The following is a 115,343-nucleotide window of genomic DNA, read 5'->3' as shown; positions in this document are numbered from 1 at the left end:
TCCTGGTTCACCCGCTCGGCGAGACTACTGATCTGCGGCAGCACACCGGTCGGCATCAGGTTCGGCAAGGCGATCTGCGGCGGTGCCAGGGCAGCGATCGCCTGGTCGTACTCGGCCCGAAGGGTGGTCAGCTCGGCCAACTGCTGGGGCAGCTGATCGGGCGTCGCGGCAAGCAGCCGCTCCAACATCAGCTGTAGCCGGGTCGCCGTGGCCTCTGCCTTCTCGTAGGCCTCGGCACGCTGCTGATGCCACCGCGCCAAGTCACTCTGCTTGACGGCCTCGGCAAGCTTCTCCCGAGCCCTCGCGAAGCGACCCTGATCGCGATTCCGACCAGCCGCCCGAGCCTGACGCTCCGCCTTCCGAGCAGCCCTCGCCGCCTTGTTGGCAGAGCTCTCCTTGTCCGTGCGATGCGCTTTCAGCTCGGCCACTTGATGAGCCAGCCGATGCGCTTCGTGCTGAAGATCGACACCAGCCAACTCCGTAGGACCGGTCCAGGGCGCGGACGGTGGCGTATGCCCCAGACCCTCGATCGCCTTGGCCAGCCCTTCAATGTCCTTCCGTAGCAACTGCTCGGCAGCCTGATCTCCCGCCGTCCTCGCCGCACCCCACTGGCGGGACAGGAACCGATGCTCGTTGATCTGCGCCTCGATGCACGCATCCACGACAGCGCCGGTGATCTGGGACAGCACTTGCCGTGCGCGGCTGCCGACACCGTGGCCGTGCTGCGCATGCAATGCGTGACTGATCTCGTGCACCCACACGCGGGAGAGCTGGTCGTTGGCCACGCCGGGCGCGATCCGCACCACGTGCGGGTCGGCCGCCGTACCGGCATGCAGGTACGTCGCAGCCATCCGGCCACGCCGGACCCGGCCGACCTCGACCCTGAAATGCTGCGCGTCGGCCTCGCCGGTGCGTGCGACCACGAGATCGCCGACCCGCTCCGGCGCTGCCTCGAGCAGACCACCGAAATCCTGCGTGTCGGTGCCGGACACCGCATCAAGTACGACGGATTCTTCGAGCACGCCTTCGCTTGCCGGACGGCCGTCCCTGACGAACCGGGTCCCGCGCACTTCACGCCCGTAGTGCGGACCACCGGGCGGTTTGGGCGCCGGGTTGAGTGCCTGCTGAATCGCACTTCGCGGCGGGGTGATCGTCGGTAGCGGGAAGCCGTTCTGCTGTCCCTGTTCCTGCCAGAGCTCGTCGAGGGCACCAAGGTGATCGGTGAGCTCTTGCTCGAGCAAAGCGATCGAATCCGGAGTCCCGTGCTGCCGGTGGTACTCCAACGCCTCGAGCGTATCGAGCACCTGCTCCATCGCGACCAGACGCTCATACAGCTTGGGCTTGTTGCCAGGCCGGCCGGCCAGCTCCCGGACTGCCTGGTTGATCGCATACCGGAGCTGGTCGGGCCGATTCGTGATGGCCGGCAGAATCACGGCCGGCGCGTCCTGGGTGCGGGCCAGGAACACCTCGGCCCGGATCGTCATCTGCGTGACGAGGTAGCGGACCATCGCTCGTTGTTCCAGAATCTTGCGCGGATCCGCCTCCTGCTTCGCGCGGGCGGCGGCCACCTCGTCCTTGCGATTCAGTTCGGCGCGACGGAAACCGTACCTGGCGAACGGCGTACCGGCGATCGCTCCGACCGCACCCGCGATGGTGATCACGACGCTGTTCCAGGCGAGGCCGAGCTGCCAATTGAGCAGGAGCGTGCCGCCGACCCCACCGATCGACGCCAGGACCACCGGGATCGAGTAGATCCAGGGCGACCGCTGGCCGTACGGCCGGGCGCCGACCGGCCCATGCGGCGCCAGCGGGAACCCAGCTCGATCCCCCGCCCGTACGCCGAGATCCGGGGCCAGACCGGCCATCGCTTCGAGGAGACGTACTCGCTGCTCGAGAATTTCGTACCAGGGCCGCAGATCGGCCACCGTCCTGGCACCCTGGGCCGCCTCACGCTCCAGCGCGTCGTGATTCTTCTGCTCGTCGCCGGCCGCCTCTTCGAGGTTCAGGAACCGCATCTCACCGAACGCGCCCATGACGCCGGTGGGGAGGACCGGGCCCAGCGCACCGATCAGGTGCTCGATCTCGGCAGTGAGCGCTCGGGACAGCTCGGTCGGATCGCTGACGTCCTGGACCTTGTTCAGGAAGTACCGCCGGGCCGCCGAGGAGATGCCGTCGACACCCTGGACCAGGGCATGCAGCCAGAACGGCGGCATGTCCCGCTTCGCCTTGGCAGGGGCCGGATCGGCCGGTCCGGTCGGCGCCGATGTGGTGGACTGGGGTTGCCCGGTGAGGATCGACAACGCACGTTCCAGGCGTCCGTGCAGGTCCGTGAAGCTCCCGAGAATCAGGTTGTCCAGCGACTGGGAGTCGGTCATCCGCGCCTCGATCGAGCGGTCGACGCGGCTCAGGCGGTAGTCCAGCTTCTTGGTGTCGACCAGTTTCTCGGTGAGCCATTTGGCCAGCGACGAGGCGCCGATCACCAACAGCGACGACAGGGCCGGGATGCCGTGCCACTCCAGTACGCCGACGACTGCCGCCGTACTCAGCGACGAGACGCCGTACCGGATCGTGTAGTTCCACAAACTGGTTGCTCGTGGCAACTTAACGAGCCGGCGCCGGGCGCCGAGCACGACGTCGTCGAGCAGACCGCGCAAGCCCGGGTTCCGCTGGTCCCGGGCCACCCGGTCGGCGTCGTACGCCGGTTGCCGGCCGACCTCCTTGCGCCCGTCCAGCCAGCGCTCCATCACACCGCCGACGAGCGCGTTGGTCAGTGCCGGCACGAAGATCCCGATGCCCATCACCGGATTGCCCGTGACGATGGCTGTGGTCACGGCGATCACCGTGTTGGTCAGACCGGAACCGCGCAGTGCCTTCGCCTCGTAGGCCAGCACGCTCGCCCGCTCGTCCTTCAGCGACTTACCGGTGTCGAGGAGCTGGGCCAGGTCGCGTTCGCTCTTGGCGAGCAACGTACGGAGGATGTCGGCCGAGCGTTGACTGTCGCGCAACCCCATCTTCGTCAGCAGCTTCGTACCGTCGATCCGCTGCAGCGCCGCCTTCAGGAAGTCGCGGCGACGGAGGGCCTTCATCACCTCGCCCCGGTGTCGCAGCTCGGCCCGGTCGCCGATGTCCTCGATGTTCTGGACCGCGTTCTTCCGTGGCTGCGTCGCCGGCCCGAAGACCTTCGCTCCCTCGACGGTGGTTCCGGCTGCGAGCACCGCGACCGTCTCGGCGATCACCCGGGCGAGCACCGGCGCGACATCACTCGGCGCCATCTGCTCGGAGAGGACCAGCGCCAGCGTGGGTCCGTTGGGCCCGAACACCAGCGAGGACTCTGCCCACATCTCGGCCTCGGTGCGACCGACGCTCAACGTCAGCCGGAACTCCTCGGTGCCCGCGATCTTCACGCGGTAGATGCCGGCGCGGCCGTCCAGCGAGTTGACCATTCGGGTGATGCGTTCGATCCCCGCCGCCGCCCAGACCGCCGGGCTGAGCAGCCCGTGCTGGGCCACCTCGGTCACGACGAACCAGCCGGGGTTGTACGCCCCTCGCCCGAGGACCAGCTGCGCCAGCCGGCCGGCGATGCCCGGACTGCTGGATTGCGGCACCAACGGGGCAGCCTCGGACAGCACGACCGGCGCCGCGACCTCGAACGGCAGCGAAGCGGTCAGCGTGTTGAGGTCGACGGCCGAATGCATCGTGACAGTGCCGTTCGGCGCGGTCAGCGAGACCGTGTAGCGGAACTTCTCGATCGCCCCGGTTGCCGGGCTCGGCAGCTTCGTGACCGCGAGTGTCGCGGTGTGCCCCGTGGCGATCAACGCGCCGAGGCGGGTCTCGAGGGCGTGGAACGCGGCCGGGTCGAGCGCAACGCCGAGGGCCTGCAGGCCCGACGTACCGAAGAAGCTCCACCCGATCGGACGCTCGTTCATCAGCGGTACGCCGTCCAGCCCGGCCGCCGCGGCGATCGCGCGCATCATCGCCGGCACCGCATCCGGAATGAGCTTGCGCAGCTCGGCGATCACCGATTCACCGGCGGTGATCGGACCGGTCGGGCGTGCCACGACGTTCTCCCCGAACGACCGCACCTGACGCGTCCCCACCGTGCCACCGTCGAGCTCCTGCCACGCCGTACTGTCCGACGTCTGCTGGTTCGGCCCGTGGATGCCTTGTTTCTCCAGCGATTGCCGGAGCCCTTCGAGTTCCTGACCGAGCTTCTCCACCAGCTGCTGATCCTGCGACCGCCCAGTGCGAGCCGCGATCACCCGCGCCGAATCCAGCTGCCGCTGAACCACCCGATGCTCGTTGACCTGCGCGGTCAAACAGGCATCGTCGAACGGACCAGGATGCCCTTCCCGAGCAAGCTTCTGATTCGACAACTCCTTCAGCGCATGGCTGATCTCGTGCACGACCGCCCGCGTGAACTGATCGGTGCGCAGGCCCGCTTCGATGGTCGTCGCGTGCGGCTTGTCGTCGGTGCTCAGCTTGGTGTGGGCGACGCTGTCCCCTTGGACGGAGCCGAGCCGCAGCCGGAACTTCTGCGGTCCGAGGTTCGGCGTGTTGACCACCACAACATCCCCGAACACCTGCACCGAGCCCTCGATCAGCCCGCCGAAGTCAGCCTCATGAGCCGCCTGGGCGGCCCCCATCAACTCGGCCTGGTCAGCCGGAGGCCGCCCGGCCTCCCGGCTGCTACCGTCGAACCCCGGCTGGTTGGGGGCATTCACCCCGCTCGGCGGCCCGCCGAACCAGTCGAACCGCTCCTCGCCGATCCGATCGCGGAACGGCGTCGGTGCCGGGCCCGACTGCGAGTGGTTGTACGGCGCGGGGGCCGGGGTGACGGTGAAGTTCAGCTGCGCATGCTGACCAGGGGTACTGGGCCGGCTGACCTCGACGACAACCCCGCGGCCGGCCTCGATGTGGCCGATCCACTCCTGCTCCAGCCGGGCATATTCGACGGGGTCGATGGTCGCCCCCGGAGGCAGCAGCGCGGCGATACCGGCCGGCCCGAACAGCCGCTGCCCGAGGAGCATGCCGTCGGCATCGCGCTGAAGGCCAAGTCGCGCGGCCAGCACCCTGCCGACGGCCTGCTTGCCCAGCGGAATTCGCTTCCCGTCGACCTCACGGAGGACGGCGACCACCTTGTCCACCACGCCGTCGGCACCGACTGTGCGGGTCACGTCGTTCGCGCCGAGGCTGGTGCGACCGGCGGTCTCCATCTGCTGCAGGATCTCGCTCTCGATGAAGCCGAAGTACCGCTCTCCCTTCGCGTTGAGTGAGCTCCGGCCACCCGCCCACACGACTTTGTCCTGGCTGACGACCTGGTCCTGACCTGTCCTGGTGTCGATCACCGTGTAGGTGACGGTGACCTCATCAGGCCGTGTCTTGCCTGGAGCAGGCGTGATGACAACGTCGACCTCATAACCTCGCTCGGTCCACTGCGCCCACTCCTCCTCCATTCGCTCGAACACGTGTTTGTTGAAGTCCACGTTCTGTGCGAAGAGGTTGTCGAACTCGTCGTCCTGGAAGAATCGCCAGGCGAGAAAGTGACCGCCGCTGTCTCCCTCGATACCGGACTCCGCCGTGACGGCCTTTCGGTTGCTGGCGCCCTTACCGCCGCGTTTCCCCTGGTAGGCCTGGCGAAGGCGAGCTCTGGCCTCACGCACGCGACCGTCCTCGCCGACGGCTATCCGGCCCTCGTTGACCCGGCCGCCGTCGCGCTCGAAGCGCAGAATCCTCGGGGCGCCATGCCGCCCTTGCCCGTCGAACCCAGCCGGCTGGAACGGCACCGACGCGGCGAACCAGGGGTTGTTCTGCGCATCGATCCGCGCCTGCAGCCACTCGTCCAACTGCGCCAGCTCCCGCTGCCGCTGCTTCGCCACCGCCCAGTCCTCGGGCAACCCACTCCGCTCAGCAGCCTCCGTGGCCTCCGCCGCCTGATCCGCCACCAACCGCCGTACATCCTGCTCGGCCTCGATACACAGATCCTCCGTGTGCTCGTGCTCCCCGGCGTGACCCCGCATCGCCTCCCGCACCGCATGCCCGATCTCATGCACCCAAGCCCGGGTCCACTGCAGGCGCTTCACCCGCGGGTCTATCCGCGTCTGGTACGGCCCCCCATCGTCCGCAACCCGCGTCTGCGCCGCATGCTTCCCCTCAACCGCATCCAACTCGAGCACGAACTCATACGTCTTCTCGTCCTTCGCCTGCACCACAACGCGATCCCCGACCACCACCGGATCCGCCGTCAACAACCCCCCGAAATGCTCCTTCTTCGCCTCCTCCGCAGCCGCCAGCACCTCCCCGTGCTCCGGCGCCACCTCCACCGCCCCCCGAACAAACCCAGGCCCCTCCGGCGCATGCACAACCAGCGGGGTCTGGTGCTCTCGACCGGGCGCCGCTACCAGATCGTCGACGCGGTCGCCAGTGTCGTCAGGTTCTTCTGCGGTCTCGTCGTGCGGCGCCGGAGGGTTGTCGTCGACCGGGCCGCGGTCCTCGACACTTCGCCCGTTTTCCGACTCGCCGATGTCTTGCTCCTGCTCCTGCTCCTGCTCCTGCTCCTGCTCCTGGTCCTGGTCCTGGTCCTGGTCCTGGTCCGCAATGCTTTCGCGAGGCTGAACGGCACCGTCATCCAGCGGTTCAGTCTTTGCCTCGGCCTTCCCTCCTTGCACAGGCCCAGCAACGACGATGCCGCCCGGAGCCACTCCTTGCCCGCCACCAATCGACGTACTCGTGGGGCCGGCTTGAGCAGGCCCGCCCTGCGCCATTCCTCCGTCCGCCGCCCCGCCCGGTGCCTGCCCGGCCCCCGCCGTCGCATCGGCTCCCTGTACGCCGCCTTGCACATCGCTCACTGGTGATGTCGTTTGAGTCCCCGCGTCCGCGGTTACTTGCGCTCCAGCGTCGTTCTCTGGCGCGGCAGCGCCGTCTGCGGCATCGGTTCCCGCGGCGGCCTGCTGACCGTCAGCCTGTGGCCCATCCGAGGCAGCATCCGCGTCTGCCGAACTGGAGTCGTCCGCCGTCTGCTGGGCGCCGTCATCCCGGTGTGCCGCGTCGGACTGTCTCGACCCGTTCTGGTCACCGCCGGGTGCCCCACCCGAGTGTCTCCCACTCAGACCAGCGTCACCCGTCGCCTGGCCAGCGGCGGTTCCGGAATTTTGGCCGGCAACACCTTGGCCTGCGAGGCCGGTGCCAGCTCCCGTCGCCTCACTCCCACCTGAGATCGGTGACGTCTGAGGACTCGCCACCTCACCGTTCGGCGGTGGTCCCGGCGGATTCGTGTCGGGGCCTTCTGCAACAGGATCCGCCCCCGGCTTCGTCGTAGCCCCAGTCTGGTTCCCGGCCTCGGTGCCATGAGATCCAGGCGAAAGGGCATGGCCGAGATCGTGTGAACTCACCCGCATCCCCGCCAGCGTGCCGGCCCCGATCCCCTGCTCCATCAGTGCCTTCAGATAGTCCTGCGTCCACGGATTCTTGCCGTCAGCAACCGCCTGCACGAAAGTCCCGGACACCGGCGACGTAATCCCGTTACTGACAAAGGATTCGGTACTTCGTCCCACAGACTGCGCGATCCGTCGCGGCGCGATCGCCCGCGCCGGCGCCGCTATCGCCCGCCCCAGCGGAGCAACCACCGGGTTCAACGCGACTCCGAGGCCGGCCGCCGGCGCGGAGAGCCAGACCTGCCGCCAATCGATCCCGTCCGGACGGGCATTTCTCGCCAGGTCGAGCAGGTTCCCGGTCAAGGTGATCGCCGGCTCTTCCAGCATCTCTCCGGCCGTGGACCGGACGAATTTCGGCATGGCCTTGACGAAGTTCGCGATCCGGGCCGCCACGCCGGACACGAACTGGGCGATCCGTCCCGCCATCCCGGCCAGTTGCCGCTGGCGGAACCAGGAGCCCAGCGGCTCCGGAATCCCGAAGCTGAGCGCGAACGCGACCCCGTTGGCGATCAGCTCCGCATAGACCTGATTCTTGATCTGGATGATGCTTCGGCCGTACTCGGCGGACAGCGCCGACAGGTTGCGCATCGACTTGATCAACTCGACTGTCCTCGACGCGGGCGAGTTGAGCATCCGGTCGATACTTTGGTGGAAACCGAGGCCCTGCGCATCCGTCCAGTAGCCGGGCAGCGTGCTGTTCGCCGTACTCGCGTCCTTGACCGCGTCCTCGAGTGCTTTGGCCCCTTGAGTCCACTGATCGGCGAGCCTGAAGGCCGCGTCCTCGTCGACCCAGAACGGAAAGGTCGTGTCGATCGCCTTGCGCAGCCAGGTCCACAGGATCGAGGTCGGCTCGGGAATCATCTCGAAGCTCCGGACGTGTGTGTGTCGATCACAACGTCAAGGAACTGGTGGCCTGCTGGAACGTCTCGACATAACGGGCGACGATCGTCCGTCCCGTCGTGACTGCTCCCAGCACCCGTGGCGCCACGCGGGCAACCTCCTCCATCAGCTGTGGAGCAGCCTGGTTGTAGGCATTCCGGAAGTTGATGCTGACATCGTCGAAACCGGTCTGCGCCGCCTTCTCCTCGGCCTTGATCGCAGATTGCCGCTGTGCCCAGTTCCCGCGCCAGGCCACCATCGGCGATTCGATCCGGCCCAGCACGATCCCGGTCGGGCCCGGCATCATGGCGAGGTCGGCCGTCGATTCGCTCATCGCGCCGGGTCCGTTCCGCGTCGTGCTACCGGTCTCTGAGCTTCCGCGAGGAGCGGGCCGAATGTCGGGTCGTCTCCGATCGGCGAGCCCAACCGCGGCAAGCGCACGGTGAGAACATCGACGGCTGCCTCCAGCGCCTTCGTCCTTGCGGCATTGACAACGCCGACAATCTCGTCCGCAAGACTCTCCGGAGCGAACTCTCGGTAGGCCCTCGGATCCAGTACGAGTCGGAGTAGCCGGCCATCACCCGTCACCGTCGCCTCGATCAGATCGTCGCCGGCCAACGCGCTCCCGGTCGTCTCGGCCACTGTCTCCTGGGTCTGCCGGATCTCTTGCTCCAATTGCTCCAGATCACCCATGAGGCCAGGCTGCGATGGGTGCAGACCATTCATACGGCACCTCCGAGAGAGTCGACGAAGGCTCCACCATGGCGGCTACATCCACGCCGGCTCGGGCCTTGACCTCTTCCGGCCAGGCCCGGCCTCCGGCGTATCGGACCGGAAACCATCGAACCGTGGACGAACCAGAGGAACTGCAACCCGGCCGAACGACAGCATCGACGCCCCGCAAAGGCCTCGGGCCGGCGCGGCGCGGCGCCATCTGCATTGCGGCCGCTTTGACAATCTGGTGCACGCCATCGCTTGCGACCGCGGCGCCTCCGCCAGGAGCGTGTCAGAACCCCGAACCAGGTCGTCCGGTGGTCCGTCCGCTGCCCTGGGCTCAACAGTTGCTCGGCGCCGAGCGCGCCTGGCCGACCAGTACTGGAGCAGGGATCACGGTGGCGGTCATCGACTCCGGTGTCGATGCGGACCATCCGCAGCTCCGCACAGCCGGCAAGGTGCTACCGGGTCGGGACTTCTTCCTTGTCGGGCGCCTCGCCGGCAACTACGACTGTGTCTCCCATGGAACCGAGGTGGCAGGCCTGATCGCCGCTGAGCCGGCTGCCGGGATCGGGTTCCACGGCATCGCGCCAGGTGCACGTATCCTCCCGGTCCGCGTCGCCGACCGGGAGACCGAAGAGAACGGCGGAACCCGCGTCGTCGACCCGACGGTCCTTGCCAACGGCATCATCTATGCCGTGAATCAAGGCGCCTCGGTGATCAACCTTTCGCTGTCCGGACAACGTGATCACCAGGTGGTGCGGAACGCGATCGCCTATGCCGTACGCAAAGACGTGGTGGTCGTGGCCGCGGTCGGCAATCGGCAAACTCCGGAGGGTGGATCGCTGTGCTCCTATCCCGCCGCCTATCCCGGAGTCCTCGGCGTCGGCGCCACCGATATGAGCGGAGCCCGGGTGCACGGCTCGCAGATCGGCTCGTACGTCGATCTGATGGCTCCCGGTGAAGGCGTGTTGTCGTCCACTCGAGTCAGCGGCCATGCCTATGTCTCCGGAACCAGCTTCGCTGCTCCCTTTGTTGCGGCGACCGCAGCACTGGTCCGGTCCGCATGGCCGCGGCTGACAGCTGCCCAGGTAGTCCAGCGTCTGCAGGCCACGGCAACTCCGGCGCGCGGCGGCGTCACCGGCCAGGAGTACGGCGCCGGGATTGTCGATCCCTATCGCGCAGTGACCGAGGACCTGGCGAGCGCGACCGCCAAGGTCCCGAAGGCCACTGAAACCCCGATCGACGCATCTGTTCTCGCACGGCAGCACTGGTGGGGTGACGCCGCGTCCCGAACCCGCCGACTGGCCGGTCTGGCGGTCGCGTCGGCGGCCGCGCTCACATTGCTCGGCGTCGCGCTCAGCGCCGGCCGACGTCGCCGCTGGCTCGCGGCCCGCTCTTCGATCGCCCGCACAGCCGCAGAACACCCAAAGGACCAAGCCGCCGGCGCAGGACTGCCGCTGCCGGAACACCTGTTCGGACGTCAACCGTGAGGAACGCAAAGGTGCCCCGGTCGTCGAGAACGACCGGGGCACCTTACGGATCAGCCCCCTAGCAGCCGGCCGACTTGTCCCGCCGCGAAGGACTTCGTGTTCGCCAGCAAGTCCCCGGTCTGGTTCGCGCGATTGCCGAAGACATCCTGGGTGTCGGCGATGCCGTTGACCCGGTTGCTGTACATCCGGACGCCCTCGGACGAGGTTCGCTGCTGGTTGTCCATCCAGCCGTGGCCACCGAGCTGGTCCATCCGGCTCACATGATTGTCACCCTCTTCCCGCTTGCCCTGAGCCGAGGTGCGCTGGATCGTCCCGTAGTTGTAAACGCCTTCGATATTCCCGGAGAGCAGAGTCATCTCATGTCCTTTCCGTTGTCTGGTAGGTCCTGGTCAGCGGCACCGCTGATCAGGCCGTCATCGGCGAGACCGCCAGCACGCCACTCGCTTCGTCGACCGTCGCGTCGTACCGCTGACCGATGATCTTGTGCACCTCGCCCTGCAGGCGCGCGTGCACCACGTTGCGGCCGTCGATCTGCCCGATCCCTTCGCTGCTGTTGACCAAGGCCTGGTAGGGATTGCCCCTCAGGTCCTGCTCGGCCGCAACCATTGCGTTCGTGTCCTGGCGGATGCGCGCCTCCATCGTGTCGGCGTGCAGGTCGGACTGCGCACCGAACGCGAAGATCTCCGCACCGAAACCCTCGAGGTCTCCTGGTGTGTACATCCACGAACTCCCTTCTCTCATTGGTTCTCCAGAGGTTCAACGCTAGGAGCCGAGCACCCATCGAACAGCGGCAGCGGCACTTTCCTGCCAACTGCTGCGGGCCGCTGCACGCCGCAGGCACGATCGACCTGGACACCCAGGAAGGTGGTCGACATGTCGACGATGGTGGTACGCCGGCCGGATCGCCGGCCAGGTCCGGAGTTGCCCGCCGGTGAGTTGTTGCTCTCGGCACCGCCAGAAGTTCCGGAGCCTGGCGGGCGCAACTGGTCCCAGCTGGTGATCATGCTGCCGATGGTGGCGATGATGGGCGCGATGCTGCTGATGTTTTCGGGCAGCATCTCGGGCGGGCTTCGCTACGCCATCTACGGCCTGTTCGGATTCGCGATCGTCGGCATGATCGTCGGCGGGCTGATGTTCCGTTCGGGAGGCGGCAAAGCGGAGATGGGCTATGCACGCCGCTACTACCTGCGTGAGCTCGCCCAGCAGCGGACCCGGTTGACCCGGTCGGTCACCAAGCAGCGTGAGGCGTTGCAGTACGTCCATCCCGCGCCGGACAGTCTGTGGGCGATCGCGGTGAGCCACCGGCTCTGGGAGCGCCGGCGAGACGACGAGGACTTCGGCGTCGTGCGCGTAGGAATCGGCCCGCAGCCTCCGGCCATCTCGGTGGTGCCACCGGACACCCAGCCACTGGAACGGCTGGATCCCCTGTCTGCACTGGCGTTACGACGCTTCGTCTCCACCCATGCCGCCGTACCGGATCTTCCGCTGGCCATCGCTGTCAACGGATTCGCACGGATCCATGTCGTCGGCGACGGCGATCGGGCAGGCGCCCTGGTACGAGCCATGCTGGCACAACTCGCCGTACTGCACGCGCCCGACAATCTCCGGATCGCCGTCGTCACAGGAGAACCCCGGCAGGCCGACTGGGACTGGGCCAAGTGGCTTCCGCACGCCTTGCACCCGGACCGGACCGACGCCGTCGGCCCGGTCCGGCTGATCGCGCCATCGGTCGCGGCGATCGAGGCCATGCTCGACGATCAGCTGATCGGCAGGCCACGGTTCGACCCGGAGGCCGGCGATGCCGGATCCACGACCCACCTCGTGGTCGTGCTGACCGGTGGCGGGACCGACGGATCGGATCATCTGCTGGCAGATCGCGGTCTTGAAGGCGTGACTGTGATCGATCTGGTATCGGTGCCGCCACGCTCCTTGGATGCCAGCGCCGTGGTCCTCCATGTCGACGCCGACGGCCGATTGGTCAGTGAGACCATAGATGGCCCGGCCCGCCTCGGCAGTGCTGATTCCCTGTCCTTACAGGCCGCAGAGGGACTGGCGCGGCAGCTTGCACCGCTGAGATTGACGGTCGGCGCCCAGAGCGAACATCCCCTCAGTGCGGACCTTGGCCTGGGAGAACTGCTCGAACTCGGCGATCCGTACGACTTCGACCCGGCCGCGACGTGGGTTCAGCGCCCGAGTCGCGACCGGCTACGGGTCCGGTTCGGACTGCGGGCAGACGGTCTTCCGATCGAGCTGGATCTGAAGGAGTCGGCCCAGGAAGGCATGGGACCGCATGGCTTGCTGATCGGCGCCACCGGGTCGGGCAAGAGTGAGCTGCTGCGAACCCTGGTCCTTGCACTGGCGATCACCCATCCGCCACGGTCACTCAACTTCGCCCTGATCGACTACAAGGGTGGCGCAACGTTCGCGACCTTGGAGAAGCTGCCGCACACCAGTGCGGTGATCACCAACCTGGCCGACGAACTCCATTTGGTCGACCGGATGACCGACGCCATCAACGGCGAGCTGATCCGCCGGCAGGAGCTGCTTCGGGCCGCAGGCAACTTCGCCTCGTTGCGCGACTACGAGAAGGCGCGGATGGCCGGCGCACCGTTGCCCGAGGTTCCGACCCTGCTGGTCATCTGCGACGAATTCAGCGAGTTGCTCAGTGACCGGCCGGACTTCATCGACATGTTCGTCCAGATCGGCCGGGTCGGTCGCTCACTCGGTGTCCACCTGCTGCTCGCGAGCCAGCGACTCGACGAGGGCAGGCTCCGTGGTCTCGAGGCGCATCTCTCCTTCCGGATCGGCCTCCGGACCTTCTCCGACATGGACAGCAGGACCGCGCTCGGGGTGAACGACGCGTTCCTGCTGCCGCGCGCACCCGGCCACGGCTTCCTTCGGGTCGGAACCGAGCAGATGGACCGGTTCCGATCCGCGTATGTATCCGGCGTCCACCGCCGCCCGGTTGCCGGCGCACTGCCGGTCGCGCCGGACAGCTCGCTGGTACTTCACGAGTACACCGGGGGCTATGTCGCGCCGGCGATCGAACTGGAGGAGGAAGAGGATCCGATCTCGGAAGCCTTCGACGAGAGCATCGGAGAGACCTTGCTCGACATTCTTGTCGACAGGATGACTGGCCTGGGCGATCCCGCGCATCAGATCTGGCTTCCTCCGCTCGGTGAGTCCCCGGCACTCGACCAGGTGCTCGGCGCACTGCAGATCGATCCCGAGCGCGGACTGACTTCGGCTGATGCGCAACATCATGGCAAGTTGGTCGCGATCGCCGGGGTGGTCGACCGGCCGCTGGAGCAGCGGCGGGATGCCTTGCGGCTCGACCTCACCGGCGGCGGTGGACACGTTGCCGTCGTCGGCGCACCACACAGCGGCAAGAGCACTGCGCTCGCGTCGATGATCCTCTCGCTTGCCCTCACCCACACCCCGGCCGAGGTCCAGTTCTACTGCCTCGACTTCGGCGGTGGTGTGCTGAGCGGCCTCCGCGATCTTCCGCACGTCGGCGGAGTTGCCGGCCGTCAGGACACCAACGCGGTCCGGCGCACGATCTCCGAGGTGCTGAACATCGTCGCGCTCCGCGAACGCGACTTCGCCGAGCTGGGCGTCGACGGCATGGAGTCCTATCGCGAGCGTCGCCGGGCGGGCACCGTGCCCAGCTCGCCGTTCGGCGACGTCTTCCTGGTCGTCGACGGCTGGCTCACCCTGCGCAACGACTTCGAGGACATCGAACCGATGCTCTCCGACATCGCTGCCCGTGGTCTCGCGTACGGCGTTCACCTGATCGCCAGCGCGTCGCGGTGGTTCGATCTGCGGACCAACATCCGTGACCTTTGCGGGACCAAACTCGAACTGAAGATCGGCGACCCGATCGACTCGTTCCTCGATCGGCGGACGGCGGTGCTCGTCCCGGCCGACTCTCCCGGACGAGGCATCCTGGCGAGCCGGCATCAGTTCCTCACCGCAAAACCGCTGCGTGCGGATGCGTCCGCGGAGCGGGTGGCCGACGGACTCGGTCAACTGGTCGAACAGGTCGCCAGTGCGTGGACCGGCGAAGCGGCACCCCGCGTGCTTCTCCTCCCAGGAGAGGTTCCGTACGAGCAGCTGAACGGCGAGAGCGACCCGGAGCGGGGTCTCGCCATCGGCGTCATCGAGCGGGATCTGTCTCCCGTCCGGCTGGACTTCGCGGCCGACCCGACGTTCATCCTCCTCGGCGACACCGCGGCTGGAAAGAGCGCGTTCCTCCGCACACTGGCCGGGCGGGTTCAAGAGGCATACACACCTGACCAGGCGCGGCTGCTCGTCATCGACCACCGTCGCAGCTTGCTCGGCGCGGCCGAGGGTGACCATCTCCTGGGGTACGGCACGAATCACCCAACGACTGCAGCACTGGTCAACGATGTGTGCGAAGCACTCGCCGAGCGACTCCCCGGGCAGGACGTGACGGCCGCACAGCTGCGGGATCGGTCCTGGTGGCAGGGACCGGAACTGTTCGTCCTCGTTGACGACTACGACCTCGTTGCAACGACGGAGGCGCATCCGCTGATGCCGCTGCTGCCGTTCATTCCCCAGGCAGGTGACATCGGCTTGCGCCTCGTGATCGCTCGCCGGACCGGCGGCGCCGGACGCGGCTTCTTCGAGCCGGTACTTGCTCGGCTGCGCGACGTGGCGTCGCCCGGCATCTTGATGTCCGGGAGCCGCGAGGAAGGCCCGCTGCTGGGCGGTCTGCGACCTCTGCAGCTTCCGCCTGGTCGCGGCCGCCTGGTGACTCGGCAGGGCGCTGCCCAGCTCATCCAGCTGACTCTGCCGCCACGCTCCTGATGCCGACCGGCCCAGGAAGAGAACTCGAGAAGGGAAGGAATCGATGGCAGATATCGACATGGACGACATCGCACAGTTCGATGCGACCGCCAAAGCAGTCGGTCCGCAGGGCACCGAACTCTCGGACGCCGGCAAAGCTCTGATGACTCCGACGGAGCCGCAACTCGGCGCCCTGAACGGAGCCACGGCGCTCGGCATCGCGCTGTTCGACGCCCGCCAGACGGCGGGAACCGAGATGAGCACAGCGGGAGATGGCATAGCCCTCGGCTACGCCAATGTCCTGGATCGTTTGTTCCAGACTTACACGCAGACCCATGAGGTCAGCACTCACTTGCTCGGTTCTGCGCTGAACGCCGCCAACAAAGCAACCGGAGGCCAATGATGGTCGAGGCCAACAGCTATGCACGGTCCGCCGAGATCAACACGAGCTCTCCAGCGCAGATGGTCTTCGTTGCGCAAGGGTTCGTCGATGTACTTACTGGCGAGGTGACCAAGACTGTCCCCGCAGTGCGGACCGACCTCACGCTCTGGACAGACGCCGCGACGGTCCTCGACCGGGTCGGCTCGAACTTCTGGGGCTCGACGATGACGCTGATGGGCCCCTGGGCCAAGCAGGCCGAATCCGCGGTCTACCGAACCGCCGCCGAACGTAGCACGAAATCGCTCCACGACAGTGCGGACGCGATCACCGGATCGCGAGCCGGCGGACCTTCCCAGGCCGGCGGCAATCTCGACAGTGCGTTCGGCGTCATAGAGGGCAATATCAACACTGTAAAGACCTCAGCCACCCAAGTGCTTCAGGACGCGAAGAATCACCAAATGGCGATGGATAACGGACCGGTCCTGGCAGACGTTACGGCAGTCGAGAACCAGCTGCGTGCGAATCTGGTACGCGTGGGTGAGCAGATGGATCAGCTCGCGCTGCAGTACGTGGCTTTCGGAGACCAGGTGAAGGCCGTGGGTAGCAGCGTCCGGTGGCAAGGACCGCACAGCGATGTCAGTGGCGGCGCACCTCCGGGCTCGCCCGGGGCGCCGAGCAATTCTCCCGGAGGACCAGCCGGTGCCCCTACGGGCGAGGCGCCTGCCGGCGGAGAGACTCCTGGCGGGGAGGACGCGGGCGGTGCACCAGGCGAGGCACCCGGTGAAGCTGGAGGCGGTCCTGAGGGTTCCGCGCCGGGCGGTGACGACACCGGGCTGGCGGGAACGCCGACACTTCCGGCACCGCCGCCGGTCACCCCGCTGCGCCCGCTCCCTCCGCTCGACCTCACTCCGGTACCTCCATTGACGCCGTTGGCTCCGATCGGATCGGTCGGAGGCAGTTCGGGGACGTCGGCCGGAGGCGGTCGAGGTGGCGGAGTCGGAGGCGGCGGTCTGGGCGGACTCGGTGGTTCGAAGGCCGGCCCGCTCAAGCCTCTGGACGGCCTGGGCCAGCAGCAGATTCCGTCTGTAGCAAAGACAACTGGGACGGAGGGAGCTCCTTCGGCCGGGCGGGCACCGACAATGCCTGGTGGCCTGACGACCGGGGGGACGAGTGGCGCCACCGGCGGTGGAGGTATGCCGCCGCCCATGATGCCGCCGATGGCGGGCGGCGCAGGCGGTGGAGGAAAGGCCGGTAAGCCCGGTACGGGCGCTGTCCGTCCGAACGGCCGTGAACGGTCGCGCGCGACCGGTCCGACTCCCGGCGTCCCTGACCGGCTTCGCGGTAAGGCGCGCAACAAGGGCGCGTTCCCAGTGGCCGTGACGCGGAGCAGCGGTCGCCGGGATACTGACCCGGTAGACGGCTTGCAGATCCTCGACGAGGAGCTGTGGACTGTCGAACCGACCGGAACCACGGCAGAGCAACCCAAGCCCCGCCCCGGCGTGTGATCGGCAGCACCATCGACAGAGGTCCCCGGCCCTTGAATGGGCCGGGGACCTCGTCATCGTGCGGCGAACCGACGAATCGATCATGGGGAGGGGTTGACGGCCCGGCTCGGATCGAGGGCCGAACCCTGCGGGATGCGGGCGACGAGAGAGCTCGGATAGCGCGGCACCGTGGCGGCTTCGTAGCCGAAGAGTTTGAGGAGATCGGCGTCGGCGACGGGATAGGCGCGGCCCATGTCGGTGACGACCATGACGGTGCCGGCCGGGGCCTGGCGAGAGGGCATCGCCTCGACGACCGCAGCTTTGCCCGAAGGCACGATGACGCGGTCGGCGAGAAGAGTTCCTGCGGGGCCTCGTTTGGGGGTGACCATGGCAGGGTCACGTGGCGGGAGGGTGGCGTTGACGAGAATGGTGGGGACGGTGGCGCCGGGCCGGTAGGCGGCGCAGACCGTGCTCTCGTCGGCTGGACGAGTGAAGGTCGGGCGGGTTGCGGGGAGACGGCCGTCGGCGCCGGCGGGCACGGAGTCGGGGGGTGTTTGGACGCGGCCCAGGGAGGTCGGGTCGAGTTCGAGGGGGCGCGGGGCTTTGCCCGCGTAGGCCTTTTTCAGGGGACCGTAGGTGAGCTGGATGGAGTATTGAAGATCGGTGAGCAGCAGTAGGCGGTCGCGATCCGCCAGGTAGTACTGACGTGCGCCCGCGCTGCCGACTATGAAGAGTTCGCCGATCTTGGTTTTCCGGTTCGGGATTGCGGTGGACGGCGCGCCGATGCCGGCGATCCTGAGGGGAGTCACGGGCTGGCCTTCGGGGAGGCCGTTGACGAAAGCCTGACCGACTCGCGCCCAGCCTTCGCCACCCAGGGCAAGACCGGCCTGCAGCGCGACTGCTTTGTCGAGCTTGTAGCGGTAGCCGTCGTTGATCATGTACTGGTCGCGGGTGCCGATCACGGTGACGAGGAGTGCGGTCGACCCGAGCGGCTGTGCGGATGCCGGTTGCGAACCGACCAGGAGGACGGATTCACTGGTTTGTTCCCCTGTTGGGTCGAGCATCGGCTGCGAGCACAAGGTCCAGGCGCCGGGAAGTAGCTGCTTGGCGGGCGGCAGGGCGTCAGGCGCATCGACGATGCCGATCCGTGGTCCTCGAGGGGCATCGCGGAGCGAGCGTTGGGATACCCGGCGGCTTTCGACCTTCTTGCCCAAAGCAAGTAATGCGGACGCGTAGTTGGCGACAGGATGGAGCCGGCCGCTCAGGTAGACATAGCGGGTACCGGTCTCCTTCTCGATGATCACGGCGTCGCCGGCCTGCCAGGCTTTGTTGCCGCCCGGTACGACCAGGCCGTACACGAAGACGACCGCGAGCGCGATGATCGCGATGACGGTGCTACCGATCGCGGCCAGGAAGGGGCGGCGGAAGGGTGGTTGTTCGGGATCGGTTTCCCGGGTCACCAGTGCGGACACCATTCGTTGGCCGAGGAACTGGTGGGACTGCAGTTGATCCTTACGCGTGGCCATCTCAGCCGCCCCATCCGCGGAGCCGGCCGTAGAGGCCGAGTACTCCACACACAATCGGTATCAAGGTCAACATCACCAGCAGGTCGAGGATCTCCGCCGCTCTGCTGAAGTAGGGGCTCGGTGGTCGCTCGCTGTAGTGCAGACCGATCACGATCGATCCCCCGGCCAGCGCGACGCCGACCGGTACGACGAAGTCGAGCTGGATCACGCCGATGATCAGCGCAGCGACCCCGACAGCACCCGCAGCCAGCCAGGTCAGACGTTGCCTGACAATCGGATACAGCCGGGCTCGGATCAGGCAGAGCGCAGTGAGCAGAGCGGTCAGAATCGTGGCGGACCGGCCGTCCTCGCGTACCACGAGTACGAGGCACACGCTGACGGCGAATGCCGTGGCCATCAGCATTCCGGTCAGTAGGTCGTCGGCCCGGACAACCGCGCCGTACACGTGGGCACGCGGCGGCTGCGGGTCGTCGCGGACGAGGTCGGCTGTGGTGCGCGGGAGGATCGGCATCGGGACCCGGCCGAGCCGGATCGCGAGGGGGCCGAACATCGGCGAGACCGCGATCAGCGCGGACGCACAGATCGCGGCGACATCGGCTCCGTTCAGGGCATCCGACGTACCGGTCCAGCCGCTCAGAATACCTACCAGGCCGGTAGCGAGGCCGGTGACGAACAGTGCTGCTCCGTCTACGACACCTACCAGGCAGATGGCTGCGACCAGGAACAGTGCCGCGGACCCGGCGAGTACTTGGGGTGCCCCGAGGGCGGGCCAGCGCCCGTCGCCGCCGAACAGCAAAGCCCCACCGAGGAACGCAGCCGGCAGCGAGAGGCCACCCGTCACGACACCTGCGCCGGAGTCGCCGACCGCTCGGGCGAGCACGACGCCTGTTGCTGCCAGCAACAATGCGAACAGCAACAGTCTGCCACCCGGACCGGACCACGGAGCGCCCTCGCGAAGAAAGGTGAAGCCGAGGACACTGATCGCCAGCGCGGCGACACCGAGGCCTGCCATTCGAGTGTGCGCCGGTGCCCAGGCCGCTCCCAGCCGACGGGATCCACCGGCGATCGCGTCCACGAGGTCGTCGTACTCGAGCTCCGGCCAATCCGTACGCCGAGGGACCAGATACAGGATCTCGCCGTCCCGGACGCGGTGCGAGCCGACTGTCCGACCCAGGCTCAGCTCGGCGCCATCCGCCCGGCGCAGTACCCAGCCTCCTTCGGCGACGCCCTCGTCGGCGAGTTGCTCGCCGGCCCGGACCAACAGGCCGGGCAGGACTTCGGCGACGGAGGCCTGCTCCGGTAGCGCCAGGTCGAGCCGACGTCCTGGCGCATCAATCGTCACCCGGACCAGTCCGGTGATATTCATCGGCGTTCTCCCAATCCTCGCGCCGTTCTCTGCACTGGACTCAGTCTTGGTGCGGCCGTCGGCGGCGCGTTCGCTGCGGCAGGTTCATGCCGCACCGAGCATCGGGGAGAGATCGGTTCCTACGGTGTGGAGGACGAGACGACGAGGAGGTCAGCCGTGCCGCACGAAGCTCTGATCCTGCCGATCGGGCATGATCTCGGTGCCCGATCGGCAGCGCCCGACGTTCGGCTGCAGCAGGTCCGGGTGGGTGCGGAGTTGATGGAGCTGACAAGCTCCGAGTACGTCGTCTGGTTACTGGCCCACAGTGTGGACGAGGATGCCCCGCTGACACAGCGATCACTGGCGGAGGCGGGAGAACGCTTCGGGATCGGCCGCGCCGAAACCAGCGCGACGATCGAGCGCTTCGTCGGTGACGGCCTGCTGGCCGAGGTCGTGCCTGGCGAAGAATCCGCGCTCTCGTTCGCACGCCGCCATCGACTGACTCCGCTGTTGTTCGGGCTCGGACCGGACCCCGACAACGTCGGGATGCTCCTGATCGGCTTGCTCGGTCAGCCGCTGGCGCAAGTGTCGACGCCGCTGTACGACCTGTGGACCTGGGCACATCTCAGCCCAGAGCTGTGGCAGGCCTGCGAAGTCGCGGCGGAAGTCGCCCGACAGCAGGGGGTCACGGATCCCGAGGAGCTCGATCCCGAGCTCGTCCTCGGCGGTGTGCTCGGCTCGTTGCACGGTCTGTTGCGGGTTCGTGCGGCGTACCTGGATCGGGGGACGGCCGGATGACCACAGTGATCTTTCCTGTCGGCCACTACACCGGCGCCCTGCCTTCGGCCATCGGTGCACCGAACCACGTCGTCCGCGTCGGCATGAAGCAGCACCGCCTGACCGATGCCGAGTTCGGGGTCTGGATGCTGGCCCATGGCGCTGCCGAGGCGAGGACCGTTCCCTGGACCAGGCGACAGATGGCCGCCGAGGCGAGTCGGCTGGCCGTCGACATCTCACCGGACCTGCTGGACGGTCTCGAGGACCGCGGACTGGTGTTCTCCATCGATCCCGCAGATCCGGGAGTCGCGGACATCGCGCGGTGCTATCGCCTCGAAGCGTTGATGATCGGCCTCGGCGACACTGTGGAACATCCCGGGCACCACCGGATCGGCGTTCCCGAGGCCGGAGTGGTCGCCGTACTCGATCCTGACAGTTATGAACTGTGGCAGTGGGCGGCTACGACGCCGAGCCTTTGGGCGTATTGCCAGCTCCGGTCAACAGTCGCCTCGAACGAGGATCCACATGGCGCGGCCGATCGGGTGTTCCAGGATCTGCGGACGCTGATCCAGCACGGGTGCGGTTATCTCGACGTGGTGCGCTGACGGGGTGCGAGGATGACACTGATGGCTGAGATTGCTCCCGACTCGCTGATTCCGCGGGCCACCGGGCCGGTGGCGCGGATCTTTTTGATGCCGCCTCGGGACAGTGGGCCGCCGACGATTGTGAAGGTTTATCCGCGGGGGCTGGATCGGCGGACTTTCAATGCGGTGGAGGTTGAGCAGGCGAAGCTGGCTGGGTTGCGGGTGGCTGGGTCGGTTCTGCTGGCTGATGGGGTTGAGGAGCTGGCGGATGGGCGGACCGGGGTGCGGATGGAGTTTTGTCCGCAGTCTTTGGTGGAGCTGGCTGGTGGGCGGGGGTTGCCGATCGGGGATGTGGTGGTGCTGGGGCAGATCTTGGGGTCTGTGCTGGCGGAGGCTCATGAGGGTGGGCTGGTGCATGGCGGGGTGACGCCTAGCAATGTGCTGGAGCGGCCGAATGGGCAGCCGGTGTTGGCGGACTTCGGGATGGCTTTGCGGTTGCGGTTTCCGCGGGATCTGACGGGAGCGGCGGCGTACACGGCTCCGGAGGTTTTGCGGGATGGCGAGCTGTCCGAAGAGGCTGACGTTTATGGGCTCGGGGCGGTGCTGTACCTCGCGCTGACTGGGCAGTCGCCGTTTCCGACGCGGCCGGGTGAGACGCCGGATGACGTCGTACTGCGGGTGTTGCGGGAGCCGGCGCCGGAGGTGTCGGGGCAGGATGTGCCGCCGGCGCTGACGGCGTTGGTACGGCGGATGCTGGCGAAGGATGCGGGGACGCGGCCGGATGCGGCGGCGGTGACGCGGGAGTTCGAGACTTTGTTGCGCGGTACGACGGATGCCGCGGACGAACTGGATTTCGACGACTTCCGGGACGAGTTGGCGGCTGGGCGAAGTGTGCCGGTGGCAACGGCTTCGGTGAGTCGGGTGCAACGCCAGTGGAAGTTGCCGCGCAAGGAGGTGTTGTTCGGGATCGTCGCGGCGATTGCGTTGGTGGTGCTCGTGCCGATGTTGCTGCGACCGGGCAACGAAACTCCGGTGATGCAGCAACCACCTGCACCGGTGGCGCCACCGGCCTCGCAGGCGCCGCCGGCGAGCGAGACGCCGCTGATCCAGCTGGAACCGCCGCAGGACAAGGGCACTACCGTCGTACTGAAGTGGTCGTTCTCGAAGCCGTTGACGTACGCCGTCTTCGTGGCGGAACAAGGTGCGAAGGCGCCACGACCGATGTATCGGGGAAGCGGGACCTCGCTGACCGTGCAGGTCAGTCAGGGATTGAAGTACTGCTTCGAGGTCCAGGGCACCGACGGACGTGAGGTCTTCTACAGCACGCCACGCAGCATCCGAGGTGCCACATGCAAGAGCTAGTGGACGCTGTCTGGACCAGTCCTGGACCACCCACGCTTACTCTGTCACGGTGAGGCGACCCTCGATGAAGCTGACCAAATTCTTGCGCCGCGCTGATTCGCCGGAAGGCCGGAAGGGTCGCGCGGGGCTGGCGGCCGTGGTGGCGGGCTGTGTCGCGCTGACGAGCGTGGTCGTGCTGACCGGGGCCGGCGACCCGAACTCGGGGTTCAAGTTCACGCAGTCCGGTCACTGGATCTACAACAGCGCGATCGGACGCGTCTTCCACCTGGACAGTACGACGCACAAGATCGATGCGCAGGTCCCGTTGACCACCGGTACGCCGGGTGCCCAGGTCGTACAGACCGACACCGACGCGTACGTGCTGTCGAAGTCGCGGATCGACAAGTTCGGCAAGTCCGACCTGTCCGTGGCGGAGCCGATCGAGGCGCCGAAGGATCAGGCGATCGGTCTGGAGGCTGCCGGGTCCGTCTTCGCGGTCTACCAGCAAGAAGGCCAGGTGATGCGCCTCGGCAAGCACCCGGCCAAGGCGTTCCTGGGCGGGCGGCTCGGGGATCCGGTGGTGACGTCGGAGGGCACGCTGTGGGTGCACAAGGTCGACGAGGGCGAGCTGTGTCTGCTGCCGTTGACGGCTGACCGGCTGTCCTGCCCGGCCACGGTTCAGAAGGGGCACAAGGGTGCGCTGACCGTGATCGGCAGCAAAGCCGTGTTCGTCGACCTGACCTCTGACCGGGTGACCGACCTGACGCCGGACGGGTTCGGACAACATGTTGACCTGAGCAACGACGTACCGGAGTCGGCGGTGGTTGCAGCGAACGACGTCGACGGGCGGATCGCGGTCCTGGATCGCGACCAGAGTGCCGTGCACCTGATCGGGTTGCCGGACAAGTCCGGGCAGAAGGCGGCCGCGCCGATCATCAGGAAGCTCCGCAAGGGCAACTACGACAAGGTCGCCTCGTCCGGGCACGGCCTGGCGGTGCTCGATCGCAAGGAATCCGACCTGGCCACCGTCGACCGCGACGGCAAGGTCGGCTACACCAAGGTCGAGAGCAACAACGAGAAGGACCCGATCAAGCACGAGCCGAACCTGTTCCGCGGCGACGACTCCAAGGTGTACGTCGAGAGTGGCAAGGGCGACCAGGTGGTCGTCGTCGATCAGGACGGCCGCGCCGAACCGGTGGTGATCGGCACCGACGACGACGGCATCATCCACAAGCCGAAGAAGCCGCCGACATCCCAGCCGCCGAAGAAGCCGGACGAGAAGCCCGATGTGCCCGCGCACACGCAGGATCCACCGGCGAAGAAGGACCCGCCGGCCAAGGAGGACCCGCCGAAGCGCGAGCGGCCCGACGTACCGGAGAAGACGGATCCGCCGCGGAAGACCGAGCCACCGAAGAAGCCGAAGACGCCGACGATCAACGCTGGTGTCCCGGGTGCGGCGAGTGGGGTGAGCGCGAGGTACGGGACCGACGGGCCGACCGTGAACTGGCGAGCGGCCGCGGCGAACGGTGCCCCGATCACGGCGTACGAACTGAGCTGGTCGGGTGGTTCGAAGACGGTCAGCGGTAGCACCCGGTCGACGCTGATCACGGAGCTCGCGGACAAGACCACGGCGTACTACGTGACGATCCGGGCGCGGAACCGGGTGGGCCTGGGACCCGCCGTACGGACGGGTCAGATCAAGAAGACGTACGCCGAGGCCGAGTCGCCGCGCGAGATCGTGGTGAGCAAGGACGGTACGTCGGGACAGCTCACGCTGGCGTGGGACCGGCCGACGATGGGTGACGGGACGTTCGTGCGGTACACCGTCAGCATCGGATCCCCCACCGCCAAGCCCCGGGTGAACTCGACCACCACCGAGGCGACGGTGACCGGGCTGAAGGACGGCACGAAGTACACGTTCTACGTCCGCGCGATCACCAGGGCCCCGAACGGCGACCTGCTGAGCGGCAAGTGGACCAGCCTCACCGGATCTCCGGTGGGCAAGGACGAACGCACCAAGCGAGTCGTCGCGTCGCGTGGTGCCGGCACCGAGTACAAGGACTGCCAGCCGCCGGACTGTGCCTTCATCCAGGTCCGGATCGAGAACCTGCTGCCGAACACCGACTACGAGATCGTCCCGTACGTCGACGGGAAGAAGTTCAACCCCGGCGCGACTCTCGAGACCAGCAGCGAAGGCCACATGCTCGTCGACGACCGCTTCCCGTGCGGCATGGTCGGCAAGCGGGTCTACGTCCTGGTGAAGGGACCCGACGGAACCTACAAGTCCAACACCTTTACCTGGAAGTCCGGTTAGGGCTCGCTCCGCTGTTCGGCGAGGAGTTTGAGGCGGTGGAGGGTCTCGGTGTTACGGGCCGAGAGCAACAAATCCGCCGCCTTGTCCGGGAGTAGCGTGGCCGGGCCGCGGACCGCCTTCTCGGTCATCAGTACGCGGCAGCCGTCCGGGCCTTCGGTGACGCGGAACTCCACATCACCCTCGCCGACCGGCCAGGCGCGGACGCGCAACCGCAGTCGGTGGCCGGCGTCGTACTCGACCGATTCGGTGGTGTCGTTGATCAGGAGCGGCCACGCTCCAACCGAGTGGTGGATGATCCCGCCGGGCTCCGGCCAGGGCGAGTCCACGTCACGCACCCTGGATGCGCCGACCACCCAGGCCGCGTACCGCCATCCGTCCGTCAGGATCGCGAACACGTCCTCAGCCGAAGCCGCCACCAAACACTCGTTCTCGCTCACCCCAACCCGGTACCCAGGCCGACACGGGCTCAGTCTTTGACGGCCAGGGCGGCGGCGATCAGGCGTTGGTAGTCGCCTAGCTCGTCAGGGGGTTGGGGGTTGCGCCAGTGGGCGGCGGGGACCAGGCCTGGGGGTTGGACGGTGAAGCCTTCGCCGAAGAGGGCGAGGATCTCGTCGTCGGTGCGCCAGCGGCCGCGGCCCAGGGAGGCTTGCAGGACCTGCTCGAGTTCCTGGCTGCGGGGGTCGTTCTCGCTGCGGAAGTGGCTGATGAAGACGTGGCTGCCGGGGACGATGCGGTCGCGCCAGAAGCGGACCAGGCCGGCTGGGTCCTCGTCGTCGTTCACGTGGTGCAGGGTGGCGCTGAAGATGACGGCGACCGGCTGGGTGAAGTCGATCAGGCGGTCGGCGACGAGCTGGTCGTAGATGCCCTTCGGCTCACGGAGGTCGGCCTGGATGACGACGGTGCTGGAGTTCTCGGCGAGCAGGGCGCGGCCGTGGGCGAGCACGATCGGGTCGTTGTCGACGTACACGACCTTCGCCTCGGGGTCGAACCGCTGGGCGACCTGGTGCACGTTGTCCGCGCTGGGCAGGCCGCTGCCGAGGTCGATGAACTGCCGGACCGCGGTGGTCGAGACGATCTCCTGGATCGCGCGGATCAGCACGCCGCGGTTGTCCCGCGGGATGTCGAGCGAGCCGGGCAGGTCCTTGATGAACTTGTCCCCGAAGGCGCGGTCGACGGCGAAGTTGTCCTTACCGCCCAGCAGGTAGTCGTACGTGCGGGCAATACTCGGCTTCGTGATGTCGAACCCAGGGAACTTCGCCTGCTCGTCTGCGTCGGCCACCTGCTAACCCTATGCGACAACCCAACTACCCCGCTCCTCAGGACACCCCGGCAGCAGCCAGTACGTCGTCCGCCAGCAGCTCGCGGAGTTCGTCCGTGGTCGGCATCCGGCCGAGCAGCCGCAGCCTCTGGGACTGGGCCTTCCGCATCCCCTCGACCAGTCGCCGCGCCTCGCGCGCGTTACCGAAGTTGGGTCCGTCGGCGATCCGATCGAAGTACGACGTCAGTGGCACCCCGGCCGCCGGATCGAGCAGGTAGTCACCGCCGGCGACCATCCGATCGGTGATCAGCAGCAACTCCTCCGCCGAATAGTTCTCGAACTCGATCGTCTTCGAGAACCGTGATCCCAGACCGGGGTTGGCGGCCAGGAAGTCGGTCATCTCCACGGTGTAGCCGGCGACGATGATCGCGATCTCGTCGCGGTGGTCCTCCATCAGCTTCACCAGCGCGTCGATCGCCTCCTGCCCGAAGTCACCGCCGTTCCCGGCCGAGCGCGACAGAGTGTACGCCTCGTCGATGAACAACACCCCGCCGAGCGATTTCTCGAACACCTGGGCGGTCTTCTCCGCGGTATGCCCGATGTACTGCCCGACCAGGTCCCGCCGCGACACCTCGGTGAAACCACCGTCCGGCAGCACCCCGAGCGCCTTCAGCAGCTTCCCGTACAGCCGCGCGACAGTCGTCTTCCCGGTCCCAGGTGCCCCGGCGAAGATCAGGTGGTGGCTGACCGAGCCGACCGACAACCCCGCCGTACGACGCCACTCGTTGACCTGGATCTCGTCGACCAGCGCCCGCACCTCCGCCTTCACCCCCGGCAACCCGACCATCTGGTCGAGGTCCCCGAGCAGCTCGTCGATCGGACCGCTCGATGCGGCCGTGAGCGGGCTCGCCTCGATCAGTTCGACCGTCGCGCCGGCCGCGATCTGCACGGCGGGTTCGGCCGTGTTCGACGGTCGCAATCCTTCGATCGTGCCGCCGCACTCGGGTCCCACCGTGACCGCGGGTCCACGCGTGTCATGCACGCTGACCCTCCGGATCACCGGCGTACTTCCGTGTGCGACCCCGATCCCCTCGGCGCCGGTGTTCGCGATCTCGAGGTCGGACAGCGAGGGTCGGCTGTATTGGTACACGTAGATCCCACGCCCACCACACCCGCTGACCGCGCCGCCGCTGACCACCGGATCGGCACCCAGCGCGAAGACCATGCCGTCACCCGACATGTCGCGCACCACCGTCTCGGTGATCTCACCGCCCACACCCTCGACGATGATCCCGGTCGCGGCACCGCTCACCGTGCACTGCTCGATCCGCAGCCCCGGACCTGCGTGGACGCTGACCGCCGGCCGCGAACCACCGCTGATCGTGCAGCCCACCAGGTTGAGCGCCGCCCGCTCGGTCGAAACCGTCAGATTATCGGCCGAGCGGACGACTAGATCGTGGAGTGACAGCGAACCGTCGGCCGCCCGGATCGTCGGCCAGTCCGCCCCCGACCCGTCGATGACCACCTCGGCGCCGGCCTCGGCGCGCAGAGTGATCGAGCGTCCGTTCAGTTCCATCGTCTCGGCGTAGGTGCCGGCCGCGATGACCACCGAGGCACCGTCCGGAGCGTCGAGCAGGGCCGCGCCGATTGTCGGGTAGGCCCCGGGGCGATCCGCCGCGACGGTCAGGATGCGCGACATCAACTCGCCCGTTCCAGCAGCCAGCCACGGTCGGCCGCCTTCACACCAGCCTGGAACCGGCTCCGCGCGCCGAGCCGATGCATGATCTGCGCGACCATCCGCCGTACCGTCCGCACCGAGATCCCCAACTGCGCCGCGGCCGCCTCATCGGTGGCACCGAGCCCGAGCAGCCGCAGCATCTCACGCTCACGCATCGACAGGTCGGTGTCGTCCGGAAGGTCGTCGGCAGCCAGCGGTACGGCGTCCGGCCAGACCCGCTCGAACAGTTCGACCACCGTGATGACCACGCTGGACAGCCGCAGTACGGCGACGCTCCCGTTGGCCGAATCAGCCGGCAGTACGGCGACGTGGCCGTCGATCACCAGTGCGTTCATCGGCACCAGCGGCATCGTGCGGACCGCCGTACCGGCCATCGACATGGCCCCGAGGTGGCGGCTCAGGTTCGGCGTCGTGCGCGCGGTGTCGGGGTAGATCGCGCGGTAACGCACACCGTGCTTGACATCGCGCGGCCCGAACGCCGGACCGGCCGGAGTGAGGTTGCTGAGGGCAATGACCTCGTCCTTGGCGCCGGCCAGCAGTTCGGCGATGGCACCCTGAGCAGGGACATGATGAAAACCGGTCGGCCGGTTGATAAGCGTGACAGTCATAACGAGACCCCCAAGGGAAGCGTTGCGGCGGCGCCTGATGCGTGGCGGCCGTTGAGGCGTTCTGGCTCGACACCGAAGGAGCGGGCCAGGGTGGTGAGAATGGACGTCGCCGAGTCGAGGGTGGCGGGATGTGCCGCGGCCAATCGGAGGACGACGTCGTGACGGGCTGAGGTGGTGTTGCCGGCGGCCGCTGTGACGGTGACGGCGATGGTTTGTGCGGCGCCGGTTCCGGTGCCGAGCAGAGTGCCGACGAGCGCCTCGAGTGTTGCTGCGGGCAACGAGGCCGAGCCGGTGAGGCGGACGGTCAACTGGTGGACGGGTCCGCAGGCCCAGGTTGACCAGTGTTCTTGGAGTTGACCGCGGCCGGCGTTGGCGTGGGCGAGGGCACCGATCGAGGCGAGTACGTCGGACTCGTCCAGGGCCAGGTATTCGACCTGCTCCCGGTCGAACCGCCGTACCAACCGGCGAACGGTGTTGGCGACCACCTGACGCAACTGCTCGTCGGTGGCGATATCCGGCGTCCGCTCGGCGGCGACGGCGATCCAGGTTCGCGGCTTCTGGTTCTGCTTGAGGCCGGCGTGGAGGACCAACTGCAGTCCGACGCCGACCGGCTGTTCGTCGGCCGCCTCGGCGAGCGAGGCGAGCTGCGGGAGGAGCCGGTACTGCGCATCCGGGCCGAGTCTGAGCGCGACACTGACGCCGGCGGGGCGACTGAGTACGCCGTACGGCTGTTCGCGCACGGTCACGATGTCGGTTGTCGTCCGGCCGAGGAGTGCACTGACCAGGTTGATCGCGATGCTGTCGCCAAGGTCGATCCGGCGGCGGCGCAACGCGAACAGCAGCAGGATGCCGATCCACCGGTACAACCACTGTCCGCGAATCCGAACCGCCGTGAGCAGCACCAGCGATACCGCGGCTGTCGACGTGAGGATCAGGGTTGTCCGCGAGCCGGTCGTCGCGGCGGCGACCATCACCAGCGCAAGCTGCCAGCACACGATCTGCCCGACCCGAACCGCGCGGTCCGGTCGCTCGACCGGGTCGGCGACGATCTCCGGCGCAGGCGGCTGGACAACGATCCCGTAGTGCGCCGCCGGACCGATTGCCGGTGCGGGAGCCGCGACCGGTGCCGGCGGCAACTTCACCGACGGCTGCGCCGCAGGTACGCCGACCGCCGTGGCCTGCGGAATGCGTGCTGTAGCAGGCGTTGCGGTGGATTCGCGATCGGCGACCGGTGCGGCCGCAGCCTGGGACCTCATGCGACCAACTCCGCCTTCACCCGACGCGTTTCAGTTGCCTGAAGCAACCGATACGCGTGATCGCGAGCGATCGGCAGCAGTTCGAACCGCCCCGGAGCCGACTCGACCACCAGGTTCAGATCCAGCAGCCGATCGACCATCATCTCGACCTCGTCGACCCGAACCCCAGCCAACCGCGAGGCCTGGGACAGATCGAACCCTCCCACCGTGCTGATCCGCCGATACAACTGGTGTTCCGTTGGTTCGACCAATCCGTCGAAGCTCGTGAGGAGCTCGGCGAGCGCGTGGCACCGGCCGGCCTGGTCCTCGAGCTGGGCGGTCATTCGGGCGACCGTCCACGGCTGGCGGTTGCGGATTCGTTCAGTGAGGTGGCGGATGGCGCCTGGGTGTCCGCCGGCCGACTGGAAGATCTGCGGGTTGTCGGTGAGCTCGGCGGCCTCGTTCGGGGCGAGCAGGTTGAGGGTGATTGCTCCGGTGCGGTCGAGTCCGGTCAGTCGGTGGCGGCTGATCACCAGGACCAGTGCTGCCGGGTCGTTCGGGAGGAACGACCGCACCTGGTCGGCGTGCTCTACGTTGTCCAGAATCACCAGCCCGCCGGTCGGGGCGACGACCTCACCTGCGCGAACGTCGACGTACTGCTGGGTCTCGTGGCCGGAGAGTGCGGCCGCCTCGAGCGCGAACGCCGTCTTACCGATCCCCGGCATTCCGTCGATCGTGACGACGCCGGTGGCACCGCGCAGGGACTCCAGCTCCGGTTCGCGGCCGACGAAACCGTCAACTCGCGGCAGCGGGTTCGAGCTGACCGGTCGGCGAGTGTCCTCACCCAGGATTTCCAGGTGTAGCGCGGTCAGCTCGGCGCCTGGCTCAATGCCGAGGTCGCGGACTAGCGCCGTACGGGCTCGTTGGTAGGCGGCCAGCGCGTCGTGGCGGCGTCCCACCAGGCGGTACGCGGCCATCAGGCGGGACCAGGCCAGTTCGCGCAGCGGCTCCTCGTCGGTGAGGACTCGCAGTACGGCGATCGCCTCGGACGGCTGGCCTAGCGCGAGATGCGCGTCGGCCAGGTCCTCGCGGAGGGTCCGGTGCAGTTCGGTGAGGCGGTCGACGGCTGACGCAGCATCCTCGGTGAGTCCGTCGTACGGGCAACCGCGCCAGAGGTCGAGCGCCCGCCGTACGACGGTCACCGCCTCGGCCGCGGATCCGCGGGCCAGCAGCGCGCGGGCCTCGTCGCCCAGGGCGGATGCGGTGTCGGCGTCGAGCTCGCCAGCGAGGACGCGGACCCGGTACGCGCCCGGGCGGCTCTCGATCCGGTCGTCCGGGAGCGCCCGGCGGAGTTGCCAGACGTAGGTCTTCAGGTTGTTCTGGGCGGAGGCGGGTACGTCGCGGCCGGACCAGACGGCGTCGATGAGTTGCTCGGTGCTGACCCAGGCGTTGCGGTGCAGCAGGAGCAGGGCCAGCACGGTGGCGGGTTTGCCGCCGCCGACGTCGATCTGGGTGCCGTCCGGGCCGTCCACCTCCAGCGGGCCCAGCACGCGGAAGGCCGGTGACAGGGCCGGTGAGTGCGCTGAGTGACCGTTCATGACACATACGATCCGGGGTGACGATGACATTTCGATGACACAGAATCGGTGAGGGGTCCCCGTGCGGGTATTGGTGGTCGAGGACGACCCGGAGCTGCAGGTCGCCGTACCGGCCGCGCTGCGGTCGGCAGCGCTCGCGGTCGACCTGGCCCGCACCATCGCCGACGCCGACGAGGCACTGTTCGTGAACGCCTACGACTGCGTGGTCTTCGACCGGATGCTGCCCGACGGCGACTCGATCGGGTACGTTCGCAGCCGCCGGCAGGACGGCTGGGCGGTCCCGGTGCTGTTCCTGACCGCGATGGACCAGCTGGCCGACCGGGTCGACGGGTTCGAGCACGGCGGTGACGACTACCTGGTCAAACCGTTCGCGGTCGAGGAACTCATCGTCCGGGTGCTCAGCCTGAGCCGGCGCGGCCCGACCATCCGGCCGCCGATCCTGCGGTACGCCGACGTTGAGCTCGACACCGGCCGTCGCGAGGTCCGGCGGGCCGGCGTCCTGGTCACCCTGCGAGCGAAGGAGTTCTCCGTGCTGGAGTTCCTGATGAGCCGGCCCGAGCAGACCGTCTCCCGGACCGACCTGATCGAACACTGCTGGGACGCCGCCGCGGACCCGATGTCGAACGTCGTCGACGTCACCATCACCCGGCTGCGCGCCCGCCTTCGTGGTGGTCCGGACCTCATCCAGGCCGTCCGCGGCCGCGGCTACCGCCTGATCCAGCCGTGAAGGGCCCCGCCGCCGACCGCCTCCGCCGCCTCCGCTGGTGGCTGACCGCGGTCTTCACCGTCGCCAACACCATCGGCCTGCTCATCCTGGCGCCCGTCGTCATCCGCCAAGACGCCCAACGCGACGCGGCGACAGTCGATGCGGAGCTGGGCTTGGTCACGGCGCCCGTCCTGCGCCTGGCCAGTGGCAGCAGCACCGGAACCATCAACTTCGCCGAGGTAACCCGGGACCCGCTCTACGGAAAGTGCCCGCAGTTCGCGATCCTGTCCGGCGGGTCCAACGGTGCGGCACCGATCCGAAGCACCCGCGATTGCACACCGGTCGACCTGACCGTTCTCAGCGAGGTGGCCACCGCAGCAACCCTCGCGGACAGCGGTGTGGTGTTTGCAGACCGCACGTCGGTGGCCGGGCAACCGGTGCGGATCAAGGCCGAGGCCTTCAAATTCAGCGACAGCAACGAAGGTGGCGCCGTACTGGCGTGGGCAGGAACCCAGAAGGAGGCGGACGCACATCAGCAACTGGTGTGGGTGGTGCTGGCTTTGTGTGCTGGGTTGATCGCTGCCGCCGCGGTGGCCAGTTACTGGTTGTCGGGGCGCGCGATTCGGCCGGCCATGGCTGCGCTCGAACAGCAGGAGACCTTGCTGGCCGAGACCGCCCACGACCTCCGCACGCCGGTCGCGGCACTGCGGGCACTGGCGGAGACCGCCGTACGGGATCCTGGTCAGCGAGCCGAACTCCTCCCGCGCACAGTCCGGCTGGCCGGCCGGATGGGCGACATCATCGACGGCCTGCTCGTCCGCGCCCGGCTCGCAGCAGGCGTGGAACAGCTTGCGGTGCAGCCGGTCTGGCTCGATCAGCTGGTGGCTGGGGTTGTCGACGACTTCCCCGCCGACGGCGCCCGGATCTCGTTGGTGACGGCACCGAGCATGGTGCGCGCGGATCCGACTCTGCTGCAACGGGCCGTCGGCAACCTTCTCGACAACGCGCTGCGGCATGGACGGCTCCCCGGAGCCACCGAAGCGATCATCACCGTCACGGTCGCTGACGGCCGGATCACCGTGGCCGACCAAGGTCCCGGGATCGATCCGGAGGTCGGCGAGGATCTCTTTGAGCGCTTCAACAGTGGCGGCGGTTCGAGCGGGCTCGGGTTGTCGATCGTGCGCTGGGTCGCGCTGTCCCACGGCGGCGACCTGAGGGTCTACAACGGCGACGAAGGCGGCGCGATCTTCGAGTTCCAGTTGCCCACAGAACGGCAGTAACAGGACATCTGGACCGGAGCTGTACCGGAAGCCGCTAGCCTCGGCGAGATGCTGAGGGGAGTTGTTTGATGAGCGCGACTGTTCCGCCGGGTGAGGCGTACCGGCTGGTGGCCGACAACCTGGGCAAGGTGATCCACGGCAAGCCGGAGGTGATCCGGCTGGCGCTGACGGCGCTGTTTGCCGAGGGCCACCTGCTGATCGAGGACGTGCCGGGTCTCGGTAAGACCACGCTGGCACGCTGCATCGCCCGCAGCATCGACGCGACCTGGAACCGGATCCAGTTCACCCCGGACCTGCTCCCGGGTGACATCACCGGTGTCATGGTCTACCACCAGGGCAACGAGACGTTCGAATTCCATCCGGGTGGCATCTTCGCCAACGTGGTGGTCGCCGACGAGATCAACCGCGGTACGCCGAAGACGCAGTCGGCGCTGCTCGAGGTGATGGCCGAGCGCCGGGTGACCGTCGACTCGAACACCCGCGCGGTCCCGGATCCGTTCCTGGTCATCGGCACCCAGAACCCGATCGAGATGGAAGGCACGTACCGGCTGCCCGAAGCACAGCTGGACCGGTTCCTGATGCGGATCGAGATCGGTTACCCCGATCACGACGCCGAGGTCCGGATCGTGCTCGGCGACACCGGCCGGATCGGTCCGGACACCCTCAGCCCAGTGATCGACGTACCGGCTTTGCGGAACGCGATCGCCGCCGTCCGCTCGGTCCACGTCGACCCCGCGATCAGCTCGTACGCCGTCAAGCTCGCCGCCGCGACTCGCGAACACACCGCGGTCCGGTACGGCGCCAGTCCGCGCGGGAGTATCGCGTTGGTCCGGGCCGCGCGGGCGTACGCGGCGACGGACGGGCGCGCGTTCACGACCCCGGACGACGTCAAGCAGGTCGCGCAGCCGGTCCTTGCGCATCGTCTCGTCCTCACCCCGGATGCCGAGCTGAGCCAGCGGCCGCCGGCCTCCGTGGTCGACGAAGTCCTCGCCGCGACACCGGCGCCGACGGCAGGCGTCAACGCAGGCTGACACCTGCCAGCAACGGGGAGGACTGCGATGCAGATCATCGGGCGACGCAAGGCGGAGGACGGCGAGGCTGCCGTTCCGCAGTGGCGTTCGCGCGCCACGCTCGCCGGCGTCGTCGCGGTCTGCGTCGTGGCAACCACCCTGGCCGTGACCACGGCCGGTGCGGATTCGTCTGGGCAGAAGTTTCTGCAGTCCGGGCACCTGATCTACAACAGCACCATCGGCGCGGTCTTCCACATCGACGGCGGCAGCAAGCGCGCGGACGGCTCGGTGCCGGTTCCGGGGCTCGCGCCTGGAACCCAGGCTGTGCAGACCGATACCCGGGGATATGTCCTGGCGCGCGGCAGCATCACTGGCTTTGAGAAGTCGACGCTGCGGGTCGATGGTCCCGAGGTCTCGCCGTCGGATGAAGTGCCCGTCGGCCTCAATGCTGCCGGGGTCGCGTACGTCGTCTATCGCGCGGCGGGATCGATTGTCCGCCTGGGGCCGACCGCTTTGACGTTGGGCAACAACAACGCGCTCGGGCAACCGGTCGTGACGCCCGATGGGACGCTGTGGGTGCAGCGGCTGGTCAGTGGTGAGCTTTGTCAGTTGCCTGCGCAGGCTGGGCGGCTGACCTGTCCGGCCGAGCTTCAGCACGGCAACGTCGGCTCGCTGGCTGTGGTTGGCGATCAGGTTGTGTTCGTCGACACCACTGCCAGTCAGGTACGCACGGTCTCCGCGTCTGGGCTCGGTCGGCCGCTGGAGATTCCCGGGGTGACGTTGTCGCCGCAGTCGATCGTCGCGCCGAACGACGTCGACGGGCGGATCGCGATCGTCGAGCCGGGCAAGTCCCGGTTGCATCTGGTCGACACCGCGGCGATCACCGGGAAGCCCACCGCCGGGTCGGCGACGGTCGAGAAGGCCTTGCCGCCTGGCAAGTTCACTCAGATCGCGTCGTCCGGGCATAACCTTGCGCTGGTCGACGAGAGCGGTAGCAAGCTGGTCACCTTGGATGCTGACGGCAACCAAAAGGACAGTCGGCCGATTCCGGGTCCGTCGGAGAAGGTCAAGCCGGGTAAGGACGATCGGCCGCTGCTCGTGCGCGGTGCGGATCAACGCCTGTACGTCGATACTGTCGGCGGGGAGCAGGCGCTGGTGGTGGACCGGGACGGCTCGGTGTCCGATCCGGTCCCGGCGTCGGGGCCGACCAAGAACCCGACGGCACCGGTCAAGCCTTCGACGACTCCGACCACCAGTAAACCGCCGGTACCGGATCCGAGCGTTCCGCCGCGGCGCACGATCGACCCCGGCGGCGACAAGACGACTCCACCGCGCCGGGTCGAGCCGCCACGCCGTACTGAACCTCCACGTCGGGTTGAGCCACCGCGCCGTGCCGAACCGCCACGGACTCAGCAGCCGACCCAGCAACCCACCCGTCGGCCGACGCCTCCGCCACCGCTTGTGGCGACACCGGCCGCGGCACCGCTCTCCTTGCGTGCGGTCGCGGGCAATGGGCGGGTGACACTGACCTGGAAGCGGCCGAACCTGAACGGTGGCACGTTCCTCCGCTACAGCGTCTTCCGGGTGAACGACAGCGACCCCAACACGACGACGTCGGCGCGCTACACGTCCACCGGTTTGAAGGACGACACGCGGTACACGTTCCAGGTCCGTACTGTCACGCGCGGTTCCGACGGGAAGACGCTGATCGGGGCTGCCGCGACTGTCTCCGCGACGACGAACGAAGGCGCGCAGCCGTCGATCCGGATCCGGAAGGGCCCTTTGTACACGGGTGAAGCCGCCCAGTGTGACAACCCCAGCTACTGCTACTACATCCACATCACCGCCACCGGTCTGAAGCCCAACGCCACCTACACGTTCGCGGGCCACACGTCGAACTACGGCCTGCTGCACAGCGACAGCCTTCAGGTCGGACCGAACGGCAGCCTGACCGTCAACAAGTTCTACAACGACGACCGGGGTGGCGACGTCTGGGTGACGGTCGGCGACTACGAATCAAACCACGTGACCTGGTAGGCGGAGATGAGACTGACCGGGCGTGGAATCGCCGTACTGCTGGGCTCGATCGCGTTGTATGCGTTGGGCGAGCTGGCCGGGTATGCGCTCTTCCGGGCGCTGGCCGGGATCGGGCTCGGTGCGGTGCTCGCCGCCGTCGTGCTGACGTTGCGGCAGCCGCAGGTGACGGTTCAGCGGGTGTTGTCGCCGGATCGGGTCGAACGCGGTCGGCCGGCGCTCGCGACGCTGCGGGTGCGGAATGAGGGGACACGGCGGCAGGCGTCGTTCTCGGCGCGGGACTCCGCGGGGGCAGCGTGGAAGGAGGTTCGGGTTCGCCAGCTCGGTCCTGGGATCGAGGCGACGTACCGGTATGAGCTGCCGACCTCGCACCGCGGTCGGATCGAGGTTGGTCCGCTGACGCTCGAGCGGCGGGATCCGCTCGGGCTGACCCGAAACAGCAAGGCAACCGGTGAAGTCGGCACCCTGTGGGTGCACCCGCGGCGGCACCCGACCAAGACCGTCGTCGCCGGGCGTCCGCGGCACCATCACGTCGGCCGTACGGCGGACGACTCACTCCGGGGTTCGGCCGATCTGCGCGATGTTCGCCCTTACGTGGTCGGCGATGAGGTCCGCCACCTGCACTGGAAGGCAACCGCGCGCACCGGCCAACTGATGGTCCGCGACTACGCCGACCCAGACCAACCGCGGTTGACCGTGCTACTAGACACCCGTACCGAACCGTTGCCCGAAGCCACTTTCGAGGAAGCTGTCGAGGTAACCGCCTCAATCCTGTTCGCAGCCTCCACCGCCGGCCACCGCTGCCGCTTCGTCACCACCGCCGGCGCCGACTTCGCCGCGCCAGGCGGTGCGGTCGCGTCACGCATGTTCCTCGACGAACTGTGCATCGTCCAACAACGCGACGATCGGTCAGCCCTGGTACCACCCGTCCTCACCACCGGTACGTCGGCCGGCGGCGCGATCGTAGTCGTCACCGGCGCCCGAGGTTCCGCCACCGACCTGGCCCCCCTCCTCACCCGCTATTCATCAGTAACCGCCATCGGCCTAGGCCCCCTCCAAGGAGTAGCTCCCATCCTCGGAGCCCAAGTAATCCTCGCCACCACCGCCCAAGAAGCCCTAACCCAGTGGACCGGAGTACTCCGATGAGCCGGGCGGAGAACGCGGCGAAGGCCAGCCGGCTCGCCTCGGCAGCGGATGCGGCGAAACCCGGGCGGGCTACCGCGGCGGCGAGGCCCGGGCGGCCTGCCTCGGGGGTTGAGGCGGGGAGGGATGGGCGGACTGCCTTGGCGGCGGCTCCTCCCGCGAACACTCGTCGCACGGTGGCGGGGTTGGGTGGGGTTCTGCTTGGGGGGCTTTGTTTTGCGCCTGTGTTTGGGGTGGGGCATCTGTGGTTGCCGGTTGGGTTGGTTTGTTTGGTGTCGGCGGTTGTGGCGGAGGTTTGTCGGCGGCGGGTGGGGTTGCTTGGTTGGCGGCCGTTGTTGGTGGTGGTTGCCGGGGTGCTGGCGATTGTCGAGTCGGTGCTTCAGGCAACTACCTTGGGTGGACTGCCGACGCTCTCGTCTATCCGCGCACTGGGGAATGGGTTGACCGCGTGGCGACTGACGCTTGAGTCGACGTGGCCGGCTCGGCCTGAACCCGAGCTGCTGATCTTCGTTCCGCTGCTCGCGCTAGTCGCCTGCGTGCTGACGATCGAATTGCTCGACCGCGCCCCACCGCTCGTCGCCCTGCTGCCCGCGATCGGTGTCGTCGGCGTGAGTCAGCTGTACGTCGCGGCCGAAGGGCTCACCGCCGTCTTGATCGCGGTTGGTTTCGGTCTGCTCGTGATCGCGGTCCTGATCTCCGACCACTTCGAGTACCGACGGGTCACCCCGTGGGCTATGACCGCGGTGGTGACGCTCGCCGCGGTTGTCTGCGGGTTCGTGGTGAGCACGATCGACCCGCGCGGGCGGACGCCGTACTCGCTCCAGCGGGTGCAGTCGGCGACAGCACCGGCAAGCCGGCAGGCGAGTCCGCTGGATGAGCTGGCCGGGCGGCTGAGCCCTTCGGCGCGGGACAAGGTCGTGTTCAAGTACCAGACCTCCGAACCAGTAGATCGCTGGCGGCTCGTCGCGCTCGACAGCTTCGACGGGGTCAACTGGACGGCCGATCACCCGCTCCTGCGGATGGGGTCCCAGCTCGCCCCCGGTCCCGAAGTACGCGTGGACACGACGACGCGGCGCGCGCTGATCCGGACCGACGATGCCTTGGAAGGCCCGTGGCTGCCCGGGCAGCTCTCGCCGGAGACCATCGGCAACGCGGCCGATCCGCAGGTCGAGCCGATCGGCAGCACGCTCGTCGTACCGGAGCGCCCCGACTACTACAACCTCGCCTGGGCCGAGCCCGACATCGACGCGGACTACCTGAGCACGGCCGGTGTCGACAGCACCGCGCCCGGCGGCCTGAACGACATGGGTCCGCTCCCACCCGAGATCGCCGACCTCAACCCGCTGGAAGGCAAGCGGGCCACGATGGCGACCGCAATCGCCCTCGAGAAGTACTTCCGCACGAACTACCGACTCGCGAGCGCGAACAGCTCACCGCCGACCGGCTACAGCTGGCCGCAGCTGAAGCAGTTCCTCGGCAAGACCAAGAACGTCGGCAGCAGCGAACAGTTCGCCGCCGCGTACGTCGCTCTGGCCCGGCAGAACTCGATCCCCGCGCGACTCGTGGTCGGCTTCCGCGCACCCGCCAAGCCCGACGCGGCCGGCTGGTACACGGTCACCAACAAAGACGCCTACGCCTGGCCCGAGGTCGCGGTCGCGGGAGTCGGCTGGTGGCCGCTCGACCCAGCCGTCGGCGCCCAGACTGGTAGCAGCACCACAAACCCGACCGGCGCCGCAGCCTCCATCACCGACCAGGCCCGCAAGTCCGTCCCAGACATCAAGAAGATCCAGGACCCCGAGACACGGCCACCCTCCGGCGACGAGGCAGACGACGCGAACTCCGGAAGCTTCCACCTCCCGCTGACCCAGATCTTCGCGGCCTCGGCGGCACTCCTGCTGCTCTGGCTGGCCGGCGTACCGCTGCTCAAGCAGCTCCGGGCACAACGACGTCGCCGACGCTCAGGCAGTGCAGCGGTGGTCGGCGCCTGGGCCGAGGCGCGGGACCGCATCCGGGCGCACGGCATCCCCGTCACCTCAGGCATGACAGTTCGCGACCTCGCCCATGCGGCTCGCGATCTGCCGGACACCGGTCCGGGCCTCGCAAGTGTCGCGCTGGCGGTCGATCACGCGCTCTGGTCCGGTGGCCCGACCACTCCGAACGTGGCCGGGCAGGCCTGGACCGGTGTCCACGCCGTCCGCCGGGCACTGCGCTCCCGGCCGTGGCTGGATCGGTTCCAGGCCGCACTCGAACTACGCACCCTGATCCCAGGGTTGCGACAGAAGTAGGTTGGTCAGGTCTGGCGGGCCGTACCAACCCTCAGAAGATGTTCAGCTGCGTTTGGGTTTGTCGTGGGCGGCGGGCCGGCGATCGTGCTGGGCCGCTGCGGAATCGGTGGTCCGTGGAGCCGGGCAGACCGGGCCGCGGGGCACCGGGCCCCCGCCGAGCCTTCGGCTCTTCCACTGTTTCTCGTCGTAATCGTAGTAGGTGTCGACGCCTCCGACTGTCATCTGTGTCCTCCCGTCGCCCCCGCTCACACTGCTGGCGGATTCCACACTCGGTTACCGGGAGTCCGGAGACAAGCGATTCCGGAAATCGACACCGAAGAACAAACTCGAACGCCGTCTTCTGTGCGTTTTCGCAGCAAATACGAGAGATTCAGCCGACCAGAACCACCGCGACCGTTTGCCCTGACATACGCACACCCGTTGCCAGCAACTCCGGTTCGCCGAAAGCCAGCAACACGTACGACGTTCCATCGATCGGCACCACCTGCTGAGAAGTACTCAGGTTCACCACCACACGCAGATTCCCGCGACTCACCACCAGCCATCCCGGACCTTCGACGACACTCACCGAACTGAGCTTGTCGTCCTTCAATTCAGGAGTGCGAGCCCGCAATGCCAGCAGGTCGCGATACCAGGTCAGCAACTCCCGATGCGGTGACTCGTCCACCTCGGACCAGTTGAGGATCGAACTACGCCAGGTCGCGGGATCCTGCGGGTCCGGGATCTCCTCGGCATCCCAGCCGAAGGCGGCGAACTCCTGCCGCCGCCCGGTCCGCACAGCCTCGGCCAGCGCCGGCTCGTCATGGTCGGTGAAGTAGCGCCACGGCGTGGACGCGCCCCACTCCTCGCCCATGAACAACATCGGCGTGTACGGCGAAGTGAGCACCAGCGCGGCCCCGATCGCATACTGCCCGGGTGTCAGCGCCGGCCGATCACCAAGAGCCCGGTTGCCGATCTGATCGTGATCCGACGTGTATGCGAGGAACTGACCACCGCGATGGGTGGTCGGATCGACCGGGCGACCCCAATCCTTCCCACGGAACGACGAGTACGCCCCGTCATGCAGGAACACCTGGGTCAGCACCTTCGCGAGCACCCCGGGCGCTGCGAAGTCGGCGTAGTACCCGGCACTCTCGCCAGTCAGCAGCGTGTGCAGCGCATGGTGGAAGTCGTCGTTCCACTGCGCAGTCATCCCCCGGCCGCCCTCAACGACCGGCTCCACCATCTGTGGGTCGTTCAGATCGGACTCGGCGACCAGTCCGAGCGGACGGCCGAGCTCTTCAGCCAGTCTGGCGGTTTCGGTCGACAGCTGGGCCAGCAGGTGCGTAGGACTCTCATCCAATAACGCATGTACGGCGTCCAGTCGCAAAGCGTCGATGTGGAAGTCGCGGAACCACCTGAGCGCGTTGTCGCAGATGAAGCGGCGTACTTCCGTGCTGCCGGTGTCGTCCAGGTTGACGGCCGGTCCCCACGGCGTGGTGTGGCGATCGGTGAAGTACGGGCCGAAGGAGTCCAGGTAGTTTCCGCTCGGCCCGAGGTGGTTGTAAACCACGTCGAGACACACGGCCAGTCCAACCTCGTGACACCGATTCACGAACGCCTGCAGGGCTTCCGGACCGCCGTATGGTTCGTGGACGGCGTACAGGTCGACACCGTCGTAGCCCCAGCCGTGGCGACCGGGGAACGCAGCCACTGGCATCAGGGAGATGACCTCAACCCCCAGCAGCACCAGGTAGTCCAGGTGATTCGCAGCCGCGGCCAGTGTCCCCTCAGGGGTGAAAGTGCCGATGTGCAGTTCATAGAAGACCGCACCGCGCACATCACGCCCACCCCACGAGCTGTCGGTCCAGTGGAAGCGGCTGACGTCGAAGACTCGGCTGAAGCCGTGGACACCCTCAGGCTGCCAAGGACTGCGGGGGTCCGGCAGGGGCTCACTGCCGTCGACGGTGTACGCGTAATCCGTGCCATGGTGCGCTTCAACCACGTCGCGCGCCCACCAGCCGTCAGCACCCGAGTGCATTGGCAGTACGCCGTCTCGCAGAACCAAATCGACCGACGAGGCCTGTGGCGCCCAGACGCTGAAGGTGTGCAAGTGCTCAGCTCCTCACGAGCAGCGCCACTGGGAGATCCTCCAGCAGCTCCTGGATCCGAGCAGCTCCACTACCCACGACCCGGCCGGTCAACACGTTCTTCCACTCACCACTCGGCAGTACGACGGTGCTGTCGCCCCAACCGCCCAGTCGATGCAGGGCGGCCGGGAGTCGAGTAGCGATCGTGATGACCGCATCACCACGCGCAAACGCGACTGCATGACCGTTAGACGTAGGCAGCGGGGTGTAACCACCGGCAAACGCCTCCGGGTACTGCCGCCGCAGCCGCAATGCCCTTGCGGTCACCAGCAGCTTCTCGTCGGACAGGTCATCCGGCCGCGCGCCCTCATCCAACCGACGCAGCCGTTCCACCCGGTCCGAGTAGTCGACCGAACGCCGGTTGTCCGGGTCGACCAGCGACAGGTCGACCAGCTCGGTCCCCTGGTACACGTCCGGTACGCCGGGCATCGTCAACTGCACCAGCTTCTGGCCGAGCGTCGCCGCCCGGACGAACTCGGTCTGCTTCGCGACAAAGCGCCGTACCGCCTCGAGCACTGCAGAGTCGCCCAGGACTGCGGTCACGAAGCCAGCGACGGCCTGCTCGTACTCTTCGTCGGTCTCGGTCCAGGTGGTGTGCCGTTTGGCTTCCCGGATCGCCTTCAGCAGGTAGGCCTGCAGGCGGTCCTCAGCGATCGGCCCGTCACCCCAGGTCCCGAACAGGGTCTGCCAGAACAGGTACTCCGTGCTTCCGTCCAGCAGCGGACTACGGTGGTCCTCCGACAGCCGCCGCCACTCACGCACGGCCTCGGCCCACGCGGCCGGCTGCTCGGACAGCACACCAAGCCGCGCCCGCACGTCTTCAGAACGCTTGGTGTCGTGAGTCGACAGCGTGGTCATCGTCCGCGGCCAGCGCCGGTTCAGCTGCGCAGAGAACGCGTGGAACTCCTCCGGTGTCACTCCGAAGTGCTCCGGATCGCCACCGACCTCGTTGAGCGAGGACAGCCTGAACCACCGGTAGAACGCGGTGTCCTCAACGCCCTTGGCCATCACCGGCCCACAGGTCTGCTGGAAACGCACGATCAGCTCATGCCGCGCGTGCTCGTCGATCCGGCTCGCAGTACCCGTCTCCCGGCCCAGCAGCAGATGCAGTACGACGTCCAGCGTCTCCTGCCGGTCCTCGTCCAGGTGCTCACGTGCCTTGGCTGCAGCGCGTTCCAACGCCCGCACCGCTGTCGGCGCCGGCTGCTCCCCCGGTACGACGTACGCGCGGTAGATGTCGAAGTGGACGAGTAGCTCGGCCACGACCTCGTGGAACGCCCGCCTGGTGTGATCACGCAGTCGAACGTCGTCCTGACAGATGCGAGCCAGCAACTCGACCAGCCGGTGCACCTCGGCGTACTGGCCGTGTTTGACGATCTCCCGCTTCGCCTCCACCACCATCGGGCTGAAGTCGGCCGGCTGGCCAGTCAGCTCAGAGTGCAGCGCAGCAAGGGGCGCTGCACCGGCAGGGTCGACAAAGAGACCGCCAACCCGCAGGAGGGCGTCATAGCCCGTCGTACCGGCGCAGGGCCAGTCGTGCGGCAGCTCTTCGTCGCCTTCGAGGATCTTCTCCACCACAACCCACGCACCGCCGGTCCGCTCGGCCAGCCGACGCAGATAGCCGCGTGGATCGGCCAGACCGTCCGGGTGGTCGATGCGGAAGCCGTTCAACTTCCCTGCGTGCAAAAGCTCGAACAGCAAGGCATGTGTGGCTTCGAAGACCTCCTGCGTCTCCACGCGAACCGCAGCGAGCGTGTCCACGTCGAAGAAGCGCCGGTAGTTCAGCTCCTCGTCAGCGACCCGCCAGTGCGCCAGCCGGTACCACTGCTCGGTCACCAGCTCCGCGATCGGCAGACCCTCCGTACCAGGCCGCAGCGGGTACTCGTGGTCGTAGTACCGCAGTACGTCGCCGTCCACCGACAGCTCGCCCTCTGCGAGCACCTGGCCGAGCCGGTGCCCCAGAACCGCCATCAGCAGCGGCTGGTTCCCCGAACCCCAGTCGACGTCGAACCACTCGGCGTACGGCGATCCCGGCCCGTCCCGCAGCACCGACCACAGCGCCTTGTTGAGCCGCGCCGGTGTCGGTACGGCGACATGGTTCGGCACCACATCCGCGATCGCCCCCATCCGGTGCTCCGCCAGGCGAGCCGACAGCCGTTCGAACGCCGGCCGGCCACCCATCGGCTCCGACAACCGGCTGTGGTCCACCACGTCGTACCCATGGGTGGATCCAGGCGCAGCCTGCAGAATCGGAGACAGGTAAGCGTGAGAGATCCCGAGGCTACTCAGGTACGGGACCATCGCGGCCGCGTCCTCGAATCCGAACTCGGCGCGCAACTGCAGCCGGTACGTCGCCTGCGGGATCTGACTCATCCGGCAGTCCGCCGGGGCCGGGTCAACACCAGCATGCCGTGGTCCTCGATCCGGATCGTGCTGCCGGCCGCGTGCTCGCCGTCCTCGGACCGGCCTGTCGGTCGGACAGTGTCCACCACCACCGACCAGGACTCGCCGAACTCGGCACCCGGGAGCAGGAAGTCCTCGGGCTCGTAGTTGCTGTTCAGCAGGATCAGGAACGAGTCGTCGATCACCGGCTCACCGCGCGGATCCGGCTCGGAGATGGCGTCCCCGTTGAGGAAGACGGCCACCGCACGGGCGTCGTCGCGGCTCCAGTCGCCGTCCTGCATCTCCTTGCCGTCCGGGGTGAACCAGACCAGGTCGCCCAGCCCGTCGACCCCCTGGTCGCCGTGAAAGAACCGGCGGCGCCGGAAGACCGGGTGCTCGTTGCGCAGCCGGACCAGCTCACCGGTGAACTCCAGCAGGTCCTTCTGCTCCTCGTCGAGGTCCCAGTTCACCCAGGCGAGTTCGTTGTCCTGGCAGTAGACGTTGTTGTTCCCCGACTGCGACCGGCCGAGCTCGTCGCCGTGCGCGAGCATCGGCACGCCCTGCGAGATCAGCAACGTGGCAAGGAAGTTGCGCTGCTGCTTGGACCGCAGCTTCAGCACTGCGGCATCGTCGGTCGGACCCTCGACACCGCAGTTCCAGGAGCGGTTGTGACCTTCGCCGTCCTTGCCGCCCTCGCCGTTCGCCTCGTTGTGTTTCTCGTTGTAGGACACGAGATCCCGCAGGGTGAACCCGTCGTGCGCGGTGACGAAATTGATACTCGCCAGCGGCCGCCGGCTGTCGTCGCGGTACAGGTCCGAGGACCCAGTCAGCCGAGAGCCGAACTCGGCCAGCGTGTACTTCTCGCCGCGCCAGAAGTCCCTGACCGTGTCGCGGTACTTACCGTTCCACTCGGTCCACAGCGGCGGGAAGTTGCCCACCTGGTAGCCGCCGTCACCGACGTCCCACGGCTCGGCGATCAGCTTCACCTGGCTGACCACCGGGTCCTGCTGGACCAGGTCGAAGAAGGCCGACAGCCGGTCCACTTCATGGAACTGGCGGGCCAGCGTCGAGGCCAGATCGAACCGGAACCCGTCCACCCGCATCTCGGTGACCCAGTAGCGCAGCGAGTCCATGATCAGCTGCAGCACGTGCGGGTGCCGCATCAGCAGGCTGTTCCCGGTACCGGTCGTGTCGTAGTAGTGCGACTTGTCCGAGTCCACCAGCCGGTAGTACGCCGCGTTGTCGATGCCCTTGAACGACAGCGTCGGACCGAACTCGTTCCCCTCGGCAGTGTGGTTGTAGACGACGTCGAGGATGACCTCGATATCCGCCTCGTGCAGCGCCTGCACCATGGTCTTGAACTCGGTCACCTGCTGACCGCGGCTACCCAGCGACGAGTAGGCGTTGTGCGGCGCGAAGAAGCCGATCGTGTTGTAACCCCAGTAGTTCGTGAGGTTCAGCTCCTGCAGGTGACCGTCCTGAGCGAACTGGTGCACCGGCATCAGCTCGATCGCGGTCACCCCGAGCTCCTTCAGGTGCTCGATGATCGCGGGGTGCCCGATCCCGGCGTACGTGCCGCGGATCTCCTCCGGCAGCCCCGGGTGCGTCTTGGTCAGGCCCTTGACGTGCGCCTCGTAGATCACCGTCTCGTGGTACGCGTGCCCCGGCGGCCGGTCGTTGCCCCAGTCGAAGAACGGGTTGGTGACGACCGAGAGCATCGTGTGCTCGCGGTTGTCCATCGTGTTCAGCTCACCGGGGTTGCCGAACCGGTAGCTGAACAGCGACTCGTCCCCGTCGACTTGTCCGTCGATCGCCTTCGCGTACGGGTCCAGCAGCAGCTTGGACGCGTTGCACCGGTGCCCCTCGGCCGGGTTGAACGGCCCGTGCACCCGGAACCCGTACCGCTGGCCCGGCTGCACCGACGGCAGGTAGGCGTGGTGCACGAACCCGTCCACCTCGGTCAGCTGCACCAGCTGCTCGGTCCCGTCGTCACCGATGAGGGCCAGGTCAACTCGCTCAGCCACCTCCGAGAACACCGCGAAGTTGGTCCCGGAACCGTCGTACGTGGCTCCGAGGGGATAAGGACGACCTGGCCATTTCTGCACCAGAAGACAGTAGCCACCCCGGCACCGGATCCATGCATGCCGGGGTGGTTTCCCGCTGAGAGTTCACTCAATCCGCACAGGCCACCGGGTCGTCGAAGTGACCCGGAGTGGTCGGGTACGCCGGTCCGACCGCGTGCCCGTTGTAGTCGGGGTTGTAGGCGAAGGCCAGCTCTCGGTACGCCGAAGTGCCGGCCGTGGTGACGTCCGTGGCGCTGCGACCGGCCCCGGAGCCCCAGGCGAGCAGGGTCAGGTAGTCGTTCATGGCTGGGGAGTGCTGCCGTACGTCGTTGAATCCGCCGTAGGCCGCGTTGCAGTGCGTGAACAGGTTGTAGGCGCCGTTCCAGTCGATCAGGCGGTCACCCGGGTTCGGTCCGTTCTCTGCCACGTCAGCCTGCAGTACGTCGCGATCCCAGCCACCGTAGATCCAGTCCGTGCCCTGGTGGTGGCTGTTGTTCGCCAGGCTGGCCGGGTCGGCGGTGTCGTCGTCCTTGCCGGTCAGCTGGAACCACAGGCACGGGTCGACCGTGACGTTGTTGGTCGTGACCGGCCAGTCGCCCGGTGCACAGTTGCCCGGGAACGCACCACGCGGGTTGAAGTCGAGCAGGTCCGACCCGAGCACGTCCCGCTTCGCCGCATCCGACTCTCCGACCCCACCGAAGATGTGGTCGATGAAACGGTCGTTGGTCCCGCGGGCGTCCGGATCGAACGCACCGTTCTTCTGGCAGTCCGGTGTGGCCGCGTCGAGGACCGGGTCACAGCCCTTACCGCCCCACAGCACGTCCTCACCGTCGGCACCGAACACCTGGTCGCCGCCGGCATCGCCGTTGGCGAGGTCGTCGCCGTACCCGGCGTGAATGTTGTCCGCACCGGAGCCACCGCGGAGCCGGTCCCGGCCACCGACGGTGATGCCGTCGTGCGGCATCTCCACGGCGGTCGAGGCGCCGATCCACTGGTCACCGTCGACGTCGTGCTCGAGGTCGACCCTGCGGTCGTACGACGCACGCCGGAAGCCGACGTAGGTCTCGGCAGGCGGCGAGGTCAGCGTGAAGCTGAACTGCGCCGGGCTGTCGCCGGTGTCGAGGTACTGGTTCACCACGCCACCCCGGTCGCCGAGGATCGCGTCCTCGCCGGCCTCACCGGACACGGTGTCGTCGCCCAGTTCGCCGTACAGGTCGTCGTCGTCCGCGCCGCCGAAGATGGTGTCGTTGCCGTCCTGGCCCCAGACACCGTCGTCACCGGCCTCGCCGTACAGGGTGTCGTTTCCGAAGGCCCCTGCGACCTCACAGGTCGCCTGCGCCTCGGTACAGAACCGCGTGCTCGGTTCACTCAGGTCCGGATCGTGTATCCGGGCCACCGTCGCGTCTGCGGGCGGAGTCCCGTTCGGGTACCGGTCCGCGTAGACACGCTCGGTTGCGCCGGTGACAGTGCGGATCAACGAACCGTTGTCACCCAGTACGACGTCGTCCGCGCCGTCGGCCTCGATCGTGTCCCCGGTGTCCCGGAAGCCCTTGGCCGAGCTACCACCGATGAGGTCGTCCTGACCATCAGGTGCCAGCGCGCCCTCCAGGAGAGCCGCAGCACTCGCCGTACCCGGCCAGCCTGGGTCAGCGAGCGGCTGGACGGTAGTGAACGGCGAGTCCCCGGCTAGCGACAGGTCGCCCCGCAGAACGTCCGCACCGCCGTTGCCCTCGACGTAGTCGGCCCGTGCGCCGCCAGAGACGAAGTCACCACCGTCCTGGCCGTACACCACGTCCACACCGTCTCCACCGGAGAGGCGGTCCGCTCCGAACCGGTCTGCCGGCGGGAGCGCTGCCAGGTCGAGCCGGTTCACGATCCGCTTGGCCATCGGCGTACCGGGTGTGGAACCGAGCCGGACGGTGACCCGAGTCGGCGTCTGACCGACAGCGGGCCGCAGTACGGCGGCGTTGTCACCGGTGACCACGTCGTCGCCCGGACCGCCGAAGATGGCATCGGCCGTGTCCTGCTGACCGGTCACACCGGCCAGCGGTGTCGAGCTGCCGCCGACCAGGTCGTCGTCAGCCAGGTCACCCTCGATCCAGTCGCTCGCCTGACCGCCTTCGACGTAGTCGTCCTCGCCGTCACCCTTGGCCCGGTCGGTACCGCCCTGGCCGTAGAGCACGTCCTGGCCGCCGCCACCCGACATCTGGTCGTTTCCGGAGGTGTTGGCCGCCGGAGTCAGTCCTAGGTCGAGCAGGGTCACCACGTGGCCGAGTGCGAACCCACGCTGCCTGGTCACCGGAGTCGTCGTCGCCGGGTCGGTGGTCAGCGCGAGTACCGCGTTGTCACCGGTCAGCAGGTCAGGTGCCTCGTCACCGAACAACAGGTCACCCTCGTCAGGCCGTCCGACACCGGCCGAGGCCTGCTCGAACGAGCCACCCGCGATCGCGTCCTCACCCGCATTGCCGTGCACCACGTCGGAAGCGTTGTTGCCTTCCAGATGGTCGTTGTCGCCGTTCCCGTTCACGATGTCGCTACCGAGACCGCCGTACGCCGTGTCGTCCCCGTCACCACCGTGGATCCGGTCCCCCGTCCCCGCGGCCGGTGTTCCGCCATCGAGGTCCAGCGGTACGGCGAGCGCACCCACCGTGCCGTTGTCGCCGATGAGCCGGTCGTCGCCGAGGTCGCCGTACAGGTCGTCGTCACCGGTGTCGGTCCGGCCGGCTGCCCGGGTTCCGCCGTACAGCACGTCGTCGCCGTTGCCGCCGGTGATCCAGTCCTTGCCGTTGTTGCCTTCCACGACATCGGCGTCGAGACCGCCGTACTCGGTGTCGTCTCCGGTGTTGCCGAAGACCTGGTCGGCCCCGGCGTCGCCGTACAGGATGTCTGCGGCTGAGCCACCCCACAGCTGGTCGGCGTCGCCGCCGCCACGCAAGGTGTCCTTGCCTTCCTGGCCGCAGACCAGGTCGTTGCCTCCAGCAAGTTCTGCCAGGTCGTCGGCGCCACCGGCCGACACGGTGTCGATCGCAGCACCACCGAGGATCCGGTCGTTGCCGTCACCGGTCCCGGAGCTGGTCGACTCGCCCACCGGATCGGAATTGACCGGCGTACCGGCGACGCACTTCTCGTCGACGAGATGCTTGTCACCGAAGACCGTTGCCGGTCCATCGCCGCCGACGATGTGGTCGTTGCCCAGACCGCCGACAAGCGTCTTGCTGTTGGACTCGACGCCGGGCGGGAACGGCTGCTTGTCGACCTTGCGGAACGGGCCGAAGTTGACGCCGTTGACCTTGTCGTCGCCGGCCACCGGACCGACAGCCGCCGGCTCCGCGATCACGTAGTCGTCGCCAGGACCGCCGTACACGGTGTCGGTGCCATAGCCACCAGTCAGTACGTCGTTCTTCCCGCCACCGCGGATCGTCGCGCCCTGGTTGCCGAGCGAGTGACTGGTCACGGTCTCGATCGCGTCACTGCCCCAGACCTGGTCGTTGCCAGTGCCGGTGTCAACGGTGTTGACCGCACCAAGGTCAGGCGGCCCGGCGGCGTCCTTGTCGAACTCGCCTTCGGCCGCGGTGAAGATCCGGTCCGCGTTCGAACCGCCGGTGAGCAGGTCACTGCCACCGTCACCGATCAGCGTGTTGATCCCGGCCTTGAGTGAGCCGTCCGGTGCGTCGGCCGCGACCGCGACCTTGTCTGCACCCGCGTTTCCGCGAGCCCGGTTGGTTCCCAGACCGAGGCCGATCTGGTCGTCACCCGGCAATGTCCCCTCAGGCTGTGCTGTTGGGTCGACTGTCGCGAGCGTGGTCCAGTTGATGACGTCCGGCAACTTGCTCTTCCCGTTGCCGTCCTGCTCGTTGTGCTGGACGTCCTTCTCGAACCGCGCCGAGCCGAGCGAGGCGTCACCGGCGACCTTGTTGTCACCGTTGCCGACCGTGATGGTGTCCTTGCCGGAACCGCCCGCGACCACGGCCTTCGACGCCGCGCCGCCGGTGTCCCCGGTGACGATGATGTCGTCGCCGCCGCGACCGTCGACGTACGAGAGGCCGCGTCCGGTGGTGATCACGTCGGCCGCCTGGCCGCCGATCACGACCGCGTCCTTGTCGAACACCGCCGGTGTCTTGCCGGCGTTGTCGTCGGTGGTCTTCTTGCCGTCTCCGATGAACGTGACCGCCATCGGCTTGGTGTAGCCCTCGCCGTCGACCACGACCCGTTTCAGGTTCGGATTCAGGTACTCGCGCTGCTCACCGAGCATCTGTACGGCGAACCCGTCGAAGCCGCCGTCCACACCGGTCGGGTCGGCCTTGGTCTGCGCGTAGTGCAGCGAGATGACCTTGACGGTGTCCTTCTCAACTTCCTTCTTGTCGTTCGTCCAGGGCGCGCCGCGCTGGGCGTCCTTGCCCCACCGGCCGGCGAAGACCACGAGGGTGTCGTCGACCGTGCCGCCGAGTTTCGGTGGTGGTGGTTCACAGTCCGGTGCCACCGAGAAGTCGAGCAACGTCACATCGGCCAGTGTGAAGCTGAACGTGACCGAGAAGATGCTCACGCCGATGGTGATGTAGACCCGCAAGAACAACGACAGCCGGCCGCTGACCGTGAACAGACACAGCGGGTTGTTCAGTGCCGCGTGCAGGAACTCGCTGACCCGGAACTTGCCGTCCTTGTTCGGGTCGTTCCAGGAGAAGCCGATGGTCAGGCGCAGACCGCCTTCGATCCCGACCGTGATGATCACCGCGCTGACCGCGGCACCGGCCGCGATCTCACCGGTCAGCTGAACCACCGGCAGCGGCGCACCGGAGTCGTCGACCGTCTTGAAGAACAAGCCATCCAGTACGTCGACAGCTTCGATCGGAGCGCCGTTCTGCTGAGCCTCGACCGCCTTGCGGATCCCATAGGTGTCCAGACCCGCGACGATGCGCAGGCTCACCGACGCAGATCCGGCCAGCGTCACGAACACCGGCGGCGGCGCGTAGACCGGGCCGAACGCCTGTCGCCAACTGAAGCCGAGCGTGAGCGGTCCGGAGTCGAATTCGACCAGTGAGACGTCGCCACCCATCAGCAGGTTGAACGCGTTCTGCGGCTTCTCGAGGATCGGGAAGGTGAGCCCGGACTTCTCCGCGTCACCCTCGTCCGGCGCCAGACCGGCACCGCCGAAGATCTTGTGACCGGCGGCCTGCTCGTTCTGGTTCTTGTCGTTCAGCGCCGACTTGATCTCGGTCGGCGTCTTCTCGGTCACCTTCGCGTACATCTTGTCCGCGGTGGTCGGCGAGTTACTCGTACTGAGTGCCTTGTCCCCGGCGATCTCGAAATCACCGAGTGGCACGTAGCAGTCGTTCTGCACGTTCGGCTCGCACTTGGGCAAGCGGTTGATGAACTCGATCACGGCCTTGATCGTGTCGACGAAGTCCAGCTTCGGACCGCCGGCCAGCGTGCTGAACGCCTTCGCCAAGGTCATCAGCGTGACGTCGTCCCCACCGGCCATCCGGCTCAGGTCGGACAGCACCGGGATCGGCGCGTACAGCGTGTCCATGACCGGCTGCAGCGGTCCGGTGACCCGCTTCATCTCCTTGACCACGTCACCGAGCAGGCCTTCGAAGAACTTGCCCGCGCTGATCCCCACGTCCTTGAACGCGATGTACGGCGCTGCTGCCGCATCCGGAGCCTGGTTGTCGAAGCCCCACTTGAGCTGGAAGTTCGCCCGGACTCCTGGGAACGCCGAGTCGACGTTGGCCTCGACGATCCAGTCGATCAGGAAGTCGCCCTTGATCGCGACCCCGAACAGCCCCTCGGTCTTGCCGAGGTCGGCGAACTTCAGTCTCGCGTCCGTCGGCGTACAGGCGGCTTCGTCACCCTTGAAGCAGCTGCCTTCGCCCGGGGACTTCAGGTCGATCTGGAAGGAGCCGGCGAACAGTGGCGCGGCCGGATTGTGCCCCTCACCTTCGGCCTTGGCCACGTTGATCTTGATGAAGGCGAGCTCGGCGACCATGGTGCTCGGGAGGTCGAAGGCCAGGCCGACCTGCAGCTCGGGCAGTGCCTTGGTGTCCGGTCCCCAGCCGTCGTGCGTATTGATGAAGAAGCCGTCCTGCTTGGTCAGGCCCATCCGGAAGTGCAGGGCGAACCCGGCCGCCACCTTGATGCCCTTGGTGCCTTCCTGGCCTTGCCGCAGCGCCAGGCCCGGGATCCCGATGTCGAGTGGGATGTCCTTCTTGAAGCAGGGCTTGGGCGCGCCCTCGTCCACACACCCCTGGGCCTGCGTGACCTTTCCGCGTTGTGCGGTGAACTCGAGGAAGGCACCCTTGATCTTGTCCAACGGACAGACCTCGAGCGCCTCGGCGCAGTCGAAGGTCACCTTGATGTCGGCGGCCGCGATGTTCACGTCGCCCAGCGCCGACGCCAGGTTGTTGTTGATGAAGTCCGCGAACTCCTTGGAGTTGGCCGGGCGGCCGCCACCGGGGAGCTCGTTCCAGATCGAGGCGCGCAGCTTCGCCCGCAGGTCGCCGATGAAGTTCGCACCCTGCTGGAGGTCGTCGCCGACCAGCGGGAGTTTGCCCTGCAGACTCGCGGTCCGGAAGGCCTGCTCGACTGCGGCCAGGTAGCTCTCGATACCGTCGCCGAAGTTCTTGAAGTCCAGCAATGCCGCGCCGATCCGGCTGCCTAGATCGGCCGGGAGCTCCAGCTCCTTCAGCGCATCATCGGGTGCGGGCAACGAGTCGTCGAGGTCGACCAGGTCGGCCGGGTTCGTCGAGTCGGGCACACGCAGAGCGATCTTACCGATCGCGGTCCACCCGGTCGGCGTACCGGTGTTGTTCAGGTAGATCGGCAGGTTGCCGCAAACCATCTGCGGGGTCGCGATCGTCTCACCGCAGTTCACTGTTCCGTTGGTGGCGTTGAAGTTCACGCCGACCGCAGTCATGAAGTCGCTGAACGAGACCGGAGTATCCGCGGTCGCACCAGTCTTCGCGAGCGCGATGCTCAGGTCGGCCTTGGCCTGCGCCTTCTGATCGGCCGGCGCATCAGCGGTCGGGTTGCCGAGGGCAATCGACAGCGGGCCGATGACACCTTGGATGACGCCGTTCTCCAGTTTCGCCTTGGCACCAAGGCTGATACTCGAGTCCTCGAGGACCTTCAGCGAGGCCGCGTCAGCCGGGCCTTCACCAGCCTTCAGCGGTACGACCAGGCCGACCTTGACCCGGCCGTCGACCTCTACCTGGGCGAGGCCGCTGGCCTGCGCACCGGCGAAGGTCTGGTCGGAGCCGTTCAGCGAGCCCAGCGACAACTTGATCGGCGAGCCCGCGCGGTACTTCCGCTTCCAGTCCACGTCGAGGACCAGGTTCGGTTCGTTGTTCTTCTCCAGGTAGCGGAACTTCACGCTGTCCATGCCCAGCGCCTTGTTCAGCAGGTCAACCGCGTCCTGCAGGCTGTCCGGGGTGTTCGCCAGCAACTGGTCCGTGACGTCGTCCAACGCCGAGCGCATCATGTACGCCGTACCGGCCGCGGGCGCGGGTGCCCAGGGCTTCGTCATCGTCAGCGTCTTGCCGTCACCGGAGACCGCCTGCACGATCGCCACCTGGGAACCGACCACGATGGACCGGCCGACCAGTGACTGCGAGAACAGCTCGGCGTCCTTGCGGGTCGCATCGGTCAGGGTGTTCTCGCCGTACGTGACACCGGGACCGGCGTTCGATTCGTCGCTCACCAGTAGGTCGCGCAACGACTTGCCGAGACCGGGAATCTCCTTGTCGTAAACGCCCGAGCCGGCGCTCGTGTTCGCCTCGGCGAGCTGCTGCGAGAGCGTCTGCAACGTCTTGATCAGCGCGGTGAACAGCGCCTTCGGATCGTCCTTGTCGAAGTCCAGCTTGAAGAGTTCACCGAGGTCGCTGGTGTCGATCTTCCCGCCGTCAGCCTTGGTCAGATCATCCCAGCTGGCCTTGAACGTGGTCGACGCACCGGCGGGCAGGAACTGTTCGGCGCCGGGCACGGTGACCGCGACATCGCCGTACGCGCGCACGTTCACATCGACGTCCAGCAGCGCGGCCGGCGAGTTGACGAGCTGCTTGAACAACTCCGAGATCCGCAGATCACCTTGGTTCTTGAGACCGAGCGTGAGCATGTGACCGGTCGCCGTACCGCCGGAACACGTTGCCGGGAGCGACGAGTTGCAGACCTTCAGCTGCCCCTTGAGCAGCACCTTGAAGAAGCCCGCGTTCGCGGTCAGGTCGACGCCGGTGTCGATCGGGAAGTCGGCCGACAGCAACTCCGAACCGGTCCGGATCAGCACCCGGTCGGTGTTCAGCGGCAACGCCGGTACGACGGTGTCCAGCGGACCGTTGTGCTGGGTGAACGGGCACGGTTCGTTGTTGCCGAGGAAGCCGACACAGGCCTGACCCGTCTTCGGGTCCTGCAGATCGAGAACGACGGTCAGGTTCGCCTCGAACGACGGGGTGACCTTCGCGAACGTCTGGTCCGCGTTGGCGTTGACGATCCCGTGACCGCCCTCGTCGACCTTGTTCGCGAAGCTGACCGCGCCGACATGCGGCTCGGAGCCCGCGATCACGTACGGCGTGTCCTTGGCCGGCGCACCGCCGATCCAGTCCTGCTTCAGCGTGATCGTGCTCGGGTCGTTGCCGACCACCTCACCGGCCGACGTACCGGCCACCACTCGGCGGCCCACCCACTGGTCGGTGGACCAGCCGGCGCCGGCCACGGTCAGCGTCTTGGCGCCGTACGTCGCTTTGTTGCCGGAGGCCTCGATGCTGATCGGGTCGAGGTCGGTCTGCGGACTGGACTTCGACATCTTCAGCGTCCAGGCGAGTTTGCTCGCCGTGGCGTCCCAGTCCAGGTTGCTCAGGTCGATACCAGTCGCGGTGTCGAGTCGCTTCAGGAGATCCTGCAGCGAGGTGAACTTGGGCTTGCCGGCCTGCGTCGGGTCACTGACGCCTTGGACGAAGCCCGGCTGACCGGGGGCCGGCTCGGTGTTCGCGGCCAGGAAGTCCTTGAGCACCTTGTTGGCCTGGATCGCGTCGGACAGCGTGCCCTTCATGAACGGCAGGTCCAGGTCGCCGACGGTCGGCAGCGCGCCTTCCTTGTCCGGGTCGAACTTCGCCTTCTGGACAGCGGTCAGCGTCGCGACCAGCTGAGCGAGTCCCTCGGCCAGGTCCTGCAGGCTCATGTTCTGGAAGCGGCCGACCGTGCTGGCGAGATCCGGTGCGCTGACGACCGGGGCACCGGTTCCGATGTCGTCCCAGTCGACCTTGACTGTCGTACTGATGTTGGTGGGCAGCGTGGCCGGGATGCCGGCTGCGGCGGCGCCGAGCTGGAAGGTTGCGTGCACCGAGCCGCGGGAGTTCGCGTCGGAGTCGTCGATCGGCTGCGAACCGAGCGTGTCCAGGCCGACGTTGAACAGACCCTCGAGCGAGCCCTGCTGACCGAGTTCGCCGGTGGCGCCGAAGAAGAGTTTGCCGTCGTTGTCCGGGTCGTTGAGCGTTCCGGCGAAGTGCGCGTCGACGTCGAGTGACGAGCCGGTGAGCGAGACGCCGAGGATGCCGATCGCGGCTTGGGCGGTGGCGTTGTCGATGCTCGCGTGGGCGTCCACGTCGAGTCGGGGGGTGGTGCTCGAGCGGACCAGGTAGACCTTGTCGTCGGCGATGCCGGTCCAGACCACGCTGAGCGCGAAGCGGGACTTCAGGCTGACCGAGACGCCGTCCGACACCGCCAACTCGACCTTCGGCGAGGCGCTGCTGACTCGAAGGTCCTGCTTGGTCACGCTGCGAGCCAGCGTCGCGACGATGTCGAGCTTCTTGCCGTCACCGAGGTCGCTGACCGAGGTCTTCAGATGGCCGGTGCGATCACCGTCGATGGTGATCGCCTTGTCGACCTCGAGATCGCCGAAGTCGGTCGCGGTCTTCAGTTCGTCCGCGATGCCCTTGGCAACGAAGTCGTTCAGCCCGAGCAGTCCGCCGGGACTTGCCCCGATCAAGGGGAGCTGATCCTTGAGCTTGTCGACCGCGGCCAGGCCGGAGGTCCACGCGGCCAGGCTGTCCGCCTCACCACCCGCACCGAGCATGGCCAGCAGATCATCCACACCCGCCTCGGCCGCGCGCGCCTGTTGCGGCGTGTAGACGATCATCCCGACCAGCAGGCTGAGGGCGGCAACGATCGCCGTCAACCGCGAGTGGACGAGCATGCGAGCACGACGAATCCCCATGATGTGTGCACCCCCGCGGCCCAGGAATCCGCGCTCCCCCCTAGGTCGCGCAGTGGGCGACCCCCCGGCCGCGCTCCGACGGTATGTGCCCAGAGTGACGCTGGCAATACTTCAAGTGCCCTTTGGGGCAGACATCATCTGCCTACTTAAAGCACTCAATGGGTGACGTGGAGTAAGTTCGACCGCATGCTGAAGCGGACTGCCGCCCTGATCACCGTCTTGTTGCTGAGCACAGCGGGAACCGCTTCGGCTCGCGAACCTCTCGTGGTTGGCGGGACCCTCGCGAGTGTCAGCGAAGCGCCCTGGGCGGTCGTGCTCACCAACACTGCGGCGACGCGCGAGTCCAAGCGCTGGTGTGGCGGCGTCCTCGTGGCCGCGAACAAGGTGCTGACCGCGGCTCACTGCGCCGGCGAGCGCGTGGCGTCGTACGGCGTCATCCAGGGCCGGGCCGACTTGACCGACCACTCGCTGGGGCGGTTCTCCGCGGTCAGCAAGGTCTGGGTGCACCCGGCATACAGCACCGCGACCAATCGCAACGACTTCGCGGTCCTGACGTTGAAGAAGCCGATGACCGGAGTCCCGGTGCTCCGCCTCGAAACGAATCCGAAGGCGGATCGGCGCGGCGCCGTACCGACTGTTTACGGTTGGGGCGACACCGCGGATACCGGGCCCGACGACACATTGCAGAAACTCGCCGTACCGGATCTCGGTGATGCGACGTGCCTGGGGATCAAGGGGTACGCCGAGAACGGTTACACGGCGGCCGCGAACATCTGCGCCGGTTACATGGATGGAACAGGCGACGCCTGCCAAGGCGACTCCGGCGGCCCACTGGTGTTGAACGGCCGCCTACTCGGCATCGTCTCCTGGGGCCGGGGGTGCGCAGAACCTCAGTATCCCGGGGTTTATGCGGAGATCGCCCCAGTGGCCAAGACGCTGGTTGAACAGGTTCGTTAAGCAGAAACATACCTGTCAGTACCGGCGTCAGGACGTCATCGCGCGGACACAGGGCCCAAACACTTTGTCCTTACCTTTCTGGTCAACAAGGGGACCGTTCCTCCCCGTTGCCAGTGAGGAGAAGGCATGGCGCAGACCAGACGTCACTTCCTGCAACAGGTCGGTATCACCGGCGGTGCCGGTGTGCTCTACTCCACGATGTCCGCCCTCGGTCTGACCGGACTGGGCGAAACCCCCGCATTCGCGGCCCCGACGCGGGTCGATCTGAACGGCCGGCCCCGCAAGCACGTGGTGATTCTCGGGGCCGGGATCTCCGGGTTGACCTCGGCGTACGAACTCCTGAAGGCCGGCTACAAAGTCACCCTGCTCGAGGCTCGGCAGCGACCGGGCGGGCGCAACTGGACCGTTCGCGGCGGGACCTCCGAGACCGACCTGGCCGGTAACACTCAGCGGGCGAAGTTCTCGCCCGGTCAGTACATGAACGCCGGTCCAGGGCGGATCCCGCAGCACCACGTGACGCTCGACTACTGCCGTGAACTCGGCGTCGCCATCGAGCCGTTCGTCAACCAGAACGCGGACGCGTACCTGTACCGCGAGGGCACGACAGCCCTGTCCAACAAGCCGATCCGGCACCGCACCGCCAAGGCCGACGTCTACGGATACGTCTCCGAGTTGCTCGCGAAGGCGACCGATCAGGGAGCGCTCGATTCCTACCTGACCGTGAGCGACAAGCAGGCGCTGATCGGATTCCTGACCAGCTTCGGCTCCATCTCGAACAAGGCCGGCGACTTCAAGTACACCGGGACCGACGGCCGCCGCGGGTACACGGTCGAGCCAGGTGCCGGAACCGAAGGCGGTACGACGGAATCGCCGTACGCGCTGAGTGATGTCTTCGCGAGTGGGGTCGGGAGCTACTTCTCGTTCGAGTTCGGCTGGGACCAGGCGATGATGATGTTCCAGCCGGTCGGCGGCATGGACCGGATCCCGTACGCGTTCGAACGCGCGATCGGCCGGGAGAAGATCCAGTACGGCGCCGAGGTTCTGGGACTGCGGAACACGCCGACCGGGGTTCAGGTCACCTACAGCACGGGTGGTCGGCCGCGGGTGCTGGCTGCCGATTTCGCGATCTGCAGTCTGCCACCGCATATCGCCGCGAAGATTCCGTCGAACCTTCCGACGCCGATTGTCGACGCACTGAAGTACGCGCGGCCGAGCAACGCCGGCAAGATCGGGATCGAGTACGGCCGTCGTTGGTGGGAAGAGGACCTGCGCATCTACGGCGGCATCACCAACAGCAACCTGGACACCGTCAACACGTGGTATCCGTCGACCGGCTTCCACGGCAGCCGCGGCACGGTGATCGGCTACTACAACACCGGCACCAACGCGAACACGTACGGAGCCCTCACCCCGGCCGCGCGATTCCAGCGAGCCGTTGCCCAGGGCACCAAAATGCACGGTGACGTCTACGGTCGCGACATCTCGGCATCGTTCTCGGTCGACTGGGCCTCGGCGAAGTACTCCGAAGGTTCGTGGGTCGGCTGGCCCTCGCAGACCGAGGGCACCTACCAGCGCCTGCTCGAACCCACCGGCAACGTCTACTTCGCCGGCGACCATCTGTCCCACGCGATCGCCTGGCAGCACGGCGCCATGACCTCGGCCCGCGCCACCGTGACCGCGCTACACCACCGGGTGGTGACTTCTCGATGAAGCTCAGGTTCTTAACCGTCGGAGTTGCGGCAGTCGTCGTCTCGTTCACCGCAGGCGCTGGTACGGCGGCCGGCTGGTGGGACAAGCCGCGTCCACCCCGACCCGGAACCGTCGTACCGGCTCTCCCCGCCGGGCAGGCCAACCCGATGATCGCCACCGGCGTCGGCATCGGCGCGAACACCCCGATCTACAAGACGAGCGGCATCGGCCCGACCGCGCTGAACACCGCAGCTCCGGCCGGAACAGAGGCGTCGTACATCGACACCGCCATCTTCCCCGGCGGCACCTTGTCAGCGGGCGTCACCATCACCGAGGCCCAAGGCATCAACGTCCTCCGCCGCATCGGCGAAAACCTCCAAGCCGCCGGCCTCACCTACGCCGACGTCTACACCATGCGCGTCTTCCTCCAGAACCCCACCGGCGCGGCTACCGCCGACTTCGCCGGCTGGAACCGCGCCTACCGTCAGTACTTCGCCAACACCGACCTAACCACCGGCAAATACACCCCAGTCCCCCTAGGCACCGGCGTACCCGCCAAACCCTTCGTCATCAACAAATCCCGCCCCTCCCGCTTCGCCCTAGAAATCGAAAACCTCCCCGTCGGAGGCTGGCTAGTCGAAGTAGAAGTAGACGCCGCCTACCCGAAGCACTAACCCCGCCCGCCCCGGCCCGGCCCGCGCGCATTTGGTGGGTGCACCGACCGGATTGGGGGTTCCCACACCGAATTCCGGTACGGGAACCCCCACGTTCGTGGGGTAACCCCAAGGCCGGTTAGTTAAGGCAGCTCGGGCGACCCAACTCCCCAAACCGGTTCGGGGAGCGCCAGCGCACCGCCCGTAGCCATTCGGGGAGGATCCACCCCCCAAATACGACCGATATCCACCCCACACCAGTTCAACCCCGGCCGACATCCTCCCCAAACCGGTTTGGGGAGGACCCACCACGCTTTCCACACGACCGGGGAGCCCTACCCGCCGATTCGGTGGGGTAGCGCTCCCCAGCCTCGCCGTACAGCACCGCTCTCGACACCACCCCCGAACCGCTTAACTAACCGGCTTTGGGGTGCACCCACCAAATGCGGTCAGGCGAAGCGGTCGTAGGCGGGGAGGGTCAGGAAGTCGACGTAGTCGTCCGCGAGGGCTACTTCGAGGAAGAGGGAGCGGGCGGACTGGTAGCGGAGTGGCTGGTCGAGGGCGGCGATCTCTTCGTCGGCTAGGCGTTCGACCAGTTCGGTGGTGATGGTTGCGCCGGTGTCCAGGACTACGCCGTTCTTGCGCCATTGCCAGATCTGGGAGCGTGAGATCTCGGCGGTGGCGGCGTCCTCCATCAGGTTGAAGATGCCGACGGCGCCGGTGCCTTCGAGCCAGGCGGCGAGGTATTGGAGGGCGACGCTGATGTTGTTGCGGAGGCCGGCTTCGGTGACCTCGCCGGGGGTGGCGGCGACGTTGAGGAGTTGGTCCGCGGTGACGTCGACGTCCTCGCGGAGTTTGCCGAGCTGGTTCGGGTTGTCACCGAGTACGGCGTCGAAGACCGCGCGACACGTGTCGACCATGCCGGGGTGCGCGACCCAGGAGCCGTCGAAACCGTCGCCGGCCTCGCGGGTCTTGTCGGCCTGGACCTTCGCGAAGGCCTGTTCGTTCACGGCCGGGTCCTTGCTCGGGATGAACGCCGCCATACCGCCGATCGCGTGTGCGCCGCGCTTGTGGCAGGTGCGGACCAGCAACTCGGTGTACGCACGCATGAACGGCACGGTCATCGTCACACTGTTGCGATCGGGCAGCTGGAAGTCGACACCGCGGTCGCGGTGGGTCTTGATCACGCTGAACATGTAGTCCCAGCGGCCCGCGTTCAGACCGGCCGAGTGCTCACGCAGTTCGTAGAGGATCTCCTCCATCTCGAACGCGGCGGGGTAGGTCTCGATCAGGCAGGTCGCACGGATCGTGCCGCGCGGAATACCGAGGGCCTCCTGCGCGGTCACGAACACGTCGTTCCACAGGCGCGCCTCGAGGTGCGACTCCATCTTCGGCAGGTAGAAGTACGGTCCCTGGCCGCGATCGAGCTGCAGCTGTCCACAGGCAGCGAAGTACAACGCGAAGTCGACGAGCGAACCAGAAACCGGCTCACCGTCGACCAGAATGTGCTTCTCGGGCAGATGCCAACCCCGCGGCCGTACGACGATGGTCGCCAGCTCGTCATCGGGCTTCAGCGCGTACGACTTGGTGTCGGTGCTGAAGTCGATCTGCCGTTTGATCGCATCGAGCAGGTTCAGCTGACCGCCGACCACGTTCTCCCAGGTCGGCGTGTTCGCGTCCTCCTGGTCGGCGAGCCAGACCTTCGCGCCGGAGTTCAGCGCGTTGATGGTCATCTTCCGGTCGGTCGGCCCGGTGATCTCCACCCGGCGGTCGACCAGCCCGGGCGCCGCCGGCGCGACCCGCCAGTCCGGATCGTCCCGGATGTCCTTGGTCTCGGCCAGGAACCCGAGATCCGCCCCGGCTGCGATCGCCGCGATCCGCCCGGTACGACGAGCCAGCAGTCCCTGCCGACGCCCGTCGTACTCGCGATGCAACCGCTCGATCAGACCGAGCGCGGTCTCGGTCAGGATCTCGTCGTACCGCTCGTTCCGGGTCCCGATCACCTCGATAGCCATGAGGCTCACCTTATCCGGGGTGATCGCCGGCCGGTCGCCCCTCAGGTCACCCCAGCGTCGGCAGGACCTCGCGGAGGAGTTGGGCGTGTTCCTCGGGACGCGTGAGCCCGAAGTTCATCGTGTTGACGCACAGGTGGGTGGCACCGAGGTCGCGCCAGGCGTCGGCGTACGCGCGCCACTCCTCCTGCGGCACCGCATTGAGCGACAACCGAGCCTCGATCCCGATCTCGCCCGGGTCGCGCCCCGCCCGCTCAGCGGCCTCCCGGATCGTCTCGAGCTGCGCGCGCATCGCCTCGTCCGGCCGCCCCTGCGGCATCCACCCGTCGCCGATCGCACCGGTCCTTCGCAGTACGGCGTCCGCTCCGCCACCGAACCAGATCGGGATTCGCCGACCGGGCAACGGGTTGAGCCCGGCCTCCGCGACACGGTCGAAGCGGCCTTCATAGGTGATAACCGGGTCGGCCCAGAGTTTGCGGAGGAGCTCGACCTGCTCGGTCATTCGGGCACCGCGCTGAGTGAACGGTACGCCGAGAGCGTCGTACTCGACGTGGTTCCAGCCGATGCCGACGCCGAGCCGCAGCCGCCCACCGGACAGGACGTCGACCTCAGCCGCCTGCCTCGCGACCAGCGCCGTCTGCCGCTGCGGAAGCACGAGGACACCAGTCACAAGCTCGAGCGAAGTGGTGATCGCGGCGAGGTAGCCGAACAGCACGAAAACCTCGTGGAACAAGGACTTGTCGGTGTACCCGGTCCAGCCCGGACGGTTCGCCGGATCCGCACCGAGAACGTGGTCATAGGCAAGCACATGCGTGTACCCGGCGTCCTCGACCGTCCGCGCCCACTCCCGCACGACCGCAGGATCCGCGCCGATCTCGAGCTGCGGAAAGACCGCTCCGATCCTCATGCTTCGATCAACTCCAGGAGTCCTTGGATCGCCAGATCGAACGGCTCGGTCGAGTCCGCCGCCCGAGCCAGCACATAACCACCTTGCAGTACGGCGGCAATCGTCGCCGCGAGCCGGTCGGGGTCGATCGTTGCCGCGAACTCGCCGTTCTGCTTGCCCTCAGCAATCACCTCGGCCAGCCGGCCGCGCAACCAGGTGAACGTCTCGTCGACCGGTGCCCGCAACTCCGGGTCCGCGACCACCTCGGGATCCGCGGTCAGGCGGCCGATCCGGCAGCCCCGCAACACGTCCCGCTCGCGGCCGAGATACCTCGCGATCCGTTCCCCCGCCGTACCGGCTCCGCCCAGCAGCTCCTCGGCGGCGGCCCGCATCTCGACCCCGGACCGCTCGATGGCGGCCTTCGCCAGCTCGGCCTTGCCGCTGAAGTGGTGGTACATGCTGCCCTGCCCGGCGCCCGCGGCGGCCTGGATCGCCTTCGGGCTGGTGCCGACGTAGCCCCGCTCCCACAACAACTCCTGCGTACTGCGAATCAACCGCTCGACCGTCTCCACGCCACCACTGTACCCAGAGGTACAACATCTCAGGTGGCTGACAGCAGAGCCGGACCGATAGTCTCGGGGGACTATGACCACCAGTGTCGCCATTGCGGTAATCACGTTTAGGCGGCCTGGTCTGTTGCGGGGTCTGTTGGCGAGTTTGCAGGCCCAGGAACTGCCTGCGGGTTCGGATTATTCAGTCCGGATAGTGGTCGTCGACAACGATGCCGAGGGCACCGCTGCCCAGGTCGTTGCCGCCTTCGACGGCGATCGGTACCCGATCGAGTCGGTGGTGGAACCGGAACCGGGGATCCCGTTCGCGCGCGAGCGGTCGGTGGAACTGTGCTGGAACGACGACGCGCTGATCTTCGTCGACGACGACGAGGTGGCGCCGCCGTACTGGCTCGCGACCCTGCTCCAGGCCTGGGAGAAGACCGGGGCCGACGTTGTCACCGGCCCGGTCAAGGGCAACCTCCCCGAAGGCGCCCCGCCGTGGAACCACTACAGCGACGTCCACGACTCGACCGGCCGGCACACCACCGGCCTGGAGTTGCGCAAGGCGTACACGAACAACACGCTGGTCAGCCGGCGGGTCTACCACACGGTCACGCCGGGCTTCCATCCCGCGTTCCGCTACACCGGCTCCAGCGACCTGCACTTCTTCCTGCGGGTGCACCGGGCCGGTTTCCGGATCGTCTGGTGCGAGGAGGCCGTGATCGCCGAGGAGGTCCCGGCCGCGCGGACCACGCTCAGCTGGCTGGTACGGCGTGCCTTCCGCTCCGGCAGCGGGGACACGATCAGCCGCCTGCTGATCCGTCCGGGCGCGGTCAGCTACGTCCTGGTGCTGGCCTATGCTTCGGCCCGGGTGGTCTCGGCGATCGGTTACGCGCTGGCCGGACTGCTGCTCGGCCGGAAGACGCACCTGCTCAAGGCAGTCCGCCGGTTCTTCTCCGGTATCGGCAGCCTGGCGGGCATAGTGGGGATCAATCATGACGAGTACCGGGAACGGCACGGCGCCGAACACGACGGTGGCGAGCCTGTGCCGGGCGATCTGGCAGGTGGAGCGGGACCTGAGTCTCCTCGACTGGCAGATCCGGGGCACACACCCGTGGCCGATCATCCGGATGCGCGTCTTCCATGAGCTGACCCGTCGTTCCGGCATCCACGGCGTTCCACACCCGGTACGGCGTTCTACCGGCGACAAGCTCGGTCTCATCGGGCGACACGTGGCCGGTCTCGCGACCCGCAACCCGTTCCTCGGCCGGTACTCCTCTCTCGTCGTACCGCATCCGCGGAAACCGGACGGTGTCGAGATCTACACCTCCGAACTCCGCGCTGCGCTGGGGCCATCCGCGTTGATCCTCGACTCGGGAATCAACGGCGTACCGCTCCCCGGCAGTCGCAACCTCGACTTCTTCACGTCAGCTTTCGGCGCGGTGCATTCACGTTCCGCCGACGACCCGCTCGGCATTGCGGCCGCATTGAAGGAACTGACCGGTGTCTCGGTGCCGATCAGCGCACTGCTCGCCCGCGAGGTGCCCAAGCATCTCCGCCTGCGCGCGCTCTACCGCAAGCTCTTGAAGCGCCACGACATCAAGACCGTGTACGTCGTCGTCGCCTACTTCCACCAACACATCGTCGGCGCCGCCCGCGACCTCGGCATCCGCGTCGTCGAACTCCAGCACGGCGCCATCAGCCCCTTCCACCTCGGCTACAGCTACCCCGGCCGCCCGGTAGTCGCCGATCAACCCGACGAGCTGTGGACCTTCGGTTCCTACTGGTCGACCATCGCCGACCTCCCCGCCGGAATGCGCACCTCCGTCGTAGGCGCGCCCTACCTCCCCACCCCCGGCCCGAAGGACCCGTCACTGGCGGTCTTCCTCTCCCAAGGCACCACCGGCGGTGATCTCCTGCAGGTCGCCGAATCCGTAGCCAAGGCAAACCCCTCGCTGAAGGTCCTCTTCCGCCTCCACCCCAGCGAGCACCCCGCCGACTACACCCCCTCGCCCGCCGTCCACCTCTCCACCACAGGCAACACACTCGACCTGCTAGCGAAGGCGACGTACCAGGTAGGCGTCTCCACCACCGCCCTCTTCGAAGGCATGGCCCTAGGCTGCCGAACCGCCGTAGCCAACCTCCCCGGCCACGAATACCTAGCCACCCCCATCACCTCAGGCCACGCCGTATTGCTGAGCGACCCCACCGCCCTCACCACCGCCCCCCTCTGCCCCACCCCCAACATCTACTACGCCCCCACCGCCCTCCCCCACCTAGTCCACCCGATCTGACCACCCCTGACTCCCCACCCGCGCCCAAGGGTGCGCCCGCTGCTCTTTGTGCACGAACCCCCACTTTGGGAACCCACCAACCAAGAATCCCCTCAGGAAATGGTTGGTGGGTGCTCAAAGATGGACTCCGTGCTCAAAGGTGGGCGGGCGTGTCTTTGGAGCGGTTAGCGGGGGCGAGGGGAATGTCGGTGGGGGCTTCTAGGGTCGGCGGCATGCGGAGTGTGGAGTTGGGGCGGACGGGGTTGCGGGTCAGCAAGTTGGGGTTGGGGCTCGCCTCCATCGGGGGGATGTTCGCGGCGGTACCGGAGTCGCAGGCGATTGCGACGATCGACCGGGCGTGGGAGCTCGGGGTGCGGTTGTTCGACACGGCGCCGGTCTACGGGTACGGCGTTTCCGAGCAGCGTGCCGGATTGGCCCTCCGCGGCCGCCCGCGGAACCGCTTCGTGCTGTCCACCAAAGTCGGCCGCCTGATCGAACCCGGCGGACCCGACCTGCAACCGATCTGGGCCGAACCACCCGCCGGTGTCGGACCACGCCTCGACTACTCGTACGGCGCGGTGATCCGCTCGTTCGAGGCGAGTCTCGAGCGGATGGGGATTGACCGAATCGACATCCTGCACATCCACGACCCCGACCTCGATTTCGCGACCGCCTCGACCGACGCCCTCCGCGCGCTCAACGAACTCCGCGGCCGCGGCGCGATCCGCGCAATCTCCCTCGGGGTGAACCACGCCGACGTCGCAGCCCGCTTCCTCCGCGAGACCGGTACCGCCGGCCCGGACTGCATCCTGCTGGCCGGTCGCTACACGCTGCTCGACCGCTCCGCGACCGACGAACTGCTACCCCTGTGCTCGAAGCTCGGCGTCGCCGTCCTCGCCGCGGGGGTGTTCCAGGGCGGGGTGCTCGCGGACACCGCCCAAGGCGCACCGCACGGGTACGCGCGAGTGCCCGCCGACCTCCTCGCCCGCATCGACCGACTCCGCGAGCTGTGCCGCCGGTACGACGTACCGTTGCTGGCGGCCGCGATTCAGTTCCCGCTGGCGCATCCCGCCGTACCGGCTGTGGTTGTCGGGGCGCGGAGTCCGCAGGAGATCAGCGAGGTCGCGGGCTGGCTGGAACACGCCATCCCGGAAGCCTTCTGGGCAGAGCTCTCGACCTACTAAGGTCGGCCCTATGCGGTTCATGCTGCTCCACAAGACCAACGACGGACTCGAAGCCGGCAACCCGCCGGACCCCGAGATCCTGGCCCGCGCCGACGCGGTCCTCGAGGAGATGCGCCAGGCCGGCATCCTCCTGGTCGCCGAAGGCCTGATGCCCAGCGCCAACGGCGCCCGCATCTCCGTCGCGCAACCCGGCCCGCCGCGCGTGGTCGACGGCCCGTTCGCCGAAACCAAGGAACTGGTCGCCGGCCTCTCGATCATCCGCGTCGACTCCAAGGAAGACGCAGTCCGCTGGGCCCTCCGCTTCGCCGAGGCCGACCCCTACACCGAGATCGACATCCTCGAAATCGCCGGCTAAAGCGTGTAGTGCAGGATCGGATACGGCTTGTTGGTCGAATCCCGCTCACTCCTGCCCACCAGCGTGAACCCGTACTGCTCGTAGAACCCCACCGCCTGCGCGTTCTGCTCATTCACATCAACAGCAGTCGCTGCAAACTCCTTGCAGGCATGGTCGAGCAGCAACGTCCCACCACCCCGCCCCCGGTACGCAGGATCCAGAAACAACATCTCGACATTCCCCTCGGCCACCCCCACGAACCCAATCAGGTAGCCGACCTCATCCCGCAACCCCGCCAACTGCGGAATCCCCGCAATAGCCTCCCGCACCAAAGGCCGGAACACGTCCAGATCCGCCTCAGTAACAAAGTCATGAGTAGCCCGAACCGACGCCTCCCACAACTCAGCCGCCCGCCCAAACTCCCCCGCCCGAACCACCCCGATCTCCATCCCACCAACGTTAGGTACCCCCGAACCCAAACGCCATCACATTTCCTCCCACCCGCCACCCCCACGCCGCACCCACCCGACCACCCCCCACTTGTGATGGCCCCCAGGTCCGCCCCCGCGGACCGCCACCACCGTCCAACCCCAGCACCACCACCCCGCCCACGCGTGCCCAGGCTCGCCAAGCCTCCTCCCACACCACTTACACGGTGATGGCGATCCGCCCACGCACCCCCTCCTCACCACCCACACGGTGATGGCGGTCCGCTGCACTCCGCCGGCAGCGCGGCCGCGCCTCGTGCCGTTTGGTGGGTTCACCCATGAGGTTGTGGGTTCCCCCATCGCATGCGGGTGGGGAACCCACACGGGGGTGGGTCAACCCATCAGATGGGGTGGCGGGGTGGGGCGGTGGTTTGGTGGGTTCGGAGTTGCATGGGGAGGAGGTGGGGGTTGGTGTCGGGGGTGCCGGTCATGAGGTGTTCGAGGAGGGTGGCGGCTTGGCGGCCTAGTTGGTCTCGGGGCATGGAGACGGTGGTGAGGGTGGCTTGGCCGGTCCAGTCGAGGGAGAGGTTGTCGAAGCCGATCACCGAGAGGTCGGTTGGTACGTCGATGCCGAGCTCCCGCAGGCGAGATAGCGTGCCCTGGGCGACCAGGTCGTTGTAGGTGACGACTGCGGTGGCGCCCGTCCGGCGGATCTGGTCGGCGGTGGTGTATCCGTCGGCGGCGGTGGCGCCGCAGGGGATGACAGTCAGGCGGAGGCCGAAGGCGGCTGCGGCTTCGAGGGCGCGGATGCGTTCGCCGTTGGCCCAGGAGGATTCGGGGCCGCTGAGGTAGGCGACATCGCGGTGGCCGAGTTGGGCCAGGTGGCCGCAGATGAGCGTCGTACCGCCGTAGAAGTCGACCGAGATCGACGGTACGGCGAGGCCGGGGACGATGCGGTTGACGAGAACCATCGGGTGACCGCGGTCGGCGAGGTCGACGAGCTGGTCGCGGGGCATTCGGGGTGAGCAGAGCAGGAGGCCGTCGCAGCTGCGGAGGAGGTCGGCGACGAGTTCGGGTTCGACGGCGGGGTTCTCCTCGGACTCCATGATCATCACGCGGTGACCGTTCGCGCGGGCGACGGCGCTGACCGCTTTGAGGATCTCGGGAAAGTACGGGTTGGCGAGGTCCGGGACGAGTACGCCGATCGTGCCCCAGCGCCCCTTGGCCAGTCCTTGCGCGGCCGCGTTCGGGCGGTAGCCGAGGGTGCGGACGGCCGCCTGGACGCGGTCGGCGAGGGCGGCGTCGACCTTGGCGGTCCCGTTCAGCACCCGGGAGACGGTGGCCGGCGAGACGCCCGCGGCCGCGCCGACGTCGGTGATCGTCACCCGCTGGGTGTTGGCGCGCAGCCGTCTCACCTTCCTTTGTGTTGGGCTGAAAGCCCTTACTCATGATCCTTAATCCACAAGGTCATGCACAACCTGTGGATATGAAACCGCTTTCTCAGCTCTTGCCGCGACCGACCCGCCGGATCTACTCTGGGCGGACCTGATCTTGGCAAGCGCTTACCCACAGGAGTGAGGCTCGTGAGTCACGGCGTGTTCGCGTACACCTGGGACCTGGTCGGCGACCCGGAAGCCGCAGCCCGGATCGCAGGGCTCGGCGCCGACACCGTCACCCTGCAGGCGGCCTACCACTCCGTGCGCGGGATCACTCCCTGGCATCCGACCCACCGCGTCGTCCACGCCGAACACGCCGCCGCCTACTTCCGCCTCCGCGAAAACCGCTGGCCCGGCCTCCGCCCACTCGCCCCGACCTGGGGTGTGGAAAACCCAGACCGCTTCGGTACGGCGGCCGCCGCGCTCACCGGCGCCGGGTTGTCGGTCGAGGCGTGGCTGGTGCTCACCCACTCGTCAGCGGTCGGTTCGGCGTACCCGGATGTGACCGTGCGGAACGCATACGGCGAGCGCTACCCGTACGCGCTCTGTCCGTCACACCAGTTGGTACGCGACTACGCGCTGACGATCGTGAGCGAGATCTGCGACCAGTACGACGTCGACCTGATGCTCGAAGCCTGCGGCTGGCTCGGCTTCGACCACGGCAGCCACCACGAGAAAACCGAAGGCGCCGACCTCTCCATCACCGCCCGCCGCCTACTCTCCCTCTGCTTCTGCCCAGCCTGCCGTACGGCGCTAGGTGCCGAAGCCGACCGCCTAGCGCGCTCGGTCCGAACCGCCGTCGACGCCGAACTCGCAGGCGGTCATCCCACCCCCGTCGACGCAACCGCCCTCCTAGCCCACCGAGGCGCTGTCATCGCAGACCTGGTTCGCGAGGCAAAGTCCCTAGCCGGCGATCGCCGACTGTTGCTCATGGCAACCGATGACCCCTGGGTCACCGGCCCCGACGTAGGCGTGGATTTCCAGTCGGTCGCACCCGACGCCTTCGTCCTCAAGTGCTGGGGAGACACGCAAGCAGCAGCCCGCCAACTGAAGGCGGCAGCCGAACGAACCGACCTTCCCCTGATCGCCAACGTGACGGCACTCGACCTCGACTGGAACGGCGTCACGGAGTTACTCGAAGCAGGCGCCGCCGGGGTGAGGTACTACCACGCAGGCTTGGCATCCAAAGCCCGCCTCGACCGAATCCGCACGACAATCGCCGAGGCCCGCAGATGACCCGCGGGAAGGATCCGAGCCCAGACGTCATCGCGCCCGCGGATCCGGGCTCGGGCTCGAGTGCGGGGCGCCCGTCGGGTGGGGAGTTGGTGGAGACGGGTGGAGCCGGCGGTGGGGGTGGGAGTCGTGGGGTGCTGGTGATGTTGCCGGGGCTGACTGAGGAGAGTGCGGACTGGGCTGGGCGGTTGGAGGGGGCGGTGCCGGGACTGCGGGTGTGCGGGGTCGAGGCGATCGACGAGGCGGATGCGGCGTACGGCGTCCTGCCTCGGGAGTTGTTGGGGCGGGCGGGGCGGTTGCGGTGGTTGCAGGCTCCGCAGGCTGGGCCGGCTCCTGAGTTTTATTATCCGGAGTTGGTTGCGCATCCGGTGGTGGTGACGAATATGCGGGACACGTATACCGATCATGTGGCTGCTCATACGTTGGCGTTGGTGTTGGCGATGGCGCGGGGGTTGCCGCGGTATGTGCGTGCCCAGCAGGCCGCCGCGTGGGCGCCGGATTGGGATCCGGGGTCGGTGGTGGCGCTTGGGGAGGCGTCGGCGCTGGTGGTCGGGGCGGGGGCGGTGGGGGCGGAGGTTGGTCGGCTGTTGAGTGAGTTCGGGGTGGCGGTGGCTGGGGTTGATGTGCGGATCACCGAGGCGCCGAAGGGGTTTGTGGGGGTGCGGCCGCTGGACGAGTTGGATGAGCTGCTGCCGAGCGCGGACATCGTCGTACTGACTGTGCCGCACACACCAAAGACCGAGGGGATGATCGATGCCGCTCGGCTCAAGCGTTTCAAGAGATCTGCGCTGTTCGTGAATGTTGGTCGTGGGCCGACGGTTCGGCTGGACGATCTGACCGAGGCGCTGGAAAGAGGATGGCTCAAGGGGGCGGCGCTTGATGTGTTTGAGGTTGAGCCACTGCCGCCGGCGCACCCGTTGTGGTCGCGGCCTGATGTGCTGATTACGCCGCATGTGGCCGGTGCTGGACCGCATGCGGCCGAACGACGATTCGCCGTACTGCTGGAGAACGCCCGTCGGTTCCTCGCTGGGGACCCGTTGATCAATCAGGTCGACAAAGCCCAGCGGTTCTGATGAATTGCCCACCGCCCCGAAGGAGAACAACATGTTCGTCCGAGCACTCCTCGCCACCACACTGCTAGCGGCGTCGGCCGCCGTACCGACTGCAACTGCAGCGACCACCGCCTGTTCCACGCCTGGTGACGTGCTGAACCTGGCCAATTGGAAGCTGCAACTTCCGGTCGACAACCCGAACCAGTCCGGCACGCAGGTGCTCGAGGTCAGTCAACCGCAACTCGACAGCTACGAACTGAGCCCGTGGTTCATCGACCAGCCGAACTGCAACGGCGTCCGCTTCCGCAACGCGGTCAACGGCGTCACGACCCCGAACACCACGTACGCCCGCTCCGAACTCCGCGAGATGCGCAACGGCTCAGGTGCTTCCTGGTCCTCGACGTCCGGCGTGCACACGATGGTCATCGACCAGGCCATCACGCATCGCCCGAACACCAAGCCGCAGGTCGTCGCCGGCCAGATCCACAACGGCAACGACATGGCGACGTTTCGTCTGGACGGATCGAGCTTGTACGTGACCAACGAGAACGACACGCACTACAAGCTTGTCGACGGCAACTACACGCTGGGCAAGCGGTTCCAGGCCAAGTTCGTGGTCAGCAACGGCTCGATCAAGGCGTACTACAACAACGTGCTGCAGGCGACGCTCCCGAAGTCGTTCACCGGCGGCTACTTCAAGGCTGGCGTCTACACGCAGGCCAACTGCACGAACTCCTCCCCCTGCAGCACCAGCAACTACGGCGAGACCATCGTCTACAACGTCACCGTCACCCACAGCTGAGAAAAGGGGCCCCGGGGCAAACCGGGGCCCAACCATCAGGCCAGCGTGCCCTCCTCGGCAACCACCAGCGAGTCGATCGCAGTGAAGAACCGCGCGATCCCCGGCAGGTTGCCACCCTTCTCGCGCGACGCCGCGAAGGATTCCGCGGTGTCCCACTCGACGATGTCGAGCCATTCCCCCTCGGGCAGCTGCACCAAGCGTGCGCCAAGGAACCCGACCCGATCGGCCGCAAAGTCCGAGAGCATCTCGGCCCGCGCCGCCAGCAACTCCGAGGTCTTCTCCGGCAGCACGCGGAAGCGGGTCAGTTCGACGGTGGTCATCAACAGTCCTTTCACGACAAGTTGGTCGAGGCCCAGCTGGTGATGTCGTCGCGACGGATCGCGGCGGCCATCAGGTCCGGAAAGCGGTCCGGCGTACAGGCAAAGGTCGGTACGCCGAGCTCCACGAGCGCGGCGGCGTTCTCTGCGTCGTACGACGGAGTGCCGGAATCGGCCAGTGCCAACAGCGCGATCACCTGCACACCTGCTTCAACCAAACCACGGGCCCGCCGCAACAATTCCTCGCGCACTCCACCTTCGTAGAGGTCGGAGATCAGCACGAGAACGGTCTCCGCCGGTTTGGTGACCAACTGCTCGCAGTACGCGAGCGCGCGGTTGATATCCGTACCCCCACCGAGCTGCGTCCCGAACAGTACGTCGACCGGATCCTCCAGCTGGTCGGTCAGATCGACCACCGCGGTGTCGAACACCACGAGGCTCGTCTTCAACGTCCGGATCGATCCGAGCACGGCCCCGAACAACGCGGCGTACACGACCGACTCAGCCATCGACCCCGACTGATCAATGGCCAGTACGACGTCGCGCTGCACGCTGTGATTCCGCCGCGCGTACCCGACGAGTCGGTCCGGCACGATCGTGCCGAGCGTCGGTGAGAAGTGTTTGAGGTTTGCCCGGATCGTCCGGTCCCAGTCGATATCGGAATGTCGCGGCCGACCGGTACGCCCAGCGCGGTCGAGGGCACCGGTGACCGCCGCCCTGGTGCGCTCGGCGAGTCGCGCCTCCAGCTCCGCGACCACCCGGCCTACCACCTCGCGAGCGGTCTGCTTGGTCTCCTCGGGCATCACCTCGTTGAGCGCCATCAGTGTGCTGACCAGGTGCACATCCGGCTCGACCGCGTTCAGCAGCTCGGGCTCCATCAGCATCCGGGTAATGCCGAGGCGGTCCACGGCGTCCCGTTGCATCACCTGGACGACCGTGCTCGGGAAGTACTGCCGAATGTCGCCCAACCAACGCGCAACCCGTGGCGCCGACGACCCCAGCCCGGCGGCCCGTTGACCACCCTGGTCGCCGGGCACCGCGTCGTACAGAGCTGCGAGTGCCTTGTCGATCGACTGGTCGGTGGAGGAAAGCGTCGTACCGGTCTCGGGGTCGGCCTCGCTGCCGAGCACGAGTCGCCAACGGCGTAGTCGCTCGTCCATCAGACCCCCAGCAACTGAGCGACCACAGGCAGCACAGAAGCAGCCAGCTCAGCGTCAAGATCGTTGTCATCAGCAACCACCGCGCTTCCGGGATCGGCGAGCACCTTCGCTCGGGCCCCGATAGTACGCCGCTCCGGAGCAGCAAAAGTGCCAAAAGTCCTTCGCAGCAACGGTAAAACTTCGACGAATCCATCATCCGGGATCGCACCCAGCCAAGCATCGACCAATCCCAGCAACCGCTCGTCGTGCACGAGCAGCAAACCGCCACCGGCGAGGAAGCCCTCGACAAACCCGGCCGCATCGGCGGTCGGCGTACCGGGCGACAGCGCGCGGCCCAACCTGAGCGCGATCTCGTGATCCGGAAGTCGCGACGTGTCGAGCATCAACCGCGTCAGCCGCCCGCGGATCAACGGCGGCACTGACGGCCGATCGCTGAGACCCTCCAAAGTACGCAACCACTCAGCCCTTACTTCTTCGGCCAGCAACGCGGTCGCATCCTGTACGCCGTCAATCAGCTCCTGTACGGCGGTCGCCGCCTCCGGATCGAGTCCGTGGACCGTGCGGCCGAGGCCGGCGCAGATCCGCGACACCATCCGGCTTGCGACTGCACCGAGACCGGCGGTGTCGGTCCCGCGAACATCGCCGTACCGGGATGAGCGGGCCAACGCGGGCAAGGCCTCCATCAGGTGACCGACATCCGCGTCCGCAGCTGCTCTACTGTCAACGCCCTGAAGAAGGTCGGGCAGGGCGTCGGACAGGTCAGCGAGGAGCGATTTCTCCAGTGCAGCAGTGATTTCCGCGAGGGTCGACGAGTCGGCGGCGACCTTGAGCATGACCGTGGTCGCGGCGCCGACGACCGTCGTACCGTGGGCTCCGGCGGCCACGAGCTCGACCTCGAGACCGGGATCCCAGATCAGCTTCCACATCTCGCGGAAGGTGCCTTGCGCGCGTCGTTCGTCGGCCGCCGGGACACCCCAGTGCACGCCGAGGATGCGGAGGCGATGCAGGAGCCGCGACTTCTGCAGGTCGTTCGGCTTGCGTAGGTCGAGCTCGATCACGCGCTCGGCCGCGTCCCGGCGCAATCTGAGCCGCCGCGCCTGCGCCGCGAGGTCTGCTGCCACGGGTGCTTGGGGCGTCTCGCCCGGTACGGATCCGAGCAGCTCGCCGACGACCGCTTCGCGGGTGACGAGGTTGAGGAGAACATCGTTTCCGTTGCAGAGCACTGCTCTCGTTGCCTCGGTGACCTCGCTCAACCCGGCCAACGGGCGTTCCCTCAGCGCAGCCAAGGTGTCGGCGAGGCGGACGGCCTCGATCACGTGTGCGCTGGAGACCGGCAGGTCCTCGGCCCGCAGCACCTGAGCCACCTTGGTCAGCCAGCGCGTGGTGATCTGGTCCGGCGCGGTGAACAGGTGGTGGTACCAACCAGGCGAGGTGATGCCGGCGCCGTACCCGCTGGCCGCCGCGAGCCGACCGTGCGTCCACGGCACCCACGTACAAGCGACCTTCCGCTTCGGCAACCCCTTCAGGATCCGCGCATCATGTGTCGCCGGAGGCAACGGCGCTTCCAGCGCGGGAACATGCCAAGCACCACAGATCACCGCAATGCGCTCGAAGCCCTCACGCTGAGCCTTCCGCAGGACGGTCCGCATGTAGGCCTCGCGTTGCGCCTCCCGCCCACTCGCTTCCTCGTCATGCCGCAGCTCGCGCATCGCATCGGCGATCACGGTGAACGGCTCGGCGCCATCCCGCCGCGACTCGATCACGTCGTCCCACCAGCGCTCGGGATCGTCGTACCCACCCGCGTTCGCCAGCGTCGCCAAGGGATCCATCGACACGCCCCGCCGACCCTCGCGACCGGATGACGCGAACTGCTGTGCCGCCGGCAGATCGCAGAACCGCACCGGTACGTCGGCCGCGAGCGCGTACTTGATCGCCTGCCACTCCGGACTGAACACCGCAAACGGCCAGAACGCCGCCCGCGTCGAATCGTCCACCGCATAAGCCAGCAACGCGACCGGCGGTTCCATCTCCTCGGACGCCGCCAACTCGACGACCTTGTCAGCCTCCGGCGGCCCTTCGATCAGTACGACGTCCGGCCGCAACTCGTTGAGCGCAGTCGCAACCGCCCGCGCGGACCCCGGGCCGTGGTGCCGAATCCCGAGCAGGTGAACGGTCATCCGGAGATCTCTCGCGCGGCCCGATAGAACGGCGCCCAGTCGTCGCGCTCGCGGACCACCGTCTCCAGGTATTCCGACCAGACGACGCGATCAGCCGACGGGTCCTTGACGACCGCACCGAGGATGCCGCCGGCCACGTCCGTCGGGCGCAGTACGCCGTCCCCGAAGTGCGCGGCGAGCGCGAGACCGCCGGTCACCACGCTGATCGCCTCCGCGGTCGACAGCGTGCCGGACGGCGACTTGACCGCCGTACGGCCGTCTTCGGTGCGACCTGACCGCAGTTCGCGGAAGATCGTCACCACCCGGCGGATCTCGTCGAGGGCGTCATCAGCCTGCGGCAGCTCGAGCGCCGAGCCGAGCTGCGCGACTCGGCGGGACACGATCTCGACCTCGTCCTCGGCGTTGTCCGGCAGCGGCAGTACGACGGTGTTGAACCGGCGCCGCAGTGCGGAGCTCAGCTCGTTGATGCCCTTGTCGCGATCGTTGGCCGTGGCAATGACGTTGAATCCCTTGCGGGCCTGGACTTCGGTCGCCAACTCGGGAATCGGCAGCGTCTTCTCGGACAGGATCGTGATCAGCGCGTCCTGCACATCGGACGGCATCCGGGTCAGCTCCTCGATCCGGGCGATCTTCGCCTCGGCCATCGCCCGCTGCACCGGACTCGGTACCAACGCCGCCTCACTGGGGCCCTGGGCAATCAACTGCGCGTAGTTCCATCCGTACCGGATCGCCTCCTCGGCCGTCCCTGCAGTCCCTTGCACGAGCAACGTCGAGTCCCCGCTGATCGCGGCCGCGAGATGCTCACTCACCCAGGTCTTCGCCGTACCGGGGACGCCGAGCAGCAGCAGCGCCCGATCCGTCGCCAGCGTCGCGACCGCAACCTCGATCAGGCGACGCGGGCCGACGTACTTGGGTGAGATCTCGGTGTCGCCGGCCCGTCCGCCCAGCAGGTAGGTGACGACCGCCGCGGGCGACAACTGCCACGCGGGCGGGCGCGTACGGTCGTCCGCGGCCGCCAGCGCGGCCAGCTCCCCGGCGTACTCGGTCTCGGCGTGCGGCCGCAGTACTTCGGTCATGACAGCTCCTCGTATAGCTCGCGGCGGAAGGTCAGGGTTTCGACGAGTCGTCGGCGCCAGGTGTCTTCTTCGCCGGTCGGTTCGCGGGTGATCGGATGGTCCAGTACGTCGGGTGGTGCGGCGCGGGCGGTCACGCTCGCCAGGCGGGCCCAGTCGCGTGCAGTGCCGACCTTGGCGAGTTGGTCGAGCAACATGGTGGCGAGCGAGGCCGGCCAGGGGACGGGGAGGCCGCCGACCAGTTCGGTGATGTCGACGGACTTGCGCAGGGCCTGTACGGCGTTTGCCCATTCGTCGGGCGGGAGGAGTTTGAGGAGTTCGGCGGGGCTGCGGGTGCCGGTGTTCGCGTTGGTGCGCAGGATTTCGCGCGCCCAGTCGGGTGATCCCTCGCGGATGGTTGCCTCGGTCAACCCGGCTTGCAGGACTTCGGGGGCACAACCTTCGACCGGCAGTTGCAGCCAGGCGGGGTCCATCGCGGATAGCGGGGTGGAAGCAACGATTTGGCGGAACCAGTTGGCGCGCTTGCCGATTCCTTCGGTGAGCTGGGAGTCGATTCCGTCGCGCTCCATTGCAGCATTGAGCTGTCTGGGTAGGTCGACGGTGAGAACGCCTTGGCTGAACAGCAGATGCGCGTGCAGGCGCTCGGTCATGCGGTGGCTGAGTCGGCTGTCCGGCAGGCGAGTCAACAGTCGGGCGGCAAGTCGTCGTACTTCTCGGGAGCGGTCGTCGAGCGCGGCTTCGAGGAAGTCCTCGTCGGCTGGGGTCAGACCTTCTGCGAGTAGTGCGAGGAAGTCGGTGCGGGTTGCTGCGGATTCGGTTGGCCAGACCTCGCGCAGCGCCTCCAGGGCCGCTGACGGATCGGTACGGCGGAGGTCGCGCAACCAGCTGCGGCGTTGCAGGGGATCGCCGTGGGTCCACAGTTCTGGGTTGTTGCTGTCGGCAATTGCTGCGTGGAGGAAACGCCAGTCTGGGTTGAGGTCTGCGAGCCAATGCGCTCGGCGTCCGGCGGCTGCGATGACCAGCGGCCGGTACTCCGCTCGGTTGCGCGCGTGGTCGGCCAAGGCCGGCAGGTACTCCGGTGGGACGCCCCAGCCGCGGGCATCCGCAGCCCGCAACCACTCGCCGAGCGCTGTCGTCTGGAACCCACCAAGCATCGCTGCCAGTCGGCGGATCGCCGCTGGTCGCGGCAAGGGGCGGTCCTCGCCGGGGATCGTCGGCAACGGCTCGACGTCATTGAGCGGTTTGCGGCCGGCCCTTTTATACAGCGTCGCCAGCGCGGCCGCATCCAGCAGACCGCCGTCACCAAGTTTGTCCTGGATCGCCGCTGGCAGCTCCTCGAAATGCGTCGGGCGCCGCTCGGTTCCCAGCAACGCCGAGCTGACCAGCCCGTCCCAGCCCTTCACAGGAGCACCGGCCGGTCGGCGTGCCAGCAGGTCATGGGGCGGAAGCCGGCTCGGTTCCACTCGCCGGCGACGGTGATCGGGTCGCCGGCTGATACCGCCAGCAGCTTCCACGGGTCGATGCCCGGGAGGAGCTCCAGGGCTTCGCCTTCGACATCCACGAGCGCCCAACCTTCGCCGTACCGGGCTGGGCGGACGTCTTGGAGGACGAGCGGCCAGCGCTCGTTCCACGGGTCGGCGGCGACGGATTCGACGTACGACGCCAGGGCTTGGTGGGCTGTGGATCCGGTCGGGCGCGGCGCGGGGAGGCGGGGTGCGGACTGCGTGAGGAGTGCGCGCATCGGCAGGGCACCAGGGTAGTAGGAGAGGACGCCGGGGACGTACTCGCCTGGTCGGGCCGGGAGTGGATCGAGGGGTCGACCGGCGGCGGCGAAGTTGAGGATCAGGCCGAGGCGGCCAGTTGTTGCCCCGCGCAACCATACGCGGCGGACGGTGAGGCGGTCGTCGGGTTCGATCACTCGGCCGAGAACCAGCCAGTCGTCTTCGACCTGCTCGCCGTCGGCCAGGACGCGGGCGGTTTCGACGGTCCAGCCGATGCGGGACTGCACGGTGTCCGCGAGTGCGGGCGGCAGGTCGGGCATGCGGGCGTGGGCGGCGACGATCAGGTGGATGAGGGACAGTTCCTCGAGCAGCTCACCCGGCCAGCCGTGTCCACGCCCGACGACTCCGGCAGCACGCCGTACCGCTCCGGCGACGCCCGGTGCCTGCGCGTCGACCATGCGAGCGGCTAGTCGGCTCAGCTCGGTGTACGCACGCTGGTCGAATCCGCCTAGCCCTTGGCGCACCTGGTCGTCCAGCCAGCTCGCTAGCTCCGCCATCCCTGCCGATACCCGATCGGCCCGACGCGACGCCCGCTCCTGCGCGGCCAGCGGATCAGCAACCTCCCCCGGCTTCCGCTCCGGCCGCTCGGCCCGCTTGCCGACCCACGACTCAACCCACTCCGGCTCCTCGCCCGGCCGCACCTCCCCGCCCGCCCACAACAACAGCAACCCGAGCGCATGCTTGCACGGAAACTTCCGGCTAGGACACGAACACTTGAACGCCGGGCCGGTTAGGTCGACCGCAGTCTGATACGGCTGCTTCCCACTCCCCTGACACAACCCCCACACCGCCCGCCCGGACACCCCGCTGCCCGACCACTTCCCCGCCCGAGCCAACCCCTGCCCCGCCTTGGCAGACGCCCCATCAGATGCCAGCGCAAGCACCCGCTCCGAATCCCACGTCTCCACCCCGAAAGCATGCCATTCCCCACCGACACCCAAAGGACAGGAGGTAGCCGTGTACGCACACCCCACCGCCCGCCTGCCCCGTCCCCCGAAACCCCCATCGCACCCGTATACGTCCTGTCCGTCGGACACTCGTCCGTCGGAGGGGTGCGGGGTGGGAGCGGACCCGAGCCACTCACCCGCTCGCCCCGCGGCGCCGCGCACCTTCACCCCATCACCCGAACGACAGCGCGCCCGCCCACCTCATCGCCCGAACGACAGGAGGTAGACGTGTGCGCATACCCCGCTGCCCGCCTGGACCTCACCCACAAACCACCGTCGCGGGCGTATACGTCCTGTCGGTCGGGCGTTTGTCTGTCGGAGGGGCGGACCTGAGCCACTCACCAACCTGCTTCGGCGGGGGTTCCCGGGCGGGTGCTGAGCGTGGCGGACGGGGTGTGGCGGAGGTTGGTGAGTGTTGGCGGTCCGCCTGGTCAGCCGAAGGGTTGGCGGTGTTCGACGTCGGGGTAGCCGTTGCCGGCGTGGTGGTGGGTGGGCGGCAGGACGGTGTGGGGCGCGTGGGTGGGTTGCGCCGTTTGGGTCGCCGTCGCTGCGGGCGCGGGCGCTGCGGGGGTAGGTGCTGCGGGTGGGGTGGATGCTGCGGGGACGGCGGTTGCGGATGCGCCGACTGCGGTCGTGGGTGCGGCCGGTGTGGTGAGCGTGGTGCGGATTTGGGTTAGGAGGCGGTGTTCTACGGCTTCTAGTTCGGCTATGCGGGTGCGGATCTCTTGCTCCTCGGCGCGGGCTTCGGTGAGGAGGTGGTCGGCTTCGGCTTTGGCGGTTTGGCGGAGGTGGTCGGCGGTTCGTTGGCTGGCGGTGAGGACGCTGAGTTCGTAGTGGCGGAGTTCGGCGGAGAGGTCGCCGGTGTGGTGATGGGCTTCGAAGAGTGCGGCTGCCGGTTGGGGAAGGGTGTCTGCGAGGGTGGCGAGTTGGTGGTCGACGCGGGTGAAGAGGTCGGCGACGTCGGTACGCATCTGGCGGATGGTGTTCGCCGCCGCCTGGACGCGTTCGATGGCCTCGCGTTCGCGTTCGCGGGCGGTTCGTTCGGCGGAGGTGATCACGTCGAGGGCGACCGCCGCCGCGCGCTCCGCCGGATCGTCGGATGCATGCCCATCGGCTGCCGGTACGACGCCTGGGCCGGCGGCACCCGGGGCCGCAGCGGCCGACAGGTCAGCGGCGGCGTCTTCGTCGGTCATCGCGACGGTACGGCGGAGCGGGACCTCGCGGATGAACAACACCGCGAGCAGGCTCACTACCGCGGATCCGGCCGCGATGATGAAGATTCGGCCGGTCGCGTCGCCGTAGGCATGCCGAACGATCTCGGCGACCGGTGCGGGCAGCGCGTTGACGTCGAGCACCGAGCCACCCGAGCTGGTCGGCGGTGCACCCAGGTTTCGGGTGATCAGCTCGGTCACCCGGTTCGCTAGAACCGCGCCGAGGACGGAGACCCCGACAGCACCACCGAGGCTGCGGAAGAACGTGACCGTCGCGCTCGACGCACCGACCTGGCTGACGTCGACAGTGTTCTGTACGGCGAGTACCAGGTTCTGCATCATCATGCCCATGCCGATGCCCATGGCGAGCATCCCAACCCCGACATACCAGTACGGCGACGTGTGGTCGATCGTGCCGAGCAGTCCGAGCCCCGCGGTGAGGAACAACCCACCGATCACCAGGTACCGCTTCCACTTCCCGTACCGAGTGATCAACTGCCCCGACCCGACCGACCCGAAGAACGAACCGAGCATCATCGGGATAGTCAGCAGCCCAGCCTCGGTCGGGCTATACCCCCGCGCGACCTGAAAGTACTGCCCCAGAAAGACCGCGCTCCCGAACATCGCGATCCCCACCGCAAGACTGGCCAAAATCGCCAACGCCGTCGTCCGCTCACGCACCACCGACACAGGCACGAGCGGATCACGCGCATGGGTCTCGACAACAACGGCCAGCAGGCCGAGCAACGCCGTACCGCCAAGGTAGGCACCGGTCTCCCACGACCACCACGCGAAGTGTTGTCCCGCGAACGAGACCCAGATCAACGGCAAGCTTGCAGCGCCGGCGATCAGTACGGCGCCCAGGTAGTCGAGCCTGATCGGCCGCCTCAGCACCGGCAGCGTCAGATACCGCTGCAACACGATCATGCTGAGCACAGCCAACGGCACACAAACGTAGAAGCACCAGCGCCACCCAAGCCACGAGGTGTCGACGATGACCCCGCCCACCAGCGGACCGGACACCGTCGCGACCGCCATCACCGCGCCCATGTAGCCCGAGTACCGCCCACGATCCCGAGGCGGAATCGCCGCACCGACGATCGCCTGGGCGAGCGCCATCAGCCCGCCCATCGCGAGCCCCTGCAGCACCCGCGCACCGATCAGGAACGGCACGTTGTGCGCCATCCCGGCCAGCGCCGACCCGACCACGAACATGATGATCGCGAGCTGCACCAGCAGCTTCTTGCTCATCAGGTCGGACAGCTTGCCCCAGACCGGCGTCGACACAGTCATCGCGAGCAGGCTGCTCGTGACCACCCAGGTGTACTGCGTCTGCGACCCCTCGAGGTCCGCGATGATCGTCGGCAGCGCGTTGCTGACGATGGTCGAGCTGAGCACCGCGGTGAACAGCGCCGCCAGCAGACCGGCGAGGATCTCGAGGATCTGCCGATGCGTGAGCTCAGCAGCCGGTACGACGGCCTCCTTCACGGCGTACTTGGACCGGTAGGGAGTGAAGGCTGACATCGCGTTCCGTTCGTCGGGCTCGCTTCGGCCGAGGGCAGTGGATCAGCACTGTCCCCCGGGGCGGAAGCGGCCGGCGTGTCCTCACCCAGCCAGGTATTTGGTTGCGACTACCAACGATAAACCCGCTGTGTCAGCAACCGATCACCGGCTGGTCCTCCGAATCTGAGACGAGCCCTGCCCGGGAAGCCGTTTGCCGCGTACGATCCGGTGCTTGTTGAGTAGTCAACAGAAGCCACCCCGGCGGAGCTGTCAGGGCCCGCCGGGGTACCTCTCAACGAAACGCCTCGGCCACGACGTCGAGGCAGTGCGCCGACTGTCCTGCCACCGCCACCAACTGCCCGGGCGCACTCAACGCCGGCACCAGCGGCCCCAACCAGACCGCCTCTTCGCCCGAGCCGCACGATGTCCCGTAGACGACGGTCCACGACGGCGTCCCGACCGACATCTCGATCACCACATGCTCGATGTTGTCCGCCGGTCGTCCGAGGACCGGTTCGAAGCCGGCCTCCCGGCAGACGGCCAGCACCTGCTCACGCAACCAGGGGTCCGGCGGCAACCGCAGCGGCACCTCGGCCAGGTCGGCCGGCTTCAGCCCGTCGTCCGACCGGTACGCCGTCGGTGCCAGCACCGAGATCGGTTCGCGCCAGAGCTCGATCGTGGTGAGGTCCGGCGCAGTCACCTCGCCACGGACGAACGCCAGATCGAGTTCGCCGGTTCGCAACGCAGCCAGGTGTTCGGCCGGCGTCCCCGCGACCAGCTTGATCTCACCATCGGCAGCGAGTACGGCGAGGCCGCGCTCAAGGCGGTCGCGCAGACCAGGCGCCGTACCGATCCTGATCAGCGAACCGCGACCGGAGACGAGCTCGGCCGCGACCTCGGTGGTTCGGTCGGCCGCGGCGAGTACCGCGCGCGCTTCGCGCAGCAGACGCTCGCCGTCGTTGGTCAGCCGAACGTGCCGCGAGGATCGGTCGAGCAACTGCAGCCCGAACTCCCGCTCCAGCCGCGCAACCTGCTGACTGACCGCGGGCTGCACGATGCCGAGTCGCTCGGCTGCCCTCCCGAAATGCAGTTCCTCGGCGACCGTGACGAAGTACCGCAGTTGCCGCAGCTCCACCGCCACCCCCAGCGATCACGATTCCTTATTACTGCACAGCGTAAGTGGGTCTGGGTCAGCGGGCTCGAGCCTTCTTGACTGGTGAGCATGCGAATCGGACTGTGGATCGACGAAGAGGGCCTGCGCATCGAGCAGGTCGGGGCAGCCGCGAAGGCGGCGGAGGACAGCGGTATCGATCGGATCTGGTTCAGCCAACGCACCGGCTGGGACGCTCTCACCCTCGTCGCGGGCGCGGCGCCGTACACATCCACGATCGGCTTCGCGGTCGGCGTCGTACCGGTGTATCCGCGGCACCCGATCGCGCTGGCGGCCCAGGCGCGCAGCGTCCAGGCGCTCACCGACAACCGGCTCCTCCTCGGCGTCGGGTCGAGCCATCCACTCATCATCGAGGGACTGCACGGGTTGTCGATGGAGCGGCCGGCGGACTACATGCGCGAGTACGTCGACGCGCTCGGCCGGTTGCTCACCGGCGAACCAACGGACTATCAGGGCGAGCGAATCACCGCCCGCGGTCAGCTGTCGATCGCAGGTGCGGAAGCGCCCGAGGTGATCGTGGCAGCGCTCGGACCGCGGATGCTCAAGATCGCCGGCGAACTCACAGCCGGTACGACGACCAGCTGGGTCGGCCCCGAACTGATCGAGTCGTACATCCGCCCGACCATCGACATGGCCGCCGTCGGACGACCACGACCCGAGGTGATCGCGGCCGCGACTGTCGCGGTCACGAACGATCCGGACGCGACCCGCGCCTGGATCCACGACCGCTTCGGCATGGCCGGCGAGATGCCGGCGTACCGGGCGGTGCTGGATCGCGGCGGGCTGGCCGGTCCCGAGGACACGGCCGTACTCGGGGATGAGGAGACGGTCGCGCGGGAGATCGAGCGGTTCGCGAACGCCGGGGCGACCGAGTTCGTCCTGTGCCCGGTCGGCACGCCCGAGGAGCAGAAACGAACGATCCGATTCGCCCACGATTATCGACAGCAGTCGGTGTAGGTGAAGTTCTTCCAGAGGGCTGACTCGTCGATGCGGTCGGCGAGGCAGCCCAGGAGATCACCGTGCGAGATGGTGAAGCGGATGTCGGGGTGCCGGGTGAGGACGCCGGTCAGGGTCAGGTCGGTGACCGCTCGCGCTATGTCGAAGGGGAATTCGATCAACGCACGCGGCCGATCCAGCGCGACCTGCCGCCACTGCGGTGGTGAGGTCGGGTGGAGAAGTACCTGGGCCGACCGCTCGTTGAGGGCTCGCCACAGCGGCTCCCACGAGGGCTCACCCGGGTACAGCCCAGTCACGTTGCTGAGCAGGATGATGCCGTCCGCGTGCAAGACGTCGTACGCGTAGTCGAGCTCGGCCAGCGCCGCGTCGACGTCCGGCAGCGGAAGACTGGCCAGGAAGCTGGAGCGCTCAGCGGCGAGCTCGTTGACGCGACGCGCGAGCACCCGAGCGCGGAAGTCGTCTCCGAAGTGCACACCCGGCGAGGGGATCGACAAGACATCACCTCGCGGGTACGTCGGCCAACCGGGCAACCCGTCAGGTCGAAGATGCCCGGCTCGTTCCGCCGCCGCGACGTACTCGGGCGGCAGGAAGTGCGTATAAGCAGTCATGCGACGGGGTGCAGAAGGTCTTCCAGGCCGATCCGGTGGAGGAACTCGGACCGGACTCGGTCGGCGACCGCATTGACGACGATCGCGCCGTCGTCGGACGGGTCGTAGCTCGCGCGGAACGGGCGTTTGCCCTTCTCGGTGTCGACCACAGACACGATCAGCCGCGCGACCTCGGCGACGTCGGACCACTCCGGTTCCAGATCGGCCAGTCGCTGACCGACGTGCTCCATCAGACCGGCGTACTTCGTCTCGTACGCCGCAACCACGTCGGTGTCGGCCGGTGATCCGCTGTGCAGGAAGTGGTTCGTACCGTGCGTGAAAGCACCCGGTACGACGATCGTCGTCTCGATGCCGAATCGCGCCAGCTCCAACGCGTAGCTCTGCGCGAGTGCATCCATCCCGGCCTTCGCCGCGAAGTACGGGGCCAAGTACGGCGGGGTGCCGCCGCGCGTGCTCGAGCTGCCGACCCACACGACCAGACCGTCCTGTTGAGCACGCATCACCGGCAATGCCGCCCGATTGAGCCGCTGCGTGCCGACGACGTTCGTGTCGTAGAGATCCAGTACCTGCTCCGGAGTGAACGCCTCGGCCGGGCCGGTGACCATGTGGCCGGCGTTGTGAATCAGTACGTCGATCCGCCCCTGCTCGCTGACGACCGTGTCCACCGCCTCCTGCACCGAACTCTCCGAGCTGACGTCGAGTTCAACCGCTTGCAGCTTGGGCGAGTAAGCGAGCGCGTCGGCCGCGGCAGTTGCGTTCCGACCGGCGAGGTCGCGCATTCCGGCGTACACGAGGTGTCCGGCGTCGACGAGGGCGCGGGCGGTCAAGGCGCCGAAACCGCTCGACGCGCCACTGATGAGTACGACGCTCATGCTGCCGAACCTCCGTTGGCGTAGATGACCTGGCCGTTGATCCAGCGCGCGGGTCCGGCCAGGAAGGCGATGATCTCGGCGATGTCGGACGGCTGACCGAGGCGCTCGAGCGGCGGCTCGGCGGCGATCCGGTCGATCAGTTCCTGCGGCTTGCCGTCGAGGAACAGCGGGGTCGCGGTCGGGCCGGGGGCGACCGCGTTCACGGTGACATCGCGGCCGCGCAGTTCGCGGGCGAGGATCAGCGTGATCGCCTCGACCCCACCCTTGCTCGCGGCATACGCCGAGTAACCCGGGCGGGCCAGCCGGGTCAGCGAGCTGGAGATGTTGACGATCGCGCCGCCGTTGCGGACCCGGCGGCTGGCCTGCTGGTCGACCACGAAGGTGCCGCGCAGGTTGGTCCGGACGATGTCGTCGAAGACCTCCAGGTCGAGCTCGGCCAGCGGCGCGAGCGGCATGATGCCGGCCGCGTTGACGACCACATCGACCCCACCGAACTCCTGCTCGGCCCGATCGAAGAGCGCGGTGACCGCGTTCTCATCGGCGACATCAGCCTGTACGGCGATCGCCCGACCACCGTCGGCCTCGACCTCCTTGACGGCCAGTTCGGCGCGGTCCTTGTTGCCGGAGTAGCCGATCACAACGGAGTAGCCGTCGCGGCCGAGCCGGGCAGCGGCCTCGCGGCCGATCCCGCTGGATCCGCCGGTCACGATCGCGACCCTGGTGTTCTCACTCATCGTCATTACCTTTCGAGACTGTCGTTTCGTGCTGACAGCTCGATCGTGCTCCGGACGATGGATCAAGTCCAACGACTCAAGTCGATGGCAGGATCAATCCTGTTGATGCATCTCCGCACCCAGCGAAGTCCCCGGCGGCTGCTTGAGATGCGTGCTCACCAGACCGAGCAGCGCCCTGAGCGCGGCCGTCGGTTTCCGCTTCCGCAGGGTCGCCATGTAGAGCGACCACTGGAACGTCTCGTCCACAATCGGTACGACGCGGACCGCATCGAGCCCGGAGACGGCGTACTCAGGCAGGATCCCGAGGCCGACGCCCTGCGCCAGAAACTGAACCCCGTTCTCGATACCAAGCGCTTCGACGACCACCTGGCGCTCGATCCCGGCCGCCTCGAAGGTCTGGTCGATCAGCGTCCGCGTCCCGAATCCCGGCGGGAAGTCGACGAACTCCTCGTCCGCGAGGTCCGCTACCCGGACGGATCGCCGCCGTGCCAAGCGGTGCCCGACCGGGACGGCCAGCACCTGCGGCACCCGGAGCAGCTCCCAAGTGGTCAACTCGCGCGGCACACTGCCCTGCGGTACGCCGAGGAAACCGATATCGATATCGCCATTACGCAACGCGACCATGATCCCGGCGGATCCTTCGGCGTTCACTCTGAGTTGCAATTCGACATTCGGATAGCGGCGCCGGAATTCGGCCGCCGCGGCCGGCAAATCGATCAACCCCAATCCCGGTAGCAGTCCGACTCGCACCGATCCACGCAGGCCGGCTCCGAGCTCGTCGACGACATCCCGGGCACCCTGCACCGCGTCCATCACCGCAAGCGCCTCCGGCAGCAACGCCGTACCGGCTTCGGTCAGGACCACGCGCTGCGCGTTCCGCTCGAAGAGGGTGACCTTCAAGTCCCGTTCAAGGGCCGCAATCGCAGCACTCACTGCGCTTTGGACGACATGCAGCCGGCGGGCAGCCAAGGTGAAGCTGCGCTCGTGCGCCACCGCCACGAAGTATTCCAGCTGCCGCAGTTCCACTCCGGCAGTCTGTCACTCCGCGGGACGGACCGCCTCGCGGTCGACCCAGACCAGGTGCCCGTGGTGGGAGACCAGGACCTCGTTGGCGCGGCGGCCGAGCTCGTGACCGGCGACCCAACGGCCACCGACATGGATCTGGACGTCACCGGTCGTGGCGGCGTCGGTAGGTGCGGAGGAACCTTTGGCCGGGGAAGAGGCGAGAGGCATAGCGACCTGACTTCGTGACAGGGGCGGAGATCGGTGGTGGCAGCGACAAGACTACAACCGCATTGTGACGCCGCGTTAGCGATAACTCGGATTGATCACGAACCTGAGGCGGTAACCGCCGAGAGGATGCATAACGGGGCCCGAGTGGGGTAGGAATGAGGTGCAAGGTCCTGACCGTGGTCCAGACATGTGCCGCGCCGTGACTCACGTCGCGAGGTCAGAACATGAACACCACCGCAGTCACCACCAGCTCCGCCCGGCATCGTGCAGATCAGCGCGACAGCGAGGCGCAGGCCCTGCTCAGCCGCCGGGCCGCCAGCACCGACGAAGACTTACGTCAACAACTTCTCGATCAGGCGATCGAGCTGCATCTGGGCGTCGCCCACAGCATCGCGTCGCGGTTCCGCAACCGCGGTGTCGAGGCCGACGATCTGGACCAGGTCGCCTACCTCGGCCTGGTCAAGGCCGCCCGAAGTTTCGATCCCTCGACGGGTACGCCGTTCCTCGCGTACGCCGTCCCGACCATCCGCGGCGAGGTGAAACGGTACTTCCGGGACTGCTCCTGGACGGTCCGGATCCCGCGCCGGCTGCAGGAGCTGCAGGGCTCGATCGCCTCGGTCCGCCCGCAGCTCATCCAGGACCTGCACCGGGAACCGACGCAGGCCGAGCTCGCCGCCGAAATAGGGGCCGAAGTCAACGAAGTGGAAGACGCGATCGCGGCCGACGGCTGCTTCTCCGTGCTCTCCCTGGACCGTCCGCTGGACGGCGATTCCGCGACCCGGCTCGGCGAGACGATCGCCGACGAGGACACGGCGTTCGAGCAGACCGAAGCGGTCGCCGTACTGGCGCCTGCCCTGACCATGCTGAAGCCGCGCGAGCGTAGAATTCTGGAACTACGGTTCGTCGAGGGGCAGACCCAGGCGGACATCGGCGCCGAGATCGGGGTGAGCCAGATGCAGGTCTCCCGACTTCTCCGGGGCATTCTCGAGCGGCTCCGCGACCGGCTCGAACCCCCTGCGGCAGCCGCCGCTTGAGCCACCGGCCGATCTTCGTAGTGCAGCTGCACGACGCTCGAAGACTGCACTACGACGTCCGGCTGGAGGTCGACGGCGTCCTCAAATCGTGGGCGGTCCCGCGTGGGCCGTCCCTGGATCCGGTGGTGAAGCGGCTCGCTGTCTTCACCACCGATCACGATCTGGAGTACGCGTCGTACGAGGGCGTGCACGCGGACAGCAAGTACGGGAGCGGCGCCGTCATCGTCTGGGATGCCGGCGTCTACACGAACCTGACCCCGGGCAGTGCCGCCGACGCGATCTCGAACGGTCATCTGAAGGTGCGGTTGCACGGGGTGAAGCTCTCGGGGGCGTGGGCCTTCACGCGGACCGGCGAGGACTGGCTGCTGGTGAAGGTCCGCGATGACGACGCCGATCCTTCGCGCGATCTGACTGTTTCCGAGCCGCGGTCGGTGCTGAGTGGTCTAACCATCCAGGAGATGGCCGCCTCGCGGCCGAGCGGTCAAGAGACCTGACCGATTCCGGCCAGCTGTCCTGCCTTGACCGGGTATAGGGCGCGACCGAGACTGCTTGCGTAGTTCTGACCTTCCTTGCCGCCCGGAGGACATGAATGCGCAAAATTGCCGTTGCCCTCTCCACCGTCGTCCTGACCGCGCTGCTACCGCTGCCGGCTCAGGCGGCGCCGCCACCGGTCTGGACCCACAACTCGTCCGACCGCCTCTTCCCCTATGCCACCCGGCCGGCCGGCGCCCCGACCTCGATCGACCTGTACGCCGCCCGCAACGAGACCGAGGCCGCCCAGATCGCGGTCCGTCCGACTGCGTCCACGGCTGGAGTCTCGGTCTTGGCGAGCAACCTGACTGGTCCGGGCGGTGCGACCCTCTCGGACATCACGGTCCGTCGCGAGTATCTGCACCCGAACGTCTTCCAGGCCCCGGACGCCGAACGCGAAGGCACCGGTTCGCAGTACTACGACGCGCTCGTCGAGAACACTCCGCGGACCCTGGCCGCCAACGTCACCCAGCCGTACCACTACAGCGTGCGCGTGCCCACCGGCGCGACACCCGGCGTCTACACCGGTACGGCGACAGTCCAGAGCAGCGCGGGGAATACCGTCGTACCGGTTCGGCTGACCGTCGCGTCGGCCACTCTGCCGCCGACGAACCAATCGACGTTCAAGCTGAACAACTGGACTACCTCGGCAGGCTGGGACTACACGGGGACGATCCAGGCGATTCCGCTGCAGTACAACGTGCAGATGTTCGACGAGAACTGGTGGCGGGTGATCGAGGCGATGGCTCGCAACCACGCCCGGCACCGCAACAACGTCGTCTTCGCGGACTTCCAGGCGCTGCTCATCCCTCATACCACAATCGATGCTGCTGGCAACTATACGTTCGGCTGGGAGGCGTTCGACCGGTTCATCCAGATCTATAAGGATGCCGGTGCGCTGCAGTGGATCCACACGCCGCACTTGCTGATGACCAGCGACCCTGGGGCCGGGTTGCCGAACCGGCTGGAGATGCTCAAGCGTGCCGCGAACGGCTCCACGCAGATGGTCCCGGTCAACTCGGGTTCCGCGGAGGGGACGGCGTACCTGAACAAGCTGTTCCCGGCACTCAAGCAGCACCTGGACGCCAAGGGTCTGACCGACATCTTCTACATGAGCGCGAACGACGAGACGACGCGGACCGAGGACACCAACGCCGCGAACTGGATGTACGAGATCTACCGCAAGTACTTCCCGAACCCGAAGCTGAACGAGGCCGAACTGGCCATCCAGAACCCGACCGCGACCGTCACCGCGAACACGCCGATCCTCGATCTGTACGAGAACAACGTCGGGCACTTCCAGACCAAACGCCTTGCTGGTAACGAGTTGTGGATCTACAACTGCATCGGGCCGCGCGGTCCGTACCTGAACCGGTTCCTGATGTCACACCTGGTCAAGACCCGGCTGACGCCGATGCTGGCCTGGAAGGCGAACGCGGTTGGCTATCTGCACTGGGGCTGGAACTACTGGTTCGGCACCTTGGGCCAGAAGTTCGACACCTTCGACGGGGCGCAGAACGGCGACAACTTCATCGTCCGGCCGAACGCGCCGGCGTACGACGTCTACGACAGCATCCGGAGTGAGGCGCAACTGGACGGGGTCGAGGACTACGAGCTGTTCACGCAGTTGGCCGCGACCAAGCCGGTGCTCGCTCGCGCGTTGGCCAACTCGCTGCTGACGAACTCGTTCACGCTGGACAAGTCGGGGGTCGCGGCGGACGCCGTACATCGTCAGGTCTTGGATGCCTTGGCATCTGGCGGGCCGGACCAGGTGTATCCGTACGCCGATGACTTCAGCGCCGGATCGCAGTCGTGGCAGTCGAACGCCGGGTCGTGGTCTGTTTCGGGTGGAGCTTTGGTGCAGACGGACACCGGTGGTTGGAACCACGTTGCCGGTCTCGAGGGACGCGCGTACGGCGATGTGTCGGCCAGCGTGGACCTGCAGATTCGCGGCGTGAATTCGAATGGTGGCAACACGAACTGGGCCGGGCTGGTGGTTCGCAACCTGAACCCGACCGACTTCGAGAGCGGCTATCTCGTGGCCCAGCGCAACAACGGCGAGGTCTTCGTCTTCAAGTCCGGTACGACGCTCGGCAAGGCGCAGGCGGTCGGGTATGCGCCCGGCCAGTTCAACCGCCTGCGCGTGGTTGCGCGCGGCAACAAGATCACCGTGTACGCCGGGACTGGCGCCACGCCGGTGCTGACAGTGACTGACTCCGGGTTTACTGCTGGCGGGATCGGGCTGGCGAGTGGTGGCGTGAACGTGGCCTTCGACAACGTCCGGCTCAACCCGGACGTCAACCCGGCCGAGGGCGGTGCGGTTTCGGTCTCGTCGACGTACGACAGCGACGGCTGGCGCGCGATCGCAGCCGTCGACGGACGCCGTACGTCGGACGCCAGCTCGATGGGGTGGACCTCTGCGGCTGCGGCGAGCGCAACCGACCAGCAAACGTTCAAGGTCGATCTCGGCACTGCCCGCTCACTCGGCCGAGTGGACCTGTATCCGCGAGCGGACGGGGCCAACGCGGGAATCGGCTTCCCGATCGACTACGACGTACAGGTTTCGACGGACGGATCGTCGTGGAGCACCATCGGCACACGAGCCGGCCAGGCCAGGCCTAACGGCGTACAGTCCTTCGACTTCCCAGCTCGCAGCGTGCGCTACATACAGGTGATCGGTCGTCGGTTGGCCCAGGACCCCTTCGGCACCTACCGAATGCAACTGGCCGAAGTCGAGGTTGCCGGCGGCAACTTCGCCGCCGGGCGACCAGTGACCTCGTCGACCTCCTCGGAGTTCGTTGGCGAAGGCTGGCTGCGAGCCAACCTGACCGACGGCGCCCGCCAATCCCGACTGTGGAACTCCATGGGCTGGACGAGCGACGCCGTCCCCGCCAACTCCCCCCAGTGGGTCCGCGTAGACCTCGGCGGCCCCTCACGCATCGGCAAGGTCGACCTGTACGCACGCTCCGACGGCTCCAACACGGGCGCCATGTTCCCGGTCGACTACGTCGTCGAAACGTCCACAGACGGGGTCAACTTCACGCCGGTCGCCACAGCGAACGACGTACCGCAGCCAGGCTCCGGCGCCGTGACCCATACCTTCCCAACCACCACAGCCCGCTACGTACAGATCCGCGGAACCGAGCTGCGACCAGAGGGCGAGGGCAGCTACCGAATGCAACTCGCCGAACTCGAAGTGAGCTAGAACGTGTCCACGTGGATGACATCGTCGAGTGACTGCCGCGCGGCAGGCTTGAACGTGTCACCCGTGTAGTAAGCGGTCGGAAGCAGCACGGACTGCCGGATCTCCTCCGGCAGTCCGAGCAGCTCCTGAATCTCCTTCTCATAAACCATGTGCAGCGTCGTCCACGCCGTACCAAGCCCCCGGGCCCGAGCCGCCAAGCAGTAACTCCAGGCCGCCGGCAAGATCGACCCCCAAGTCCCAGACTGATTCCCCGCCGGCAACTTACTCACCGTGAGGCACGGGATCACCAGCACAGGCACCTGCCCCATCCGCTCCCCCAGATAAGCCACGCTGTCCCCAACCCGCCGCTGCACCGGCCCCCGCTCAGGATCATCCGCGTGCAACTTCCCCGCGGCCCCCTCGCTCGCCAAGTACTGCTCAACCGCCAACCGGTAGTACTCCCCAATAGCGGCCCGCTTCTCCACATCCGTAACAACCATCCAGTGCCACGTCTGCCGATTACTCCCCGAAGGCGCCTGCACCGCCACCTCAATACACTCCCGAACCAGCTCCAACGGGACTGGCCGGTCCAAGTCCAGCCGCTTCCGGACGGTCCGCGTAGTAGTCAGCAGTTCATCAGGCATCAAATCCAAGGTCTCCGTCACACCCCCTTTCTACCTCGCCGCCTGCACAACAACAGGAGGTACTCGTATACGTAGACCTCCACGCCCGCAGGCAGCCACCCGCGCGACCGCCGTCGCATACCTATACGTCCTGTTCTTGGAGCGACGGCTCAGCAGGTACAGAGAGAGTTGGGGTGGACCTGCCCCACTCACCAACCCGCTCCCCAGCCGATCCAGGCAGCCGCGCCAAGCGTGAACCCAGCAGCCCACCCAGAGTTCGACGGTCCGCCCCCTCCCCGGCTCACCCATTCGGCAGGGTGGCTTCGCTCGACGCGCCACCAACAGCATCCCCTCGCTGACTGTGGGGAGAAAGCCGCCGGTAAACGATGGACAACGACACGGAGATCACACTCGACCTCCCACTCCCCACACTCGCCGATCACCTCCGGATATCTGCCAAGCAACCCCTCCTGGAGGAAGTTGCGCTTCCTGCAATGTGTCGGCAAGGACATGTAGTAGCCATCTACGTAGCCGGCGGCGCCCGCCGAAGTCAGCCGCGCGAACGGCATCGCGTGCCACCACTACGTGTCCCTAGCGACAGTCAGCAGGTGTACAGGGAGTTGGGGTGGACCTTTTCGCAGAAGCGGACGTGGAGGTGGTTGTCGTGGGCCGGCCACTCGGTGGTGAGGCCTTCGTTGATCAGGGTGGGGTCGTTGAAGAAGATGATGCGGACGTGGCCGGGGGCGGCGGCGCGGATTGCCTGCACCAACTGGCGGGTGGCGGCGCGGTCATAGGTGGTGGATTGCCAGGTGATGCGGCCCGCGGTGCATTGGCCGTTGTCGGTGCGGATCGGCCAGATGTCGATGTCCAGGCCGACCTCGTGGCTGCCGTGGCCGGGGATGTCACCACCGTGCTCGTAGCCGGCGTCGCCGTACGGGACCTTGCCTTGGCCGGTGGATGCGAAGGAGCGGGCGGCCTGTTCGAGCTGCGCTACTGCGGCCGAGGTGGCCCAGTTGGCCGCCGTACCGTTGCCGTCGGGGTCCTGGTCGCAGAGGTTTGCGGTGAAGTCCGGGTAGTCGTAGTGCCAGGCGAGGTTGCGCCAGGTGATCGGGCCGACGATTCCGTCCGAGCCGATCCCGGCGTGGGTCTGGAAGGCGGCGACTGCGTCGCGGACCGCCGTACTGAAGACGCCGTCGACCGGGAGGCTGAGGCGGCGCTTGGCGTTCAGCTCGACCTGGAGTGCCTTGACGGCCGCGTTGTTGTCGCCGGAGCGGATGGTCGGGGCGAGCGCGGCCCAGGTCTGCGGACCGACGATTCCGTCGGCGCCAAGGCCCTTGGCGGTCTGGAAGGCTTTGGCCGCGTCGACTGTGGATGCGCCGAAGACGCCGTCGGCCGGGGCGCTGTGGCCGTTGTGCTGCAGCAGGTACTGGATCGCCAGTACGTCGGCGCCGCGGTTGCCGCTGCTCTGAGTCGGGAAGAAGGCGTTCGCATACGCGCTGGCGGTGGTCGGAACGAGGGCGAGAGCCAGGGCGAGGAGTACGACCAGGAGACGTCGCATGGGAGATCCTCCGGGGGCGGTCGAAGAAACTAAATTACGGTCCTTCGCCACAATCCGGCATCAATTACCTGGAGCGCAAGCCCTCACTCGAAAGGTGCCGGGTCCCCGGCTCCCACCCGGACCACCTCGGCGACGTCGTCGGAGAAGTCGATCACGGTGGTCGGCTCGACTCCGGTCTCGCCGTCGATGACGCCGTCGACCTGGTTGTCGAGCTCTTCCTTGATCTCCCAGCCCTGGGTCATCGGCTCCTCGTGGCCGGGCAGCAGCAGCGTGCTCGACAGCATCGGCTCGCCGAGCTCCTCGAGGAGCGCCTGGGTGACCACGTGGTCGGGGATCCGAACGCCGACCGTCTTCTTCTTCGGGTGCAGCAGCCGCTTCGGAACTTCCTTGGTGGCCGGCAGGATGAACGTGTAGCTGCCCGGCGTGGCCGCCTTGATCGAGCGGAAGACGGCGTTGCTGATGTGCACGAACTGCCCGAGCTGGGCGAAGTCCTGGCACATCAGCGTGAAGTGGTGCTTGTCATCTAGTTGCCGGATCGATCTGATCCGGTCGATCCCGTCCTTGTTCCCCAGCGCGCAGCCGAGGGCGAAACACGAGTCGGTCGGGTAGGCGATCAGCCCGCCGCCGCGGACCAGGTCCATGACCTGGCCGACCGCTCGCTTCTGGGGATTGTCCGGATGCACATCGAAATACCTGGCCACCCACCGAGCCTACCGCCGCAGCTCCCGCAGAGCCGCCTCGAAGGTGCTGGAGTCGAATGCAGGCGTCGCGCGGTGCGGCGGCAGACCGACGCCTTCGTAGTTCCGGCCGCTCGCGCTGACATACCGCTCAGCCGGTACGGCGATCAGCCAGCCGTTCGGCAGTGTCCGGATCATCGTGTCCGAGAACGCTCCCTGCGTGCTCTCGCCGTACCGGATCGGGCGCGGACTGCGGCCGTCCAGCGCGAGTGTGGTCGACTCAGCCGCGCTGACGGTCGCACCGGAGGTCAGTACGGCGATCGGTCCGCGGTACGACGGCCTGCGGCTCGGGTGGACGCGAATCGACTGCGGTGCGGTGACCAGCGTGCTCTTCCGATAGGCGACGTACGGCTTGTTCGTGAGCCGCGACGCCAACCGCAGGCCGAACGGATCCGAACCGCCCGGGTTCACGCGCAGGTCGATCATCAGTCCTAGCAGGGGTTTGCGGAAGATCGTGTCGAGGGCGTCGTCCAGATCCTCGTCGAAGCTGGTGATGCGGAGATAGCCGATCCGGCCGGGCAGGTCGGCGTATTGGATGCTTCCGTACGACGTCAGTTTCGCGCCGCGGAGGTCTTTGTGGATCAGGGCCTGGGCTCGGGCTTCGAGTTCGTCGGAGGGGAGTTCGGTGCCGGGGCGGACTCCGCTGTAGGCGTGCTCGGGTGAGCGCAGGCCGACGTGGGCGTCGCCGAGTGGTTCGAGCATGCCGGCCATCAGCTCGAAGAGCCGGTCGTCCGAGATGCCGGCATGGATCTGCGGGCGGACGCGGGCTCGTTCGGCGCGCCAGTCCACGCCCTTGAGGCGAAAGGCCGGGTAGTTCTCGGCGTACGAGGCCCAGAAGACGTCGAAGACACTCAGTGGATCGCTGGGCGTCTCAACCGCACACCGCGCCGGCAACGCAGGTAGAGGACGGAGTCGGATCGTTCCCACGCTGCCGTCGACCTGGAGGCGGTGCGGGCTGATCCGGTAGCGGGAGTCTTCGGATTCGAAGACTCCAGGCCGGACTTCGGTGGCAATGTCGGAGGGTGCGCAGCTGACCTTGGTGAGGTCGTAGAACTGCGCGGTACCGTTGCTGATGGCAACGGCAACGTTGTAGCCGTCGGTCTGGTAGACGCCGTCGAGGCTGAGCAGGGCGGCAACGGCCGCCACGGTTGCAGTGATCATGACTGGAATGCTCGGCGCGCTCCCTCATCGGTGGGAACGGATCGCCGCCAGGATCAGGGGTTCACTCGGGCCGCATCAGTGGGGTACCCGACGACTTCCGTCGCTACCCGACTCAACCTTTCGATACCCGCGCGCAGCGTTTCCACGGGCAACGTGAACGGGATCCGCGTGTGGTCGTCCGACGAACCGAACACCGCGCCGGGCAGCAGCGCGACGCCGTACCGTTGAGCCAGCTGGCTCCATTGCGTGGCGGTCCCGTGCGGCAGGCGGACCCAGAGCGACGCCCCGGCCGCGGGCTCCTGCCAGGTGCAGTCGGGGAGGTGCTGCTGCAGAAGACCAGTCAGCGTGCGCAACTGCACCGGCAGCGTCGTACGGCGTTCGGCCACGGCGTCCTCGTAGTGATCGAAGAGCCGCCGGGCCACCTCTTGAGCGACCAGCGAGCTGCCGAGATCGCTGATCCCGCGCACCTGGGCGAGTCGCGCGACTGTTTGCGGCGCACCGCGGATCCAGCCGAGGCGCAGACCGCCCCAGAACACCTTGCTGAGCGAGCCGATCGTCAGCAGCCGCTCGTGTGTGCCCAAAGTCGAGGGGGTTGGCGCGAACGCCGTACCGGCGAGTGAAGTGTCGTCGACCAAGATGAAGTCGTACCGATCGAGTAGCCGGGTGAGGCGGCGACGGCGATCGGCTGTCATCACCACACCGGTCGGGTTGTGACCGGACGCCTGCACGTAGACGAGTCGCGGCGCCTCCGTCACCAGCAGCTTTTCCAGCGCATCGACATCGAGACCGGCGCTGTCCAGAGCGACCGTGCACAGTCTGCTGCCGGTCCGCGCGAAGGCATCCAACGCTCCCCGGTACGTCGGGTCCTCGACGATCACGCGGTCACCCGGCTGCAGGCAACCACGCCCGACCAATTCCAGCGCCTGCTGGGCTCCCGCCGTGATGAGGATGTCGTCCGATCCGCCGTACCAGCTCGCAATCCGTTCGCGCAGCGACGGCAGGCCCTTGAGGTGGTAGCCGTGATGCGTGGTCGTCAGCTGCAGGTAGTCGTCCCGCGTCAGGCTCGCGGCCACGTCGGCGACGATCCCCAGGCTCGGCAGCGCGGCCGTCATGAAGTCGATGGTCGCGGGCGGCCCGTCGAGGAACTGGCTCGCCGCGTGATCACCCGCCAACTCCCGGCTCGACACGGTATGCCGGGCGTGCGTCCGGACCCTGGTCCCGCTGCCGCGCCGCCGCTCGACGAGACCGCCGGCCTGCAACTCCTGGTACGCCGCGACGACCGTCGTACGGCTCATCGTGAGTGCCACGGCGAGCGCTCGTTCGGGCGGCAGGACCGCGCCGGGCGGCAGTTCGCCGCGATCGATCAGCTCCGCCAGACCCTCGCTCAACCGCCGGTAGAGCGGACCTGTCGGCGTACCGGTCCCTACCAGCATGCGGGTCAGCTGATCGGTGGTGATCCTGTCCATTCGAGGTCCAATTCCGGCGAGGTGGCTCTGGAGATCATCGCACCGGGCGGGTCAGGGTTGACCCCATGAGCGTCACCTATCAGTTCGAGTACGCCGAGCGGCTGCGCTGCGCGTTCATCGGCGCCGGCGGGCATTCGTACCGCAACGTCTACCCGGCCTTCCAGTACGCGCCGGTCGAGCTCGTCGCGATCTGCGACGTCGACCTCGACCGCGCCCAGACATACGCACGCGGCTTCGGCGCACCGACGGCGTACGCCGATCACCACGCGATGCTGGCGGCCGAACGACCCGACGCGGTCTTCATCGTCACGTCGTACACGGACAGCGGCGACGTACAGGCGACGGCCTTGGCCGAGGACTGTCTGCGCGCGGGAGCGCATGTGTGGATGGAGAAACCGACAGCGGCCGGTATGACGCAGTTGGATCGCCTGCAGGCGGTCGCCGACGAGACTGGGCTGATCGTGATGACCGGGCTGAAGAAGATCTTCACTCCGGCGATCGAGAAGGTGGCGGCGATCCTGCGTGATCCTGCGTTCGGACCGGCCAGTTCGATCGCGGTGCGTTATCCGCAGGCGCTGCCGGCGCCGGCCGATCGGTCCGACGACGTCGCGATGATCGGGTTCCTCGACCACATCTTCCATCCGGCCGCGATCCTCACCTATCTGATGGGGCCGGTACGGCGGCTCAGTTACGAATGGGAGCCGCGAACCGGGGCCTCGGTGTCCAGCCTGCTGTTCGAATCCGGAGCGATCGGGTCGCTGCATCTCGCGGCCGGTTCGGCACCCGGTGCACCGCTGGAGCGGGTCGAGGTGATCGGCGACGGCGCCCACGTCGTGGTGGACAACGGCGTCCGGCTCACCTATTACCGGCGCGGCGTCGAGTTGCCGTACGGGCGATCGGCGTCGTTCATCGCCAATGACGAGGTCGCCCCGTTGCACTGGGAGCCGGAGTTCTCGCTTGGACAGCTCTACAACAAGAACCTGTTCTACCTCGGCTATGTCCCCGAAGTCGTGCACTTCTGCGAGAGCGTACTGGCCGGAAAACCAGTGCAGAAAGGGACATTGGCCGATGTCCGGATGATTCTCGACCTGTACGAGAGGTACCGATGATGATCGAGGAACAGCCGTGGGGACGGCTGGAGTGGATGGTGTCCGGCGCCTTGGGCAACTCCACGACGATGACGGTCGGGCGCTGCTACATCCGGCCTGGTGAGCAGAACCCTCGGCACCATCACCCGAACTGCGACGAGGTTCTGCATGTCCTGCAAGGGACGATCGAGCACAGCGTGGACGACTCCCTTGTCCGGATGGGGCCTGGTGACACGATCAGCATCCCGTCCGGCCGCGTCCACAACGCGCGCAATCTCGGTGACGACGAAGCGATCTTCGTGATCGCGTTCTCGAGTCCGGATCGGCAGGTCGTTGGCGAATGACCTACTTCGCCAGGCCGACTGCGGTCGCGGTGACGACCAGATTGTCTTCGTAGCCGCCGTTGTCGGCGTCGTACGCGCCGGTGCAGGTGATCAGGACGAGCCGATGATCACCGGTCTGATCGAAGGCACCACTGCGGGTCGCCAACGCGTCCTTCGGGACCGAGACCTTCGAAACAACCCGGTACGTCGCGCTTCGGCCGGCACCACGCAGTACGACGTACTCGCCGGGCTCGGCTTGTCGTAGGCGTGCGAAGAATCCGCGCCCCTCGGTCTTGGTGTCGACGTGACCGGCGAGGACGATCGAGCCGAACGGGTCACCGGCCTGGGCACCGCCGTCCCACCAACCGACGCGTTGCGCGCCGGACGGCACCTGCAACTGGTCCTTGACCGTGCCGGCCGGGACGACGGGTGCGCGGGCACCGCCGGGCAGCACCACCTCGGTCGGTACGAATCGGATGCGCTGGCTGGGTGCCAGCGTACCGACGCGGCCTGGTGGGACTTTACCCGTGGGCGTGATCTCGAGAGGGGTGGACGACGGAGCTCCGCCGCCCACCCCGGCGCTCGGCACAGCTCCGTCCGACTGCGCGGCGCACCCCTCCAGGCCCACGCAGCAGCACATCAGCAGCCCGAGCAGCAACCTCCTCAGCGGCGTTTGACCCTTCTGACAGTGATCGCTGTGGCCAGCAGAAGCAGCAGGGCGACACCGGCCAGCGTTGCGGTCTGGTCGGGCCCCTCTCCGGTGTTGACCACCTTGGGCTTCGGGGATCCGGTCGGGCGAAGTTTGATCTCACCGACCGCGACCGTCATCGTCTTCTGGCTCGGTGCGCCGACCGCGAAAACCCGGGTCAGATATCCGGCCTTCAGCGGCAAAGCCAACGGACCGAGAACAACAGGTGACTTTGCACCGGCAGGCACGATCTCGACACGGTAAGTGGCCGCCGGAACGACCACGTCGAGTGATTCTCCGTTCGCAACATTCGCGAACAGGACCTGCCCGTTCACCCGGATGTCGGCCGGGCCGACCGCGGCGGTGTGCGCGACCCGGACCGCGGCCTTATCGGCCGGGACCGCATTCAGCTTGTTGTTGTACGACGTGATCACCGGCGCACCGCCCGGGGAGGCCGGCTGGTGGATCACCACGTCCAGGCTTCCGCCGGAAGCGACCGTCACTTTGCGTTCGATGACGACCTTTCCGCCTTGTTTCGCAGTGATTGTGCGCTGCCCGGCGGAGACGCCGAGCGGGCCGATCAGTTTGGCGGCCGCCACCTTGGTGGCCACCTCACGACCGTCGATGCTGATGTCGAGACTCCGCCCGGGCAGCCCCTGGACGATGTAGACATTGCCTCCGGCAGCCCCCTGCGCCGGCACCGCCAGGACGGCCGGAGCCGCCACGATCGCCAGCACCAGAATTACCGGACCTGGTATTCTCGAAAATACCGCCCGGAGATGTTCGGATACGCTACGTTTCCACATTTCGCCCCCTGGATGTTCGCGTTCACAGTGTCCCCACACATTTGCCGATATCGGCGAATTGCGGCGTATCGTAAGCGCAAACCGATTCGGCCCGCCAGAGGCAGCGCGCCCAACCGGATTCGGTTCCTTGGGGGGCGATGCGTGATGCCACATCGCAAACGATCGTTGGTTTTGGCTGCGCTGATCCTGGTGCTCGGCGGCTGTTCCGGAGAGCCCGAACCGGTCCCGCCCAGTCCAGAGGTCGGCGATACCGAGGCCATTCCACCGCCGGGTCAGTCGGAAACGCCCGAGACGCCGGGTCCCGGCGTCACCGCGCCGGGGATCCGGCTGACCGCCGTACCGCGGACTGACGGGTCGTTCGACATGGTCGAAGACGTGATGCTGTTTGCGCCGGTCGACGTGCTGCAGTTGCAGGTTCCTACCTCTGGGGAGCAGTTGCCGGGGTTGATGACGAAGACCGCGCCGCGCGCGTCGGACCTGCAGTTGCTGGCCGATGACCACGAGATCCCGCTCGAGGCCACCACGGTGGAGACCACTCGGGATCTGCCGCTGCCGTCGGCCGCCACGAAGATTCGGTTGACGTATCGGCTGACTGGTACGACGGTTCGCCGTACGCCGCAGCGACCTGAGCGGGCCGCGGCCGCGTTGCGTCCGCTGATCATGCCCGCCGAGAGCACCTTGCCGACAACGGTTTCGGTGTCCGCTGGGCTGTTGAACGCGGTCTGCCCGTTGCTTCCGGAGACCCGCTGCGCGGTCGGCGATCCGCCTGCGCTGACGATCCGGCCGGACATTCCCGTCGCCGAAGCTCTGGTGGTGATCCAACTGGACCTGCCCTGATGTCGTTTTGTCGGCGGGGCCGCTTACTGTGAGTTCATGGCGGAGGAACGGATCGCATTGGGGACCGCGCGAGCGCGGTGGGTGCTGGCGGCGACGGCACTCGGGTCGGGGATGGCGTTCCTCGACGGCACGGTGGTCAATGTCGCGTTGCCCGCGATGGGCAAGGACCTCGGCGCGGACATGGCCGGTCTGCAGTGGATCGTCAACGGCTACATGCTGATGCTGGCGTCGCTGATCCTGCTCAGCGGCTCACTCGGCGACCGGCTCGGACGACGGCGGATGTACGTGATCGGCGTGGCCTGGTTCGCGGTGGCGTCGGTGATCTGCACGATCGCACCAAACCTCGAGGTCATGATCGCCGGGCGCGTTCTGCAGGGCATCGGTGGTGCGCTGCTGACTCCGGGCAGTCTCGCGATCTTGCAGACGACTTTTGCGCCAGGTGATCGCGGCAAGGCGGTCGGGACGTGGTCGGGGCTCACCTCGGTCGCGGCGGCCGTTGGGCCGTTCGTCGGCGGGACCTTGGTGGACAGCGGTTCCTGGCGGCTGATCTTCCTGATCAACGCACCGATCGCGCTGGTCACCATCCTCGTCACGATGCGGCATGTGCCGGAGACCCGCGACGAAACGATGGCCGGCAAACTCGACCTCGGTGGCGCAGGCCTGGCCACGATCGGCTTGGCCGGCTTCACCTTCGGGTTGATTCGCGCAGGTGAGAGCGGCTTCGGCAACGCGTCGGTGATCGCCAGTCTGGCCGTAGGCCTGATCGCCTTCGGTATCTTCGTCGAGGTCGAGCGGCGCAGTTCGCACCCGATGCTGCCACCTGGGATCTTCGCCAACAGACGCTTCACCGGGGCGAACCTGGTGACCGTAGTTGTCTACGGCGCCCTCGGTACGGCGACATTCCTGGTGGTCGTCTACTTCCAGACAGCTCTTGGGTACGCCGCAGTGTGGGCCGGGGCGGCGTTGCTCCCGATGACCGCGTTGATGTTCACCCTGTCGGGCTATGCGGGTGGATTGGCGGAGAAGATCGGGGCCCGAATACCGATGACGGTGGGGCCGTTGCTGATGGCGGGTGGATTCCTGCTGATGCTGCGGATCTCGCCTGGCTCGCAGTACGTGACCGCGGTCCTGCCGGCGGTCGTCGTACTGGGTCTTGGACTGGTTGCGACGGTCGCGCCGTTGACCGCGACCGTGTTGTCATCGGTCGAGGATCATCACGCCGGGATTGCGTCGGGGGTGAACAACGCGATTGCCCGGTCGGCGCAATTGATGGCGGTTGCCGCGATTCCGATGGCGGCGGGGATCACCGGGGAGTCGTATCGGGATCCTGTTGCCTTTAGCAATAGCTTTCACCGGGCGTTGATCATCTCCGCGGTACTCGCCGTGGCCGGGGCGGTCATTGCGTGGACCACGCTCGGGGACGGGACCAAACGCCGTACGGTGCAGGTCCTGCATCACCGGCATTGCGCACTGGAGGCACCGCCGTACACGCACACCCACTGACCATATGTCGACAAAGCGTGATCTTTTTGACACGGTCGTGCGATATGGTCGGTGGCAAGCGACCTGGGGAGGTACGGGGTGAACGTGTGGTGGCGGGCGGCGTTCGGAGCCGCCGCGATGGGGTTTGCGCTGGGGTGCTCGATCACGGTGTCCGAGGCGGTGCACAACCGGTACGTGCCGGCGGTGGTGTGTGCGGTGGTCGCCGTACTGCTGATCCGGCCGTTCCGGCGGCGCCAGGAGCTGGGACTACGGAACGCGGCGCGCGGGCTTCTCAACGGGCTGGTGGTGACGGGCGGCAGCGCGGCCGTCGTCCTCGGCGCCGGAACGCTCGCCGGGTGGATCACCTGGGGCCGATTCGAACTGCATCGCGTGCTGTTGTTCTTGCTGACGAACACGATCATCGCGCTGCTGCTCGAGGCTCTGCCGGAGGAGCTCAGCCTGCGTGGTCACACCTGGAGTGCGCTGCGATCGCGGTACCGCGGACTGCTGGCTGCCGTCGGGACCACCGCGTTGTTCCTGCTCGTGCCGGGGATCTCATCGGCGGTCCAACTCATCCTCGGGACCATCTTCGAGCAGAACACCCAGGCGCTGAGCTTCGCGCCTCCAGGCGAGGACATCGCGTCGTACCTGTTCCTGCTGACGATCTTCGGATTCACGCTCATTGCCGCTCGCGTGGCCACCGGTTCACTGTGGGCCAGTGTCGCAACGCATCTGACCTTCCTCACGGTGAACCGGCTGACCATTGACGGCGCCAAGCGTGACTCCGGATGGTCGGCGAGCCTGGTCAGCCAGGACGTGCTGCTGCTCGTCCCGGCGTACCTGGTGCTCGCCGCCCTCGTCTACTACGTGCAGTTCTTGATATCGCGGCCGGAGTTGTCCTTGGCCTCGTCGTTGCCCCAGCGCGACAAGTAGTACGCCGAGACGTACTGGTTGGCCGGGCCGACGTCCAGGTCGGTCTTCAGCCACCACTTGTTGTAGCTGTCGCCGACGCGGACGACCGGGCCCTCGACCCGGCAGTAGACGTAGCTCGTGCCCTTCCTCAGGGTGCCGGTGCTGGGCTCGACACCCGGGCTCGCATACCCGGGGGCGTCGGCGAAGGTGTCGACCCAGAACTTGCTGTCCCCGGGACCGCTGCAGTTCGCGCTGGTCTCGAAGTGCTCGCCGTAGCTCCACGTGATCGGGACCAGGTGACCGTCGAACATGACCTGCTTGACGACGCCGTTCTGCTTCTCCTCGAAGTGCAGATGCGCCCCGGTCGTCGCGCTGCCCGTGTTGCCGACCAGCCCGATCGGCGCGCCCTGAGCCACCTCGTTGCCGACAGCAACATCACGGCGATCGAGGTGCAGGTAGCGGGTCTGCCAGCCGTCCGCATGGTCGATCACGATCATGTTCCCGGCGTCGGCCACGAAGGTCGAGACGCTGACCCGGCCGGCGGCGGCCGCGAGGACCGTCGTACCGCGGGTGTTCCCACCCGGGTCGACCATGTCGAGCTTCTCCTTGGGGTTGTGACCGCTGTGCGTGGCCGTCGTCCAGCGCAGACCGCACGGGATCGGCATCTGGAAGACCGGATCGGCGGCCATCGCCGTCGTCGGTACGGCGATCAGGCCGGCCGCGACCAGAATCGCCAGCAGGGCCAAACGGATGAGCTTCATGGGGCGGACCTCTCAGAACTCGGGTCCGCCCAGCGTAGATCCGCCGTACGGGGTGAAGCAGTCCTTTCGAGCCTGACCGAAGTGTTAGCGCTGCGCGCGGTAGCTCGCTCGTACGTCGGCTGGCAGTCGCTCGATGGCGTAGCGGAGCATGGTTCGGGGCATCGCCGGTGCGCGTTCGTCGAGGAAGACGCGGAGCTCCTCCTCGGACACCCGCTTGCCGGCCTCGCGCAGCATCCAGCCGGCCGCTTTGTGGATCAGGTCCTCGCGATCGTCGAAGACTTCGGGCGCGAGGTGGTAGATGTCCTCGCTCTCACCGCGTCTGATGAACCAGTGGGTCGCGACGAGGGCGATGCGGCGCTCCCAGAGCGACTCCGAGTGGACCAGATTCGTCAGGACGTCCCGTGGCTTGTCGAGCAGGTGACCGCCGACGATCTCGGAGGCGCTGCAGTCGACCAGATCCCAGTTGTTGATGTACGCCGTGCTGCGGAGGTAGAGGTTGTAGATCTCTGGTCGCTCGTTGCCTTTGTCCATGCTGGCTCGGTCGGCGAGCAGGCAGAGGATGGCCAGCCTGTGCTCGTGGATCGGGCTGGTCAGGGCTTGCTCGAGATCCGCCAGCGGGATCGCGGCTCGGGCATACGGCTTCAGCAGTCCGCGGATCGTCGAGAGCTTCACGCCGGCCATCTGATCGCCGTACCCATAGCCGCCCGGCTGGAGCTGGAAATAGCGCTCGAGGACCTCGGCGACCTGGGGATCCGCGGCCTCGTCGATCTCGGCGAGCAGCGTGGCGGCGGTGAGAGTTGCGGCGGTCATATCAGCATGCCGCCGCTGGCGCGGAGGTTCTGGCCGGTGAGCCAGCGGCTGTCCGGGCCGGCCAGGAAACCGACGATGTCGGCGATGTCGACCGGCTGACCGACCCGGGCCAGGGCGGTCACGCTGACCAGCATGTTCTGGACCTCGGGCGGATTGTTGTCGTAGAACATCTCGGTCGCGGTGGCTCCCGGCGAGACCGAGTTGACGGTGATGCCACGAGCGCCGTACTCGCGGGCGGCGATCTTCACGAACTGCTCCAGCCCGGCCTTGCTGGCGGCGTACAGGGCGACGGTCGGGACCGGCATCGCCGTGTTGAGCGTCGAGAGCGCGATGATCCGGCCGCCGTCGGGCAACACCTCACCCGCGCGCTGGATCGCGAAGAACGGACCACGCAGGTTGGTCGCGAACAACTCGTCGTACATGGGCTCGGTGACGTCCGCAATCGGCGAGATGGTCGCCAGTGCCGCGTTGCAGACGAAGATGTCCAGAGTGCCGGTCGGCTCAAGCGCTCGCTCGAACAACTCGGGCACCGCGGACACGTCGGCCTGGTCGGACTGCACCGCGATCGCCTGACCGCCGGCCGCCTTCACCTCGGCGACCACATCGGCGGCTTTGGCCTCGCTATTCAAATAGGTGAATGTGACGACCGCGCCGTCCGCCGCCAAACGCCGTACGATCGCGGCACCGATGCCTCGGGAACCGCCGGTGACGAGAGCTGCCTTGCCGTCGAGTACGCCCATGTTCTTTGTCTACCATCCGGCGGGGACAGTCCGCGTCCTCGTTACAGAGCTTGACTTTTCTGGTAGCGCTTACAACGGGGTGGTCACGCTCCGGGGTTAACCGTCGGGCAGGCGTTGTGACGTTAAGCCATCGGGGCATACGGTTGCCCCAGGGCAGTACAACCCGCCAGGACGGACCGGCGGCCAGGACTACCCGGGGGAGAGACCGGCGTGACAAGCCAGCCTGAGCCGCGGGACGGCGAAATGATCAGAACGACGTTCGACGCGGTCACCGAAGAGCTGGAGCCGGGCGTGCTGCTCGTGCGCCTGTCCGGCGAGATCGACATCGCCACCACCGACTTCGCTTCCGAATCGATCCGCGCCGCCGTCGCTCCACCGGCGAGGCTGGTGCTGATCGACGTCTCGGCTGTCACGTTCCTCAGCTCGGCCGGCCTCGGGAACCTGGTCGAAGCGCGCACGCTGGCCGGCCGGCACAACATCACGCTCGCCCTGGTCGGCGTCGGTCGCCCGGTCGATCGCCCGCTCGCCGTCACCGGTCTGGGTGGCCAATTCCGCATCTTCGCGTCGGCTGCCGAGGCGCTCGCGGAGCTCTGACTTCCGGGGGTTGCCGGTGGCAACACCGGCCTTCGGCGTACCGCGTTCATGGTCTCGACCGTTAGGTGCGGTAGCGTCCGGTATCCCCGAAGAAGGAATGGCATGGGTGACTTAGCCAAGATCGTGATCGTCGTACCGACCTACAACGAGCGGGAGAACCTGCCTGTTCTGGCCGGGCTGCTGTCCGACCTGAACCTGCCCGGGCTCGAACTGCTGGTTGTCGACGACAACTCCCCCGACGGTACCGGTGACGTCGCCGACGAACTGGCGAAGGAGTCGCCGGACAAGGTCGGCGTACTGCACCGCACCACCAAGGACGGCCTCGGCCGCGCGTACATCGCCGGGATCACCCGCGCGCTGAACGAAGGCGCCGACATCGTCATCCAGATGGACGCGGACCTCTCGCACCCCGCCTCGGTCATCCCGCTGATGGTGGAGACCCTGCGGACCACCGACGCCGGCCTCGTGATCGGCTCCCGGTACGTCGAGGGCGGCTCCGCGGCCGCGGAGTGGGGCTGGCACCGCCGGGCCCTGTCGGCCTGGGCCAACTTCTACGTGAACGCCCTGCTGCGGCTGCACGTGAAGGACGCCACCGCCGGTTTCAAGGCCTGGAAGGCCGACACGCTGCGCTGGATCGACGTCGGCTCGATCGAGAGCAACGGGTACTCGTTCCAGGTCGAGATGAACTACCGCACGGTGAAGCGCGGCCTGCGGATCGCGGAGGTGCCGATCCACTTCGAGGAGCGCACCGAGGGTGTCTCGAAGATGAGCCTGCGGGTGCAACTCGAGTCGGCGCTGATGCCCTGGAAGCTGCTCTTCAGCCGCTCATAGGCTGCTTGGTTACCGCCGTACGACGTTCGCGCCGTACGGCGGCTTTGGCCTACCCGTAGCCCAATTCGTGCAGGCGCGCGTCGTCGATCCCGAAGTGGTGCGCGATCTCGTGCACCACCGTGATGTTCACCTCATCCACGACGTCCTCGACCGTCTCGCAGATCCGCAGGGTCGGATTCCGGTAGATCGTGATCCGGTCCGGCAGTACGCCGCCGTAGTAGTGCCCGCGCTCCGTCAGCGGGATCCCCTCGTAGATTCCGAGCAGCTCGCGATCTCCCGGCGGCGGGTCGTCCTCCACGAAGATCGCGACGTTGTCGATCAACGCCGCGAGCTCCGGCGGCACCTCGTCCAGCGCCTCGGCCACCAGCACCTCGAAGTCCGCCCGTGTCATCTCGATCACATCACCAGCGTAGTGACTACAGCCAGCCCTGCCTGCTGGCCTGAACGCCGAGCTGGAACCGGGTCTGCGCGCCCAGCGCCTCCTGGAGCCGCCCGATCCGCCGGGCGATGGTCCGCTCGCTGACCCCGACCTCACGCGCGATCGACTCGTCGGTGAGGCCCGCACTCAGATAGGTGAGCAGCCGCTTCGTCTCTAGGCTGGGTCCCGCGTCGACGTCGTTCAGCTCGGTCGTGTTGGTGATCGGTACGGCGATCCGCCACAGCGCCTCGAAGATTCCCTCGAGGCCTTCGAGCAGCGCCGATTCGTGGACCACCATCGCGACGAACTCGGGGCGGGCGTCTGGTGAGCGGGCGGCGACCAGGGCCCAGCGATGGTCGACCAGGGTCAGGTTGAGCGGTACGCGTGGGAAGACCCTGGCCTGCTCACCCGCGTCGATGCACTCCTGGGCCATGTGGAGCGCGGCCTCGTTCTGCAAGACGTGCGCTCCGTAGATGACGTCGTACCGGACCCCACGCTTGAGTGCGTCGAACAGGCCGGCCACGATCTGCATCTTGCGCGGCGCCATGATCGTGCCCATCGTCATCGCACGGACCTGGTGCTGCGCATCGGTCTGTACCGAGTCGATCACGGACTGTACGGCGTCGTACGTGGTCAGGAGCTCCAGGTGGTCCTGCTTGCCGGAGGCCGCCCGCCAGAGGTCTGTGAGAACGTCCGCGCTCTCCCTTATGAGTGCGGACTGCTTCGCGTGCTGCTCAGCGAGCGCTTCCACGGCGAGCCTCGGCGGCCGGACGACGACCTCGCCACCTACGTGCTCGACAAGGCCCCGCGCGGCCAGTTCGTCGACGTACTGCTGTGCTGGGTGCTCTACGTGGTGCTGCAGGAGCTCTAGGTAGAGCTTCTCCGCCTCCGGCGAGAGGTCTAGTGCGCGGAGCGCGTCCATGCCTCTGTGTACCACTGGCGACAGGTTCCCGCCATGCCGGTTTCTGACACCACTGGCGTCTCGTGCACACGCTCTCACCGGCAAATACTGACCGTGCTCTGTTCCCCTCGCGTTTCAGGAGACCCCGATGAGAAAACGCCTTGTCTGGCCGGTGGTGGCCGCTCTGGGCCTCACCCTCGGCCTCACCGCGCCGACCGGCGCTACCGCAGCACCGGCCTTATCCCCTGCATTGCCCCCTGCCTTGTCCCCTGTCGCCGAGCAGCTGCCGGCGCTGAAGGCACTCGCCGAGGCCGGGCAAGCACGGCTCGGCCTGACTCGCAGCCCGATGCAGGACGCCGCACTGGCCGCGATCGACCCGACGCAGTACGAGTGCTCGGCCGCACCGCCGCCAGTACTGTCCGCAATCCTCCCCGACGCGACGAACTGGACCCCGGACCAGCGTCTGGCCGCAACACTCGTACTGATCTTCGACATCCCCATGGTCGATGCGGTCTACCTGCCACAGAGCGGCCCGTTCACGTACGGCGCCGACGGTGACTTCACCTCCCAGGTCAACCGCACAGACCGCAGTCTGCGGACCTTCTGGGACATCCCGTCCGCCGGCATCGAACTGGTCCCCGCCCACGGCCACTCACTCCTCAACCCGGCAGTGAGCGCCCGAGTCCTCACCGCCCTGTACGGCGTCAACCCGGCCACGGCTCAGGCGGTCGGCGAACTGATCGCCGTACAGCTGAACACCCCAGCCCTCAACCAGGGCGACCTGCCCGTCTTCACCTTCAACGCCTACGCGGCCTCGGGCGGCGAGGTCATCCCCGGCTACCCCACAGCAGTACGCCGCATCGTCCTCGGCGACGGCGTCCTCGACGGCTTCGCCAAGGTCGGTCTGGGCGACGTGGCCCCCCGCGCGATCCTGGCCCACGAATTCGGCCACCAGGTCCAGTTCGCCGACAACCTGATGCGCACCGACCTCCCCGCCCCCGAAGCCTCCCGCTGGGCCGAACTGATGGCCGACGCGTTCTCGTCGTACTTCCTCGCCCACGCCCGCGGCGGCGCCGTCCAGTGGAAGCGCGCCCAGCAGTTCAGCCAGGTCTTCTTCCAGGTAGGCGACTGCGGTTTCAGCGCCCCCGGCCACCACGGCACCCCCACCCAGCGCATGCGCACCGCACTCTGGGCCTACACCGTCGCCGACACCGCCAGCCCCCAAGGCCACATCCTCCCCGCCCTCACCTTCCACGGCCTCTTCGTTGCCCAGTACCCCCAGCTGATCGCTCCGGACGCCTAACCAAGCAGCCCCGGACCGGTCCTCTCTCACCCCGGTCCGGGGCCCACCAATACTCGTTTTGGAAGCTGACGAAACCTCCTCTATGCTTACGGCTGTCCCTGGAGCTTCGGCTCCCGCGGGTCCGAGTCCCCATCGTCTAGTGGCCTAGGACGCTGCCCTTTCAAGGCGGTAACGCGGGTTCGAATCCCGTTGGGGATACGGTCGAAAGACCAGTGTCAGAACCACCTCGAAGATGCTGTAAGATCATCGAGAAACCTGGCCCAGTAGCGCAGTTGGTTAGCGTGCCGCCCTGTCACGGCGGAGGTCGCGGGTTCGAGTCCCGTCTGGGTCGCCAGGAGAAGGCGGCGGTGTAAAACACACCGCCGCCGAACTTTCTCCCCGGTCAGGTAGCTCAGCTGGTAGAGCGTCCGCCTGAAAAGCGGAAGGTCGGCGGTTCGAGACCGCCCCTGACCACCACCACCCTCTCCGACACCGGTGAGGGTTTTTCTTTTGGGGTTTTTCATCCCCAGCGTGCTCCTTCCCCTACCGCACGCCGGCGGTCAACCGCCGGCAAGTTCAATGGCTCACGTCGGACTGCGAGATAGCCCTCCGGCACCGCCGCGGACGATCCTGCACAACGAACACACACAGGGCAACGCATTCAGGAAGAGTTGTGACGATAAGGAACCGCGCGCTTCGGCTGCTCGCCTCGAGTGTTGCCTGACTCGGTGGCCGATGCACGCTCATAGTCGGTGAGGATGCCGAACACCTTCGATGCCTCGTAGAGGCGAGAGCGCTGCTGATTACCGATTGGCTGGAGAATCCCGACCTCGACATAGCTTTCCACGGCCGCGAACGCAGCGGATCTGCTCGCTCCGGTCAATCGCATGACATCTTCCGCAGAGATCACTGGATGCCCGATCAGCTCGGGAAGGAGGCGATCGGCTGCGCTACCTTTACGAGGTTTGAGCGAGGCTCGCCAGTCCAGTTCCAGATTCGCCAGGCTCGTTTGCAGAGCGGCTGCATCGTTGGTGGCTCGCCGCGTCGCAGTCAGGAACAGGTCCAGCCAATCGCGGAGGCCGTCGAGCGCCGACCGTCCATCCGGGGAGCCTGTGTATCTGAAGCTGGACAGACCGTCAACATATGCCGAGGCTCGAGTTGCGAGCGCGAGACTGATCGGCGGAACGAAGTCCTTTGCCAGCCCGCGCCTCTTGAGGACGACGTGGATGAGAGCACGACCGGTTCGACCGTTGCCGTCCATGAAGGGATGGATCGTCTCGAACTGTGCGTGGGCCAATCCAGCCTGGACCGTGCCGGGCAAATCGTCTCGGTTGACGAATGCACACAGATCCTGCAGGAGCGTCTCGACGAACTCCGGCGGCGGAGGCACGAAGGCTGCGTGGCAGGGATTGAAGTTGTTGCCACCGATCCAGTTCTGCGTGGTTCTGATCAGACCAGCGATCTCGGGCTGATCAGAGTACTCCATGAGAGCCCGATGAATGTCGAGGAGGTCCTTCACCTCAACGTTCTCGACCAGCGCAACAGACTGCACTGCAAGATCCATGGCTTTGACGTTGCCCAGGACAGCATCGGCGGTCGCATCCTTGTCCTGCACCCCGGCTGCCAGCTTCGCTTCATGCCTGGCGAGTCGCCGGCTGTTGACCTGCAGCCCCTCGATCTTGGACGAGGCGACAGCCTCGGCCCGCAGCAAGAACCTGGCCAGTTGCTCGAGGTGGCGCTCGCCGGGCCCACCGAAAGCTGCCAGGGCACGTTCGGCGTCGACGATGTCCGCCGTGAGCTCAGCACTGAAGTCCAATGCGTGGGCGCTGAGCAGGTCGGGCACGTACGCTGTGTACTCACACGGACGCCTGTGTTTGCGGGGCCCGTAGGCGTCGGGATTAGCCTGCCAGACTGCCGTGATCTGCTGACTCAAACCTGGATCTCCTCGTCGCTAAGTCCAGGTTAGCTCCATAACCTGGACTTACGGCGATATTAGTCCAGGTTAACCCCCTGTGGACGGCGATCCCGCCCGTGTGAACCAGGAAGCGCTCGGTTCGCTCGTGGAGCGCCGACAACTATCGGCTGGATGCCTCATCCTCACCCGAGTCCTTCTTCCCCCGAAGCGGCCTAAGACTCAGCCCTGCTGGGAGGACCAACTCAAAGGGAGCGACGACTGCGGCGTCCATCGAGGCTCTACAGACGAAGGGTCGCCTGGATCGAACCTCTGCGCACGTACCGCAACAGGTACCGCAACAGCAGGCGACGACGAGCGCTGGCGTGGGACCGCAGCCGGCCCTTGCTGAGATGCCACGCAGCCGAACGGATCCCACTGCCGAGCTGAACGCGAACGTCGGCGGTTCGAGACCGCCCTGACCACACTTCTCACCTGCGGCTTCTTGCAGCAGCGTCTGCCTAGTGGTCCAGCAACGCTGTTCATCTGCACAGCGGACCGGTCAACGAATCCTCCATAGCTGCTATGTCGCGGCAGCTTTCGCCTCACGGTCTGCGAGAAACTGGTCCAGCAGTTCGAAGAGCACCTTGATGACGTGCTGCTCCTGGTCCTCGGACAAGTCCCGTCCCCACCCTTCGGGAAAAGCTAGGTGGAGGACCTGACCGTCCCATCCATGGTTGCAATCACGGCCCCGTCTGGCCACAAGCCACTCGCTCCAGCCATTCAAACCTAGTCCGCCGTACCGCAAGGAGTGATCGTCGTACCCCCTGAGGTACCCCGTCAGACCGGCGAACGTGGTTCGACTGACGAACATCCCTGGTCGCCTGGCCACCTCGGCCCAGTAGTCGCGCTCGCTCATCCGCATGAGGTCCATCCGCCAATCATCCCGCGTCGAGGTCCGGCGACGGGTCCAGCAATACCGGGCACCGACTACAACGCCAGATCGACGTCGAGCCCTGCTCATCAACGACACAGCCGGTCATCGTGAGAAGCGCTGTCGGACTGAAAGTGGAAGGTCGGCGGTTCGAGACCGCCCTGACCAGCACCACCTCTCCGACACCGGTGAGGATCTTCTTGTCGGCTTGTTCTTCTCCAGCGTGCACCACCCACCCCCGGCGGTGCCTGCTATCGCGCGCTCCTTTCTTCTGCCGCACGCAGGCAGCCACCTGCTGGCACTCGCTCCAGGCTTAGAGGCCGCGAAGGGTCTCTTCGAACTCGACTACGAGGGCTTCGCCGGGGAAGCGTTGGCGTAGTTCTTGGTCGAGTTCTGTGGCGATCATCTGGAGGGGTGGCTTGCTTTGGCGGCCTTCCTTGAGACCGGACGCACCTAGCGCCACGGCTTGTTCGAGGTCGCCACCACGGCCTGCGACGACACCAAGGGTGAGGCGGCACTCGGCGATTCGCATCGGGCTCAGCTCGACGCCGTCAGGGGTGATGTTGTCGTCGATCACGCCGTGCGCGTACTTCGTGGCCAGCTCGTCATCGCCCGCGATTCGGTGCACGTCCATCGCGTAGTAGTCCCACTTGGCGGGGTCCACCTTGAAGTGGTTGTCCGGTCGATCGGGGTACGGCAGGTGATCGAGAATCTCTTTGCCGCGATCAAGCGCCGTTTGCAGACCCGAGTCACCTAGGCGCGCTTTGGCCTTGGCCTCCTGGGCGATGAGTTGGACCTGCACCGTGCCTCCAGGCGCCACGGCCTGGCCTCGCGCGGAAGCCGCGACGGCCTGGCGAAACCGTCCCTGGGTCAAAGCAAACCAGGCAGTCATCTCATGTCCCCACCCCACAATCTCAGGATGGCCGGCCTCGAGACCGAGTTGCATAGCTGCGCGACGCGTTGACTCCGCCGCGGTACGCATCCCAAGGTCGTACTCAACACAACCCGCCAGCAGAGCAAGCCATCCGCCGGCTACCAGCAGATCCGCGTGCGCCTTCAGACCGACGGGACGGTCCAGAAGCCCCGCGACGTGATGTAGCCAGCCATGCGCTTCCTGGCGCAACTCGAGGGCGTCGCGATGGTTGTACTGACAGCACATCTCCTCGACGGTAGATTGCAAGCTTTCCAGCGTGCTTGCCGTCGTGTCACTGGCTTGCATCCGCTGGATGAGTTCAGCAGTTTGCCACGGCGCCCGATCAAGCTTGGAGACCTTGTCCCCTCTCGCTGCTGAGATCAGTTCGCCCTTGGCCCGTAGTGCCTCATCACAGGCCTGCGCTACATCCGCAGTCGGGACCTTTCTGCCGTTCTCCAGATTCGACAGGTACGACCGGCTGTAGTGCGTCGCTTTGTTGAGGTCGGCCAAAGACCAACCCCTGTGTTCGCGATACTCCCTCAGCCGATCTCCGAAGGTCACATCTCCAGTGTCGCTCACGCCGTTGTATCCCTGCATCCTGAACCTGAGGGATACGCAGGAACCAGTGATCCAACGCCCGGTTGCCGACAAGCTGAACCCATGAACGGCACACGTACGGGGCGCGAAATCAACGGGGTCGAGTGGGCAGGCACAGGTCTCTGTGACGGCCTCCACCCGAACACCGGCATGCCGTGCATCCTCGGAGACCACAAGGGCTACCACCGAACCGCCGACGGCGCGGAATGGCTGGACGAGGACTGACTGCCTAGACCGGCGAGGCGTGCGTGTGAAGCCC

Annotated in this window: 86 protein-coding genes and 3 tRNA genes (1 of these 89 cut by a window edge); 40 read left to right on the top strand and 49 right to left on the bottom strand. The window is 67.2% G+C overall.

Going from position 1 to position 115,343, the window contains the following annotated elements; translation table 11 throughout:
- The 3 genes in view from ABD231_RS19215 to ABD231_RS19205 are tightly spaced (at most 28 nt apart) and all read right to left on the bottom strand, a layout consistent with a single transcriptional unit that may run on beyond the window.
- Positions 1-8,291 carry the 5' portion of a WXG100-like domain-containing protein gene (locus ABD231_RS19215; protein ID WP_344153413.1) on the bottom strand. It extends 4,573 nt beyond the left edge of the window, so the window shows 8,291 of its 12,864 coding nt (coding positions 1-8,291); its start codon is at positions 8,289-8,291; the stop codon falls past the left edge of the window.
- Positions 8,292-8,319: 28 nt separating this feature from the next.
- Positions 8,320-8,643, bottom strand: a complete 324-nt coding sequence (locus tag ABD231_RS19210; protein WP_344153411.1) for a hypothetical protein — start codon at positions 8,641-8,643, stop codon at positions 8,320-8,322.
- Complete coding sequence (locus ABD231_RS19205; RefSeq protein ID WP_344153408.1) at positions 8,640-9,002, bottom strand: YbaB/EbfC family nucleoid-associated protein; 363 nt, start codon at positions 9,000-9,002, stop codon at positions 8,640-8,642. Before ABD231_RS19205 ends, ABD231_RS19210 begins: the two co-directional genes overlap by 4 nt.
- A gap of 338 nt (positions 9,003-9,340) precedes the next feature.
- Here ABD231_RS19205 and mycP point away from each other — a divergent pair, with 338 nt between their 5' ends.
- Positions 9,341-10,516, top strand: coding sequence for a type VII secretion-associated serine protease mycosin (gene mycP / locus ABD231_RS19200; RefSeq protein ID WP_344153405.1), 1,176 nt, complete (start codon positions 9,341-9,343; stop codon positions 10,514-10,516).
- 50 nt (positions 10,517-10,566) lie between these two features.
- On the opposite strand, the gene ABD231_RS19195 is transcribed toward mycP, so the two are convergent.
- Positions 10,567-10,872, bottom strand: a complete 306-nt coding sequence (locus ABD231_RS19195) for a hypothetical protein (RefSeq protein ID WP_344153402.1) — start codon at positions 10,870-10,872, stop codon at positions 10,567-10,569.
- 49 nt (positions 10,873-10,921) lie between these two features.
- A complete protein-coding gene (locus ABD231_RS19190) occupies positions 10,922-11,236 on the bottom strand; it encodes a hypothetical protein (protein ID WP_344153399.1) in 315 nt (104 codons plus the stop codon).
- Positions 11,237-11,389: 153 nt separating this feature from the next.
- Between ABD231_RS19190 and eccCa the strand changes: the two genes are divergently transcribed.
- From eccCa to ABD231_RS19175, 3 genes are read left to right on the top strand one after another with little or no spacing between them, the layout of a single operon-like run.
- Positions 11,390-15,346 (top strand): type VII secretion protein EccCa, encoded by a 3,957-nt coding sequence (eccCa, locus tag ABD231_RS19185; RefSeq protein ID WP_344153396.1) that lies wholly within the window; start codon positions 11,390-11,392, stop codon positions 15,344-15,346.
- A gap of 43 nt (positions 15,347-15,389) precedes the next feature.
- A complete protein-coding gene (locus ABD231_RS19180; protein ID WP_344153393.1) occupies positions 15,390-15,728 on the top strand; it encodes a hypothetical protein in 339 nt (112 codons plus the stop codon).
- Complete coding sequence (locus ABD231_RS19175; protein ID WP_344153390.1) at positions 15,725-17,212, top strand: hypothetical protein; 1,488 nt, start codon at positions 15,725-15,727, stop codon at positions 17,210-17,212. The genes ABD231_RS19180 and ABD231_RS19175 overlap by 4 nt, the downstream gene beginning before the upstream one ends.
- A gap of 80 nt (positions 17,213-17,292) precedes the next feature.
- Here the strand turns inward: ABD231_RS19175 and eccB are convergent, their stop codons facing one another.
- On the bottom strand, positions 17,293-18,717 hold the full coding sequence (gene eccB / locus ABD231_RS19170) for a type VII secretion protein EccB (RefSeq protein ID WP_344153388.1): 1,425 nt from the start codon (positions 18,715-18,717) through the stop codon (positions 17,293-17,295).
- A 1-nt stretch (position 18,718) separates the two neighbouring features.
- A complete protein-coding gene (eccD, locus tag ABD231_RS19165) occupies positions 18,719-20,083 on the bottom strand; it encodes a type VII secretion integral membrane protein EccD (RefSeq protein WP_344153385.1) in 1,365 nt (454 codons plus the stop codon).
- Positions 20,084-20,239: 156 nt separating this feature from the next.
- Between eccD and ABD231_RS19160 the strand changes: the two genes are divergently transcribed.
- The 4 genes from ABD231_RS19160 (at position 20,240) to ABD231_RS19145 (ending at position 25,078) form a co-directional block, all read left to right on the top strand.
- Positions 20,240-20,860 carry a hypothetical protein gene (locus tag ABD231_RS19160; RefSeq protein WP_344153382.1) on the top strand — a complete coding sequence of 207 codons (621 nt, stop codon included), beginning with the start codon at positions 20,240-20,242 and terminating at the stop codon, positions 20,858-20,860.
- A complete protein-coding gene (locus ABD231_RS19155; protein WP_344153379.1) occupies positions 20,857-21,444 on the top strand; it encodes a hypothetical protein in 588 nt (195 codons plus the stop codon). The genes ABD231_RS19160 and ABD231_RS19155 overlap by 4 nt, the downstream gene beginning before the upstream one ends.
- A 21-nt stretch (positions 21,445-21,465) precedes the next feature.
- On the top strand, positions 21,466-22,785 hold the full coding sequence (locus ABD231_RS19150) for a protein kinase domain-containing protein (RefSeq protein ID WP_344153376.1): 1,320 nt from the start codon (positions 21,466-21,468) through the stop codon (positions 22,783-22,785).
- 64 nt (positions 22,786-22,849) lie between these two features.
- A complete protein-coding gene (locus ABD231_RS19145; protein WP_344153373.1) occupies positions 22,850-25,078 on the top strand; it encodes a fibronectin type III domain-containing protein in 2,229 nt (742 codons plus the stop codon).
- Here the strand turns inward: ABD231_RS19145 and ABD231_RS19140 are convergent.
- From ABD231_RS19140 to ABD231_RS19115, 6 genes are read right to left on the bottom strand one after another with little or no spacing between them, the layout of a single operon-like run.
- On the bottom strand, positions 25,075-25,515 hold the full coding sequence (locus ABD231_RS19140) for an SRPBCC family protein (protein ID WP_344153370.1): 441 nt from the start codon (positions 25,513-25,515) through the stop codon (positions 25,075-25,077). The genes ABD231_RS19145 and ABD231_RS19140 overlap by 4 nt on opposite strands.
- Positions 25,516-25,544: 29 nt before the next feature.
- On the bottom strand, positions 25,545-26,357 hold the full coding sequence (locus tag ABD231_RS19135; RefSeq protein ID WP_344153367.1) for an SAM-dependent methyltransferase: 813 nt from the start codon (positions 26,355-26,357) through the stop codon (positions 25,545-25,547).
- Positions 26,358-26,394: 37 nt separating this feature from the next.
- Entirely contained in the window at positions 26,395-28,035 is a 1,641-nt protein-coding gene (locus ABD231_RS19130) for an AAA family ATPase (protein ID WP_344153364.1), read from the bottom strand.
- Entirely contained in the window at positions 28,035-28,682 is a 648-nt protein-coding gene (locus tag ABD231_RS19125) for a helix-turn-helix transcriptional regulator (RefSeq protein WP_344153361.1), read from the bottom strand. The genes ABD231_RS19130 and ABD231_RS19125 overlap by 1 nt, the downstream gene beginning before the upstream one ends.
- Positions 28,679-29,938, bottom strand: coding sequence for a hypothetical protein (locus ABD231_RS19120; protein ID WP_344153358.1), 1,260 nt, complete (start codon positions 29,936-29,938; stop codon positions 28,679-28,681). Before ABD231_RS19120 ends, ABD231_RS19125 begins: the two co-directional genes overlap by 4 nt.
- On the bottom strand, positions 29,935-31,515 hold the full coding sequence (locus tag ABD231_RS19115) for an AfsR/SARP family transcriptional regulator (protein WP_344153355.1): 1,581 nt from the start codon (positions 31,513-31,515) through the stop codon (positions 29,935-29,937). The genes ABD231_RS19120 and ABD231_RS19115 overlap by 4 nt, the downstream gene beginning before the upstream one ends.
- Before the next feature lie 61 nt (positions 31,516-31,576).
- On the opposite strand from ABD231_RS19115, the gene ABD231_RS19110 reads away from it, so the two are divergent.
- From ABD231_RS19110 to ABD231_RS19085, 6 genes are all read left to right on the top strand, one after another.
- Positions 31,577-32,242 carry a response regulator transcription factor gene (locus ABD231_RS19110; RefSeq protein ID WP_344153352.1) on the top strand — a complete coding sequence of 222 codons (666 nt, stop codon included), beginning with the start codon at positions 31,577-31,579 and terminating at the stop codon, positions 32,240-32,242.
- On the top strand, positions 32,239-33,501 hold the full coding sequence (locus tag ABD231_RS19105) for a sensor histidine kinase (protein WP_344153349.1): 1,263 nt from the start codon (positions 32,239-32,241) through the stop codon (positions 33,499-33,501). Before ABD231_RS19110 ends, ABD231_RS19105 begins: the two co-directional genes overlap by 4 nt.
- A gap of 68 nt (positions 33,502-33,569) precedes the next feature.
- Entirely contained in the window at positions 33,570-34,532 is a 963-nt protein-coding gene (locus tag ABD231_RS19100; protein WP_344153346.1) for an AAA family ATPase, read from the top strand.
- A 27-nt stretch (positions 34,533-34,559) separates the two neighbouring features.
- Positions 34,560-36,548 (top strand): fibronectin type III domain-containing protein, encoded by a 1,989-nt coding sequence (locus tag ABD231_RS19095; protein WP_344153343.1) that lies wholly within the window; start codon positions 34,560-34,562, stop codon positions 36,546-36,548.
- A 6-nt stretch (positions 36,549-36,554) separates the two neighbouring features.
- Entirely contained in the window at positions 36,555-37,691 is a 1,137-nt protein-coding gene (locus ABD231_RS19090) for a DUF58 domain-containing protein (protein ID WP_344153340.1), read from the top strand.
- Positions 37,688-39,973: a transglutaminase TgpA family protein gene (locus ABD231_RS19085; protein WP_344153337.1), complete on the top strand. Its 2,286-nt coding sequence runs from the start codon at positions 37,688-37,690 to the stop codon at positions 39,971-39,973. Before ABD231_RS19090 ends, ABD231_RS19085 begins: the two co-directional genes overlap by 4 nt.
- A 370-nt stretch (positions 39,974-40,343) precedes the next feature.
- On the opposite strand, the gene treZ is transcribed toward ABD231_RS19085, so the two are convergent.
- From treZ to ABD231_RS19065, 4 genes are all read right to left on the bottom strand, one after another.
- Positions 40,344-42,065, bottom strand: coding sequence for a malto-oligosyltrehalose trehalohydrolase (gene treZ, locus ABD231_RS19080; protein ID WP_344153334.1), 1,722 nt, complete (start codon positions 42,063-42,065; stop codon positions 40,344-40,346).
- A 4-nt stretch (positions 42,066-42,069) separates the two neighbouring features.
- The gene (gene treY, locus ABD231_RS19075) at positions 42,070-44,475 is read right to left on the bottom strand and encodes a malto-oligosyltrehalose synthase (RefSeq protein ID WP_344153331.1); all 2,406 of its coding nucleotides are present in this window, start codon (positions 44,473-44,475) and stop codon (positions 42,070-42,072) included.
- Complete coding sequence (gene glgX, locus ABD231_RS19070) at positions 44,472-46,589, bottom strand: glycogen debranching protein GlgX (RefSeq protein WP_344153328.1); 2,118 nt, start codon at positions 46,587-46,589, stop codon at positions 44,472-44,474. Before glgX ends, treY begins: the two co-directional genes overlap by 4 nt.
- A gap of 67 nt (positions 46,590-46,656) precedes the next feature.
- Positions 46,657-56,748, bottom strand: coding sequence for a calcium-binding protein (locus ABD231_RS19065; RefSeq protein WP_344153325.1), 10,092 nt, complete (start codon positions 56,746-56,748; stop codon positions 46,657-46,659).
- 186 nt (positions 56,749-56,934) lie between these two features.
- On the opposite strand from ABD231_RS19065, the gene ABD231_RS19060 reads away from it, so the two are divergent.
- The 3 genes from ABD231_RS19060 (at position 56,935) to ABD231_RS19050 (ending at position 60,068) form a co-directional block, all read left to right on the top strand.
- Positions 56,935-57,705, top strand: a complete 771-nt coding sequence (locus ABD231_RS19060) for a S1 family peptidase (protein ID WP_344153322.1) — start codon at positions 56,935-56,937, stop codon at positions 57,703-57,705.
- A 126-nt stretch (positions 57,706-57,831) separates the two neighbouring features.
- Complete coding sequence (locus ABD231_RS19055) at positions 57,832-59,415, top strand: flavin monoamine oxidase family protein (protein WP_344153319.1); 1,584 nt, start codon at positions 57,832-57,834, stop codon at positions 59,413-59,415.
- On the top strand, positions 59,412-60,068 hold the full coding sequence (locus ABD231_RS19050) for a Rid family hydrolase (protein ID WP_344153316.1): 657 nt from the start codon (positions 59,412-59,414) through the stop codon (positions 60,066-60,068). Before ABD231_RS19055 ends, ABD231_RS19050 begins: the two co-directional genes overlap by 4 nt.
- 428 nt (positions 60,069-60,496) lie before the next feature.
- On the opposite strand, the gene aceB is transcribed toward ABD231_RS19050, so the two are convergent.
- The 3 genes from aceB to ABD231_RS19035 are packed head-to-tail and all read right to left on the bottom strand — an operon-like array spanning position 60,497 to position 63,517.
- Positions 60,497-62,062: a malate synthase A gene (gene aceB, locus ABD231_RS19045; RefSeq protein WP_344153314.1), complete on the bottom strand. Its 1,566-nt coding sequence runs from the start codon at positions 62,060-62,062 to the stop codon at positions 60,497-60,499.
- Between the two features lie 46 nt (positions 62,063-62,108).
- Positions 62,109-62,966 carry an LLM class F420-dependent oxidoreductase gene (locus tag ABD231_RS19040; protein ID WP_344153311.1) on the bottom strand — a complete coding sequence of 286 codons (858 nt, stop codon included), beginning with the start codon at positions 62,964-62,966 and terminating at the stop codon, positions 62,109-62,111.
- Complete coding sequence (locus tag ABD231_RS19035; RefSeq protein WP_344153309.1) at positions 62,963-63,517, bottom strand: TetR/AcrR family transcriptional regulator; 555 nt, start codon at positions 63,515-63,517, stop codon at positions 62,963-62,965. Before ABD231_RS19035 ends, ABD231_RS19040 begins: the two co-directional genes overlap by 4 nt.
- Positions 63,518-63,590: 73 nt before the next feature.
- Between ABD231_RS19035 and ABD231_RS19030 the strand changes: the two genes are divergently transcribed.
- The 4 genes from ABD231_RS19030 to ABD231_RS19015 all read left to right on the top strand — a co-directional run bounded on the left by ABD231_RS19030 (position 63,591) and on the right by ABD231_RS19015 (position 67,308).
- A complete protein-coding gene (locus ABD231_RS19030) occupies positions 63,591-64,643 on the top strand; it encodes a glycosyltransferase family 2 protein (RefSeq protein WP_344153306.1) in 1,053 nt (350 codons plus the stop codon).
- Positions 64,627-65,790, top strand: coding sequence for a hypothetical protein (locus tag ABD231_RS19025; protein WP_344153620.1), 1,164 nt, complete (start codon positions 64,627-64,629; stop codon positions 65,788-65,790). Before ABD231_RS19030 ends, ABD231_RS19025 begins: the two co-directional genes overlap by 17 nt.
- A 212-nt stretch (positions 65,791-66,002) precedes the next feature.
- Positions 66,003-66,953 carry an aldo/keto reductase gene (locus ABD231_RS19020; RefSeq protein ID WP_344153303.1) on the top strand — a complete coding sequence of 317 codons (951 nt, stop codon included), beginning with the start codon at positions 66,003-66,005 and terminating at the stop codon, positions 66,951-66,953.
- A 10-nt stretch (positions 66,954-66,963) separates the two neighbouring features.
- On the top strand, positions 66,964-67,308 hold the full coding sequence (locus ABD231_RS19015; RefSeq protein ID WP_344153300.1) for a YciI family protein: 345 nt from the start codon (positions 66,964-66,966) through the stop codon (positions 67,306-67,308).
- On the opposite strand, the gene ABD231_RS19010 is transcribed toward ABD231_RS19015, so the two are convergent.
- A complete protein-coding gene (locus tag ABD231_RS19010; protein ID WP_344153297.1) occupies positions 67,305-67,736 on the bottom strand; it encodes a GNAT family N-acetyltransferase in 432 nt (143 codons plus the stop codon). The two genes, ABD231_RS19015 and ABD231_RS19010, sit on opposite strands and share 4 nt — an antisense overlap.
- A 380-nt stretch (positions 67,737-68,116) precedes the next feature.
- On the bottom strand, positions 68,117-69,130 hold the full coding sequence (locus tag ABD231_RS19005) for a LacI family DNA-binding transcriptional regulator (RefSeq protein ID WP_344153294.1): 1,014 nt from the start codon (positions 69,128-69,130) through the stop codon (positions 68,117-68,119).
- A gap of 168 nt (positions 69,131-69,298) precedes the next feature.
- On the opposite strand from ABD231_RS19005, the gene ABD231_RS19000 reads away from it, so the two are divergent.
- From ABD231_RS19000 to ABD231_RS18990, 3 genes are read left to right on the top strand one after another with little or no spacing between them, the layout of a single operon-like run.
- On the top strand, positions 69,299-70,387 hold the full coding sequence (locus ABD231_RS19000; protein WP_344153291.1) for a hypothetical protein: 1,089 nt from the start codon (positions 69,299-69,301) through the stop codon (positions 70,385-70,387).
- A complete protein-coding gene (locus ABD231_RS18995) occupies positions 70,384-71,457 on the top strand; it encodes a D-2-hydroxyacid dehydrogenase (RefSeq protein WP_344153288.1) in 1,074 nt (357 codons plus the stop codon). Before ABD231_RS19000 ends, ABD231_RS18995 begins: the two co-directional genes overlap by 4 nt.
- Before the next feature lie 31 nt (positions 71,458-71,488).
- The gene (locus tag ABD231_RS18990) at positions 71,489-72,238 is read left to right on the top strand and encodes a polysaccharide lyase family 7 protein (protein ID WP_344153285.1); all 750 of its coding nucleotides are present in this window, start codon (positions 71,489-71,491) and stop codon (positions 72,236-72,238) included.
- Positions 72,239-72,273: 35 nt separating this feature from the next.
- On the opposite strand, the gene ABD231_RS18985 is transcribed toward ABD231_RS18990, so the two are convergent.
- The 8 genes from ABD231_RS18985 to ABD231_RS18950 all read right to left on the bottom strand — a co-directional run bounded on the left by ABD231_RS18985 (position 72,274) and on the right by ABD231_RS18950 (position 83,542).
- On the bottom strand, positions 72,274-72,558 hold the full coding sequence (locus ABD231_RS18985; RefSeq protein ID WP_344153282.1) for an antibiotic biosynthesis monooxygenase family protein: 285 nt from the start codon (positions 72,556-72,558) through the stop codon (positions 72,274-72,276).
- Positions 72,559-72,569: 11 nt separating this feature from the next.
- Complete coding sequence (locus tag ABD231_RS18980; protein WP_344153279.1) at positions 72,570-73,715, bottom strand: VWA domain-containing protein; 1,146 nt, start codon at positions 73,713-73,715, stop codon at positions 72,570-72,572.
- Complete coding sequence (locus tag ABD231_RS18975) at positions 73,715-75,892, bottom strand: DUF5682 family protein (RefSeq protein WP_344153277.1); 2,178 nt, start codon at positions 75,890-75,892, stop codon at positions 73,715-73,717. Before ABD231_RS18975 ends, ABD231_RS18980 begins: the two co-directional genes overlap by 1 nt.
- Positions 75,889-76,968: an ATP-binding protein gene (locus ABD231_RS18970; protein WP_344153275.1), complete on the bottom strand. Its 1,080-nt coding sequence runs from the start codon at positions 76,966-76,968 to the stop codon at positions 75,889-75,891. The genes ABD231_RS18975 and ABD231_RS18970 overlap by 4 nt, the downstream gene beginning before the upstream one ends.
- Complete coding sequence (locus ABD231_RS18965; RefSeq protein ID WP_344153272.1) at positions 76,965-78,368, bottom strand: DUF5691 domain-containing protein; 1,404 nt, start codon at positions 78,366-78,368, stop codon at positions 76,965-76,967. The genes ABD231_RS18970 and ABD231_RS18965 overlap by 4 nt, the downstream gene beginning before the upstream one ends.
- Positions 78,365-79,654 (bottom strand): SWIM zinc finger family protein, encoded by a 1,290-nt coding sequence (locus ABD231_RS18960; RefSeq protein ID WP_344153269.1) that lies wholly within the window; start codon positions 79,652-79,654, stop codon positions 78,365-78,367. The genes ABD231_RS18965 and ABD231_RS18960 overlap by 4 nt, the downstream gene beginning before the upstream one ends.
- 470 nt (positions 79,655-80,124) lie before the next feature.
- A complete protein-coding gene (locus ABD231_RS18955) occupies positions 80,125-82,428 on the bottom strand; it encodes an MFS transporter (protein WP_344153266.1) in 2,304 nt (767 codons plus the stop codon).
- 271 nt (positions 82,429-82,699) lie between these two features.
- Positions 82,700-83,542, bottom strand: coding sequence for a LysR family transcriptional regulator (locus ABD231_RS18950; protein WP_344153263.1), 843 nt, complete (start codon positions 83,540-83,542; stop codon positions 82,700-82,702).
- An 87-nt stretch (positions 83,543-83,629) separates the two neighbouring features.
- On the opposite strand from ABD231_RS18950, the gene ABD231_RS18945 reads away from it, so the two are divergent.
- Positions 83,630-84,535 (top strand): TIGR03564 family F420-dependent LLM class oxidoreductase, encoded by a 906-nt coding sequence (locus ABD231_RS18945; protein ID WP_344153260.1) that lies wholly within the window; start codon positions 83,630-83,632, stop codon positions 84,533-84,535.
- Here ABD231_RS18945 and ABD231_RS18940 read toward each other — a convergent pair.
- The 5 genes from ABD231_RS18940 to ABD231_RS18920 form a co-directional block, all read right to left on the bottom strand.
- The gene (locus ABD231_RS18940; RefSeq protein WP_344153256.1) at positions 84,514-85,143 is read right to left on the bottom strand and encodes an amidohydrolase family protein; all 630 of its coding nucleotides are present in this window, start codon (positions 85,141-85,143) and stop codon (positions 84,514-84,516) included. The two genes, ABD231_RS18945 and ABD231_RS18940, sit on opposite strands and share 22 nt — an antisense overlap.
- Complete coding sequence (locus tag ABD231_RS18935; RefSeq protein ID WP_344153253.1) at positions 85,140-86,015, bottom strand: SDR family oxidoreductase; 876 nt, start codon at positions 86,013-86,015, stop codon at positions 85,140-85,142. The genes ABD231_RS18940 and ABD231_RS18935 overlap by 4 nt, the downstream gene beginning before the upstream one ends.
- On the bottom strand, positions 86,012-86,749 hold the full coding sequence (locus ABD231_RS18930; RefSeq protein WP_344153250.1) for an SDR family oxidoreductase: 738 nt from the start codon (positions 86,747-86,749) through the stop codon (positions 86,012-86,014). Before ABD231_RS18930 ends, ABD231_RS18935 begins: the two co-directional genes overlap by 4 nt.
- Positions 86,750-86,842: 93 nt before the next feature.
- Positions 86,843-87,775 carry a LysR family transcriptional regulator gene (locus ABD231_RS18925; RefSeq protein ID WP_344153246.1) on the bottom strand — a complete coding sequence of 311 codons (933 nt, stop codon included), beginning with the start codon at positions 87,773-87,775 and terminating at the stop codon, positions 86,843-86,845.
- Between the two features lie 12 nt (positions 87,776-87,787).
- Complete coding sequence (locus ABD231_RS18920; RefSeq protein WP_344153243.1) at positions 87,788-87,982, bottom strand: hypothetical protein; 195 nt, start codon at positions 87,980-87,982, stop codon at positions 87,788-87,790.
- Between the two features lie 224 nt (positions 87,983-88,206).
- On the opposite strand from ABD231_RS18920, the gene ABD231_RS18915 reads away from it, so the two are divergent.
- The 3 genes from ABD231_RS18915 to ABD231_RS18905 all read left to right on the top strand — a co-directional run bounded on the left by ABD231_RS18915 (position 88,207) and on the right by ABD231_RS18905 (position 92,752).
- The gene (locus tag ABD231_RS18915) at positions 88,207-89,016 is read left to right on the top strand and encodes a SigB/SigF/SigG family RNA polymerase sigma factor (RefSeq protein WP_344153240.1); all 810 of its coding nucleotides are present in this window, start codon (positions 88,207-88,209) and stop codon (positions 89,014-89,016) included.
- Between the two features lie 20 nt (positions 89,017-89,036).
- Entirely contained in the window at positions 89,037-89,510 is a 474-nt protein-coding gene (locus ABD231_RS18910) for a DNA polymerase ligase N-terminal domain-containing protein (RefSeq protein ID WP_344153237.1), read from the top strand.
- 95 nt (positions 89,511-89,605) lie between these two features.
- Entirely contained in the window at positions 89,606-92,752 is a 3,147-nt protein-coding gene (locus ABD231_RS18905; protein WP_344153235.1) for a glycoside hydrolase domain-containing protein, read from the top strand.
- Here the strand turns inward: ABD231_RS18905 and ABD231_RS18900 are convergent.
- The 5 genes from ABD231_RS18900 to ABD231_RS18880 all read right to left on the bottom strand — a co-directional run bounded on the left by ABD231_RS18900 (position 92,749) and on the right by ABD231_RS18880 (position 98,276).
- Positions 92,749-93,375 (bottom strand): nitroreductase family protein, encoded by a 627-nt coding sequence (locus ABD231_RS18900; RefSeq protein ID WP_344153232.1) that lies wholly within the window; start codon positions 93,373-93,375, stop codon positions 92,749-92,751. The genes ABD231_RS18905 and ABD231_RS18900 overlap by 4 nt on opposite strands.
- Positions 93,376-93,955: 580 nt before the next feature.
- Positions 93,956-94,912, bottom strand: coding sequence for a penicillin-insensitive murein endopeptidase (locus ABD231_RS18895; protein ID WP_344153229.1), 957 nt, complete (start codon positions 94,910-94,912; stop codon positions 93,956-93,958).
- 83 nt (positions 94,913-94,995) lie between these two features.
- Positions 94,996-95,613 (bottom strand): L-threonylcarbamoyladenylate synthase, encoded by a 618-nt coding sequence (locus ABD231_RS18890; RefSeq protein ID WP_344153226.1) that lies wholly within the window; start codon positions 95,611-95,613, stop codon positions 94,996-94,998.
- 9 nt (positions 95,614-95,622) lie between these two features.
- Positions 95,623-96,810, bottom strand: a complete 1,188-nt coding sequence (locus ABD231_RS18885) for a S41 family peptidase (RefSeq protein ID WP_344153223.1) — start codon at positions 96,808-96,810, stop codon at positions 95,623-95,625.
- Positions 96,811-96,863: 53 nt separating this feature from the next.
- Complete coding sequence (locus tag ABD231_RS18880; RefSeq protein ID WP_344153220.1) at positions 96,864-98,276, bottom strand: aminotransferase-like domain-containing protein; 1,413 nt, start codon at positions 98,274-98,276, stop codon at positions 96,864-96,866.
- A 65-nt stretch (positions 98,277-98,341) separates the two neighbouring features.
- Here ABD231_RS18880 and ABD231_RS18875 point away from each other — a divergent pair, with 65 nt between their 5' ends.
- On the top strand, positions 98,342-99,385 hold the full coding sequence (locus ABD231_RS18875; protein WP_344153217.1) for a Gfo/Idh/MocA family protein: 1,044 nt from the start codon (positions 98,342-98,344) through the stop codon (positions 99,383-99,385).
- A complete protein-coding gene (locus ABD231_RS18870; RefSeq protein ID WP_344153214.1) occupies positions 99,382-99,708 on the top strand; it encodes a cupin domain-containing protein in 327 nt (108 codons plus the stop codon). Before ABD231_RS18875 ends, ABD231_RS18870 begins: the two co-directional genes overlap by 4 nt.
- A gap of 1 nt (position 99,709) precedes the next feature.
- Here the strand turns inward: ABD231_RS18870 and ABD231_RS18865 are convergent, their stop codons facing one another.
- Positions 99,710-100,141: a class F sortase gene (locus tag ABD231_RS18865; RefSeq protein ID WP_344153211.1), complete on the bottom strand. Its 432-nt coding sequence runs from the start codon at positions 100,139-100,141 to the stop codon at positions 99,710-99,712.
- Positions 100,142-100,350: 209 nt separating this feature from the next.
- Positions 100,351-101,112: a DUF4397 domain-containing protein gene (locus ABD231_RS18860; protein WP_344153209.1), complete on the bottom strand. Its 762-nt coding sequence runs from the start codon at positions 101,110-101,112 to the stop codon at positions 100,351-100,353.
- A gap of 240 nt (positions 101,113-101,352) precedes the next feature.
- On the opposite strand from ABD231_RS18860, the gene ABD231_RS18855 reads away from it, so the two are divergent.
- The 3 genes from ABD231_RS18855 to ABD231_RS18845 all read left to right on the top strand — a co-directional run bounded on the left by ABD231_RS18855 (position 101,353) and on the right by ABD231_RS18845 (position 104,433).
- On the top strand, positions 101,353-102,018 hold the full coding sequence (locus ABD231_RS18855) for a hypothetical protein (RefSeq protein WP_344153206.1): 666 nt from the start codon (positions 101,353-101,355) through the stop codon (positions 102,016-102,018).
- A gap of 36 nt (positions 102,019-102,054) precedes the next feature.
- Positions 102,055-103,521 (top strand): MFS transporter, encoded by a 1,467-nt coding sequence (locus ABD231_RS18850; protein ID WP_344153203.1) that lies wholly within the window; start codon positions 102,055-102,057, stop codon positions 103,519-103,521.
- A 78-nt stretch (positions 103,522-103,599) separates the two neighbouring features.
- Entirely contained in the window at positions 103,600-104,433 is an 834-nt protein-coding gene (locus ABD231_RS18845) for a CPBP family glutamic-type intramembrane protease (protein WP_344153200.1), read from the top strand.
- Here ABD231_RS18845 and ABD231_RS18840 read toward each other — a convergent pair.
- The 3 genes from ABD231_RS18840 to ABD231_RS18830 form a co-directional block, all read right to left on the bottom strand.
- Entirely contained in the window at positions 104,364-105,173 is an 810-nt protein-coding gene (locus tag ABD231_RS18840; protein WP_344153197.1) for a M23 family metallopeptidase, read from the bottom strand. The two genes, ABD231_RS18845 and ABD231_RS18840, sit on opposite strands and share 70 nt — an antisense overlap.
- A gap of 84 nt (positions 105,174-105,257) precedes the next feature.
- Positions 105,258-105,983 carry a DNA alkylation repair protein gene (locus ABD231_RS18835; RefSeq protein ID WP_344153194.1) on the bottom strand — a complete coding sequence of 242 codons (726 nt, stop codon included), beginning with the start codon at positions 105,981-105,983 and terminating at the stop codon, positions 105,258-105,260.
- Complete coding sequence (locus ABD231_RS18830) at positions 105,980-106,723, bottom strand: SDR family oxidoreductase (RefSeq protein ID WP_344153191.1); 744 nt, start codon at positions 106,721-106,723, stop codon at positions 105,980-105,982. Before ABD231_RS18830 ends, ABD231_RS18835 begins: the two co-directional genes overlap by 4 nt.
- Positions 106,724-106,966: 243 nt before the next feature.
- On the opposite strand from ABD231_RS18830, the gene ABD231_RS18825 reads away from it, so the two are divergent.
- Together ABD231_RS18825 and ABD231_RS18820 are read left to right on the top strand one after the other, a co-directional pair.
- The gene (locus ABD231_RS18825; protein WP_344153188.1) at positions 106,967-107,317 is read left to right on the top strand and encodes an STAS domain-containing protein; all 351 of its coding nucleotides are present in this window, start codon (positions 106,967-106,969) and stop codon (positions 107,315-107,317) included.
- A gap of 102 nt (positions 107,318-107,419) precedes the next feature.
- Positions 107,420-108,148, top strand: a complete 729-nt coding sequence (locus ABD231_RS18820; protein WP_344153185.1) for a polyprenol monophosphomannose synthase — start codon at positions 107,420-107,422, stop codon at positions 108,146-108,148.
- Positions 108,149-108,197: 49 nt separating this feature from the next.
- Here the strand turns inward: ABD231_RS18820 and ABD231_RS18815 are convergent, their stop codons facing one another.
- Both ABD231_RS18815 and ABD231_RS18810 read right to left on the bottom strand, forming a co-directional pair.
- Positions 108,198-108,548, bottom strand: a complete 351-nt coding sequence (locus ABD231_RS18815; protein WP_344153182.1) for a metallopeptidase family protein — start codon at positions 108,546-108,548, stop codon at positions 108,198-108,200.
- Between the two features lie 16 nt (positions 108,549-108,564).
- Positions 108,565-109,488, bottom strand: a complete 924-nt coding sequence (locus ABD231_RS18810; protein ID WP_344153179.1) for a LuxR C-terminal-related transcriptional regulator — start codon at positions 109,486-109,488, stop codon at positions 108,565-108,567.
- Between the two features lie 127 nt (positions 109,489-109,615).
- On the opposite strand from ABD231_RS18810, the gene ABD231_RS18805 reads away from it, so the two are divergent.
- The 4 genes from ABD231_RS18805 to ABD231_RS18790 all read left to right on the top strand — a co-directional run bounded on the left by ABD231_RS18805 (position 109,616) and on the right by ABD231_RS18790 (position 111,226).
- Positions 109,616-110,770 carry a hypothetical protein gene (locus ABD231_RS18805; protein ID WP_344153176.1) on the top strand — a complete coding sequence of 385 codons (1,155 nt, stop codon included), beginning with the start codon at positions 109,616-109,618 and terminating at the stop codon, positions 110,768-110,770.
- Between the two features lie 125 nt (positions 110,771-110,895).
- A tRNA-Glu gene (locus ABD231_RS18800) sits at positions 110,896-110,968 on the top strand.
- A gap of 59 nt (positions 110,969-111,027) precedes the next feature.
- Positions 111,028-111,104: transfer RNA gene (locus ABD231_RS18795), tRNA-Asp, on the top strand.
- 46 nt (positions 111,105-111,150) lie between these two features.
- Positions 111,151-111,226: transfer RNA gene (locus ABD231_RS18790), tRNA-Phe, on the top strand.
- A 184-nt stretch (positions 111,227-111,410) separates the two neighbouring features.
- On the opposite strand, the gene ABD231_RS18785 is transcribed toward ABD231_RS18790, so the two are convergent.
- Positions 111,411-112,592 (bottom strand): Fic family protein, encoded by a 1,182-nt coding sequence (locus ABD231_RS18785; protein ID WP_344153173.1) that lies wholly within the window; start codon positions 112,590-112,592, stop codon positions 111,411-111,413.
- Positions 112,593-113,887: 1,295 nt separating this feature from the next.
- The gene (locus ABD231_RS18780) at positions 113,888-115,066 is read right to left on the bottom strand and encodes a helix-turn-helix domain-containing protein (RefSeq protein WP_344153170.1); all 1,179 of its coding nucleotides are present in this window, start codon (positions 115,064-115,066) and stop codon (positions 113,888-113,890) included.
- Between the two features lie 81 nt (positions 115,067-115,147).
- Between ABD231_RS18780 and ABD231_RS18775 the strand changes: the two genes are divergently transcribed.
- Positions 115,148-115,309 (top strand): hypothetical protein, encoded by a 162-nt coding sequence (locus tag ABD231_RS18775; RefSeq protein WP_344153167.1) that lies wholly within the window; start codon positions 115,148-115,150, stop codon positions 115,307-115,309.
- Positions 115,310-115,343 lie beyond the last annotated feature (34 nt).

This window comes from Kribbella yunnanensis, assembly GCF_039529655.1.
GTDB lineage: Bacteria > Actinomycetota > Actinomycetes > Propionibacteriales > Kribbellaceae > Kribbella > Kribbella yunnanensis.
The sequence above is the reverse complement of the archived record's forward strand: the minus strand, read 5'-3'. Positions and strand labels throughout refer to the sequence as shown.

What these genes read in the sequence shown, in the direction of transcription:
- ABD231_RS18810 (WP_344153179.1), bottom strand. Translation starts at nt 109,488, where the DNA reads ATGGACGCGCTCCGCGCACTAGACCTCTCGCCGGAGGCGGAGAAGCTC.
- ABD231_RS19175 (WP_344153390.1), top strand. Translation starts at nt 15,725, where the DNA reads ATGATGGTCGAGGCCAACAGCTATGCACGGTCCGCCGAGATCAACACG.
- ABD231_RS18915 (WP_344153240.1), top strand. Translation starts at nt 88,207, where the DNA reads ATGAACACCACCGCAGTCACCACCAGCTCCGCCCGGCATCGTGCAGAT.
- ABD231_RS19055 (WP_344153319.1), top strand. Translation starts at nt 57,832, where the DNA reads ATGGCGCAGACCAGACGTCACTTCCTGCAACAGGTCGGTATCACCGGC.
- ABD231_RS18875 (WP_344153217.1), top strand. Translation starts at nt 98,342, where the DNA reads ATGAGCGTCACCTATCAGTTCGAGTACGCCGAGCGGCTGCGCTGCGCG.
- eccCa (WP_344153396.1), top strand. Translation starts at nt 11,390, where the DNA reads ATGTCGACGATGGTGGTACGCCGGCCGGATCGCCGGCCAGGTCCGGAG.
- ABD231_RS18955 (WP_344153266.1), bottom strand. Translation starts at nt 82,428, where the DNA reads ATGTCAGCCTTCACTCCCTACCGGTCCAAGTACGCCGTGAAGGAGGCC.
- ABD231_RS19060 (WP_344153322.1), top strand. Translation starts at nt 56,935, where the DNA reads ATGCTGAAGCGGACTGCCGCCCTGATCACCGTCTTGTTGCTGAGCACA.
- ABD231_RS18945 (WP_344153260.1), top strand. Translation starts at nt 83,630, where the DNA reads ATGCGAATCGGACTGTGGATCGACGAAGAGGGCCTGCGCATCGAGCAG.
- ABD231_RS18935 (WP_344153253.1), bottom strand. Translation starts at nt 86,015, where the DNA reads ATGAGCGTCGTACTCATCAGTGGCGCGTCGAGCGGTTTCGGCGCCTTG.
- ABD231_RS19025 (WP_344153620.1), top strand. Translation starts at nt 64,627, where the DNA reads ATGCGCGTCTTCCATGAGCTGACCCGTCGTTCCGGCATCCACGGCGTT.
- ABD231_RS18990 (WP_344153285.1), top strand. Translation starts at nt 71,489, where the DNA reads ATGTTCGTCCGAGCACTCCTCGCCACCACACTGCTAGCGGCGTCGGCC.
- eccD (WP_344153385.1), bottom strand. Translation starts at nt 20,083, where the DNA reads ATGAATATCACCGGACTGGTCCGGGTGACGATTGATGCGCCAGGACGT.
- ABD231_RS18830 (WP_344153191.1), bottom strand. Translation starts at nt 106,723, where the DNA reads ATGGGCGTACTCGACGGCAAGGCAGCTCTCGTCACCGGCGGTTCCCGA.
- ABD231_RS19125 (WP_344153361.1), bottom strand. Translation starts at nt 28,682, where the DNA reads ATGACTGTCACGCTTATCAACCGGCCGACCGGTTTTCATCATGTCCCT.
- ABD231_RS18920 (WP_344153243.1), bottom strand. Translation starts at nt 87,982, where the DNA reads ATGCCTCTCGCCTCTTCCCCGGCCAAAGGTTCCTCCGCACCTACCGAC.
- ABD231_RS19100 (WP_344153346.1), top strand. Translation starts at nt 33,570, where the DNA reads ATGAGCGCGACTGTTCCGCCGGGTGAGGCGTACCGGCTGGTGGCCGAC.
- ABD231_RS19095 (WP_344153343.1), top strand. Translation starts at nt 34,560, where the DNA reads ATGCAGATCATCGGGCGACGCAAGGCGGAGGACGGCGAGGCTGCCGTT.
- ABD231_RS18895 (WP_344153229.1), bottom strand. Translation starts at nt 94,912, where the DNA reads ATGCGACGTCTCCTGGTCGTACTCCTCGCCCTGGCTCTCGCCCTCGTT.
- ABD231_RS19065 (WP_344153325.1), bottom strand. Translation starts at nt 56,748, where the DNA reads ATGGGGATTCGTCGTGCTCGCATGCTCGTCCACTCGCGGTTGACGGCG.
- ABD231_RS19090 (WP_344153340.1), top strand. Translation starts at nt 36,555, where the DNA reads ATGAGACTGACCGGGCGTGGAATCGCCGTACTGCTGGGCTCGATCGCG.
- ABD231_RS19145 (WP_344153373.1), top strand. Translation starts at nt 22,850, where the DNA reads ATGAAGCTGACCAAATTCTTGCGCCGCGCTGATTCGCCGGAAGGCCGG.
- ABD231_RS19190 (WP_344153399.1), bottom strand. Translation starts at nt 11,236, where the DNA reads ATGTACACACCAGGAGACCTCGAGGGTTTCGGTGCGGAGATCTTCGCG.
- ABD231_RS19050 (WP_344153316.1), top strand. Translation starts at nt 59,412, where the DNA reads ATGAAGCTCAGGTTCTTAACCGTCGGAGTTGCGGCAGTCGTCGTCTCG.
- ABD231_RS19040 (WP_344153311.1), bottom strand. Translation starts at nt 62,966, where the DNA reads ATGAGGATCGGAGCGGTCTTTCCGCAGCTCGAGATCGGCGCGGATCCT.
- ABD231_RS18835 (WP_344153194.1), bottom strand. Translation starts at nt 105,983, where the DNA reads ATGACCGCCGCAACTCTCACCGCCGCCACGCTGCTCGCCGAGATCGAC.
- ABD231_RS18995 (WP_344153288.1), top strand. Translation starts at nt 70,384, where the DNA reads ATGACCCGCGGGAAGGATCCGAGCCCAGACGTCATCGCGCCCGCGGAT.
- ABD231_RS19010 (WP_344153297.1), bottom strand. Translation starts at nt 67,736, where the DNA reads ATGGAGATCGGGGTGGTTCGGGCGGGGGAGTTTGGGCGGGCGGCTGAG.
- ABD231_RS19130 (WP_344153364.1), bottom strand. Translation starts at nt 28,035, where the DNA reads ATGTCGCGCATCCTGACCGTCGCGGCGGATCGCCCCGGGGCCTACCCG.
- ABD231_RS18885 (WP_344153223.1), bottom strand. Translation starts at nt 96,810, where the DNA reads ATGATCACTGCAACCGTGGCGGCCGTTGCCGCCCTGCTCAGCCTCGAC.
- ABD231_RS18820 (WP_344153185.1), top strand. Translation starts at nt 107,420, where the DNA reads ATGGGTGACTTAGCCAAGATCGTGATCGTCGTACCGACCTACAACGAG.
- ABD231_RS19155 (WP_344153379.1), top strand. Translation starts at nt 20,857, where the DNA reads ATGACCACAGTGATCTTTCCTGTCGGCCACTACACCGGCGCCCTGCCT.
- ABD231_RS18805 (WP_344153176.1), top strand. Translation starts at nt 109,616, where the DNA reads ATGAGAAAACGCCTTGTCTGGCCGGTGGTGGCCGCTCTGGGCCTCACC.
- ABD231_RS18850 (WP_344153203.1), top strand. Translation starts at nt 102,055, where the DNA reads ATGGCGGAGGAACGGATCGCATTGGGGACCGCGCGAGCGCGGTGGGTG.
- ABD231_RS19195 (WP_344153402.1), bottom strand. Translation starts at nt 10,872, where the DNA reads ATGACTCTGCTCTCCGGGAATATCGAAGGCGTTTACAACTACGGGACG.
- ABD231_RS18970 (WP_344153275.1), bottom strand. Translation starts at nt 76,968, where the DNA reads ATGACCGAAGTACTGCGGCCGCACGCCGAGACCGAGTACGCCGGGGAG.
- ABD231_RS19020 (WP_344153303.1), top strand. Translation starts at nt 66,003, where the DNA reads ATGCGGAGTGTGGAGTTGGGGCGGACGGGGTTGCGGGTCAGCAAGTTG.
- ABD231_RS19015 (WP_344153300.1), top strand. Translation starts at nt 66,964, where the DNA reads ATGCGGTTCATGCTGCTCCACAAGACCAACGACGGACTCGAAGCCGGC.
- ABD231_RS18940 (WP_344153256.1), bottom strand. Translation starts at nt 85,143, where the DNA reads ATGACTGCTTATACGCACTTCCTGCCGCCCGAGTACGTCGCGGCGGCG.
- ABD231_RS18905 (WP_344153235.1), top strand. Translation starts at nt 89,606, where the DNA reads ATGCGCAAAATTGCCGTTGCCCTCTCCACCGTCGTCCTGACCGCGCTG.
- ABD231_RS18775 (WP_344153167.1), top strand. Translation starts at nt 115,148, where the DNA reads ATGAACGGCACACGTACGGGGCGCGAAATCAACGGGGTCGAGTGGGCA.
- ABD231_RS18985 (WP_344153282.1), bottom strand. Translation starts at nt 72,558, where the DNA reads ATGACCACCGTCGAACTGACCCGCTTCCGCGTGCTGCCGGAGAAGACC.
- ABD231_RS18880 (WP_344153220.1), bottom strand. Translation starts at nt 98,276, where the DNA reads ATGGACAGGATCACCACCGATCAGCTGACCCGCATGCTGGTAGGGACC.
- ABD231_RS18825 (WP_344153188.1), top strand. Translation starts at nt 106,967, where the DNA reads ATGATCAGAACGACGTTCGACGCGGTCACCGAAGAGCTGGAGCCGGGC.
- ABD231_RS19150 (WP_344153376.1), top strand. Translation starts at nt 21,466, where the DNA reads ATGGCTGAGATTGCTCCCGACTCGCTGATTCCGCGGGCCACCGGGCCG.
- ABD231_RS19120 (WP_344153358.1), bottom strand. Translation starts at nt 29,938, where the DNA reads ATGAGGTCCCAGGCTGCGGCCGCACCGGTCGCCGATCGCGAATCCACC.
- ABD231_RS18840 (WP_344153197.1), bottom strand. Translation starts at nt 105,173, where the DNA reads ATGAAGCTCATCCGTTTGGCCCTGCTGGCGATTCTGGTCGCGGCCGGC.
- ABD231_RS19085 (WP_344153337.1), top strand. Translation starts at nt 37,688, where the DNA reads ATGAGCCGGGCGGAGAACGCGGCGAAGGCCAGCCGGCTCGCCTCGGCA.
- ABD231_RS19210 (WP_344153411.1), bottom strand. Translation starts at nt 8,643, where the DNA reads ATGAGCGAATCGACGGCCGACCTCGCCATGATGCCGGGCCCGACCGGG.
- ABD231_RS18980 (WP_344153279.1), bottom strand. Translation starts at nt 73,715, where the DNA reads ATGGACGAGCGACTACGCCGTTGGCGACTCGTGCTCGGCAGCGAGGCC.
- ABD231_RS18900 (WP_344153232.1), bottom strand. Translation starts at nt 93,375, where the DNA reads ATGCCTGATGAACTGCTGACTACTACGCGGACCGTCCGGAAGCGGCTG.
- ABD231_RS19030 (WP_344153306.1), top strand. Translation starts at nt 63,591, where the DNA reads ATGACCACCAGTGTCGCCATTGCGGTAATCACGTTTAGGCGGCCTGGT.
- eccB (WP_344153388.1), bottom strand. Translation starts at nt 18,717, where the DNA reads ATGGCCACGCGTAAGGATCAACTGCAGTCCCACCAGTTCCTCGGCCAA.
- ABD231_RS18975 (WP_344153277.1), bottom strand. Translation starts at nt 75,892, where the DNA reads ATGACCGTTCACCTGCTCGGGATTCGGCACCACGGCCCGGGGTCCGCG.
- ABD231_RS19205 (WP_344153408.1), bottom strand. Translation starts at nt 9,002, where the DNA reads ATGGGTGATCTGGAGCAATTGGAGCAAGAGATCCGGCAGACCCAGGAG.
- ABD231_RS19180 (WP_344153393.1), top strand. Translation starts at nt 15,390, where the DNA reads ATGGCAGATATCGACATGGACGACATCGCACAGTTCGATGCGACCGCC.
- aceB (WP_344153314.1), bottom strand. Translation starts at nt 62,062, where the DNA reads ATGGCTATCGAGGTGATCGGGACCCGGAACGAGCGGTACGACGAGATC.
- treY (WP_344153331.1), bottom strand. Translation starts at nt 44,475, where the DNA reads ATGAGTCAGATCCCGCAGGCGACGTACCGGCTGCAGTTGCGCGCCGAG.
- ABD231_RS18870 (WP_344153214.1), top strand. Translation starts at nt 99,382, where the DNA reads ATGATGATCGAGGAACAGCCGTGGGGACGGCTGGAGTGGATGGTGTCC.
- ABD231_RS18930 (WP_344153250.1), bottom strand. Translation starts at nt 86,749, where the DNA reads ATGAGTGAGAACACCAGGGTCGCGATCGTGACCGGCGGATCCAGCGGG.
- ABD231_RS19115 (WP_344153355.1), bottom strand. Translation starts at nt 31,515, where the DNA reads ATGAACGGTCACTCAGCGCACTCACCGGCCCTGTCACCGGCCTTCCGC.